Origin of the sequence: Mycolicibacterium sp. TUM20985 (assembly GCF_030295745.1) — a bacterium.
GTDB lineage: Bacteria > Actinomycetota > Actinomycetes > Mycobacteriales > Mycobacteriaceae > Mycobacterium.
Genome location: NZ_AP027291.1, coordinates 5,118,589 through 5,232,470 on the forward strand (window position 1 = coordinate 5,118,589; position 113,882 = coordinate 5,232,470).

Sequence of the window (113,882 nt, forward strand, 5' to 3'; positions counted from 1 at the left end):
TTCGGACGTCGGACCAGCACTCCACATCGGGATGACATACGGGTCGTAACCGACCGGCGCAGGACCATTGGCGAACTTGTCCCACACGGCTTTTCGCGTCTCTTCGTCGAAGTAGAACTGAGCCGCGCATTCAGCGCTACAGGTGTCGTGGGTGGTGGTCCAATAGCTGACCGACACGTCGGGGTGAACCTCGAGGTGCGCCCGCTTGAGCGGGGTGGGCACGGTGGCGATCCAGCCGATCAGATCCGTCCCGTCCCACTCCCAGATCGGGTGCAGGATGCGCGTGCGTGGTCGCCCGTCCCGGTCGACTGTGGCGACGGACGCCCACACGATCTCGTGGGCCATGTCGCGGAAGGCGGGCGCAATCTGATCGAGTGGCGTCACGGCGATCAAGCCTAGCGACTAGTCCTCGTCGCTCAGGTTCGTCCCGCGGACACCCATGACGTCCTCTCGCTTCACGCCCCCGCCGTCTTCGACGTCGCCGAACTTGGGGCTGCCGTCCTCATCGACCCAGTCGGCCACCGCCTGGCCCGTCACGGTGTTGCTGGTGCCCGGCAGCCCGATGGTCGGCCGGTCGTCCTCGTAGGCCTTGGCCATCTCCTTGGCCTTCTCGCGATGCTCGTCGGTGACCTCGGGCTTCGGGATGGTGCCGTTCTCGTCGTCGTTTGCCATGCTGCATGGCTGCCCGGAAGTGTGACCCACCAAACAATCGCGGGGCTAGACGGCTACGGCTCGCAGCGCCGTCGGAAGGCTCGGCAGGAAGTGCCTCCTGGCAAAGGCTCGCAGCTCGTCGGGGGTGCTCAGGGATTCTGCGCTCGGCAGCAGCAGCACCATCGCCGCGTAGCGCAGGATCGTGTCGGCCAGGTCGTTGACGGCGACCACTCCGATGCGGTCGGCGAAGCCGGCCGGGAAGATCACCCGCAGCGCCTCCGCCATCCGATCGATCGCAGCGCCATGGTGATGGCGGGCCAACTCCAGCACCAGGGCAGGCTCGTCGGTGATCATCTGGTTGAGCACGCGATGCCTGCGAAACATCAGAATCGACTGGGTGAAGGCCTCGACGTAGTAGTCCGCCGGCTTGACGGCATGCTTCAACTCCGCGGCGATGTCGGCGAACAGGACGACGTTCTCGCGTTCGATGACGGCCGCCACCAACTCGTCGCGATTGGCGAACCGGCGGTAGATGGTCGTGCGGCTGACGCCCGCCCGGCGGGCGACGTCGTCGAGGGCGACCCGCTGGAAGCCGTGCCGTTCGAACTCGACCAGGGCGGCGTCCAGAATCGCGGACGTCGAGTCAGCCGCGGGCATAGCCGACTTGCGCGAAACTGTTGTAGCGCAAGCGCATCGGCAGCCGATCCCACGCCCAGTTGACCGGTCGCGACCGCCATGCCGCCGCAAATGTTTGATATGCCCGCTCTCGACGGTCGCTCCACGGCAGCCCGAGCAGGTCGCGGGCCCGTGGCGGCATGCCACCGGTGGTGATGAACGCGGCGAGCGGATTGAACAACGGAGACAACAGCTTCCACGCCAACGGGGACACTCCCTTCGGACGCGGGAAGCCCTTGGTGACGTAGCCGACGCCGTACTTCGCCGTGGGGTGGGCGACCACGATGTCGTTCATCATCTGATCCCAATACCGTTGGAAGCCCGCGTAATCGGTGGGCATCGGCCGCTCACTGACCCCGTAGCGGCGGTACCACGTCTTGGACTCCAGGTAGATCCGTTCCTTCTCGTCGTCGGTCAGCCGCTTGACGAACGTGTCGGCGAAGTACAACACCTGCTCGACGAACGTGGCGTGCGCCCAGAAGTACGTCTCGGGGTTCAGTGCGTGGTACTTGACCACCACCCCGTCCTGAGCGGGCATGTCGCCCTTGATGTCCCGATGGAAGTCCCGCACCCGGATGCCCTCGTCGGAGTCCTCGCCGCCGTACACCGTCATCATGATCGGCGGGATCGACCGCTTGACCCGGGCGGCGGTGTCGGAGAAGAACACCGAGTGGTCCAGCACGCCCTGCCCCAGCTCGGCCAGCATGTTCTGCAGCACGGCGGGTCGTGGACCGATCAGGTACATGCGGTTGTCCCCGAAGTATTTCCAGACCAGCGATCCGGGGCCGAGGGGGAGGGCGTCGGCGCGTTGCGGGTTCTCCGCCAAGTCGGTCATGTGACACAGTGTTACAGATTTCGCACTTTGTACCAACAGGCATGTGAGCAGGCTCACCCACTGCCTCAGCCGCGACGAAGCCCGGTGACCCCGAGGACGGCCAGGACACCAGCCACCGTGGCCAGCAGCACGGCCAACACGATCAGCGAGGGATCGTAGATCACCGTCGGCATGGCGGGTTCGGACGGAATGACCGGAGCGGCCAGCTCGGCGGACCGGGCCGCCAGCCAACTCACCGCGCAGCCGACCGCCGCCAGCACGGCCAGCACCAGCTCGACGACGGCGCGGGTCCTCATCGCGCACGCTCCTCGACGACGGAGCCCAGCGCGATCCGCAGCTGGCGGTGCCTGCGCGCCCAGGCCTGCGCCCGACGACCGCTACTGAGCTTCAGACCGATTCCGGTACGGCCGCGTGGCACCCCGGTCAACTCCCCCAACGCCCGCGACGACTGCCATGTGGGGACCTCGGCGCCGTCGGCCTCGGGGTAGACCCTCTCGATCTCGGAGACGAGGATCGTCTCGGCGCCCTGGCGGAGATATTCCGGTGTCAGCTCGACCGACGTGTGGATGCGCGCGGCCTTGACCTGCAGGCCGAGGAATCCGGTGACCAGTATCAGGAAGACACCCGGCAATAGGGGCTGCCATCCGTAGCCCGACGACAGCTGGATCAGCATCATCGTCGTCGCGGACAACGGTCCGGCGAGCAACCACCACCACGTCGCTCCAGGCTCGCGGAACAGCACCGTCGGTTCCTCGGGCCGTGGTTCGGTCACGCCACCGCCCGAGCGTCGAACCATTGCTGGGACACCGCGCGCTGCGTCATCGCCGAACCCGTGATTAGCAGGATCATGATCACCGCCACGATCAGGACGCCGAACACGGCGATCCCGCCGAGGACCAGCAGGACGGCGTAGTACGCCACCGTGGCTAGCGCGAGGCCCACCCCGGCGCTCGCGTAGCGCTTGAAACCGTTGCGGGCCCGCCCCGCGAGGTACCCCTGCCCGAGACCGACGAGGATCAGGATGATCCCGGCGACCTGAAAGAAGAGCGCGGTGCTGAAGGTGGCGATCAACATCCCGAAGGCCGCCGTCAGAATCGCCGCGGCCAACCAGCACCAGAAGGCGGCGGTGACGGTGCGGGGCCGACTGGCAGGCGCTGGGGAGTCCGGCATGGTCGGGTCAGCCTATCGTCCCGTTCAGCGCGTGAAGAAGGCGTGGGCATCCTTGCGATGCAGCAGGTAGATACCACCGGCGATGCACACCGACCCGATGATCGCGGTCACCGCGAAGAGGACCGCCGCCGCCGTCGGCCGCTCCACGCTGAACAGCGTGCTCAACGCGTACCCGATCGTCGCCGCACCCCCGCCCGTGAGCACGGTGCGGGTCCACCGGTAGCCCTGGCGCATCAGCAGCAGGAACGTCACCACGACCGAGACCACGACGACGAGGAAGATCGACGACGCCCCGTACACCAGCGCCGCCGGACCCTTCACCGGTAGTGCCACCAGGTCGACGACGTAACCGGCCACCATCATCGGTAGCGCCACGACACACAGCCAGAAGCCGGTGTCGACGTCCTCGGGGCGCGCGGCGGGTCCGGTCACGCCAACCAGTCGGCGACGTCGGCCGCCCAGTAGGACAACACGATGTCGGCACCGGCTCGCCGGATGCTGGTCAGCGTCTCCAACGCGACGGTTCGCAGATCGATCCAACCGTTCGCGGCGGCCGCGCTGATCATCGAGTACTCACCGGAAACCTGATATGCCGCAACGGGAACCGGTGAGATGTCGGCGGCGGCCCGCACCACGTCGAGGTACCCCATCGCCGGCTTGACCATGATGATGTCCGCGCCCTCGTCGATGTCGAGCTCGACCTCGTGCAGCGCCTCTCGCGCGTTGCCGGGGTTCTGCTGATAGGTCCGGCGGTCACCGTCGAGACTGGAGCCGACGGCCTCGCGGAACGGACCGTAGAAGCCGGAGGCGAACTTCGCCGCATACGCCAGGATCACCACGTCGGTGTGCCCGGCAGCGTCCAGTCCGTCCCTGATCGCCGCTACCTGACCGTCCATCATGCCGCTCGGACCCACCATGTGAGCGCCCGAATTAGCTTGTGCCACGGCGAGTTCGACGTAACGGGCATTCGTGGCGTCATTGTCGACCCTGCCGACCCGGTCCAAGACGCCGCAGTGGCCGTGGTCGGTGAACTCGTCGAGGCAGGTGTCGGCCATCAGCACCGTGTCGCCCCCGAGGTCCGACGCCAGATCGCGCAGTCCCACGTTCAGGATGCCGCCCTCGGCCACCCCGGCCGAACCGGTCGCGTCCTTGTCCTGCTCGCGCGGAACGCCGAACAACATGAGCCCGCCGACACCGGCCGCGACGGCGTCGGCGGCCGCCTTGCGCAGCGAATCACGGGTGTGCTGAACGACTCCCGGCATGGACTCGATCGGCCGCGGCTCGTCGATTCCATCGGCGAGGAACATCGGCAGCACCAGATGCCGTGGCTCCAGCGAGGTTTGGGCGACCAACCGACGCATGGCCGGGGTCGACCGCAGGCGCCTGGGTCGATGCCTGGGAAAGCTCATGGGGAAAGTTCCGTCACGTCGAAAGTACGGTTGATGCACGCATCGCCCGAGTAAGGCCGTAAACAACCGTACTGTCGGCGAAGGTCCATGGTCAGCGGCGGCGACTCTTCTTGCGCGGCGGGGGCAGGGCGCCTTCCGCGCGAAGTCGAGCGGCGTGTTCGGCCAGTGCCTCGACCAGCGGACCCACGGCGGCCGTCTCCGGCTGCACGTCGACCCGAAGCCCGAATTCGGCTGCGGTCTCGGCAGTCTTGGGCCCGATGCACGCGACGATGGTCCGCGCATGCGGCTTGCCCGCGATGCCGACGAGGTTGCGGACGGTCGAGCTCGACGTGAAGCACACCGCGTCGAACCCGCCCGTCTTGATCATCTCGCGGGTCTGCGCCGGCGGCGGTGCCGCCCGCACCGTGCGGTAGGCGGTGACGTCCTCGATCTCCCAACCGCGTTCCCGCAGGCCCTCGGCCAGAGTTTCGGTGGCGATGTCGGCGCGGGGCAGCAGCACCCGGTTCACCGGATCGAAGATGTCGTCGTACGGCGGGAACTCGTCGAGCAGACCGAGCGAGCTCTGCTCACCCGACGGCACCAGTTCGGGGTTGATGCCGAACGCCCGGACCCGGTCCGCGGTCGCCTGGCCGACGCACGCGATCTTCACGCCGGAGAACGCCCGCGCGTCGAGCCCGAACTCGTTGAACTTCTCCCACACCGCACGCACTGCGTTGGTGGAGGTGAACACCACCCACTGGAAGCGACCATCGACCAGACCCTTGACCGCGCGCTCCATCTGGGCGGGGCTGCGGGGCGGTTCGACCGCGATGGTCGGAACCTCGATCGGGGAGGCGCCGTGGGAGATCAACCGGTCGCTCATCTCGCCGGCCTGATCCTTGGTGCGCGGCACCAGGACCGTCCAGCCGTAGAGCGCCCGGCTCTCCCACCAGTTGAGCTTGGCGCGGTTGGAGACGGTCTTGCCGATGGTCACGACCAACGGACCGACCAGCGGTCCGGCGGCCAGCCCCTCGGAGCCGGAGGCGGCCAGCGTGGCCTTGTCGAGCAGGCCCGCCAGCGTGGTCTCCACCGAACGCTGCTGGCACGTCGTGCCGTTGGCGGTGACGACGCACGGCGTCGACTCGGTGAGCCCGTATTCGATCAGCGTGCGCGCGGCATCGGGAAGATGGGTTGCCGTGGCGTGCAGGATCAGTGGGCCGGGAGCGGCGGCCAGCGCAGCCCAGTCCACGTCGCCGCGGACATCGGCGACGGTGTGCGACGAGCCGAGGGGCAGTCCTGCGTAGGTCGGTACCGCGGTCGCGGGAGCGAGTCCCGGCACGATCTCGAAATGGGCCTGCGTGCGGGCCAGCACGCTCACCTCGGTGATGACGGAGTCGACCGACAGCGGGTCACCGGCCACCAGCCGCACCACGTCGGCGCCGGTGCGCGCCTCGTGCAGCAGCAGCTTGGCCACCTCGGTCGGATCGCCCAGTGCGGGACGAACGTCCGCGCCGCCGGGGAGGGTCGTCGCGGCCGGCGTCTCCGCCGGTGTCGCGTCGTCGTTCTGTGGCGCCGCCTCGGCAGGACCCGACGTGGGCGGCAGCTCGGAGCCAACTATGGCGAGCACCGCCTCGGGTACGTCAGGGTCCGTGAAGACCAGTGCCGCGTTGGCCAGGACCGTGCGCGCCCTCGTCGTCAGCAGGCCCGGATCACCGGGGCCCGAACCGACGAACGTAATGCGGCCGGGCTTGCTCTTGCGCCCTCGGGTCGTCATCCTTCACTCCCGCTCTGTCGTCCGCTGATCCAACAACTCCCGTGCTCCCAGGTCGAACAACTCCGCGGCGACCGAGAGACCAAGCTCCCGGGCCCGTTCGGGCTTCCCGATCCCGGACGCACGGATCACGTCGGATCCGTCCAGCGTCGCCACGCAGCCGCGTAACGACAGCTCCTCGAAGAGGTTGCCCTCCTCGTCGATGGACTCGACCACTTCCGCGATCGCACCCACCGGCGCGGAACACCCCGCCTCGAGCTCGGCGAGCAGGACTCGCTCCGCGGTGATTGCGACGCGCGTGTCGGAATGGTCCATCTCCGCCAGCAGCGCAACGAGCTCCGCGTCACCCGCGCGACACTCCACCGCGAGCGCTCCCTGAGCCGGCGCTGGCAACATCTGCACCGGTTCCAGAGTCTCGGTGACGACATCTTGCCGTCCGATGCGGACCAGTCCCGCCCGGGCGACGACGACGCCGTCGAAATCACCGTTGCTTACCCTGTTCAACCTGGTGTCTAGGTTGCCTCTTAGGGGGCGAATTTCCAAACCGAGACCCAGTGCTCTAAGCTGCGCCGTCCGCCGCGGGCTCGACGTACCGATCACCGAACCGGCTGGCAACTCTCCGAGGACCAGTCCGTCGCGCGCCACCAAGGCGTCCCTGGCGTCCTCGCGAGGCGGGATGGCGGCGATGACGAACCTGGCGTCGGCCGCGGTGGGCAAATCCTTGTACGAGTGCACCGCCACGTCGACGGTGCCGTCGGCGACCGCTTCCCTCAGGGCCGCGGTGAACACTCCGACGCCGATGTCGGGGATGGGTTGATGCGAGCGGTCCCCGGCGGTCAAGACGATGACGAGTTCGGCCGCATGCCCCCTGGCCACCAGAGCGTCTCTGATGAGACCGGCCTGAGTGGTAGCCAACAGGCTGCCTCTGGTGCCGATGCGGATCGCCGTATCGCGCGAAGATGCCAAGTGCTTACTCGGCCTTGCCAACATCGAGCCGAGACTCCATTGCCACTAGATTCGTTGCGAGGAGGGGTAATTCGCCACCGGAAACCGCGTCGACGGCCTGCGGGTCGAGCTCGAACAGCTCGCGGAGCGCCTCGGCGTAGCTGTCGCCCCCCGGTGCACTGGCCAGTTGCTTGACGCGGACCGTCGGGGCGTGCAGGAGCTTGTCGACGACGCGGCGAACGGTCCGGGCGACCTCGTCGCGGTGGGTGGCCTCGAGCCCCGGCAACCGGTTGTCCAGGCGGAGCAGCTCGGCTTCGACGACGTCGGCGGCGCGTTGGCGCAGCGCGGTGACGGTCGGCGTGACCTCGGCCATCCGTTGGCCGACAAGGTAGTTGGCAACCTCGGCGGCGACGATCGCGCGCGCCTCCTCGGCGTCCGAGGCAGCCGCCCGGGCGGCCGGTTCGCGCTGAATGCGCTCCATGTCGACGACGTAGACGCCGGGCAGACCGGCGATGGCCGGGTCGACGTCGCGGGGCATGCCGAGATCGCACACCACCAACTGCTTGGGTTCCTGGCCGTGCGCAAGACCTTGGTGTACGTCGGCGAGGGAGACCACGGGGCGCACGGCCCCGGTACAAGAAACGACGACGTCGGCATCGGCAAGGACGGCCGGGATGTGGTCGAACGGGAACGCCTTCGCATCGACGCCCTGGGCCTTCAGGTTCTGGACGAGGCGCTCGGCGCGCGGCAGCGAGCGGTTCACGACGTGCACCCGGCCGATCCCGGCCCGCATCAGATGTGCGGCCGCCAGGGAGCCCATCGACCCGGCACCGATCACGGCGGCGGACCGCCCGGCCAGCCCGCCGGACAGCTTCCGGTCCGCCATGTCCAGTGCCACCGACACCACCGAGGCGCCCGCGGCATCGATCCCGGTCTCCGCGTGCACCCGCTTGCCGACGGAGAGCGCGCGCTGGGCCAGTTCGTGCAGCGTGCGTCCGACGGTCTGATTGGCTTCGGCCAAGGCGTACGAGCGGCGGACCTGACCAAGCACCTGCTGCTCGCCGATCACCGCCGAGTCCAGGCCGCTGGTGACCGCGAACAGGTGCTCGACGGCGGCCTCGGCGTAGCGGACGTAGGCGTACTTGGTGAGATCGTTCAGCGACATGCCGGAGTGTTCGGACAGCACCTGACCGATCACGGACAGCCCGCCGTGGAACGCCTCGACGACGGCATAGATCTCAACGCGGTTGCAGGTCGACAGGACCATGGCCTCGGTGACGAGGGAAGATTGCAGCAATTGCTCGACGACCTTCGCCTGGTCGGCATCGTCGAAGCTCAGCCGTTCCAGCACGGACACCGGGGCGCTGCGATGCGAAACCCCGAACAGAAGAACGCTCATGGCCTCGTCACCACGATTTCAAGATAGTCGCCGATCAGGCCGCCGACCAAATTAGCGGTGAGGGTCACTCCCTCGTGAGATCCTCGCGCAGCCGTGCCTCGTCGACCTCCCAGTAGCCATGTTGAACGCCGTCGAGCAGCACGACCGGAAGAAGGTCGCCATACTCGGCGCGCAGCGATCGATCTCCGGCTGCCGCAGCGGCGTCGACGTCCACGGCCGACCACGCGAACCCGAGTTCGTCGGCGAGACCGGCGAGCACCGTGGCGGCCTTCTCGCAGAGGCTGCAACCGGCGCGGGTCAGCAACTCCACGGTGTGCCGGTTTCGGACATGGTCCACGGCTGCAGAGTATCCCCGTGGCCTAAGGTTCAAGGGTGTCCGAGTCAGGGGCTGAGGCCGAGCTGGGCGCCGATCTCGAGGCCGGCCGCCGGATCGGCGACGAAGCCGACGCGATCGATCACATCATCGCCGACGACGCGTCCAAGACCGATCCTCCGCCGCCCGACCTGACGGCCGCCGCCTTCTTCGACGTCGACAACACCCTGGTGCAGGGCTCGTCGCTGGTGCACTTCGCCCGCGGACTGGCGGCACGCAACTACTTCACCTACGGCGATCTCGTCCGATTTGGCTACGCGCAAGCCAAGTTTCAGCTCACCGGCAAGGAGAACAGCGACGACGTGGCCGCTGGACGCACCAAGGCCCTGGCGTTCATCGAGGGTCGCCGGACGTCGGAACTGTTCGAGGTCGGCGAGGAGATCTATGACGAGATCATCGCCGACAAGATCTGGCAGGGCACGCGAGCGCTGGCCGAGATGCACCTGGAGGCGGGTCAGCAGGTTTGGCTCGTCACGGCGACGCCTTATGAGTTGGCCGCCACGATCGCCCGCAAGCTCGGTCTGACGGGCGCTCTGGGCACGGTCGCCGAATCGGTGGACGGCGTGTTCACCGGCCGGCTGGTCGGCGAGATCCTGCACGGCGCGGGCAAGGCGCACGCCGTCAGGTCGCTGGCCATTCGCCAAGGGCTCAACCTGCGGCGTTGCACCGCGTATTCGGACAGCATCAACGACGTTCCCATGCTGTCGCTGGTGGGCACGGCGGTCGCCATCAACCCCGACGCGGCCCTCCGCGACCTGGCCCGAAAGCGAGGCTGGGAGATCCGCGACTTCCGCACCGCCCGCAAGGCCGCCCGCATCGGAGTCCCGTCGGCGCTCGCGCTCGGCGCGGCGGGCGGCGCGCTGGCCGCGGTGGTGTCCCGTCGAGGGCATGGCGGCTGAGCGGTCGCTGATAGGCTCGTCGCCGCTGGACCAGGAGCACTGAGCGGGGAGCACGTCTGTAGAAATGAGCATCGCCGAAGAGATCATCGGTACCCACTACCGGTATCCCGATTACTTCCTGGTCGACCGCGAGAAGGTGCGCGAGTTCGCCCGCGCGGTGAAGGACGAGCACCCCGCGCACTACGACGAAGCCGCGGCCGCGGAGTGCGGCCAGGACGCGCTGATCGCGTCGTTGACTTTCGTCGCCGTCGCCGGTCGGCGGGTGCAGGCCGAGATCTTCAACCAGTTCGACGTGCCGATCAACATGGAGCGGGTGCTGCACCGCGATCAGAAACTGGTCTTCCATCGTCCGATCGTGGTCGGCGACAAGCTGTGGTTCGACTCGTATCTCGACTCGGTGATCGAGTCACACGGCGCAGTCATCACCGAGATCCGCGGCGAGGTGACCGACGATGACGGCAACCCCGTCCTGACCAGCACGGTGACGCTGTTCGGCGAGTCGAGCAGCGCCGAGGAGAATGCCGAGGTGACGGCTCAGATCGCAGCCGGACGTGACGCGGCGATGAAGAGAATGATCGCCGGCCAGAACTCGGCAGCCGCCAAGTAGCTAGCCCAGGAACGGATTGCGCCGGTTGGCGAGCAACTGGTACAGCGTCTGCTGAATGGTCTCGCGCACCTGGTCGGTCAGTTCGAAGGTGATCATCGGATCGTCGGCCGCCGACTCGTCGTACTCGTCCGTGGCGATCGGCTCGCCGAACTGGATGTGCCACTTCGACGGCAGCGGCACCAGCCCGAGCGGTCCCGCCATCGGGAACAGGGGCGTCAGGGGAAAGTACGGCAGACCCATCAGCCGCGCGAGCAGTTTCACGTCGGCGAGCATCGGATAGATCTCCTCGGACCCGACGATCGAGCACGGCACGATGGGGGCCTTCGCCCGCAGCGCGGCGCCCACGAACCCGCCGCGCCCGAAGCGCTGCAGCTTGTAGCGGTCCCGAAAGTTCTTGCCCAATCCCTTGTAACCCTCGGGGAACACCGCGGTGAGTTCACCCGCGGCGAGAAGTCGATGGGCGTCGGCCGTGCACGCCATGGTGTGCCCCGCCTTGCGTGCGGCCTGGCCGACGAACGGCATGTCGAACACCATGTCGGCTGCCAGCAGGCGCAGATCGCGCTGCGCCGGATGGTTGTCGTGGACGGCGACCTGGGTCATCAGCCCGTCCAGGGGCAGGACGCCTGCGTGGTTGGCGACGATCAGCGCCGCGCCGCTCTCCGGCAGGTGCTCGATACCGCTGACCTCGACCCGGAACCAGTTCCGGAAGAGCCCTCTCAGCAAGGGCAGGAAGACAGCCTCATTGAGGTGCTTGTCGAAGCCGAACTCGTCGACTGTGTAGTCGCCCGACATCCGCTTGCGGACGAACTCGGCGGCCGCGGCGATGCTCTGAGACAGTTCATTCGCGCCCGCACCGTCATCGGCCGCGGCCCCTGCGGCACTGCGCCGGTCGTCGATCTCACGGATGACGGCCGCCAGCTCGTCGGCGGATGCACGCGTCCCGGGATCCTGGAGGAGGGACGGATGCCGACGTGCGCCATCGGCGCGCGCCGCAGCCCGTCTCTGAGCCGACGTGCGGCCCGAATTGGAATGCAGCGGAATGACTTTAGCCCTTGACTCACCCGGCACTTCGCTACCTTCTCCCCGCCCCAAAGGACAAGACTAACGCCCCCAGCGCTCTGCCGCTGAAATGGCGCGGCTCTCCAACGAGCGTACCCATCGCGTATCGACGATCGGCGTCAAACTTCGGCCGCGGACGTAATCGTCGAAAGCTTCCGCCGTGGTCCACTTCGGGTTGTAACCTAAGACCCTACGCATCCTCGCGGTGTCCATCACCCTGCCGAAGCTGACGTAGTTCAGCTGTTCACGATCGAGCTCGGTGTAGCGCGTTGCGCGCCGCAGCGAATCGACGGCGGACAGCGCCGATCGGGGCACCGGCAGCGGCACCCGACCCGACCTGCGGATCGCCTGCGACATCATGATGATTCCCGCCGCACCCACGTTGAAGGTGCCCGAGCGGCCCGCCATCGTCGCGCGCTCCAGGACACCGAGCGCGTCCTGTTCGTGCAAGAGCTGAAGGCGGGCGTCATGGCCAAGCACCGACGGCACGACGGGACCGGCGAGGTAGCGCGAGAGCGCCGTGTCCATCGCGGGCCCGATCATGTTGGCCAGCCGCAGGATGGTCACCGCGAGGTCGGGGCGCCTGCGCGCCAGCCCACGCGCATAGCCCTCGATGTCGATGCTGTCGCGGGCGAAGCCCTCGCCGGGGGGCCGGCGGGAACTGCCGTCCTCGGTGAACAGCACGGGGTCGCGCGAGGACGACCCGTACACCTCGGAGGTGGACTTGAGGATTACCCGACGCACCGACGGCGCCTTCTGGCAGGCCGCGAACAACTGCATCGCGCCCATGACGTTGATCTCCTTGAGCGCCGCCCGGCCACCCGCCCCCGGCGCATAGGAGGCTGCCGCCGCATGCACGACGGTGTCGACGCCCCCGTTGCGAATCACCTTGGCGATGAACGGGTTTCGGATGTCGGCGCGGACGAACTCGGCACGACCCATCCGTCGTAGCAGATCCTTGCTCGGCGCCACCGCGTCGACCGCGATGACGTGGTCGATCTCCGGATTCTGCGCCAGCCTGGCCGTCAGATACCCGCCGAGGAATCGGCACGCACCGGTGACCAGAACCACCTTCGGCTGCGGTACCGCATCCGGCGAATCCGTACCACCCGAGCCCGGGTCGGCCGATTGGCCGCGGTCTCTGTCAGACCGGCCGGTGGAATCCATCGCGACAGCCTAGCGGGACCAGCTCGGGCTACTTGCCAAGTTTTCTGCGCTGCACCCGTGTACGACGAAGCAACTTGCGGTGCTTCTTCTTCGACATGCGCTTGCGCCGCTTCTTGATGACTGAACCCATGAACTCCGCTACCTAAGACATCTCCTGGCATTTGTGCCCGGAGAACCGACTCGTCACCTTACCCGGCCGGAACTCCAGGGACGAAAACGGCCAGTCAGCGGCGTACGTACGGGACGTCAGCCGGCGTCGAAGTACGACGTCTCCAGGAGGTCGTGCACGGCCTTGGCATGCACGCGAAACGACCGACCCACCCGCACCGCGGGCAACTCGCCGTTGTGCACCAGCCGGTAGACCGTCATCTTGCTCACCCTCATCAGGCTCGCCACTTCAGCGACGGTGAGGAATTGCGCTCTCGGCGGTTCGCTCGCGGAGGCGTCACGCGCCGCCTTGCCGCCGCCAGCGGAATCCCGCGAAGATGGCCCGTTCATAGACGTCATCGCAACCCAATCAATCAGGCACGCCGCTCCAGCGGCTTCCCCACCGCTGGCGCAGAGCGTGCTACCTCAGGGAGAATAGCGTGGCCACTGGGGTTATTGCGACGGGTGTGGGTTAATCAGTTCGAATTGCCTGAACTACTCTGATGTAATTCCTAGCTGCTCAGAGCGTGTTTTTGCCGCGGCCACCGCTTCGGCTACCGCCGCCCGCAGGCCGCCACGCTCCAATTCCCGCAGACCAGCGGCCGTAGTGCCACCCGGCGACGTGACGGTCGCGCGCAGCTGAGCCGGGCTGGTATCCATCGCCGTACCCATTGCTCCGTCACCGGACGGGTTGGCGTGGTCCAGGCTCTCCAGCAACATCGCTGCCGAGCCCGCCATGGTCTGCACGGCCAGATCGGTGGCGACGGCCCTCGGCAGCCCCACCGCGACGGCAGCATCGATGAGCGCCTCGACCATCAGGAAGAAGTACGCCGGGCCCGAGCCCGACACCGCAGTCACCGCGTCGAGTTGGGACTCCGGCACGGTCAGAACACCGCCGACGGCGTCGAAGATCGCCGAGACCTCCTTGAGCTGCGCGGTGGTGGCGAACCGGCCCGGCGCCAGGGCGCTGACACCGCCGCCGACCACCACGGGAGCGTTGGGCATCACCCGGATGACGGGTGATCCAGCAGGCAGGTTGGCCTCGTAGTAGGCGGTGCTGACACCTGCAGCCACCGTGACGAAGACTTGCTCGGCGCTGCTGTTCTCCGCCCGCGCGGCAGCCTCGGAGACGTCGCCGATCACCCGCTCGACGTCGGAGGGCTTCACCGCGACGATGACGTACGCCGCGTTCTCGGCGGCATCGGCCACCGTCGTCACCTGCACCGCATAGGTCTCCGACAGGTACTTCGCCCGGTCCGGGTGCTTCTCCGCGATGACCATGTCCTTGGCCTGCCTACCCGAGCGCAGCAGCCCGGAAAGCAGTGCCTCGCCGATGCTTCCGCCACCGATGATCGCAATTCTCGCCACGGACGCAAGCATTGCACGCCCGACGCACGGACCTACGACGGCGCCGGGGGCACCATCGCGAGCTGACGGGACTGCACGATGATGCGGCCTTCGCAGTCCACCACCACGTGGTCCTCGTCGAACCACTCCTGCCCGATCTGCGTCGTCGTGGCGATCACCCGCAGCCAGCCGTCGGCGGGCAGGCCGCGCAGGTAGGCGGTGAGCTGGACCGTCGGCGCCCAGCCCATGCGGTTGACACCGAACGTGACCGGTGCCGAGACGTCACCACAGAGCAACGCGAACAGCACGTCCGGTGAGCCGACCTTGGGCCGTACCCAGTACTCGATGACCGGGGGTCCGCCGTCGGAGCGCGGCGCCATCGTCGTCAGCGACGGCCGGATGTCACACCCATGCGCCAGATGCACGATGTCGGCCATCGGGTGACCCGGCCCGATCGGCTCGAGCCCTGGCGGCGGGTCGGGCGTCATCAACGGCACCACCGGGTTGACCGACAGCAGCGGCGGCGCGTCGTGCTCCGGCTCGGCGAGGGTGATCGTCGCCCTGACAGCAGTTCTCTGCTCTTCGCGCGAGCGCTCATCGCCAGTTCGCTCACCCTGGTTCAGCTCGACGTCGACGAGGCTGACGCGTCGCCCCCGCTTGCGGATCGTGGTGATCACGCGCAGCGGCCCAGGATCGGGCGCCCACAGGAAGCTGCCCGACACCGCGATCGGCTCGACCCCCGGCTGGGACACCGCCGTCCTCGCTGCCTTGGCGCACAGCGCCAGCATCGCGCCGCCGTGCACCTTGGGTCCGATGGTCCAGTGCTCGTCGAGCTCACCATCGAAGACCGAGACGGCACCATCGACGTCGTCGGTCGGCACTGGCGTCAGCTCCATGGCAGCGGCGAACGATCCCGTCACGGCAACAGTCCCCAATCCTTTAGCGCAACAAGTGAGTTCGAGCGAACTCCAGTGACTCGGTCAACAGCTGCTCACGTTCCCCGGCCGTCCGCGCGCCCGAGGTGGTCACCTCCAGGATGACGTGGCCGCTGAAGCTGCTGGCCGCGAGCATCTGGCAGATCTCGGCAGTGGGCTGGGTGCCACGTCCGGGTACCAGGTGCTCGTCGGTCGACGCTCCGCTGCCATCGCACAGGTGCAGATGCACCAGGCCGTCCGGACCGTCGACACCCATTCGGCCCGCCATGTCGATGGCGTCGGTTCCCGCCGTCGCCGAGTGCGACAGGTCCAGGGTGTAGTGGGCGTGGTTGCCGTCCAGCGGGTCGTAGGACGGCGCGAACGCCGAGACGGCTATCCCCGGCGTGCCACCGCGCTTGCGCATCCGCGAGACCGATGACTGACCCGTGCCGAAGATGCGGTCGGCGCGGAACGGGAACATGTTCTCCACGGCGATCATGACGTCACTGGACTCCTCGAGGGCAGCCACCTGATCGGTGAAACCCTCGGCGTAGCGCCGCTGCCAACGGAACGGCGGGTGTACGACGACCGTCTGCGCCCCAAGTCTTTCGGCGGCCCGCACGCTGCGGTCGAGCTTGGCGATCGGATCGGCGCCCCAGACGCGCTGCGAGATCAGCAGACACGGCGCGTGCACGCTCAGCACCGGCATGGCGTGCTTCGCGGACAGCCGCTCGATCGAGGCGATGTCCTGGCTGACCGATTCGGCCCACACCATCAGCTCGACACCGTCGTATCCGAGGCGAGCGGCGTACTCGAAGGCCGCCTCGGTCCTCAGGGGATAAACCGAGGCAGTCGAAAGACCTACCTTGATGGCGGGGCGCACGGCGAGATCAGTGTGACGTGTCAGTGGGATTGCAGCAGTGCCAGGGGACCCAAAGTGACCAGGGCGCCCACGGCCACCGCGATCAGAGTGCTACCGATGTCCTCGGTCTTGCGCACGACGCGCACGCCGACCACCAGACCGAGGATGACGAGCACGGAGAGCACCAGCGCGACGATCATGTTCCACCGCCACAGCTGGTCGAAGGCGATGAACAGGCCCGCGCCGAAGGCGACGGCGAGGACGCACTGCACCACCACCCACACCCCCCTGACGACGGCCGAGCCCTCCGGCGCGGCGGATTCGGTTGCCCCCGGCGGCGCTTCGGGCTGATCGTCACCGAGATCGATGTCCTCGGGTCCCGGTCGGGGTCCGCGGCGGGCCAGATCGTCGGCCACGGACTGGCCGCCGAAGAGGGTGTCGGCATTGGATCGCAGATACGTCGGCACCTCGTCGCGCGACCCACCCGCGTCGTCGTCGAACACGTGCTTGTCGAGGACCTCGCTGAAGTCGACGTCGGATCCCAGGTCGAGCATGTCGTCATCGTCGACGACGGGATCGGGACTCATCTGCTCGGCACCGCCGGGCTGAGCGGCGAAGCCGCCCGTCGTCGCCGACTGGGCGCGCCGGGGCGGCGGTGCGAAGTCGATGGGATCCGGGTCGGTCGACCGGCGCTCGAGATGGGCCTGATAATCCAGCTCCGCGTCGGTCAGTTCGGGCTCGGACTCTGGTTCGAGCTCTGGTCCTGGAGCGGGCTCGACCTCGGGTTCGGGAGTGGGCTCGGCGACGATCGTTTCGTCAGCGGCCGACTCGGCGGTCTCGGCTACCGGCTCTTCGACGAGTACCGGCTCTTCGACGAGTACCGGCTCTTCGATGGGTTCCGGCGCGAGGGGTTCCGGGGCGAGGGGCTCGGGTCGCGACTGCACCGGCACCCGGCCCGTGTCGGTGATGATCGGGATCTCGCCGGTGAGTTCGGCGACGGTCACCGCGTCACTGTTGCCGCGGCGGCGCCGACGCCTGCCGCCGGCCGGCGGAGCCCCGATGGTGCCGTTCCTGGCGAGGAGTTCCGCGACCGAGATCGGTCGGGTGTGAGCGTTGGTGTCGTCTGGTTCCGTCATCGTGTACCTCTGGCCCCGGTCAACCTCGATGACGCCCCGGCGAAGGCAGTCCCGTCGGCTTCGCTGTCGAGTCTTCGCAAGATCAGCCCTTCTCGCAACGCCCAGGGGCAAATGTCTACGGTATCGATCCCCAGCGCCTTCATACTCACTTCCGCTACCAGCGCGCCTGCCACGATCTGCGGCGCACGCTCGGCGCTCACCCCTTCCAGCTCCGCTCGGTCGGCCGTCGTCATCCTAGAGATGAATGCGATGAGCTGACGCAGTCCTGTAGCTGTCAGTGTCCTCTTCACCCGCGGTCCGGCGCCGGAAGGTGCCGCTCCGGTGAGTCGCGCCAGCGATCTGAACGTCTTCGAGGTCGCCACGGTCAGGTCCGGGATACCCGCGTCGAGCACCCTCGCCCCCGCGTCGGCCATCTCCGTGGCCAACCACTCCCGCAACATCGACACGCTCCGGCGGCCCGGCGGATCGTCCTGGAGCCACTCCCGGGTCAGCCTGCCCGCGCCCAACGGCAGCGACAACGCCACCTCTGGTTCCTCGTCGACACCACTGGACAGCTCCAACGATCCGCCGCCGATGTCGATGTTGATGATGCGACCGGCGCTCCAGCCGTACCAGCGACGGACCGCGAGGAACGTCAGCCGGGACTCGTCGACCCCCGACAGGACCTTCAGCGCCACACCCGTCTCGGAGAGCACGCGGGCCAGCACGTCTTCGGAGTTCTTGGCGTCGCGCACCGCGGACGTGGCGAACGGCATCAGCTCGGCGCAACCGGAACTCGTCGCGATCTTGGCGAACTCGTCGATGGTGTCGACGAGCTTGTCGGCGCCCTTGCGGGTGAGCTTGCCGGAGCCGTCGATCGCCTCGGCGAGCCGTAACGAGGCCTTCGTAGAACTCATCGGTGTCGGATGCCCACCGCGCCGAGCGTCCACGACCAGCAGATGAACGGTATTGCTGCCTACGTCGAGCACGCCCAGTCGCACGAGACCCACGTTATCGGGTCTACCGTGGCATTCCGTGAGCGGATCGCATCGAGGTGAGGTCGAGCTGGACTTCGCCCGCGAATGGGTGGAGTTCTACGACCCCGAGAACCCCGAACACGTGATCGCCGCGGACATCACCTGGCTGTGCTCGCGGTGGACGTGCGTGTTCGGCACGCCCGCCTGCCAAGGCACGGTCGAGAACCGTCCCGACGACGGCTGCTGCTCGCATGGCGCGTTCATGTCCGACGACGACGACGTCGCCCGACTCGACGACGCGGTCAAGCAGCTCACGGACGAGGACTGGCAGTTCCGCGACAAGGGCCTGGGCCGCAAGGGCTATCTCGAGATGGACGAGTACGAGGGCAAGGAGAATCTCCGTACCCGGAAGTACAAGGGCGCGTGCATCTTTCTGAACCGGCCCGGATTCGCCGGCGGCATCGGCTGCGCCCTGCACTCCAAGGCGCTCAAGCTTGGTGTCGAACCACTCACGATGAAACCCGACATCTGCTGGCAGCTGCCGATCCGCCGTAGCCAGGAATGGGTGGAACGGCCCGACGGCACGCAGGTCCTTCGCACCACCATCACCGAGTACGACCGTCGCGGCTGGGGTGAGGGCGGCGCCGACCTGAATTGGTACTGCACCGGCGACCCGGCTGCGCACACGGGTTCGCGCCAGGTGTGGCAGTCCTACGGGCCCGAGCTGACCGAGCTCCTCGGCGAGAAGGCGTATGCCGAGCTGGCGGCGATGTGCAAGAGGCGCAGCGTTCTGGGGTTGATCGCCATCCACCCCGCCACCCGCGCCGCGGAGTAGCCGCACCTCTGCCTCAACGCACCACTGTGCCGCAGTTCGCGGCTGAGCGTTCGCTCACTCCAGGTTGGTGATAGCTGCCGCTGGAAGGGCCGGTCGGAGCTCCCGCTCGGGCCATCGAAGGGCCTCCGCGGCGATCCCGCGATCCCACGATGTCGACTCGGGTGCTCCGCAGCATGGATTTCCTGCGGTCCAGCGATCTCGACTCTCTCGATTGACCCACGTCATGGCGCTGCCTTCCCGAGAGCCGCAAACCCGCGCAGCCCTGCCGAGGGCAGCCTCGCCCCACCCATTACATACTTTCGGTATAAATTCGCTATAGTTGGTCGAGGTTAAGAAGTCGGGTTGGCGACGGATGTCACACACCTGGTAGTTGCGACCGGTGGTGAGCACAACTAACCTGCAAGAGCCCTGCTTCCGTCAACAGGGCCTGAAACCGAGGACGTTATGTTCGCTGTCACGGCAGGCCAGACGGAAAAAAGCACGGCAACGACAATTACAAGCCGCTTGCTACTTCGCCAAAACTGGCCATCGAGGGACGATTCATCCGTCCTGGATGGTCCCATTCTGCGCACGGGAGCGCAGTCCGCTCGCGAAGGTCGCCACTCGAGTTACGCACGAAGACTCATAGTTAGCGATGGGCTCATTGTTTGCTCTAGCGTCGCCGTCGGGCAACTTGTCCGCTTTGCCGACGGGCCGGTTGATGTCGCCTACCCCTGGGCGGAGGTCACGGGTGTCGGGTACACCGCGGTGTCCTGCCTGCTCGCCGTGCTGTGGATGGTGTTCCTCGCGCTGGGCAGCAGGTCGCCCCGGGTCACGGGTCGCGGCCCGGATGAGTACGCCATCCTGACAATCGCCACGCTGCAGCTCTTCGGCCTGATCGCCATCGCCTCGACGCTCTTCCAGATCAACCTGTCCCGCGGGTACCTGGCCATCGCCCTCCCCTTGGGCCTCGTCGGCCTGCTAGCCAACCGGTGGGCCTGGCGGCACTACACCGCGCACCGGCGACGGACGGGCAACGACCACGACCGGCTGCTGATCATCGGTTCCGCGACCTCGGCCCGCGACATCGCCACGGAATTCGCCAAGGATCCCCGCGCCGGCTACGACGTGGTCGGCATCTGCACCCCGGACGGCCCCACCCATCCGGAGGACGCGATCTCGGTCGGCGGCGTCGACATCCCCGTCGTCGGTATGGACCGCGCCATCCTCGACGCCGTCCAGCGCACCGGTGTCCACACCGTGGCGCTCGCCGCGACCCACGGCCTGCGGCCCGTGGACGTTCGCCGACTGATGTGGGAGCTCGACGCGCTCCAAGTGGACCTCATGCTGGCACCGGGAATGATCGACATCGCCGAACAGCGGCTGCGCAGCCGACCCGTCGGCGGCATGGCCATGTTCGAGGTCGTCAAACCGCAGCACAGCCAAGCCAACTCGCTGATCAAGCGCAGTTTCGACATCCTCTTCGCCACCGTCGCCCTGCTCATCGTGTCGCCGATGCTCATCGTGACCGCGTTCGCCGTCCGGCTGTCGAGCCCGGGGCCGACGTTCTACCTCTCCGAACGAATCGGCATGAACGGTGTCCCGTTCCGAATGATGAAGTTCCGCAGCATGTTCGTCGATGCGGAGTCCCGCATGCCCGCGCTGATGGCGGCCAACGGCGGCAACGTCCTCTTCTTCAAGATGAAGGACGACCCGCGGGTGACCCGGATCGGAAAGTTGATCCGCAAGTTCAGCATCGACGAGCTGCCGCAGTTCTTCAACGTCCTGCGGGGCGAGATGAGCGTGGTCGGACCACGGCCGCAGGTGCGCCGCGAGGTCGACTCCTACGACGACCTGGTCTACCGCAGGCTGGCCGTCAAGCCGGGCCTGACCGGGTTGTGGCAGATTAGCGGCCGATCGGACCTCGGGATCGAGGACGCCGTCCGACTGGACCTCACGTACGTGGAGAACTGGTCACTGTGGAGTGACGTCGCCATCATCGTCAAGACGATTCGCACGGTGCTGAGGGGAAGCGGCGCATACTGATTCGCCGTCCTACCCCAGAGCCTCCGCAACGCTCCGCGCGATCGGCTGAAGGACGATGGGATCGAAGCCTGCATGGTCGCCGCTCCCGGTCTCGATGACGCGGGGCGGCGCCTTCGTACGACCCAAGCGGTGCAACGCTTCTCCGCCGCGATTGGCGAAGAAGAGCTTGGCGTCGTCCGGACACAGGATCGCCGTCACCGACGTACCCTGCCGAGCGAAGGTCGCGAGGAGGTTCTCGGGTGCCTGCACGACCCCGGTCCGTCCCAGCATGCGCCATGCGGCGGCAGGCAGATGGGCCGACACCAACCGGCGCAGCCGCGCTCGACGTGACTGCTCCCAATCGGCGACGTCGTGGTCCGCAGGCGCAATCGGTTCTCGCAGAGCGCTCTTCACACGCCACGACCAAAGCAAGACGTTCACCAGTGACAACGCTTCGGCGCCGACCGCCCGGGCTCCGTGCGCCGCATACCAGGCGCCCGAGCACAAACCGACGAGGACGAGTTTGGACGCCGACTCCCGCGCATGCCGAGTCGCGGCAATCGCGTCGTCGATGCCCTCCTGCGAGTAGATGTAGACCTCCGAGTTACGCCGCGCCGGACCCGACTCCCCCGCCCCTCGGCGGTCCCAGCGGAATGCCTGGCGCCCATCTCGGGCCGTCGCCCTTGCGATGTGTACCCAACCCCGGCTGGGACCCCAATGCGCGTTGACCGCGTTGGTGAAGAACACCACCGTCGGCAACGGCACCGAGGCGTCGTGGCGGTCCGGCATCGTGCGAATCGCGAAGAGGCGATCAGGGCCAACGCTTTCGATGCGTTCGACGACGAACCCGCCTGCACCGTCGGCGATCCTCGCCCGATCGGTGACCACCGGGTGGAAGGGGCGCGGCTCCGAGGGCACCCGGGTTACGAGCCAATCCACGACGGCATCGATTGCGTCGGTCGGGGTCGGCGCCAAGAGCCGCGTCGGTTGGGCTGCCGAAGCCAGACCGTCGGACAGGAACACGTTGGGCTGCACGCCTTCGGCCATCGCCGTCACCGCGACGTCCGCGCCATCGGCGCGACCGACGACGAACATCTCGGGTTGCCGCGGCCACTCACCGTCACCCGAGAGCTTCAGTGCACTGAAATCCCGTGCCGCCTTGGCAGACAACTCGGCGCCGATGATCGATACGCTGCCCGGTTCGGCGGACTCGGCGTCTCCTCCGGCCATCTTGAAGAACATCGTCTGCTCGCGCAGGAAGCGCCGTCCCGTGCCCACCGGATCCAGGTAGGCGACTCTCTTGACCGATCGCATCGCCGGGTGGTCCCGCGATGCCGCAGCGGTGATCAGGCAGCCGGCCCGCATCGCGACGATCGACAGGTCGTCGGTGTCCATCGCCGTCCGCAGATACGAGGCGGCGTGCTCGATGCTCGTCTGCCATTCGGCCACGGCCTCGGGCCGGGTGTCACCGAACGAGGAGTCGCCACAACCGAGATAGTCGAACCGTAGGACGGCGATCCCGTCACGCGCGAGCGCGTCGGCGATCAACCGTTGCGCGACGATGCTGTCCGCCGCATCCTTGCCGATCGACGCACAGAGCAGCACTCCGCCCCGAGCCCGGGACTCTGCCGGCACGTGCAAAACTCCGAAAAGCGGCGACTCCGGCGGCCCGAAGAACGTTGGCACAGCACGCGTTCCGCTCACGAAGCGGAGACTCTACCCGAGAGTGCCCATCCCCCGATGCACGTCAACCGATTGCTGCTCTCACGTCGTCGGGCCAGGAAGCCGGTTCCATACCGTGGCGACTGAACATCGCGAGAGCAATCCGCTCCATCCCGAAACCGACACAGGCGCTGTGCGCAGCTGCGCCGTCCCCCGTGACCAACTCGAACGAATGACCGAAGTGGTCACGGTGGCAGTTGGCGGACACTACGGCGGTGCCCTCGTCCATGTCACCGTAGATCTGCACCAGCAGCTCGAACTTCAGATCATCCTGACGCTGATTGACCGCCAACATCCTTCCCGCTCTGCCGAAGAACGGATCGTTGGCCGACGCAACCACCGCGGCGAGACCCAACTGCTCGAGGATCCCCACCGCGGGATCGATCCACGAGTCACGATGATGCTGGGCCATCTCCGGCGTGCCGATGTACACGTACTCGTGCATGCGGAACGCTTGCATCCGAGCGGGATCGACCGAAGGCTCGTGCCGAAAGCAGTACCCGTAGATGTCGTAGAGGCAGCCCGACTCCGGCACGACGGGCGGTGCGGTCGCGTACACCGGATGGCACGCTGCGGCGACGAGCATGGTGCCGGCAGGGTCGAGGTGACCGTCCCACGGCCGGCCCGCGTCTCGATCCGCGAGCAGTTCCTTGTGTCCTCGGTCGTCACCAATGAACGTGGATACGGACCCGGTCAGGTTCGGAAACGAGGCAATGTAGTCGGTCCGCTCGAAGGCCTCGCGCGGGTAGACCGGCGGAAAGCGCAGCACCGTCGGCTGCATGCCTGGGCGCTCCCCCGCGGTACGTCGGACGAGACCGTCGATACCCTCGATGACGTTCTCGAATTCCCCACTGCGACCGTACAAGCCGTCGATACCCATCGGGACGAGCAACCCTGCGTCGATCAAGTCGTCCCTGAACTTCAGCCGAGCCGACTCCAGTTCCGTGGCCGCAACCGTCATGTTGGATTTCACCTAACCGCGGTGGGCCAACGCGAGACCAGCGTTGGTCTGTCGGATTCGATCGTTGGACACCATGAGTTGCGGTGCGAAGGAATCACGAAGCAATCGTCCCATCGTCAACGGGTGGTCCTCTCGGTAACCGTTGAGACCGACGATCCGCAGCGCATCGATGACGAGTTCGGCAACCGACACGGACGAATCGATCTTCAGGTTGTTCATGGCGAGGGTGAAGCCGATGGTCGCCTCGGTAGAGCCAGCGCTACGGAAGTCCTCGTACCGCTGCACTTCCCGCTGCACATGGGCCTCCAAGACTTGGTGTCTGACCAGTAGGTCGGCCAGCAGCAAGGTCTTTGGGACGGGTTTGCCTTCTGCCTTTCGCACGGCTTGTCGAACTGCCGTGCGCGCCTTGCCGACAGCGGCGTCGGCGATCCCGAGCCACACGTTCGACCAGAGTGTGTGCGATGCCGGCACCATGGTGGTCGCTGCGATGCTCGCATAGTCCTGGGCAATGACGTTTCGCCGCGCGGTCGTCGCATCGAGGAGGAAACCGGGACTGCACGTCCCGCGAAACCCGAGCACGTCCCAGGTTCCCGTGGGTTCCAACCGGGTGTCGGAGGCGGGGCACACCAACAGCACCTGATCGTTGGCCGGGCTGTCGGCCGTGCGGCGCGCGGTGACGCAAATGAAGTCGGCGTACTGCCCGTAGGAGATGACGGACGCATTCTTTCGGAGCGTCACGGTCTCGTCCTCGACGTCTATGGCGCAGGTCGAGGAGCCAATGTCACCGCCGGTGGTGATCTCGGTCGTGGCGGACGCCAGAAGCGATTCGTCGGCGGCTATCGATGCGGTCAATTCGGCAATGGGTCCGGAATTCGCATATTTGGTGAGCACCAATGCCTGGGTGTGATGCATGGCAAAAACCATCGCCGCCGAACTGCAGGCGGCACCCAGGGCGCGAGCGATGGCGGCCAGCTCCGTTATCGATGCCGAGCGGCCACCCAGCCCAGTTGGCAGAGAACACGAGAGAAAGTTTGCTGCACGCATCGCCTCGACCGCTTCTGCGGGGAACCGGGCGTGCCGGTCGACGGCGTCGGCTGCCGCGGCCGCAGAGCCCACGACGTCAGCGATTCCGCTGCTGGCGGGGGTGTCGAAGCGAGCGTCCACATCGAGGGTCACATGGGCTCCAAACGTAGGCTGCGGCTGCGGCGGACGCCGCTTCAGCTAAGTTGACTATAGCGTTGCTGTGTTAACGTAAGCGTACGCGTATGTTCGCCTGAGACCGAGGGTGTAAATGGAAAGTCGAATTCGCAACATCCTAATGATGCACGGCAAGGTGCCCGCTGACTCGGCCGATGTCGATATCGAGGCCAATTTGTACGAACTCGGACTGACCTCGCACGCTTCGGTGAACGTCATGTTGGCGCTCGAGGACGAGTTCGAAATCGAATTTCCCGACGAAGCCCTCAAGAAGTCGACATTTGCGACGATCGACAGCATCCAACGCGTCGTGGGTGATCTCGTGTCCACCTCGACATGACACCTTCGCAGCTGATCTGCACGTCCCCAACCGTTCCCACGCTCCGCATCGACGACACTCCCGCCACGCACCAGTCGCACTTCACCCACGACGCCGACCGGATCTGGCCGGAAACCAATTGCTACGTGGACCTGTGGATCGAACTGTTGCACAGCCTCGGGCTCGACCCGGTCCCGTCGTTCGCCTTCGTCTTCTCAGCCGACCACGACGGGCTGCAGTGGTCATTCATCAAGCCGTCTCCCGACGATCTCCGCCGTCTGTACGGCCTCGATGTCACCGAGGAGAACGTGTGGATGCCGGTGCTGGAGACCGTGGCAGCCGGACGGGAGCAGGGAATCCTGCACACCGTCGAGGTCGACGGCTGGTGGCTGCCCGACACCGCGGGCACCAGTTACCGCAGTGAACACGTCAAGACCACCATCGTTCCGACCTGGCTGGACCGCTCTGAGAAGCGCATGCGGTATCTCCACAACGCGGGACTGTTCGAACTCGGCGCCGAGGACTTCGACGGAATCTTCAACCTCGCGCCCGACACCGCGCCGAGCTTGCCGCCGTACATCGAGCGGGTTCGTTGGCAGCCACGGGGCGGAGTCGGCGACGCGGTGGCCGCCGTCGTCGAGGACCACGTCAGCCGGCGGCCGATCGGCAATCCGGTCGAACGACTCGCCAGCGGAATCGTCACCGCGTCGGCATGGCTTCCGCAAGCCGGCGACGACCGCTTCCATCGATGGGCGTTCGCCACGCTCCGACAGGCGGGGGCCACGGCCGAACTCGCCGCGGATCTCGCCGTCCACGTCGACGGACTGTTCGACGGCACCGCGGCGGCCGAGAGCCACTTCCGGTCCGTGGCGGCCGGCGCGAAGGCGGTGCAGTTCAAGATGGCGAGGGTGGCCCGCGGCAGGACCGTCGACGTCGGACCGGCGCTCGACGAGATGTCCCGGTCCTGGCAGTCGGCGATGGACCTCGTCCTCGACGCCGTGCTTTAGCCGAATGCCCCTTGACTGGCAAGCGATTCGGTGCCGGCCCGGCGTCTACGCGCACTCCTCCGACGTGTCCGGAGAATGGCCGGGGAGTCTCGACGTCGGACCGGCCACCACCGTCGCAGCCGTCTTCGGTGACGTCGACGACCCCGACGACTTCGACCACTGGTTCCGGACCGTCCTCGAGGTCGACGAGGCGACGGTGGTGGAGTTCGGCGGCCTGACCTTCCCCGCCACCGTCTTCGTCGACGGCGTGGAGGTCGGCCGTTGCGAATCGATGTTCATGCCGGTGCGGGTCGAGTTCGGCGCAGGCAGCCACGAGGTGTGCGTCCACTTCGCGTCGCTCGCGGCGTGGCTGGCGATCCGCAGACCTCGGGGCCGGTGGCGTTCGAGCCTGGTCGCCGCACCCGGAATGCGTTGGGCAAGAACGACTTTGATAGGTCGGGCGCCGGTCTACGGCCCGGTTCCCGCCCCGGTTGGATTCTGGCGACCCGTCGTCACCACGCCGGCTCGGTGTTGGACGAGCCATACCGTGTCGACTGAGCCCACGACGGGTGAGGTTCGCATCGACGGCACCTGTGGGGCCGACGACGGGACCGAGATCCACGCCGCGATCACCGACGGCGTGGACGGCACGGTGACCGACGTGCGTGGTCGCGTCGATGACGGGCGATTCACCCTGCGGGCTCACGTCGCGGCGCCCCGGCTCTGGTGGCCCCACGGTTATGGCCCGGCGCACTGCTACGGGTTGACGCTGAGCCTCGACGGCCATCCGGTCCGTCACCGGACGATCGGTTTCCGGAGGTTGGACGTGGACACCGGTGGCGGTGGGTTCCGCGTCGTCGTCAACGGTGTCGCGATCTTCTGCCGGGGTGCGACGTGGACCCCGCCCGACCCCGTGCGCCTGCTGTCCGATCGACCGGCCATCGAGGAGCTCGTCTCGACGTTCGTCGACGCCGGCGCCAACATGCTGCGCATCGTGGGCGGGATGGTCTACGAACAGGACGAGTTCTGGGAGGTCTGCGCCGAGAAGGGCGTCATGGTGTGGCAGGACGCCATGCAGTCGACCTTCGATCCGCCTCCCGAACAGTCGGACCTGATCGCCGACGAACTGTGCGGTGTCCTCGATGCCGTCTCGGGCAACCCCGCAGTCACCGTCGTCAGCGGGGGGAGCGAAACTCTGCAGCGGCCCGAGATGTTGGGCCTGGACCGCGAACAGCGCTCGATCGCCCTCATCGAGTCGGTGCTACCCGCACGGGTGGCACGCCACAGCGATGCCCACTACGTCACGGCGTCGCCGTCACCACCCCCCGACTCCGACGACCTGGCCATCCGGCCTGATACGGGGATCGCGCACTGGTTCGGCGTTGGCGGCTACCTTCGACCGGTTGCCGACGTCCACACCGCGGGGGTGAGATTCGCCGCCGAATGCCTTGCCTTCTCCAACCCGCCGGTCCTCGCCGCGGTCGAACGCCACTTCGGTTCGGCGGCCGTGGCCGGCCACGACCCACGGTGGAAGGCAGCCGTACCGCGCGACCGTGGCTCGTCATGGGACTTCGAGGACGTTCGAGACTTCTACGCCGAACGCATCTTCGGCGAGGACCTGCTGACCACCCGGCGGATCGACCCCGAGCGCTATCTGCAACTGGGGCGGCTCGCGGTGGCCGAGGCGATGCGCGCCTGCTTCGCCTTCTGGCGACGACCGGACTCGGGCTGTGGCGGCGCTCTGGTGCTCACGGCCAAGGACCTCTGCCCCGGTGCGGGTTGGGGACTGCTCGACGTGGACGGGATGCCCAAACCCGCACTGGCCGTGCTCCGTCGGGTGTGGGCGCCCGTATGCGTAGTCGTGGCGGATGGCGGGCTGGCCGGCGTCCGCATCGACGTTCACAACGACACCGAACGGGCGATCAGCGGCGCGCTGCGGCTGATCGCCAGCCACGCCAACGGGAATCGGATGACCGCCGCTCGCGAGGACGTCGTCGTTCCGCCGCACTCGTCGGTGACCCTGACGGACGCCGACGTCACCGGCGCCTTCCGCGATCTGTCCCATGCGTTTCGGTTCGGGCCCGCGACCGCCGACGCCATCGAGGCCAGCTTCGACTACGACGACGGCACGGCATCCGTCAGCGACGTCATGATCGTCAATCCCCGCAGCGGTCAGCCGAGCACGGGCGTCGCGGTGACGGTCACGTCGGACGGCCCGAACGAAGCAGATGACCGATGGCTGCTCGAGGTCTCCTCGCCCGCCTCGCTGCGCTACGTCACCGTCGACGCCCCCGGTTGGCAGCCCTCCGACGACTCGTTCCACCTCCCGGTCGGCACCACCCGTCACCTCTTGCTCCGACGGACCACGGCCACCGGGCAGCCCGCAGGCACGCTCGATTCGATCGATCTCGTGTCGCCCAAGACGTTCGGAGCCCGGCCATGACAGAACTCGTGCCCCCGCCGGGGTACCGCATCCGGACCGGCTGCGACATCGTCGCCGTGGCCGAGGTCGAACAATCCATCGCCTGCTTCGGCGACCGCTATCTGCGCAGGGTCTTCACCCCGGGGGAGCTGAGCTACAGCGACGGCCCGGACCGCGCGGCCCGGCTGGCGGCGCGCTTCGCCGCCAAGGAGGCGGTGATCAAGGCCTTCGCCGAGCCGTCTGCGGCGTTCGGCTTCTTCGACGTCGAGGTCGAAACCATGGGCTCGGTGCCGAGGCTGGTGTTCCGCGGCACCGCGGCCAGGTTGGCAGCCGAGCAAGGCTGGGTGAGTAGTTCGGTCTCGCTGACACACGCGCCGTGCCATGCCGCTGCGATGGTGGCCGCCAGCTGCGTCGAGAGCCCGCGGTCTACCAATGGGTGAGCACGCTCGAATCTCCTTGATCTGCAGCACGATCGGTCGCCCCCGGGCAATTCGCGAGCTCCTCGACTCCGTCGCCCGCAGCGACGTCGCCGAGGCCGTTGAGTTCGTGCTCGTCGATCAAAGTCCGGACCGCTCTTGCATCGCCGTGCTCGACGAGGTCGACATGCCGGGACCAAAGATCTCGACGGTCACGGGTCGAGGTCTGTCGATCGGGCGCAACCGCGGCATCGCCCTGTCCACCGCGCCCATCCTCGCGTTTCCCGACGACAACTGCCTCTTCCCCACGGACACCATCGGCCGGGCGCTCGACGTGCTCGTCGGCCGCCCTGACCTCGCAGGCATATCGGGTACGCAAGCGACCGCCGCAGGCACGCCGTCGATGCTCCGGTGGCCGGACGAGCCCACCCTCATCACGCGCAGGAACTTCTTCCGCACGTCCATCTCCAGCACGCTCTTCCTTCGCCGATCGGCGCTGCCGTCGGACGGCCCGTTCGACGAAGGGATCGGTGCCGGGTCGGTCGGCTGGCGCGGCGCGGGCGAAGAGTCCGATCTGCTGCTGCGCTTGATCGCTTCAGGACACCAGGTGCTGTACCGACCCGATATCGTCGTCAACCAGGAAGACGACCGCGACGCGATTACGGATGAGTACGTGACCAAGATGCTGAAGTACGGGGTCGGCATGGGTCACCTCTGGCGGCGCCACCGGCTCTCGAGGGCGCAACTGGGTTACCTCGCGGCGCGCAAGCTCGCCGGGTGCGGCATGCGCACCGTGCGCGGCAGGACGATCGAGGCCAGGGCGGACATTGCCTATCTCCGCGGCCAGTGGGCCGGATATCGCGGCACCGACCCGAAGGCCCCATGACCCAGGCGACACCCGCCACCGCATCCGGCGGCCACGCCGGCGGGACCGACCGTTCGCCCCGTCCCGGTCTGTGGTGGTTGTCGCCTGCGATCATCCCGCTCGTCGTGGCCGCTGCCGCGATCCTGCCGACGGCGTTCACCAGCGACGAGACGTTCCGCACGTCGTGGCGCAGTCCCAAGTCGGTCACCACCGACACCCTCCTGCTGTTCGCGTGCGGCGCCGCCGCGGTCGCCTTCGGCGCGCTGGTCGGGATCGCTCTGGCACGCAACCGATCACCTCGAACCCTCACCGGCCCCTGGCCGGGCCTGGACGAAGAGACCATTCGGCTCCTTCGCCGCTCGAGCACCGTGCTGACCACCGCCACCGTCCTGGGATACCTCGGGTTCGTGGTGCTGATCGCCAGAGCGGGGATCTCACCGGCCGAACTGTTCGGCGGATCCGACGCCTACGGGTCGGTAGCGCTGAAGGACCGCATCGGCACCGTGCCCGGCGTCACCACGCTGACGCAATTGGGAATCGCCGCCGTGGTGGTCTCGACCGTCACGCTCACCCAGCAATTCTCCCGGCGCGAGCTGGGCAAGATTGCTCTGGTCATCGGGCTCGCCGTCCCGCGCGCCTACATCTACTCCGAGAGGCTGGCGCTACTCGAACTGGTCATCCCGGTGTGCGTCATCGTCGCCATGAAATTGTCGACCCGGCGCGGCCCGCCGAGGCTGATCGCGCAGACGATCCCCGTCTTCGGCATGGTGGTCGTCGTCGCTCTCTTCGGACTGTTCGAATACTTCCGGTCGTGGACGTTCTATCGGGCGCAGGGGGCCACCTCGTTCGTCGACTTCGCCATCAGTCGATTCGCCGGCTACTACGCGACCGCATTGAACAACGGCCAATTGGTCATCGACCATCTGCAGTGGCCCAATCGATGGCCGTACGACACCATAGAAGCGTTCTGGACCGCGCCTGGCATCGAGAACGTGGGTCTCTACGAGCGAGTCGGCGGCCACGTGCCGCCGTACAACCGCACCGACATGTCGCCGTACTTCGACGTCCTCAAGCACTACGCGAACCCCGAATTCAACAATCCGAGTGGTTACGCCGCACCCTTCGTGGACTACGGCGTCGTCGGCGGCCTCGCCTTCTTCCTGGCCGTCGGGATAGTAGCCGGACTGCTCTATGAATTCTTTGCCAGCGGACGGCCGATGGCGTTGCTGCTGTACCCGGTGGTCTTCACCGGTCTCGTCGAGATGCCCCGCTACCTTTACTGGGTCCAAGGGCGCACAACGTACACTTGGGTTGCACTTCTGGCGATCACCGTACTGATTGCCAAAAACACCCGGCAACGCCGGTAGCAGGCGCTGCGCAGTTCACCGACGACGAGGTCCCAGGGCGTCCCTGCCGCGAATCATCGAGACAGAGGGACCATGCGAGCCAAACGAGCGGCAATTGTGATCTTGGTCATGGCCGTATTGGCCATCGGCTGCCAGAGCACAGAGTCCAAGAGCGATACCCCCACCGACAGCACAGCCGCTCTGCAAGCTCAGCTGGACGCGATGAAGCCTGGTGGCAGCCTCACGCTGGACGCCAAGGCCTACGCCCACAGCGGTGTCCTCCACCTCCGCGTGCCCCGTGTCCAGATCGACGGCAACGGCGCCACCCTGCAGGCGACCAACGACGCCACCTCCGCGATCCAGATCCAGGCCGACGGCGTGCAGCTCAGCAACCTCAGGTTGACCGCACCTGCGCAGGGGCCGCGGATGAGTAGCCTCGATCAGCACAAGCTCGTCGTCGCCGGCAACGGGGACACCGTCGCCAACGTCACGATCGACGGCTCCGCGGCGGCGGGCATCTTCGTCAGTGGCGCGCAGAACTTCACACTCAGGAACGTCGACATCAGCAACACCCGTGCTGACGGCCTCCATATGACCGACGGTGCCGGTCCTGGCGTCGTCAACGGAGTGAAAACCGGCCAGACGGGCGATGACGCCGTCGCCGTGGTCTCCTACCGGGATGCCAAGCCCACGCATGACATCAACGTCAGCAACGTTTCCGTAGCGAGCACGCGCTGGGGCCGCGGCATTTCTGTGGTCGGCGGCTCCAACATCGACGTGACCGGCTTCGACGTCGCCTCCACCAACGCCGCGGCGGTCTACGTCGCGACCGAGGGCAGCCCATACTTCACGCTGCCCGTCGACGACGTCACGATCAGCAACGGCTCGATCCGGCAGGCAAACCAGAACCCCGACATCGTCCACGGCGCGATCCTCGTGGTCGCGGCGAGCCAGAGCGCAGGCATTCGGAACGTGACGATCTCGAACGTCGACATCTCGGGCACCAGTCCCACAGCGGGTCGAAACGTCGCCATCATCGACGACGGCGGATCCATCGGACAGGTCGCGATCGACCAGATCCACATCGATAGCGACGCAGTCGACCCCTTCGTCGCGCAGGCCAATTCCGGCGGCTACCAGCTCGCGGGATGGACGATTGGCGGAAAATCGGTTAACGTCGGCTGATCGGGCAAACTTCTCTGGTCCGAAGCCAGGGATCGCGAGACCGCCGCCCACGACGACAGGGGCAACACGTGTCCGCCAATCCCGAGCCGCGCACGCCTGCCCTCATTAGCCAACGACCGGGTGAAGCAGCCTTTGCCAAAACTGCCGCCAGAGGGTCAAAACCCGTGACGCCGCCGGTTCGACTGCACGTCAACGGCAAGTGGCTGGCCCAACGCGTCACCGGCACCCAGCGCTACGCCACGGAGGTCGTCCGGGCGATCATCGCGACGGAGTCCGCCCCTCTGGTGCTACACGTCCCGGCCGGGGCCGTCGTCCCGGAGTGGCTCCAAGAATCCGAGCTGGTCGACGTCCGGCGCGCCCCCGTGGCGGGCGTCCTCTTCGAGCAGATCTACCTGCCGATCGTCTCCGCGGGGCACACGCTGCTGAACTTCGCGGGTCCAGCCCCGATCATGAAGCGCCGCCAGCTGGTGACGATGCACGACGCCGCCCCGTTCCGTTGGCCCCAGACCTACACCAAGGCCTTCGTCGCGTTCTACCGAGTCATGTACACCCTGCTCGGACGTTGGGCCCAGCAGCTCGTGACCGTGTCGCACTTCAGCGCGCGTGAGTTGAACGACGTCCTCCGCATACCGCTGTCCCGATTCGTCGTCGCCGGCTGTTCGGCCGATGCCCTCAGCTCGGTGGTGCCAGTCCGTCCCGACCTCGACGTTTCCCACCCCTTCTACCTCGTGGTGGGCACCTTGGCGGTGCACAAGAACCTGCCCGCTCCGGTCCAAGCGTTGGTGGCCTCGGGCAGGTCCGTCGTGGTGGTGGGGGCGTCCGGAGACCGACAGGCCTTCTCCCAAAGTTCGACCATGCCCCAGGGCACGGTGATTGCTGGTCACCTGGACGATTCCGAACTCGCCTGGCTGTATCAGAATGCCCGCGCGCTGATATTCCCCTCCAAGTACGAGGGTTTCGGCCTGCCGCCACTGGAGGCGCAGAAGCTTGGCTGTCCCGTCGTCACGTCCTTCGCCGCAGCCCTACCCGAGGTCGTCGCACAGGCCGGTCTCTACTTCGACCCGGATGATCCCGCCACCCTGATCGAGGCCCTCGACACGCTGGAATGCGACGAGTCCCTTGCCCAGGACCTTCGCAGGCGTGGCCTGGCGAATGCGCAGCGCTACTCCTGGCACGACACCGCCGTCGCGGTCCTGGAATCGGTGGGCGTCTCGGTGCCGTCGCGACCCGACCTCACCGTGCCGAATCGGCCGCGCCGTCTTCCTCGACGTCTTCCTCTGCGGGCCTGAGGCGCGTCCGCTCGGACACTAGCTCCCTTAGCGCCTGTACCAGATTCAGCCGCGGATGCGGCGCCTGCTCCAAATACTTTCGCGCGGTGAGCCATTCGCTGACCGACAGAAGGACCATGCCGCAGGTCGACACGATCGCCAACTGCATCGGCCCGCCCAGGAAAGCCGCCGCGACCGCGCATGGCAGAAACACGACGAGCACGCCGAGCGCTGTCCGCGACACCTCGTTGATCCGTCCACAGATGATGAGCAGCGAAATGTTCACCCCGAGAGCCCCCTGGGCGATGCCACCGCAGGCCAGTACGACCAAGAGCCAGATGGCGCCCCGCATCTCCGGCCCGTAGGCGATCTCGAGAGCCACGTCGCCGAACGCGGCGAACGCCAACACGACCAGGATGACCACGACGGTGTTGATCGTCGCCAGGCTCGATAGCAGCCGCACCACCTCGTCTCGCCGACCTGCGGCCCATAGCCGGGCTGCAGGCGGGGTCACCGCAAGTGCGGCAAGGCTCTCGAGGAGGGTCACCTGCATCGCGATGGTCGCGGCTGCGCTGTAGATGATGGCCGTCTCGGGCGGGAAGGCAGCGTTCGCCAACCAGATCGTGCCGGAAATCATCATGAATGCCGTGAGTTCCAGACTGAACAGACGCGTGCCCGAGTTGATCGCAGTCCGAAGGGAGATATGCCCGCCAGGGCCGAAGATCGCGACATCGTTCCGCGCAAGCCACAGGGCCGCCAAGAGTTGGAATCCCGCTACGCCAACGTAGGTGGCGAGCACGTCGATCAATGTTGGCCGTTCGACGATCAGCGCCACCAGTGCCACCACGGGAACCACCATCGCGCTGCGGACGTAGTGCATCGTCGCCACCGACGCCAGTACCCTGCCGTAGGCGGCGAAGATGTCGCTCAACATCATTCGGACGGATTCGATGGCGATGACGGTGGCGGTCAGCAGCAGCGCGGGCAAGAAGTTTCCGTGGCCGATCAGTCCCCAGGTCGCAAACAACGCCACGATGGGCGCGCTGACGGCGGACAATATCATCGTCGCGCGCAGGTGAGCTCCGGCGATGAGTCGGCGCTTTGCCGGATCAGGCTCAGAGGGGATTAGCCGAATGACGTTGGGTCCCAAGCCCAGCCGCCCGACGACCGAGCCTATCGAGAGCGCGGCGAGGATGGCGAAGAACGTCGCGGTGTCCCGGGCGTCGAGGGTCCTCACCACGACGATCGTCAACGCGAACGTGGCCACGGTGCCAAGTGCGGCGGCTCCCACGCGGAGGAGGAAGCTGTGCCGCAGTTCGGCTTTCGCACCGGTGGCGTCACCGCTCATGGTCGCCTCGCGATCACGTGGTCGCGTCGGCATCGGAACGCGCCGATGGCAGTTGGTGTCCGAAGTCGTTAGTGGAGTTGGCCGAACCGAACAGTCCGGCGCGGGTGGCCACCCCCGTCGTCGGTACGGCGAGCCCGGCCACCGATCGATAAGAGGCCTGGACCTGGCTGGCCGTGTCGACGCCGATCCGAACGACCAACACCACGTGCCTGGCGAAAGGAAGCAGTTCGATCAGCGCAGGAGCGGTCGCGAAGCTGGGGCCGAACACGATCGTCGTCTCGGCGTCGTGATGCGACGCCTCCAGCAGATTCAGCTCGCCCACCATCTGTTCGTGGCGCATCCCCACGAAGTCGCTCGCGTTGAACGCCGCGACGGAGCCGTGCTCGGCGGCGGCGTGAAGGAGGAGCCGGCCGACGGTGTCGGCGCCCGAATTCGGCGTCGCGCCGACCACGACGATCCGGCCGGCCCGCGGTGAGGGAAGCTGGTAGTAGAGCGCCCGCGCCAAGACGGCTTCCTTGGCGCTCAACTTTCCGGTCTTCTTCCCCAGCGTCACGACCGGTCGCAGCACCGGTCTCACTTCGCGCTCCAGGGTGCCGGCCGAGGCGATCACCCCTGATCTGGCCCGCCACCACAGGCCGCAGGCCAGCCCGAGTAGGCCGCCCAGCAGCCCACCGCCCACCGCGCCGAGCGCGGGCGAGACGGCCGCCTCGACGTCACCCGACCACGTCGGATCGATCACGTCGACACCGGCGCCTCGGCGCAGCGCCACGTCCAACGACACCTTCTGAGTCCGCAGGGGTTCGAGGCGCGCGTCCAGCGCCGCCTGGTCGACGTCCTCGGCGTTCCCGCCGACCCGCGCGATCGCCTCAGCCCGCGTCGCCTCGATCACGGAGTCGACGGCACCGATGGCCGCCGTCAGACGCTGCCCCGTGGAGTCGTTGGCGACCCGGCGATACAGGTCCACGGCCGCATTCACGATCTGAGTCGCCGTATCGGGCTCCGCCGCCGTGGCCGCGATCCGGACCACCATCGACTGTCCCTCTTGCGTCGCCGTGAGATCGACCGGCGAACTCATCTGTAGGCTCTGCGCGACTTCGCGCCGGTACCCGTCCGAGGACAGGTAGGCGAGCTGATCGGCCAGGTAGGCCTGCGGGGCGTCGGACGCCGGTGCAGCGCCGGTGAGAATCTGATCGGGACCTGCGGTCGGGTCGATCCGGATCAAGGCCGTCGCCGTGGCGGACCGGCCAAGATGCGAGGCGACGAACAGCCCGAGAGCCACGCCGACGACCACGCAGAGGACCGTCAGCGGCCACAGCGGGGCGAGGAACCGGTACAGCCGGTTGCGGACCGTCGCCTGCATGTGGGCTCCCAGCTGTCGATGACGCGGATCGTATTCGCCGTGTACCCGCTAGCGAACCATCTCTTCTTTGCCACCGAAGGTGACGGGCCGTCGTCTGTAACGCCTGCCAACGCAAAGATACCGCCTCGCGGGGCGGTGCCGACCGTCGCTCGCTCGATGGCGACCCTTTTGTGATCAGCCCTCGAGCTTGTAGCCGAGACCTCGCACGGTGACCAGGTGGACGGGGTTCGCGGGGTCGCCCTCGATCTTGCTGCGCAGCCGTTTGACGTGCACGTCGAGGGTCTTGGTGTCACCGACGTAGTCGGCACCCCACACCCGGTCGATCAACTGCCCGCGGGTCAGCACCCGGCCACTGTTGCGCATCAGATATTCGAGGAGGTCGAACTCCTTGAGCGGCAACGTGATCGACTGACCGTTGACCGAGACGATGTGCCGCTCGACGTCCATCCGAACGGGACCGGCCTCGAGCACGCCGTCGCCGACCCCCGCGTCGTCGTTGTCCACTCCGCGACGCAGCACGGCGCGGATGCGGGCGATCAGTTCACGCGCCGAGTACGGCTTGGTGACGTAGTCGTCGGCACCCAATTCAAGCCCGACCACCTTGTCGATTTCACTGTCGCGGGCGGTGACCATGATCACCGGCACGCTCGAGCGGGAACGCAGTTGTTTGCAGACGTCGGTGCCGCTCATCCCGGGGAGCATGAGGTCGAGCAGCACGATGTCGGCGCCGGCGCGCTCGAACTCGGCGAGGGCCGACGGTCCGTCCGTGACGACGGTGGCCTCGAAACCCTCCTTGCGAAGCAGGAAGGCCAGTGGGTCGGCCAGGGACTCTTCGTCCTCCACGATCAACACACTCGTCATATCAGGTCCTCTCGTTCATCCGACTCGTCGTCGGGTTCGGGGTGGGCCGGAATCGACAGGGTGAACGTCGAGCCGGTTCCGGGCTGACTCCACAGCCGGATGGATCCGTTGTGATTGGCAGCTACGTGTTTGACGATCGCCAATCCGAGCCCGGTGCCACCAGTGGCCCGGGACCGCGCCGTGTCGACGCGGAAGAACCGTTCGAAGACGCGTTCCTGATCGTCACGAGCGATCCCGATGCCACGGTCGGTCACCGCGATCTCGATGTTGTCACCGCGTCGGCGTCGGCTGATCGAGACCGGTGAACTGATGGGCGAGTAGGCGATTGCGTTGGACACCAGGTTGGCGATGGCCGTGACGAGCAGCTGTTGATCGCCCCATACACGGTAGCCGGTCGGGGCGTCCGTGGTGATCTCGATCTCGGCGTTGTCGGCGGCCACCTTGTACCGCGACAAGGCCTCGGCCACCACGGAGTCGACGTCGACGGCCTCCAGATCGGGTAGCGGCTCCGCGCCCTGCAGTCGCGACAGCTCGATCAGTTCACCGACCATGTTGGCCAGCCGGTTGGACTCGGTCACCATCATCGCGGCGAACCGGCCGACGGTCTCGGGGTCGTCGGTGGAGGCCAACAACGCCTCCGCCAGCACGCCCATCGCGCCGACCGGCGTCTTGAGTTCATGGCTGACGTTGGCCACGAAGTCACGGCGGGTGGCCTCCATGCGGGCGTGCTCCGACTGATCGTCGACGAAGACCACCGCGAAGCGACGGTCGTCCTGGCTGAGCAGCCGCACGTGGCCACCGACCGAGAGCCCTGAGCGCCCAGGATTCTGGCGCCGTACGGGAGCGAGGTCGAAGTCGGTGTCCTGGCCGGTTGCCAGCGTGCGCTGCGCGGCGGCCCAGGCCCTGTCGTCGAGCAGGCGGTCGTGAATCAGTCCCAACTCGCGCGCCTGGTCGTTCATGTAGACGACGTCACGGTAGGTGTCGACGACCACGGTTCCCACCGGCGATAGCGACACGATCTGCTGCAACATCTGGGAGACGGTGATGCCGTCCTGATCGACGGACCTCCGCTGCCTGCGCTCGGCGATCCGTGGCGAAAGTGACAGTCCGAGCGCGACGCCGAGCCCCAACGCGAGAAGGGAAACGACTGCCGTCAACAGCAGCGCCGCTACCACACTCACGCGAAAATCGTACGCACTCGGTGAACGGCATCCCAGCAGCGTGCGGCCAATTCGGGACAAGTCACAGAGGCAAACACAGGAGTTCGGGTCCCGTTCACCCGAGTTCACCCATTGTTTGCCTCGACGGTTCCCCGTCGGCTACTTGGCGCCCTGGGCGGCCACGGCCGCGGCTCCGGCGGCGGCGGCGTCCGGATCCAGATAGGTGCCGCCCGCGATGGTCGGCTTGAGGCTCTCGTCCAGCTCGTAGACCAGCGGGATGCCCGTCGGGATGTTCAGGCCGACCACGTCGGCGTCCGACATGCCGTCCAGGTATTTGACCAACGCCCGCAACGAGTTGCCATGCGCAGCGACCAGCACGGTCTTGCCTGCCGACAGCTCGGGCACGATGGTCTCGGTGAAGTAGGGGACGAACCGGGCCACGACGTCGGCGAGACACTCCGTCAGCGGGCCGCCGCCGATGTCGGCGTAGCGCGGATCGGCGTCCTGGCTGAACTCGCTACCCCTTTCGATGGGCGGCGGTGGCGTGTCGTAGCTGCGGCGCCACGCCATGAACTGGTCCTCGCCGTACTTCGCCTTGGTCTCGGCCTTGTCGAGGCCCTGCAGGGCCCCGTAGTGCCGCTCGTTGAGGCGCCAGTCCCTGACGACCGGAATCCAATGCCGATCGGCCGCGTCGAGCGCCAGGTTGGCGGTGCTGATCGCCCGTCGCAGCAGCGAGGTGTACAGCACGTCTGGCAGCAGGCCCTCCGCCTTCATCAACTCGCCGCCCCTGACGGCTTCGGCCCGACCCTTGTCGGTGAGGTTGACGTCGACCCACCCGGTGAACAGGTTCAGCGCGTTCCATTCGCTCTCGCCGTGACGAAGCAGCACCAAGGTCGACATGGCGTCGATGCTATCCCGGGACGCTCGACCGCACTCGTCGCCGACTGCACTCGTGTTGCACGCGTCGCCCGGGTGAGGTCGTGAACATGCGTGCCGTCACGGAGCTGTCGTTAGTCCTGATCGTCGTCGATGAGGTGCTCGAAGGCCTTGAGGTTCTTCAGCGACTCGCCGCGCTTCACCCGCCATTCCCATTCCTTCTGAATGGACGAGTGGAAACCAAGTTCCAGCAGCATGTTGAAATCCGAGTCGACGGCCTGGACCACCTGGCCGAGGATGCCGTCGATCACCTCCGGCGTGACCGAGTCGACGGCGATCCGTCCCACCAGGTAGATGTCGCCGAGGTTGTCCAGGGTGTATGCGACGCCGAACAGCCTGCCGTTGCGCCGGAGCAGATACCGGTAGACCTTCTCGTGGTCCTCGTCGGGCTGGCGACAGATGAAGGCCTCGATGCGCAGGGAGTGCGTGCCGACGGTCAGGATCGTGTTCGTGATCAACCGGCGTTCCCCGGGCACCGCGACGACGATGCCCGACGGTGTTCCGTCGACACCCTCGACGAACTCGTAGGAGAGCTCGCTCTCCTTCAGCGCATCCTCGATGACCTGCAGCGGTGTGCTCATGCCCGCACCCCACGCCGGATCGAGAAGCGGCGGCCGTTGCGCCGCGAGGGAACTTCGGCGCGCTGGTGCCTGGCCTGGTAATCGGTGATCGCCCGCCCGTAGCTGGCCAGCAGCGCGTCGACGGTGTGCGCCCAGGAGAACGTGCCGGCGTGCTGGATGGCGGCGGCGCGCATGGTCTGCGGCCCGCGATCGAACAACCCGCCCAGCGCGGCGGCCCAATCGTCGATGTCATGACCCTGGACCAGGACGCCGCTGACCCCGTCGCGCACCGCGACCGGCAGCCCGCCGACCGCGGCGGCGACGACCGGGGTCCCGCACGCCTGGGCTTCGACCGCGACGAGCCCGAAGGATTCGGCGTAGCTGGGCACCGCCACCATGTCCGCGGCGCGGTACAGCTCGACCAGTTGGTCCCTGGTCTGGGGAGGAAGGAAGGTCACACGGTCGCTGATACCCAGCTCGTCGGCCAGCCGAACCATTCCCTCCGGATTGGCCAGCCCCGAGCCTGACGGACCGCCGGCGATCACGACCCGCACCCCCGGCAGCTTCGCCGCCGCGCGCAACAGCACGTCGGGCGCCTTGAGCGGCTGGATGCGGCCCACGAACGCGATCACCCGTTCGTCGAGCGCAAGACCGAGCGTTCGCCGCGCCTGCGCCCGGTCACCGGGCTTGAAGGTCGCCAGATCCACGCCCGGGTGCGCGACGTCGATGCGTTCGGGGTCCGCATGGTGTAGCGAAACCAATTGTCTGGCTTCGTATTCGGTGTTCACGATCAGCCGGTCGGCCTCGTCGACGACTTGCTGTTCGCCGACGGCGCGCAGGGGCGGTTCCGGTGTGTCACCGATGGCCAGCGAGGCATTCTTCACCGCAGCCAGCGTGTGGGCGGTGTGCACCAGTGGCACCGCCCAACGGTCGCGCGCCAACCAGCCGACCTGTCCCGATAGCCAGTAGTGGGAATGGACGACGTCGTAGTAGCCCGGTTCGTGGGTGGCCTCGGCGCGAAGGACCCCCGCGGTGAACGCGCACAGCTGGGTGGGCAAATCGTGCTTGTCGAGACCCTCGAAGGGGCCGGCCACCACGTTGCGCACCAGGACTCCCGGCGCTACTCGGACCACGGGGGCGTCCGCGGACGTCGTCGCCCTGGTGAAGATCTCCACCTCGACGCCGCGTCGGGCCAGTTCCAGCGCGCTCTGCAGGACGTACACGTTCATCCCGCCGGCGTCGCCGGTCCCGGGCTGAGCCAGGGGGGAGGTATGGACCGACAAAACGGCTACGCGCACACCCAATACTTACACCGGGCCGACCTGCCGTTCCCCTTGCCCTGGTCGGACCGCCTCAGGCGGTCCTGTCCCGCACGGCGCGTCGCATCGCGACGATCGGGTCGGCGTACAGCCCGCCGAGCGACACCACCCCGGCAGCCGCCTCCTGGACGCGGTTGCCGAACGAGGTCAGCCTCAGGTCGCGCGGAGGAAGCACCGAGCGGTGGGCGTAGGCCGCTTCCACCTGGGCCATGCCCTCCGGGTACTCGGTGAACGCCTGGCCGCCGACCACCAGGTCGTCGGGGTTGAGCATGTCGCGCAGCAGCGCCACGGCCTCGCCGAGCACGCGCGCGCGCTCGCCGAGCAACTCGATCGCCGGCTGATTGCCCTGGCGCGCCGAGCGCAGGACACCCGCGATGGTCGACGACGGCCCCCCGGCGGGGACGATGCGTAGTTTGCGCGCCGCGGTGAGCACCGCTTCGTCACTCACGGTCGACTCCAATTGCCCTGTGCCACCGAGCAATTCCGACTGGGCGGGCAGTGCGGCGATGGTGCCGGGGCCGCTGGTCGGCGAATGCACGCGGCCGCCGATCGAGAGGGCGTAGCCGACGGTCTCACGGGCGTAGACGTAGAGGCTGGTGGCCGCACTGAGCCGGCGGGCACCGAGCAAGAGCTCCGCACCGGCCATCGCGTCGACGTGCGATGCCAACGACACGGGCAGGCCGAGCGTCTCGGCCAGCACTGGGCCGACCGGGGCGTCGGTCCAGCCGAGGCGGGCGTGGTCCAGGTGCCCGGTGGCGCTGTCGACGACACCGCCCGCGGTCACACCGACCCAGAGCGGCCTGCGCCGATGCCAGCGGTTCAGGTAGCGGCTCGCACTGCCCGCGAGCGCCGCCAGCGCCGAATTCTGCGCCCCGCGCGGAGTGGGTGTCTCGACCACGTCCAGCGTGCGACCGAACAGATCCGTGGCCACGATGCTGGTGGTGCGCGCCCCGATGTGAATGCCGAGGGTGAGGAACGGTTCGTGGTTGACCTCGACGGGGACCCGCGGCCGTCCGATGGCGCCGGAGACGGCGAGGTCGGCACGCTCACGCAGGACCCCGGCGTCGAGCAGGGCCGTGACCTGCCGGTTCACGGTGGCGATACTGAGGCCGGTGGTCTGGGCGATGACGTCACGGGCGATGGGGCCGCGGAGTCGGGCGGCGCCGAACACCGACGCCGCGGCCGCCTCGGCGACGCGCAGCGACGGGGCCACGATGTGGTGTCTGGCGATCAGCGCACGCTTGGCGTGGACGGTGGAGAGAGCGGAGGGGGTCTTGCGAATGGCGGTGGTGCTCACGGGAGGTGTCCTTGGTTGAAGTCGGCGGGTGGGTGGGGGCCACACCTGGCGACTCAGCGGGACGGATACGTCCGGGTTCAGTCAGGCGCGGCGAAGAGCGCGACAACGACAACACGCACGCGAGGACGCAATGCGGGAAGCCTGACTGGTGGACACGTTGAGAATTTAGCACGCCAACTAAAGTTGGACGAATGACGTCACAGCAATCCCCACGACGCGTCGCCGTGGTCACCGGCGCCAGCTCTGGCATCGGTGAAGCTACGGCGAGAACGCTTGCCGGACTTGGCTTCTCCGTCGTGTGCGTGGGTCGCCGCGCCGAGCGCATCGAGGTCATTGCCGAGGAGATCGGGGGCACGGCCGTCGTGGCGGACGTCACCATCGGCGAGCACGTCGACGCGTTGGCGGCGGGGTTGGACCGCGTCGACGTGCTGGTGAACAACGCCGGCGGCGCCAAGGGCGTGCAATCGGTCGCCGAGGCCGACCTCGACGACTGGCGCTGGATGTGGGAGACGAACGTGATGGGCACCCTCCGCGTCACCCGCGCCCTTCTACCGAAACTGATCGACTCCGGGGACGGGCTGATCGTCACGGTGACCTCGATCGCCGCGTTCGAGATCTACGACGGCGGTGCCGGCTACACCTCGGCGAAGCACGCGCAGGCCGCGATGCATCAGACGTTGCGTGGCGAGCTGTTGGGAAAGCCGGTGCGGCTCACCGAGATTGCGCCAGGAATGGTCGACACCGAATTCTCCCTCGTCCGGTTCGGCGGCGACCAGGCCCGTGCCGATGCGGTGTATCGCGGGATGACGCCACTGGTGGCTGCCGACGTCGCCGAGGTGATCGGCTTCGCCGCCTCGCGACCGTCGCACGTCAACCTGGATCAAGTCATCATCCGGCCGCGTGATCAGGCCACGGCCACGCGGAAGTTCACCCGCCCGGAGTGACCGCCGACGGGGTCGTGGTCGGCGTCCCCGACAGCGTCGGCGCGTCGGTGGGCGTGGCGGGGGCGCTGGTCGGGATGTTCGACGGCGGTTGTTGCGCCGACAACGCTGACATCGAAGTCCACTCGTCCCACGCGATGGCCCAGTCCCAGATGTCGCCGTCGGCGTAGGACAGGTCGATCGACGTGCCGGTCACCTCGACCGGATCGCCGTAGATCGCCGTGGTGAAGTACTGCTCGGCGTCCGACGTGGACAGGTTGATGCAGCCGTTGGTGACGTTGGTGTTGCCCTGGGCGCCGGCACTGTTGGGGTTGGCATGGATGAACTCGCCGTTGTTGGAGATCCGCACGGCCCAGCGCTCGTGCACGTTGGCGTAGCCGGCGGCCGGATTGGACATGTAGAAGTCCTCGTACTTCTCGCTGACCACATGGATGCCGCTACGAGTGACGTTGCGTGGCAGGTCCCCCTCGCCATAACTGCACGGCAGGGTCATGATCACGCCTGCGTCGGTGAGCACCTCGATCTGGTGCGATGACGCCTCGGCCTTGACCACCTGGAAACGTCCGATCTCGAAGTCGAGCGTCGAATCCTGCGCCCCGAAGGCTCCGTCACCGAAGGGAACGCCGTACAGGTTGGCCGCGACGTGGACCTTGGTGCCCGGGGGGTAGTAGTCGCGGGTACGCCAGTGCAACCGCGAGCCGCCGACCTCGTCGGGCAACCAGGCCCAACTGCCCTCGACCGGCGGGGTGGTGGTCACGACCACGGCCCGTTCGACCGCTGCCTTCGCGTCGTCGGGGATGGAGGCGTCGAACTGCATGATGACGGGCGCCGCGACGCCGACCACCTGACCGTCGGCCAGCTGGAACTGACCGTTGACCTGGGTCTGCGGCGCTACCGTCGAGAAGGACGCGGTCAGCTTGGTCGCCTTGCCGTCGCGTCCCACCGCCGACCCGCTCCAGGTGTACTCCAGGCCGTAGCCGAGTGGTTCGGTCACGGTGAACGCGGTGCGGTCCGGGTTCATCCGGCCTACGACGGGCGCCCCCTCGGGATTGATCAACGCCACGCGTTGTAGCCAGCCGTTGCTGACCTCGATGCCGACGGGCTCGGTGGGGACGACGTTCGTGGCATTGGCCGCCGGCTCGTAGGCGATCTCCGCCGTGGCGGGCGCCTCCGTGGCATCGGGTTCGGTGACCGAGGATCTCCCGCTACACGCCGCGAGCACACCGGAGGCGCCCACGGCAAAGGCGGTCAGCGCCTGGCGGCGATTGATGGTCACGTCTACACACGGTACCTAGAGTGCGCAGCCAACCAGAATCGGTTCGGGTGTGAGCTCTATCCCGAAGGTGCGCCGGACCCCGTCGCGAACCGTCCTGGCCAGCGACAACAGGTCCTCGGCGGTAGCCGAGCCGCGGTTGGTCAGCGCCAACGCATGCTTCGTCGATAGGCGCGCGGCCGCGCCATCGCCCGGATAGCCCCGACCGAACCCGGCGTGCTCGACCAGCCAACCGGCGGCCAACTTGACGCCCTCGGGCGCCGGGTAGTTCGGCACGGGGCCCTCGACGTCCGCCCGCAGCCGCTCGAACTCCGCCGCGGAGACCACCGGGTTGGTGAAGAACGAGCCCACGCTCCAGGTATCGGGGTCACCCTCGGCAAGGACCATGCCCTTGCGGGTCCGCAGCGCCAGCACCGCCTCACGGACGCGGGTCGGCTCCGCCTGCGATCCGGGTTCGACGCCGAGGGCCCTCGCCAGCTCGCCATACCGGATCGGCGCGCTGCGGTCGCTGGGATCCAGAGCGAACTCCACCTCCAGCACCACCGCGCGTGACGAGTTCTTCAACACGCTGGTGCGATAGCCGAAGCCCAGCTCGTCGGGCGCCACCCAGCGCACCTCGCCGGTGCGACGGTCCAGCAGGCGTACGCGCTTGATGACGTCGGCCACCTCGACGCCGTAGGCGCCGACGTTCTGGACGGGCGTGGCGCCCGTCGAACCCGGGATTCCCGACAGGCACTCCAGCCCGCCGAGCCCGTACGCCAACGACGTGACGACCACGTCGTCCCACGATGCGCCAGCCTCGGCGCGGACGACGTCATCGGACACGGTGATCTCGGTGTTGGCGACGCGCACGACGGTCAGATCATGGAGGTCGTCGGCGATCACCACGTTCGACCCCCCGCCCAGGATCAGCGTGCGTTCGGCGGGATCGTCGGCGGGCAGCTCGCGCAGCACGTCGACCACTTTCTCGGTGGTGTCGCACGTGACGAATCGACGGGAGACGGGTCCGATCCGCAACGTGGTCAGCGGGGACAGCGGCACGGACACTTCGACCGCAACGCCCCCGATCTCCGAACTGGCCACGGGCGATAACGGTAGCGTGAACGGCTATGCCGCGTTCCTTCGACATGGCGACCGAGTACGACGGCAGCGTCGAGCAGATCCTCCGAGCCTTCGCTGACGAACGGTATTGGCTCGAACGGCTGACCCAGTCCGGCGCCGACGAGACGACGTTGGACTCGATCGTCGCCGACGCCGTAGGCGGGGTCGATGTCATCACCACCCAGACGCTGCTGGCCGAGCGGCTTCCCGGCGTCGTCACCCAATTCCATCGTGGTGACTTGAGTTTCGTGCGCGAGGAGACGTGGGTCCCGGCCGGGAACGGACGCGCCACCGCCGTGGTGAAGGGTTCCATTCCCGGTGCGCCGGCGAAACTTTCCGGCACTGCGATGCTGTCGTCTGCAGGCCGCGGAGCCCGGCTCGAGTTCACGGCCACCGTCGAGGTCCGCATCCCGTTGGTCGGCGGCAAGGTGGAGAGCTTCGTCGGTACTCAACTGCTCGAACTGCTGACGGCCGAACAGAACTTCACCACGGCGTGGATCAGGGAGAACGCCTGAGCCACCGGTAAACTCCCTGGCCATGGCGCCAGTGGGGCAGCTGACGCGCGGCACGACCGGTTACAACCGGTTGCGGCGCAGCGACCGCTGGTTGGTGCATGCCCCCCGGGTGCGGGCGGCGCTGCTCTCAGCCGCCGAGCCGCTGGTCGTCGATCTGGGCTACGGCGCTCTCCCCGTCACCACGCTGGAACTGGCGGCGCGGCTGCGCGCCGTGCGACCCGACGTGCGGGTCGTCGGCCTGGAGATCCATCCCGAGCGCGTGCGCGCGGCCCGCGCAGCCGTGGACCAGTCCCGGCCCGAGGCCGTCGAATTCGGGCTCGGCGGGTTCGAACTGGCTGGGCTGCAACCACTTCTGGTGCGAGCGTTCAACGTGCTCCGCCAATATCACGTCGACGACGTGGCAGACGCGTGGACACGGATGAGGGCGCGGCTGGCACCCGGCGGGCTCATCGTCGACGGCACCTGCGACGAGCTGGGCCGGCGCTGCTGCTGGGTGCTGCTGGACGCCACGGGGCCGGTGAGCCTGACCCTGGCCTGCGACCCGTTCGCGATCGAGACGCCGTCGGATCTCGCCGAGCGGCTGCCCAAGGTGCTGATTCACCACAACGTGCCGGGACAACCGATCCACAGCCTGCTGACCGCCGCCGACCGGGCCTGGGCGGCGTCCGCCGGGCACGGGGTGTTCGGACCGCGGGTCCGCTGGCGGGCGATGCTGGAGGCGCTGGCCGCCGACGGGTACCCCGTCGAGCCGCCGCGCCGCCGCCTCCGCGACGGCGTCCTGTCCGTTCCGTGGTCGGCGGTCGCCCCGCACTAGGCTGGTCCAATGCGGATTGCCCTAGCGCAGATCCAGAGCGGCACCGACCCCTCGGCCAATCTCGGCCTCGTCGAGGAGTACACCCGGCGCGCGGCGGAGGCAGGCGCCACGATGGTGTTGTTCCCCGAGGCCACGATGTGCCGGTTCGGGGTGCCGCTGAAACCGGTCGCCGAACCGCTCGATGGTCCGTGGGCGTCGGGGGTGCGGGCGATCGCCGAGGCGGCCGGCATCGTCGTCGTGGCGGGCATGTTCTGCCCCAGTGGCGACGGTCGCGTCACCAACACCCTGGTCGCCGCGGGCCGGGGCATCGATGCGCACTACCACAAGATCCATCTCTACGACGCCTTCGGTTTTACTGAATCACGCACCGTCGCACCGGGTTCGGAGCCGACGATGATCAACGTCGACGGTATCGACGTCGGCTTGACCACCTGCTACGACATCCGGTTCCCCGAACTCTTCGTCGATCTCGCCCAGCGCGGCGCCCGCATCATCACCGTGCACGCCTCGTGGGGGTCCGGACCGGGCAAGCTCGAGCAGTGGACGCTGCTGGCCCGGGCTCGCGCGCTCGACGCCACCAGCATCGTCGCTGCCGTCGGCCAGGCCCATCCGAGTGACGACGAGGTCGCCGCCGTCGGCCCGACCGGTATCGGCGGCAGCCTGGTGTGCTCCCCCACCGGAGATCCCCTCGCCGTCGCCGGAGCCGATCCGCAGCTTTTGGTGCTCGACGTCGACCTCGATACCGTCGACGAGGCTCGCAAGGCCATCGCCGTGCTCCGCAACCGCACCGGGTTCGCTCAGTCCGGTAGGGCACAATCGCAGGCGTGACCGACCCCTCCGATCCCTGGGCCCGCCAAGGCCAACAGCCCCCTCAGCCGTACCAGCCCCAGCCGGGATACCCGGCCGGACCGCAGTACGCGGGGCCGCCACCGCAGGGATATCCGCCGCAGGGGCCGCCTCCGACCGGGGCGTCCGGCGAGCCGACGGCGCCGACGGAGCCGACCGAGGGCAGGCTCAAGCGCCTGGTCCGCGATCCGCTGTCGATCGTGTTGATCTTCGTGATCGTGCTCGCTCTCGGTGCGGCCGGCCTGATCGGCGGCGAGATCTACGCCCGCAACCGCGCGGCCTCGGTCGTAGAAGGCACCCTGAAGTGCGTCCTCCAGGACGACGTCACCGTGTCCTTCGGTGCGCTCCCGCCGTTCTTGTGGCAGCACGCGACGAAGCACTACGAGAACATCACGATCACGTCCGCGGGAAATCAGATCCGCGACCTGAAGGGCATGAAGGCCGACATCCAGCTCGATGACGTTCGCCCGGCGAGCGACCCCAGCTCGCAGGGCACCCTCGGGTCGATCAACGTCACGGCCACCTGGTCGACCGACGGCATGAAGCAAACCGTTCAGAACGCCATTCCCTTGCTCGGCGGCCTCGTCAGCGGCGTCACCACGAACGCCGCAGACGGCACCGTCGACATCCAGGGCCCGCTTGGCAGCATCGTCGCCAAACCGCAGATCGTCGACAATGAACTGTCGCTTCAGGTCCAACAGTTGACCGGCTTGGGCTTCACGCTTCCGCGGGAGGCCGTGCAACCGGCGCTCGACGCGGTCAGCTCGCAGCTGACCAAGAACTCACCCCTGGCGCTGCAGGTGGACGGTGTCGAGGTCACGGACACCGGGGTGATCACCACGCTCTCGGCGCAGAACGCGACGATCCCGGGCGGCGACGAGCAGCCCTGCGTCACCGGCCTTTAGGTAAGCGCGCCCAGCCCGTCCAGCACGGCGCGCGTCCCAGACAGACCCAACCGGGTGGCACCCGCGTCGAGCATCGCGACGGCGTCGGCGGCGGTGCGGATACCGCCGCTGGCCTTCACCGCCAGGCGGGGGCCGACGGTGGCGACCATGATCTCGACCGCGCGAACGGACGCACCGCCCGCGGGGTGGAAGCCGGTCGAGGTCTTGACGAACTCGGCGCCGGCGTCGGCCGCCGCCCGGCAGACGTCGATCAACGTCTGCTCGTCGGCAAGGTCCAGCAGAGCCGCCGACTCCACGATGACCTTCAGCACAGCCCCGGGAACGGCTGCACGGACCGTACCGATGTCGGCCAGAACGGCGTCGACGTCGCCACCAACGGCCGCACCGACGTCGATCACCATGTCGACCTCGGTGGCCCCGGCCGCGACGGCGAGCGCGGCCTCCTGCGCCTTGATCTCCGAAAAGTGCTTGCCAGAAGGGAATCCGGTCACGGTCGCGATCGCGACGCCGGAAGATCCCGCCCGCACGGCCGCCGGCACCATCGACGGCGAGACGCACACCGCGTAGGCGCCGAGAGCGGTGGCCTCCGCCATCAGCAGCGCCACGTCGGCGTCGGTGGCCTCCGGTTTGAGAAGGGTGTGGTCGACCATCTTCGCCACGGCATCCCTCGACCAGACCATCAGAACGGTTCCTCGCTTCCGCCGGGATTGCATCCCGTCACCAGCATCGTGTCGGCGTCCACCACGGGTCGCCACGGTTCGAGGTTCCAGCTGGTCTTGCCCGGCCTCGCGAACTCGGCGTACGTCCAGTGACACATGAATTGTTCGCGCAGACCGGGGATGTCGGCGTCGGGCGCCAGTGTGAGCACCTCCGTCCACGCCTCCTGCCCCTGCGCGGTGTTGTGTACGGTTCCGGCGGCTACGCGACCCGCGGGGGTCGGATAGACGCGCAGGCTCGACATGTCACCCCAGTGGGCCCACTCGGTGTGATCGACGTAGGGCGGACCTGACGGGTCGGCCGCTGCGACGGGCGCCCCGCCCACCGCGGTCGCGGAGGCGACGAGTAGCGCCGCCGTCATGGCGGTGAGGAGGTTACGCATCCGTCTAACGCGACTTTCCTTGCACCTCAAGGATCTTCGGCCGGACGTCGACGAGGTAGATGCCGACCGCACATGCGGCGATGGCCGATCCGACCGGCGGCGGAAGGAAGACGCCCACCAGGCCCGTGCCGCCGAGGATCGCGAGCCAGATGGGCTTGCTCAGCTTCCCGGCCGCGGGGTAGGCGTCGGTGCGCTGGATCGCGGCGTGGACGAAGGCGTACAGCCCGACAAGCAGAACGCCCACCTGAATGGCGAAGAGGACGTAACTCGCCAGGTCCTGAAGCATCACGCTCCAAGCCTAGGCGGGTTACGTCCCCTCAGTCGACTTCGCCTTGCGGCGGGGCCGGTCTCGTTACTTCTGCGTCACCTTCTTGGCGGGCGCCTTCTTGGCCGGAGCCTTCTTGGCGGGCGCCTTCTTGGCCGGGGTCGTCTTGATGGGAGCCTTCTTGGCGGCCCGCTGCACCGGGGTGGCAGCCTGGGCAGCCTTGCTCGGCAGCTCGACACCGACCAGCTTGGCGGCACGCTCACCGACGGCGCGGGTCTGCGAAGCCACGGAGCCCAGGGCGTCCTGGGTCAGCTCGACGGCCTGATCGGTCACGGTCTCGACGCGGTTGGCGGCGTCTTCGATCGCGGGCTGGCTGCGGAGGCGGGTAAGCGCTTCCTCGCCGCGCTCGACGAGCTTGTTGTACTGGGCATTGGCGGCCTCGGCGTAGCCTTCGGCGGCCTTGCGCAGCTCGTCGGAGCTGAGCTTCTCGCGCAGCTCGGTGACCTGCGTGGGCAGGTCTTCCTGCAGCTTGTTCAGCTTGGCGCGACGCTCGTCGACGCGGGCGCTGGCGTCGGTGCGGGCCTCTTCGGCACGCTCGCGCAGGCTGGCGACGATCTCGTTGACGGTGGCGAGCGCCAGATCGGCGGCGCCGACGGCAGCGAGCAACGGTGCCTTCAGGTCTTCAACGGTGGGCTGGTTCTTCTCGGCCATGATCTTCATTCCCTTCGTAAAACGGTTCGGTTGGCTATTCAGCAGTGGTTCGGATGTCAGTCAGTTGGCTGGCTCCTCATCCATCGCCTCGTTCTGCTCTCGGAACGAGGTGTAGATGTCGAGCAGCACCTGCTTCTGCCGCTCGGTGATCGCGCTGTCCATGACGATGGCGTCGCGGACCTCGCTCGGCTCGCTGGGTTCGAGAAGTCCCGCTCTGACGTAGAGCACGTCCGCGGACACCCTGAGCGCCTTGGCAATCTGGTTGAGCACCTCGGCGGACGGCTTCCGCAATCCCCTCTCGATCTGGCTGAGGTAGGGGTTGCTGACGCCGGCCTTCTCGGCCAACTGCCGCACCGAAACCTGCGCGGCTTCGCGCTGGCTACGGATGAAGCCTCCGATGTCCTGCGCAGCGGTGGACACGACGGCCGCGAGTTTTTCGTCTTGCGTCATGTTCTCCTCCTCTGCGTGGAATCCGAATTGCTTCGAACACCACCGTAGGACGGAGTGCTAACTATTGCAAGCACTTGTTAGCAGTGAGCCGGCTTGGTCAGAAGAGAACCTGGGCGACGGTGTAGATGACCAGGCCGGCCAGCGCCCCCACGACAGTGCCGTTGATCCGGATGAACTGCAGGTCACGGCCCACGTGGAGCTCGATCCGGCGGCTTGCCTCATCGGCGTCCCAGCGCTCGATCGTCTCGGTGATGACGGCTGTGATCTCCATCCCATACTGCGTCACGAGGTGTTGAGCGGCCCGGACGATCCAGTTGTCGACCTTGTCGCGCAGGCTCGCATCGTCCCGCAGCGACTCGCCGATGTTCACCACCGAGTCGGCGATCCGGGTGCGCAGTGTCGAGGTCGGATCGTCGACCGACTCCATGAAGATGCGCTTGGCGGTGGTCCACGCCGTCTCCGCAGCCTTGGCCACCTCGTCGCGAGCCATGATCTGGTCCTTGACCTTCTCGGCGCGGGCGATCGTCGCCTCGTCGTTCTGGAGGTCCTCGGCGAACTCGAACAGGAACTTCGTCGCCGACCGTCGCAGTTCGTGATCGGGATTGCGGCGCACCTTGTCGGTGAAGTCCATCAGCTCCCGGTGGATACGGTCGCCGACCAGGCCGTCGACCCACTTCGGCGTCCACGTCGGCGAGTCCCGCTCGATCACGCGCTCGATGATCTCGTCGGCGCCTAACGACCACTCGAAGGCCCGGTCGGCCAGCAGCTGCAGCAGTGCCTCCTGCCGGTGCTCGGCGAGCATGCTCGACAGCACTCGGCCGACGGGTGGCCCCCACTGCGGTTGCGCCACGCGCTTGACGATCATCCGGTCCAGAACCTGTTGGACGTCCTCGTCGCGGAGCATCTCGACCAGCACCCGCAGCACGGTCGAGGCCTCGGTTGCGACCCGCTCGGCATTCCGCTCATCGGCGAGCCACTTACCCGTGCGCATCGCCACGTCCGCGTCGCGGATCTTGGTCTCGACGACCTCCGGCGACAGGAAGTTCTCCCGCACGAACGTGCCGAGGCCCTCGCCGAGCTGATCCTTCTTCCGCTTGATGATCGCGGTGTGCGGGATGGGGATGCCCAGCGGATGCGTGAACAGCGCCGTGACGGCGAACCAGTCGGCCAGCGCGCCGACCATGCCCGCCTCGGCGGCCGCCCGCACGTAGCCGACCCATCCCGGAGCGCCCTGGCTCTGCGCCCACGTGGACACCAGGAAGACGACCGTCGCACCGAGCAGGAAGCTCAGTGCGACGAGCTTCATGTTGCGTAGCCCGCGACGACGCTCGGCGTCCGCAGCGGAGTCCACACCGGCAATCGATTCGGCAAAGCTCGTCCGCTCACCGGAGTTGGTTGTGTGCACCACGCCTCCATCATCCTGCATGCGGCCGCCGACGAACCGTCCCACCACGGCTACCGACGTCGTTCGCCGTATCATCTATGCCGAACGAAGGAACGGACAACGACGGAAGTGGTACAGCAAACTCCGGAGGAACCCGTCAAGACCGACGGGCGAAAAAGACGCTGGCGCCAGCACAAAGTCGATCGACGCAACGAGTTGGTCGACGGCACGCTGGACGCCATCCGCCGACGCGGCAGCAACGTCAGCATGGACGAAATCGCTGCGGAGATCGGCGTTTCCAAGACGGTGCTCTACCGCTACTTCGTCGACAAGAACGATCTCACCACCGCCGTGATGATGCGGTTCGCGCAGACCACCCTGATCCCCAACATGGCCGCCGCTTTGACCGCGAACCTCGACGGCTACGACCTGACCCGCGAGATCATCCGCGTGTACGTCGCCACCGTCGCCGCCGAGCCCGAGATCTATCCGTTCGTGATGGCGAACAGCTCGGCGAGCAAGAGCAAGGCGGTGGCGGATTCCGAACAGATCATCGCGCGCATGCTGGGCGTCATGCTCCGAAGGCGGATGGCCGTGGCGGGGATGGACACCCGCGGCGCCCAACCGTGGGCGTTCATGATCGTCGGCGGCGTGCAGTTGGCCACCCACTCGTGGATGTCGCATCCGCGGATGACCGCGGACGAGCTGATCGACTACCTCACGATGCTGTCGTGGAACGCATTGCGCGGCATCGTCGAGGCGAATGGGTCCCTCGACACCTTCAACGCTTCTCCACATCCGTCCCCGATCTTGCCGCCTCGGCTGGTTGACTGACTGGATGGCCGACACACCCGACCTGGATCTCCCGTCGCTCTGGTCCCACGAGCCGCATGCCCATCTCGCGTTCACGGCGGGCGACCAGATCGCCGACGTCAAGACGAACGCGACACCGGGATTCAGCGGATCCAAGTCCGACGCCCCCGACCTGCAGGCCGAGCGCAACGCGCGGTTCGCCGAAGTCCAGGAGATGCTCTATGCGAGCAGCCGGTCGGGCGATACCCGCAGGGTCCTGCTGGTGCTGCAGGGCATGGACACCGCCGGCAAGGGCGGCATCGTCAAACACGTTGTCGGATCGGGTAATCCACAGGGCATCCGCTATGCCAGTTTCGGCAAGCCCACCGACGAGGAACTGTCCCACCACTACCTCTGGCGGATTCGCAACGCGCTCCCGGCCGCAGGGCAGATCGGCGTCTTCGACCGGTCGCACTATGAGGACGTCCTGATCGTCCGGGTGCACGACCTGGTGCCCCCAGAGGTGTGGGGGGCGCGCTACGACGAGATCAACGCGTTCGAGAAGGAACTCGTCGACGACGGGATGACGATCGTCAAGGTCGCCATGTTCGTCTCGCTCGACGAGCAGAAGAAGCGGCTGGCTGCCCGGCTCGACCGGCCCGACAAGTACTGGAAGTACAACCCCGCCGACATCGACGAACGCCATCTGTGGCCCAAGTATCAAGAGGCGTATCAGGCCCTGCTCGACCGGACCTCGACCGACTACGCGCCCTGGCACGTCATTCCGTGCGATCGCAAGTGGTATTCGCGGCTGGCGATCACCGAGCTACTCATCGAGGCCCTCAAGAAGCACGATTTGTCTTGGCCCCCAGCTGATTTCGACGTCAAGGCGGAGAAGAAGCGGCTGAAGGCCGTCTAACCCTCAGTACGTGTAGAAGCCCTTCCCCGACTTCTTGCCCAGTTGGCCCGCCTCGACCATCCGCTGCAGCAGCGGCGGCGGCGCGTAAAGCGGCTCCTTGAACTCCGTGAACATGCTGTCCGCTATGAGCTTCAGCGTGTCCAGGCCGACGAGATCGGACAGCTTCAACGGGCCCATCGGGTGCGACAGTCCCGCGACCACGGCGGTGTCGATGTCCTCGACGGTCGCGACGCCAGCCTCCGCCATCCGGACGGCCGCCAAGAGATAGGGCACCAGAAGCGCGTTGACCACGAAGCCCGACCGGTCCGCGCAGCGCACGACCTGCTTGCCGAGCACCTCGCTCGCGAACTGCTCGGTCCGCGCCAGCGCCGCGTCGGTGGTGACGAGGGTGCCGACGAGCTCGACCAGCGGCAGTACCGGCACCGGATTGAAGAAGTGCAGCCCGAGCACGCGGCCGGGGTTCTTCGTCGCGGCCGCGATCTTCATGATCGGGATGCTGGAGGTGTTCGACGCCAGCACGGCGTCGGGATCGGTGACCACGGCGTCCAATTCGGCGAAGACCTTGGTCTTGACGGCGACGTCCTCGACGATCGCCTCGATGACGAGATCGCGGTCGGCCAGGTCGGCCAGGGTGGTGGTCGTCGTCAACCGTCCCAGCGCCGCGTCGAAGTCTTCCTGCGTCAGCTTGCCCTTGCTGACCCCGCGCTCCAGCGACTTGGTGATGCGGTCGCGGCCGGCTGCCACCAGGGCGTCGCTGGGCTCGAAGATCCGCACCTCGACGCCCGCGCGCAGCGATACCTCCGCGATGCCCGCACCCATCTGCCCGGCGCCCACGACGCCCACCCGTTCGATAGTCACGCTCACACTTTCTACTTCATGCCCCGCGAGCAGACGTAAAGGGCCCTGAAATGCGGGATTTCAGGGCCCTTTCCGTCTGCTCGCGCAGGAGGCGGGGCTAGTGGAACTGGCCCTCTTCGGTCGAGCCCGCGAGCGCGGTGGTCGACGACGTCGGGTCGACGGTGGTGGCGATCCGGTCGAAGTACCCGGCGCCGACCTCACGCTGGTGCTTCGTCGCGGTGTAGCCACGATCCTCGGCGGCGAACTCGCGCTCCTGCAGCTCGACGTAGGCGCTCATCTGGTTGCGGGCGTAGCCGTGAGCCAGATCGAACATCGAGTAGTTCAGGGCGTGGAAGCCGGCGAGGGTGATGAACTGGAACTTGAATCCCATTGCGCCGAGCTCGTTTTGGAACTTCGCGATGGTCGCGTCGTCCAGGTGCTGCTTCCAGTTGAACGACGGGCTGCAGTTGTAGGCCAGCATCTGGTCGGGGAACTCGCTCTTGACGCCCTCGGCGAACTTCTTCGCGAGCTCGAGGTCCGGGGTGCCGGTCTCCATCCAGATGAGATCGGAGTAGGGCGCATAGGACTTGGCACGGGCGATACAGGGCTCGAGACCGTTCTTGACGCGGTAGAAACCTTCCTTGGTCCGCTCACCGGTGATGAACGGCTGATCGCGCTCATCGACGTCGGAGGTGATCAGCGTGGCTGCCTCGGCGTCGGTGCGGGCGATGACGACGGTCGGCACGTCGGCGACGTCGGACGCTAGACGGGCCGAAGTCAGGGTGCGGATGTGCTGCTGGGTGGGGATCAGCACCTTGCCACCGAGGTGGCCACACTTCTTCTCCGAGGCGAGCTGGTCCTCCCAGTGCGAACCGGCGACACCGGCGGCGATCATGGCCTTCTGCAGCTCGTACACGTTGAGGGCGCCGCCGAAGCCGGCTTCACCGTCGGCGACGATCGGGGCCAGCCAGTTCTCGACCGAACGGTCGCCCTCGACCTTGGCAATCTGGTCGGCGCGCAGCAGCGCGTTGTTGATACGACGGACCACCTGCGGCACCGAGTTGGCCGGGTACAGGCTCTGGTCGGGGTAGGTGTGGCCGGACAGGTTCGCATCACCGGCGACCTGCCAACCCGACAGGTAGATGGCCTTGAGGCCGGCGCGGACCTGCTGCACCGCCTGGTTGCCGGTCAGCGCACCGAGGGAGTTGACGTAGTCCATGTCGTGGAGCTGCTCCCAGAGCACCTCGGCGCCACGGCGGGCCAGCGTGCTCTCCTCGACGACGTGGCCCTGCAGTGCGACGACGTCCTCGGCGGTGTACGTGCGCTCGATGCCCTTCCACCGCGGGTTGGTGTTCCAGTCGTGCTGGATCTGCTCGGGGGACTTCGGCGTGCCGACGGTGGACATTGGAGCTCCTTCGATTACGAGTGTCGGCGACGTTGCCTTCATTTCGTTGTTAACGCCACCGCGGTTCAGCTTGTTCGCTAGTACGACGATGACACAGCGCATATGCGCAGGTCCACCCGTTTCGCTTGCCAACTTTCGCCAACGCGCGACGACATTTTGCAAAGATTGCAAAGTCACGGGGAGCTGAAACGGTTCAGAAGTTACCGTTCAGTAGCCAGTCATCGCAGGTCAGTACGGTCGTACTGTTAACCCGATCGATTCAGAGCGCGAACAGGCAGGCGACGGCCTTGACCTCGTCGCCGACCACATATGTGAGCGTCGTAACAGCGCGATCCGTCAGGTCCTCGCCGAACTGATCGGTCGATCCGGCCGGATGGACGTGGCGGACGATCTCCAGCCGGTCCCCCAGCGCCACCGGCAGATCGTGTTCGATCGTCGCGCGCAGCGGAGCGGCAGTGAGCGCCGGATGCTCCAGGAGGTAGTCCTCGACGACGCTCCAGTACACCGAGTTGTTCATGTGGTCGAAGATGTCGATGTCGCTCACGCGGACCGGATACTCCCGCACGTCGGCGGCATCCTCGCGACCGCCTGCCTTCAGGTAGGCCTTCCACCTCAAGCGGTTCACGCTGGTGGTCTTCTGCAGGCCCGCGATGAAGTCGTCGGAGATCCGCGCCGGCCCCTGCGTCTCGCGATTGATGTTGATCCAGAACGCCTCGGACTCCATCAACCCGCCCCGGCGCCCCTCGATCCGCACCCGCATGTCGCACCAGCGGTTGGACGTGCCCGAGCACCAGCGTCGCAACCGCAGCATGTCCTTGAACGTGATGGGCTCGATGAGGTCGATCATGGTGCGCCGCACGATCCACAGCGGGTGGGTCTCCTCGAAGCCCATCTCCCGCAGCTGATCGGACCCGATGTCCTGGATGTGGCGCGTCGCGGCATCGAACTTCAGCCTGCCCTCGCGGTCGACGTCGGCGACCCGCAGCGGCCATTCGATGTCGAAGACGTCGGGGTGCGGGTCAGGCACGGGCATCATGGTCTTGCCCAGTCCCGCGGCTTGCCCGGTGCCGGGTCCACCCTTGGTGCTCACGGATCCAGATAATGCCACGAGCCCGTGATCTGCCAATCGTGCGAAGGCCGCCTTCACAACCCCGTTACGCTTGTTCACGTGGCCAAGACCTTCGTCGGATCGCGGGTTCGCCAGCTTCGCAGTGAGCGCGGTTTCAGCCAGGCCGCCCTCGCGCAGATGCTGGACATCTCCCCCAGTTACCTCAACCAGATCGAGCATGACGTGCGCCCGCTGACGGTTGCCGTCCTGCTACGCATCACCGAGGTCTTCGGCGTCGACGCGACGTTCTTCGCCAGCCAGGACGACACCCGACTGGTGGCCGAACTGCGTGAGGTGACGATGGACAGCGACGTCGGCATCGACGTCGACCTCGCCGAGATCGCCGACGTCGTGAACGCCCATCCCGCGCTCGCGAGGGCGATGGTCAACCTGCACCGGCGTTATCGACTGACCACCACCCAGCTGGCGGCGGCGACCGAGGACCGCTTCTCGGATGGAAGTGGCTTCAGCTCGGGCTCGGGGTCGATCACCATGCCGCACGAGGAGGTGCGGGACTACTTCTACCAACAGCAGAACTATCTGCACGAACTCGATACCGCCGCCGAGGACATGACCGTGCGGATGCGGATGAACCGCGCCGACCTGGCCGCCGAGCTGTCCGATCGACTGGTCCGGGTGCACGGTGTGCACATCGTCAAACGCGTCGACCTCGGTGACACGGTGCTGCATCGCTACGACCCCGCCACCAAGACCTTGCAGATCGCCAGCCACCTGTCCTCGGGCCGGTACGTGTTCCGGCTCGCCGCCGAGTTGGCCTACCTCGAGTTCGGCGACCTGATCGATGCCAGGGTCGCCGACGGGAACTTCACCAGCGACGAGTCGCGCATCTTGGCCCGACTCGGGTTCGCCAATTACTTCGCGGCAGCGACCGTCCTGCCCTACCGCCAGTTCCACGACGTCGCCGAGAACTTTCGCTACGACGTCGAGCGGCTATCGGCGTCCTACTCGGTCAGCTACGAGACCGTCGCGCACCGGCTGTCGACGTTGCAGCGGCCGTCGATGCGCGGCGTACCGTTGTCGTTCGTCCGCGTCGACCGGGCAGGCAACATGTCGAAACGCCAGTCTGCCACGGGTTTTCACTTTTCGTCGAGCGGCGGCACCTGCCCACTGTGGAACGTCTACGAGACGTTCGCCAACCCCGGCAAGATCGGAGTGCAGATCGCCCAGATGCCCGACGGTCGGCATTACATGTGGGTCGCCCGCACGGTGGAGCGCCGAGCCTCGCGCTACGGCCAGCCCGGAAAGACATTCGCGATCGGCCTCGGCTGCGAGCTGCGGCACGCCCAACGACTGGTGTACTCGGAGGGTCTCGACCTGTCCGGTGAGGTGGCCACCCCGATCGGCGCGGGGTGCCGCGTGTGCGAACGCGACAACTGCCCCCAACGCGCCTTCCCCGCGCTCGGCCGGGCACTCGACCTCGACGAGCACCGCAGTACGTTGTCGCCCTACCTGGTGAAGCACGCGTGACGGCGGTCGCCGGGGGCCGCCGCATAGACTCACCATCGTGAGCGCTGCCGAGACTGCCCCCGCCCGCATCCCGTCGACGGGAAGCTTCCGCGAACTCGGACCCATCGGCTGGCTCCTCGCCAAGGCCGGGGCACGAACGATCCGCGCGCCCCGCTTCCACCTGTTCGACGTCATCGGGCAGCACAAACTTCTGTTCCTCGCGTGGTTGCCGTACTCCGGCGTCCTGCTCAACTGGGGCAAGCTGCCGCGTCTGGACGCCGAACTGGTAATCCTCCGCGTCGGCCACCTGCGGGACTGCGAATACGAGCTACAGCAACACCGTCGGCTGGCCCGCAGCCGCGGCCTCGACGACCAGACGCAGGCTCGGATCTTCGAGGGCCCCGACGCCGACGGGTTGACCGACCGGCAGCGGGTCCTGGTCACCGCGACCGACGAGTTCGTCATCACCCGATCGATGTCTACGGAGACCTGGACGGCGCTCGCCTCGCAACTCGATCGCAAGCAACTGATCGAATTCTGCATGCTCGCCGGTCAATACGACGGACTGGCCGCGACGATGGCGACGCTGAAGATTCCGCTCGACTTCCCGAACTAGACGGTCAGACGTAGGTCGCCGCCAGCACGCTGAGGGAGAACAGCAGCGGCGAAACCGGCAGGCCCCAGACGAAGGCCGCCTTGGCAAATGCCTTGCGGCGGTGGAAGTTTCGGCCGAGCAGACCGCCGACCACGGCAAGCACCAGTGATCCGGCGGCAACGACGAGCACCCAGGCGTTGACGGTCGTGGTCTTGGTCGCGAACGAGATCGCGGCGAGCCACAGCACGTGGCCGATGATGAGCCCACCGAGTGCGGCGACGATCGTCGCTCTCACGCCTTGGCCCTCAGAAGTTGATCATGTGGCCGGCCAAGCCGTGGAAGCACTCCTGCAGCGCCTCGGACAGCGTGGGGTGGGTGTGCACGTTGCGGGACAGCTCGTTGACCGTGAGATCCCACTTCTGCGCCAGCGTCAGCTCGGGCAGCAGCTCGGAGACGTCGTGCCCGATCAGGTGACCGCCGAGCAACTCGCCGTACTTGGCGTCGGCGATGACCTTGACGAAGCCCGCGGGCTCGCCGAGGCCGTGCGCCTTGCCGTTGGCCGTCAACGGGAACTTGGCGACCTTGACGTCGTAGCCCTCGTCGCGCGCCTGCTCCTCGGTGAGCCCGAAGCTGGCCACCTGCGGCTGGCAGAACGTGGCGCGCGGCATCATGCGGTAGTCGCCGAGCGCGAGCGTCTCCGCGCCGGCAATGGTCTCGGCGGCCACCACGCCCTGCGCCTCGGCGACGTGCGCGAGCTGCAGCTTGCCGGTGACGTCGCCGATGGCGTAGATGTGCGGCACGTTGGTGTGCATGTAGTCGTCGATGCCGATGCCACCGCGCTCGTTGACCTGGACCCCGGCCTTGTCGAGGTCGTAGCCCTCGACATTGGGGACGAAGCCGATGGCCTGCATGACCCTGTCGGGCTTGAGTTCCTCGGTCTTGCCGTCCTTGCTGATCGTCACGGTGACCTTGTCGCCATCGTCTTCGATGGACTCGACCTTGGTGCCGGTGAGGATCTTCACGCCCAGCTTCTTGAACTGCTTCTCGATCTCCTTGGAGATCTCGGCGTCTTCGTTGGGAAGCGCGCGCGGGAGGAACTCGACGATGGTGACGTCGACGCCGTAGTTCTTCATCACGTAGCCGAACTCCATGCCGATGGCGCCGGCGCCGGCGATCACGATCGAGGAGGGCAGGTCGCGCTCCATGATCTGCTCTTCGTAGGTGATGACGTTCTTGCTCATCGACGTGCCGGGCACCAGCTTGGTGTGTGCACCGGTGGAGATGATGGCGTTGTCGAAGGTCAACGTCTCGGAGCCACCGTCGTTGAGCGCAACCTCGATGGTCTTGTCATCGGTGAACTTGCCGTAGCCGTGGACCTCGGTGATCTTGTTCTTCTTCATCAGGAAGTGCACGCCCGCCACGCGGCCCTCGGCGACCTTGCGGCTGCGGTCGAACGCCGCGCCGTAGTCGAATGTCACGTCACCGGCGATGCCGAACTGCTTGGCTTCCTTGGTGAAGAGGTGGGCGAGTTCGGCGTTGCGCAGCAGCGCCTTGGACGGAATGCAGCCGACGTTGAGGCAGACGCCGCCCCAATACTTCGGCTCGACGATGGCGGTGTTCAGCCCGAGCTGGGCCGCGCGGATGGCCGCCACGTAACCACCGGGGCCAGCACCTAGTACGACGACGTCATAGTGAGTCACGACCTCCAGCCTAATGGTCGTGCCGAAGGACCCCTAGGCCTGCACCTGCGCCGTCCGTACGGCCGGGACCGGGCATGCGTCACTGGCCTCGGCCACGACGTGCGTGCCCTCGTCACGTGGCCGCTCGCCGCGCTCGTATGCCGTGCCGGTCACCGGCGGAACGCCGTCGAGCACCTGGTTCTCCACCTCGGTGTACGCGCGACCGCGGCTCAGGAACCTCATGCCCTCCGGGGTCTCGAGGCTGAAGCCGCCGCCCCGGCCGGGAACGACGTCGATCACCAGCTGGGTGTGCTTCCACGCCGCGAACTGGCTGCCGGAGATCCATACCGGCACCCCGTCGCCGACGTCGAGAATGGACAGCAAGACGTCACGATCACCGACGATGAACTCCCCCTCGGGGTAACACATCGGCGATGACCCGTCGCAGCATCCGCCGGACTGGTGAAACATCAAGGCGCCGTGTCGATCCTGCAGTGTGCGCAGCAGCGCGGCGGCGGCCTCGGTGATGAGTGCGCGTGACGGTGCACCGTCGGCCATCGGGCCTCCTTCAGCGGCATCGGCGGGTGTGTTACTCAGCTCACACTACGCCGACGGTCACAATGGTCGGGTGGACGAGGACCCGTATCTATGGCTCGAGGACGTCACCGGCGACGAAGCGCTCGAGTGGGTGCGACGGCACAACGAGCCGACGCTCACCGAGCTCGGCGATCAGCGTTTCGAGCAGATGCGTCGAGAGGCGTTGGAGATCCTCGATACCGACGCCCGCATTCCCTACGTCCGGCGGCGCGGCGAGTACCTCTACAACTACTGGCGCGACGCGGACCATCCGCGGGGCCTGTGGCGGCGGACCACCCTCGATGGCTACCGCGACCAGTCACCCGAGTGGGACGTCATCATCGACCTCGACGCGCAGGCCGAGGCGGATGACGAGAAGTGGGTCTGGGCTGGGGCCGAAGTCCTCGAACCCGATCATTCGTTGGCGCTCATCAGCCTCTCCCGCGGCGGATCCGACGCGACGGTGGCCCGCGAATTCGACATGGTGACACGTCGATTCGTCGCCGATGGCTTCACCGTGCCCGAGGCCAAGACCGCAATCTCCTGGGAGGACCGCGATACGGTCCTGATCGGAACGGACTTCGGGCCGGGATCGCTCACCGATTCTGGCTATCCCCGCGTCACGAAGCGGTGGCGGCGCGAGACGCCGCTCACCGACGCGCAGACGATCTTCGAAGGCAGCGCGACCGACGTCAGCATCGGCGTCGGTTACGACCCGACGCCGGGATTCGAGCGGCTGCTGGCCACGCGTTCGGTCGACTTCTTCAACCGGGAGCGCTTCGAAATCCGCGGTGCCGAACTGGTTGCGATCGACGTGCCCACCGACGCGGCGATCTCCATTCACCGCGAGTGGCTGCTCATTCGGCCACGCTCCGATTGGACCGTCGGCACCCGGACCCATCGCGCCGGCTCGCTACTGGCCGCTAAGTATGACGACTTCCTTTGCGGCACAATCGATGTGGACGTGGTGTTCGAACCCGACGAGCACACCAGCCTGGACAACTACGTGTGGACCCGCGACCGGCTCGTCCTCGTCACGCTGCACGACGTCGCGACCCGCGTCGAGCTCGTCACCCCGGGTTCGTGGCGGCGGGAGCCGATCCCCGGGGTGCCGGCCAATGCCACCACGGTCGTCGTCGACGCCGACGAGTACGGCGACGAGATCTTCCTGGATTCGAGCGGCTTCGACAGCCCGTCCCGGCTGCTGTGGGGCCATGCGGGCGGCGAGGTGACCGAGGTCAAGAGTGCGCCGGCGTTCTTCGATGCCTCCGACATCGAGGTGAACCAGCATTTCGTCGCCTCGGCCGATGGCACGATGATCCCGTATTTCGTTGTCGGTCATCGCAGTTCGACGGGGCCGGGTAAGACGCTGCTGGGCGGCTACGGCGGCTTCGAGTCGTCCAACACCCCCGGCTACGGCGGGGTGCTGGGCAGGCTGTGGCTGTCGCGGGGCGGCACCTACGTGCTGGCCAACATCCGCGGTGGCGGCGAGTACGGCCCCACGTGGCACACGCAGGCGATGCGCGAGGGCCGCCACCTCGTGCACGAGGACTTCGCCGCCGTCGCAGCCGATCTGGTGGCACGCGGCATCACCACCGTCGATCGACTCGGCGCGCAGGGGGGCAGCAACGGCGGGTTGTTGATGGGCATCATGCTGACCAAGTACCCGGAGCTGTTCGGGGCCCTGGTGTGCAGCGTGCCCCTACTCGACATGAAGCGCTACCACCTGTTGCTGGCCGGCGCGTCCTGGGTGGCCGAGTACGGCAACCCAGACGATCCCGAGGACTGGGCCTTCATCTCGGAATACTCGCCGTATGCGAACATCTCGGCCGACCGCGAGTATCCGGCCCTGCTGATGACGACGTCGACCCGCGACGACCGGGTCCACCCCGGCCACGCCAGGAAGATGACCGCCGCCCTGGAGGCGGCAGGCCACGAGGTCCGCTATTACGAGAACGTCGAGGGCGGGCATTCCGGCGCGGCGGACAACGCGCAGACTGCGTTTCGCTCGGCCTTGATCTACGAGTTCCTGCACCGCGTGCTGAGCCCGTGAGCACCCTGTCCCTTGGCCTGTTCTTCGGCGGCGTGGCGATCCTGCTCGTCGGAATGCTGCTGCCCGGCTGGGATACCGCCACGAAGCCCAAGCGAGCGGTGAAGCGGCTCGTCTACTGGACCGCCACAGCCGTCGCGATCCCCGTGCTGTTCGCCGCCGGCCTCCCCGATTTCCAGAGCTCGCTCGCCTTCACCGCGATGGCCTGCATCCTGATGGGCGGGTGGGCCTACTTCCGCACACCGAACCTAAAGGTCGGCGGTCGCATCCTGGCGGCCTACCCGCCGAACCGCGAACCCGACCCGTCGGTACCCGGGAGGCGCCACCCTTGACATCCGGCGCGCCGCTGACTCGACTTCTCCCATGTCCGCCAGCCAAGCCGAATTCGAGACGCTCCTCTACCGGACGCGTGAGACCGTCGCGACCATCACGCTCAACCGCCCGGAGCACCTGAACACCATCGTCCCTCCGATGCCCGACGAGATCGAGGCGGCGATCGGCCTCGCCGAGCGCGATCCGGCCGTCAAGGTCATCGTGTTGCGTGGTGCCGGGCGGTCGTTCTCGGGCGGCTACGACTTCGGCGGCGGCTTCCACCACTGGGGTGAGGCAATGAACACCGACGGCAAGTGGGATCCCGGCAAGGACTTCGCCTTCGTGTCGGCACGAGCGACGGCGCCGACGCAGAAGTTCATGGCGATCTGGCGGGCATCCAAGCCGGTGATCGCTCAGGTCCACGGGTGGTGTGTGGGTGGCGCCAGCGACTACGCGCTGTGTGCCGACCTGGTCATCGCCAGCGACGACGCCGTCATCGGCACTCCGTACAGCCGGATGTGGGGTTCCTATCTCACCGGGATGTGGCTCTACCGACTCAGCCTGGCCAAGGTGAAATGGCACGCCATGACCGGCGAACCACTGACCGGGGTGGAGGCCGCGGCGGTCGAGCTGATCAACGAGTCGGTGCCCTTCGAGCGGCTCGAGGCCCGGGTTGCCGAGATAGCCGCGAAGCTGTCCCGAATCCCATTGTCTCAGTTGCAAGCTCAGAAGCTCATCGTCAACCAGGCCTACGAGAACATGGGGCTGGCGTCGACGCAGACGCTTGGCGGGATCCTCGACGGCCTGATGCGCAATACCCCCGACGCATCGGCCTTCATCGCCACGGCCGCGACCGACGGCGTGCGCGCCGCGATCGAGGGACGGGACGGGCCGTGGGGCGACTACAGCCAGGCCCCGCCGGAACGACGGCCCGACCCCTCGCACGTCATCGAACCCTGAGTGCCGGAAAGTCGTCGACGGCGGCCCCGCCGGGCAGTAGCGTTCAGCGATGACGGGCCGAATCGAGTACCCCACTACGCGTGTGCCAGGGAGTCCCACGGCGCAGGCTCGTGCCATGGACCGCGACACGGGAGGTCTGCGATGAGCCCAAGGGGACGTCATGGCGTCACTGGATGAATTGCCCTACTACGAGGTCGTCTTCGACGAAGATGGCACGCCCAATCACAGCGATCACCAGGAGTACCCCGGGCTGCAGGCGGCCGTGGCCGCCGGCGGCATCACCGATGTGTTCGTCTTCTCGCACGGCTGGAACAATGGTGTCGCCTCCGCCCGCGCTCTGTATGCGGAGATGTTCACGCTGTTACGGGATCAGCTCGGAGCGACGGCGCCGAGCACCCTCTTCGTCGGTGTCCTGTGGCCGTCCCTGCTGTTTCCCGACGACGATCCCGCGACCCCGCCGCCGGAACCCTCGACGGGTCGGCAGCTCGTCGCCGCGATCGCGCGCGCCATGCCGCAGCAGCTCGACCAGCTCGACGTCATCGGTCGACTGCTCGACGAGAAGCCTCAGGATCGAGACAAGCTCGTCGAATTCCACTCCCTGACAGCAGGACTCGTGACGACGGCGCCGCAGTCGACCGAGGACGCCGGGGAGTCGACATTGCTCACCGCCGACGCGTTGACCGTGCTCGGTCATGCCGCGAGGATGGCGCCGGGGTCGAGTCCGGCCACCCGGAGTGCCGGCGACGTATTCGACCGGCTGTGGGCAGGCGGACGGGAGCTGCTGCGGACCGCGAGCTACTACGAGATGAAGAACCGCGCAGGCGTCATCGGGGGCCGTGGCCTCGGGCCGCTCCTCGGCGCGCTCACCGGACCCGACGGCGCCCCGCGCATCCACCTGATCGGGCACAGCTTCGGAGCCCGGCTGGTCTCCTACTCGCTGTCGGGACTACCGCCTGGCGCCAGGGGACCCGACAGCCCGATCAAGTCGCTCACCCTGATCCAGGGAGCGTTCTCGCACTTCGCCTTTGCCCCGAGCCTGCCGTTCGACCGCGGGCGGACGGGCGCACTCGCGGACTTCGTCGACAGGGTCGACGGGCCCTTCGTGGCGACCTTCACCGCTGCCGATCGAGCCGTCGGCACGTGGTACCCGGCGGCCAGCCTGCTCGCCCGCCAAGACTCCAAGGGCCGCGACGACGTGATGTTCCGGTGGGGAGCCATGGGTCACGACGGGTATCAGAGCCATCCCAACGCTCAGACCGTCACCCTTGCGCCGGGCACTCCGTCGTACGGCTTCGAAGCGGGCCGGTTCTACGCCCTCGATGCCAACGCCGTCATCGCCAAGGATGAATCCCCGGTCAGCGGTGCACACAGCGACATCAAGCACGGCGAGATCACCTGGGCCATCTGCGAAGCGGCCCGGGTCTGAGAACCCATCAACGGCAGCCGCATCGGGGACCATGACATGTCTGAAGCCACGCCACGCCGGGCCGGCCGGATCCTCGGCGGAGCCGCCGAACGCCTCGACGCCGCCATCGGGTGGTCCCGGCTGCCGACCCTTCTCGGCATCCCCGTGCTCGTCGGCCTGCGGTATCGACTGCGCGCCGAGAACCTCTACGACACGGGGCGCGACGCCTCAATGCTGCCACCACCCGCTGGTGACGGAAGCTATCGCGGGGCCCGCACCGTCGACGGCACCTACAACGACCTCGCCGACCCCTTGATGGGTGCCCAGGGCTGCCGCTTCGGTCGCAACGTCCCCCTGGCCCGGGCCTACCCGGAGGCCGACGAGGCGCTGTTGAGCCCGAGCCCCGACGTGATCAGCCGAAAGCTATTGCGGCGACGTGTGTTCCAGCCCGCCACTACCCTCAACCTGCTCGCCGCGGCGTGGATCCAGTTCGAGGTGCATGACTGGCTGAGCCACCCGACCACAGAGGACGCGCCGTGGCAGATCCCGACGCAGAACGACGACGGCACCGATGGGGTGATGTCGGTCCTGCGGACCGCCCCTGACCCCCATGCCGATCCGGACGGTCCGCCGACCTTCGTCACCGGGGACACGCACTGGTGGGACGGTTCCCAGATCTACGGTGCTGAGCCGCAATTCGCCGAGGCGTTGCGGTCGTTCGAGAACGGCAAGCTCCGGATCGACGACGTCGGACTGCCACCCGCCTCCCTCGAGTCGACACTCGATCCGGCCGGTGTCCTCGCCAACTTCTGGGTGGGGCTGGCGCTGCTGCATTCGCTGTTCATGCGCGAGCACAACGCCATCTGCGACGTCCTCGTCGGGCACTACCCGTATATGTCCGACCAGGAGCTGTACGACAAGGCGCGCCTGGTGAACACCGCCCTGATGGCCAAGATCCACACGATCGACTGGACGCCGGCGATCATCGCCCACCCCACCACCACGTTCGCGATGCGCGCCAACTGGTTCGGCGTCTTCGGTGAACGGCTGAACCCATTCATCCGCAGGTTCACCCGCAACGAGGTGTTCACGGGCATCCCCGGCTCGCCGACCGATCACCACGACGTGCGCTACTCGCTGACCGAGGAGTTCGTCGCCGTCTACCGCATGCATCCCCTGCTGCCCGATGATTACGAGTTCCGGTCGTGGCGTGACGATGCCCTGCTGGCCGAGCACCAACTCGGGGACCTGGACTTCACGCATGTCCGGCAACGTCTTTCGGAGACGCCGATGGCCGATCTGCTCTACTCGTTCGGGCGGGCCAACCCCGGCGCCATCACCCTGCACAACTATCCCCTGCAGTTGACCGAACTGGAACGCGACGGCCACACCATCGACCTGGCGGCGGTGGACGTCTTGCGGGTCCGCGAGCGAGGAGTGCCGCGCTACAACGAGTTTCGCCGCCTGTTCCGACTTCGACCCGCCGCGACCTTCGCCGACCTGACCGATGACCCGGTGTGGGCGCGCGAGTTGGAGGACGTCTACGGCGACGTCGAGCGGGTGGATCTCATCGTCGGCATGTACGCCGAGCCGAAGCCGCCGGGATTCGGTTTCAGCGATACGGCCTTTCGCGTGTTCATCCTCATGGCATCACGCCGTCTGGAGAGCGACCGGTTCTTCACCACGGACTTCCGTCCCGAGGTCTACACGCCGGCGGGTATGGAGTGGATCAGACGCAACTCGATGCGCACGGTCCTCTTGCGACACTTCCCGGAGTTGGCACCCGCGTTGGCCGGAGTCGAGAACCCGTTCGCCCCATGGACCGCCGCCGGTGACCCCGGCTTACAGGATGGAGCCGCCATGACCGCCCGCACCTACGTGCCCTATCGCGATGACGTGGAACAGCCCGCCATCGACGAGGACGGGCTGGTCTTCGAGATCGCAGCATCACTGCACAAGAACAACGTATGGGCCCTGAAGAAGTACCGGCACGGGCTCCGCGACGCCCACGCCAAGGGCCACGGTCTGCTGCGGGGCCACCTGACCGTCTACCCCGACCTGCCAGAAGAGCTTCGGCAGGGCTTGTTCGCCGAGCCGGCCAGCTACCCCGTCGTCGCACGGTTGTCCAGTACCGCAGGCGCTCTGCGCAGTGACCAGACGAAGGGCATTCGAGGACTCGGCATCAAGGTTCTGGGCGTGCCGGGTCCCAAGATCCTGCCCGATGACGACACCACCAACCAGGACTTCATCCTGGTGACCCACCGCGAGTTCCCCTTCGCCGACGCGGCGGCATATCTGCGACGCGGCATGCCGCTGGCCAAGGTCCTGGCCCGCACGCCGGACTCGGTCCTGCAGTTCGCGAGCCGGGTCTTCGCCTTCTTCGGCAACCACGTCCTGCCGCGCGTCGGTCTGCACCTGCCCATGGCGCTGGCCCTGTTCGCCCGCCCCAATTCACCCGTGCTCGGCGAGACCTACTATTCGTCCTCGGCGTTGCGCTACGGCGACTACATCGCCCGGTTCGCCGTGGTTCCCCTGTCGGCGTCCGTGAAGGCGCTTCAGGGGCAGGTGGTGCCGCCAAGCGCGGGTGACGACGCCCACCGCGACATGGTGACCGAGCTGTTCGGCACCGACAGTGCCGAATACGAGTTCCAGGTGCAGCTGTGCACCGACCTCGCCACGATGCCGGTCGAGGACGCGTCCGTCGACTGGCCCGAAGACGCGTCTCCCCATCGCGGTGTCGCGAAGCTGACCTTCCCCCGACAGGACCCGGGCACCGCGGAGCGGCTCGCCTACGGCGACGACGTGCTGTCGTTCAACTCGTGGCGGGGGCTCGCCGCGCACCGGCCACTCGGTTCCATCAATCGTCTCAAGAAGCTCGTGTACGACGCGTCCAGCGATTTCCGGCACAGGCACAACCACGTGGCGCGCCAAGAGCCGTCCGACGCCTCCGAACTACCGGCTTAGCGGCTCCGCAGCAAAGAGCGGGCGGCACAGGCAAACTCGCCGAGCGACCGAGGTTGGTCGTTACCTGCTGAATGGGCAGCGGATCGTAGATTTGGCACCTACCCTGAAGACATGGCGCGGCAATGGCAGATGTTGGATCGCCCTGCCGAGTTCGACGCGATCAGTCAGGCGCTCACCGACCCGGGCAGTGGTGGCGTGGTGCTCGTCGGGCCGGCCGGTGTGGGCAAGACGACCCTGGCCAGAAGCGTCGTCGCCGCCCTGCCGTCGGAGGTGCACTGGATCGCCTGCACCGAGTCCGCCCGCAGCATCCCGCTCGGCGTCTTCGCCCACCAGGTCCCGCCATCGGGTTCCCGCGACCCGCTGGCCCTGATCGCATCGGCACGCAAATCGCTTCTCGCGCAAGCCAACCCCACCATCGGCGTGGATGATGCCTATCTGCTCGACGAGCTCTCGGCCACGCTGGTCCACCAGCTCGCGGTGGAGGGCGCGGCCAAGTTCGTGGCCACCGTGCGCAGCGGCGAGCCCGTGCCCGACGCGGTGACGTCGTTGTGGAAGGACGGCTACCTCAAGCGCTTCGAGCTCGCACCCCTGTCCAAGCAGCAGAGCATCGCGCTGGTGGAGATCGTTCTCGGCGGCCGCCTCGAAGGCCTCAGCGCCGACGTGATGTGGGAGTCATCGGGCGGGAATCCGTTGTTCCTGCGCCATCTGGTCGAGGGCGCCGTCGACGCGGGCACGCTGACCGAGGTGTCCGGCGTGTGGCAGCTCAGGGGTGGGGCCGTCATCTCGTCGGGCCTGGCGTCACTTCTCTCGCACCGCCTCGACCGCGCCTCCGACGCCGTGATGCGGACGTTGAAACTGCTTGCCCTCTGCGAACCCTGCGACATCGACGTCCTGTGCTCCCTCGCCGGCGAGGATGCCGTGGACGATGCCGAGGTGCAGGGTCTGATCCGCGTGGCGCGGGACGGCGTCCAGCTCAATGCCCGGTTCAGTCATCCGCTCTACGGCGACGTCGTGCGCCAGCGCACCGGAACCGCGTCGGCTCGGCGGTTGCGGGGCAACATCGTCACCGCGCTCCGGGAGCGTTCGACCGACACCACGGCCGCCCGAATCCGGTTGGCGCAGCTCTACGTCGGCAGCGATCAGCCTCCCGACGTGAACCTCTTGATCACGGCTGCGAAGGACGCCATCTCGCTGTCCAACGTCCCGCTCGGTGAGCTTCTCGCGCGCGCCGCGCTGGACCACGGCGGCGGCCTGCGAGCAGCCGAAGTCCTGTCGCGGGCCCTGCTGTGGCAGGGCCGCCCCGCCGAGGCAGACGGCATTCTGGCCCAGTTCGATCCCAACGACCTCGACGAACTGCAGCTCGTCCAGTGGGGCATCCCGAGGGCGTCGATCCTGTTCTGGTCCATGGGCGCCGTCGACCAGGCCCACTCGGTGATGCAGATCCTGGCCGAGCGCGTTCGCCATCACGCCCTGAAGCTCGTCGTCCAGGCGACGTCGGCAGCACTTGCGGTGCACGAGAACAAGATCGAGGAGGGTCTGGCCGCCGCCGAGGCGGTGCTCTCCGATCCCGAGGCCCCCAAGCAGGCCTTCGAGTTCGCCGCATTCAGCGCGGGGCTCGCGATGCCCGTGGCGGGCCGCGGCGGCGACTTCGAGCCAATCGCCGCCATGAGTCGGGCCCAACAGAAGCCGACCGACGGCATGATCAAGGTGATGGTCCGCTACGGCGACGTGCTGGCACTGACCACCGTCGGCCAACTCGACCTCGCCGACGAACGCGCCGCCGCGTACGCCACCTTCTCCTCGTCGGGACAGCGCTTGGGCTGGGCGATCGCCAAGATCACCGCCGGCGTCGTCGCCACGTACCGTGGCCGGTTCCCCGACGCCATCGCAGCGATCGAGCAGGCACTCGCGGCGCTCGCGGCCGAGGCGTCACTGCCGTGGCGACTGCCCGCCCGACTGCTGCTGGTCAGGAGTTACTCGGCGCTCGGCGACGTCGATCAGGCCGAGCGCGTGCTCACCGAGGCGGCCGAACACACCGGGCCGTCCGTCGCCATCCACGAACCGCAGGTGCTGATCGCCAAGTCGTGGTTGGCCGCGGCGAAGAGTTCCGAGCGTTCGGCGCTCGAATTCGGAAGGGCAGCTGCGGATCTCGCTCACAAGTCGGGTCAGTATGCCGTCGAGGGTGAGGCGCTGCACCACTTGGCCCGCCTCGGCGACCGCACGGTCGCGGGTCGGCTGCGTGCTCTCGAACCGCGCATCACCGGGCCGCTGGCCGACCTGTACGCCCGCCATGCCGCCGCTGTCTCCACGGCGGACGGCGCGGCGCTGGACGCGGTGAGCGTGGCATTCGAACGGGCCGGTTTCCTCCTGTCCGCCGCTGATTCCGCGGCTCAGGCCGCGAGCGTGCACGACCGGGCGGGCAATCGCCGCCGCAACTCGGAGTCGGCGGCGCGGGCCCTGCGCCTCGCGGCGCTGTGCGGTGGCGTACTGACACCCGCCGTCAGGCGCGCGGCGGCACCTCTGCCGGTGACGTCGCGGGAACGTGAGATCGCGGCGATGGTCGCCGCAGGGCTGACCAATCGCGAGATCGCCGACAGCCTGGTGGTTTCGGTGCGCACCGTCGAGGGACACATCTACCGCGCATGCATCAAACTCGACGTGACCGACCGCGAGGAACTCGGCAGGATCGTCAGGCCCGACGCGTAATCGCTAAGTGCGGCGCCGCAGACCACCGAGCGTCGATGCCAGCCCGCCGAGCACGACCAGCCCAACGCCGGCCGCCAACGTCAGGTTCAGCCACAGATGCAAGCTGCCGACGGCATGGTCGACCATGGCGGCGGCGACGTTGCGGACGTCGGCCGTCGTGGCGTTCAGCGCGTCGTTCACGTACCGTCGTCCCACCTCGATCCCCGCCCAGCCTGCGGCCCCGACGATGAGACCCGAGACGCCAAGGGCGACAAGAGCTTTGCCGCGCTGCTTGGCGGCGGCCAACATCAGGAGGGCGAACACCCCGGCGAGTACGGCGGCAACGACGCTCACCCACGGCCCCCAGGTGGCGACGTCGCGCAGTTGGCCGGGCCGAACCGATTGCGAGACGTTCTCGGTCAGCGGAATCTCGAGGGTCTCCGGCGCCCTGATGCCGAAGTCGGCGAGCGTCTGCTGAAAGGAGCTGTCCGCCAACATCGGTGACAGATCGACCTGCCAGCGGCCGGACGCATCGGACTGGCCGACGGTGTCGGTGAAGAGCCAGCGGTGCGCCACCTGATTCGCCAGCGCGAACTGGCCGGGGAACGCGGTCCCACGGGTGTAGGCCTGGGCCGCGCCCGTCAGCAGGGTCTCGTTGACGTCGAAACCCGAGTTACCGGCCAGATTCATCAACTGCGACGTCAGGGCCGCTGCCATCGCCTGCTGCAGGGCGGGGTCATGCGCAGCCGACGTCGCCAGCTCCGAGTAACCGTTGCGGTCGACCACGTTGTGCTGCGCCCACATCGCCGGAACGGCTACTGCGAGCGCGATGGTGGTCAACAACCAACAGAGGACGGCGAGCAGCAACCGCATGGTGCGTCCTCCCGTCAGGGGTGTCAGGTCGCCGCCGAGGCGGCTTCGGGACACACCCGTCAATCGGTCAGGGCGCGTCCCACGATGAGGGGATCGGCCGTGGCGACCACCTCGCGGTCCTTGTTGTCGTAGTCGAACTTACCGAGTACGAGGCGCATCGCGTTGATCCGGGCGCGCTTCTTGTCGTTGCTCTTGACCACGGTCCACGGCGCGACGTCGGTGTCGGTGAGCTCGAACATGTCCTCCTTGGCCGCAGTGTAGGCGTCCCACTTGTTCAACGACGCAAGATCTGTCGGCGACAACTTCCACTGACGCACCGGGTCGACCTGGCGGATGGTGAAGCGGGTGCGCTGCTCGGACTGGGTGACCGAGAACCACAGCTTCGTCAGGCTGATGCCGTCGTTGACCAGCATCTGCTCGAAAAGTGGTGCCTGCGAGACGAATTCGGCGTGTTGGTCCGGCGTGCAGAAGTTCATCACCCGCTCGACGCCCGCCCGGTTGTACCAGGACCTGTCGAACAGGACCAGCTCGCCCGCGGCGGGAAGATGCGACACGTAGCGCTGGAAGTACCACTGCGTGCGTTCGCGCTCGGTCGGCTTCTCCAGCGCGACGACCCGTGCACCGCGCGGATTGAGGTGCTCCATGAAGCGCTTGATGGTGCCACCCTTGCCCGCCGCGTCACGCCCCTCGAACACGATCACGTGGCGCAACCCGTTGGTCTGGCTCCACTTCTGCAGCTTGAGCAACTCGATCTGGAGCAGCCGCTTCTGCTCCTCGTACTCGGCGCGCGGCATCCGCTCGTCGTACGGGTAGTTCTCCCGCCAGGTGTCGACGTCGCGTCCGCTGGGATGGTGCACCAGTACCGGGTCGTCGTCATCATCGTCGCGGACCGAGTAGTACTCGGTGCCCTGCAGGGTGGTCACCGGCAGAAGATAACGAAGTCGGCAGACGCCACGATGACTTTTCGGTGAACGGAGGGTGACGCGACGGTCGGGCTACTTGGCTGCCCGCTTCGGGCGGATCAGCGCGAACTTCGTCATCATGGTGTTCATCCGCTTCATCGCCTTGAGCGAGTTGTTGTAGTAGTTCCCGCCTGCGCCGACGCTGGTCCGGGGGGCGACGATCGCCTCTTGGCGGCAGAACTTGCGCAGACCCTCCGCACCGCCGAAGCGGGCCCCGATGCCCGAGCTCTTCCAGCCCCCCATGGGCGCCGTGGTACACATCAGGTTCGAGATGACGTCGTTGATGTTGACTGCGCCGCAATCCAGTTCCAGCGCAACGTCATTGGCCCTCTCGACATCGCGGGAGAACACCGACGCGCTGAGTCCGTAAGGACTGTCGTTGGCCAGCCGGACCGCCTCCGCGACGGTGCTCACCTTCATGATGGGCAGTGTCGGACCGAAGGTCTCCTCCGTCATGCAGTCCATCGAGTGGTCGACGTCGACGAGCACCGTCGGCGGGTAGAAGCTGCCGGGGCCCGTCGGGCGCTCACCACCGGTCAGTGCCCGCGCGCCCTTGGCGACGGCATCGGCGACGTGGCGGGCGGTGACGTCGACCTGGCTGTCGTCGATCAGGGCACCGAAGTCGAACCCCTCCCCCGCGCCCATCTTGAGGTCCTCCACGTCGCGGATGACGGCGGCGACGAAGGCGTCGTACACCTGATCGAGGACGTAGACCCGCTCGACGGACACACACGTCTGACCCGCGTTGAACATCCCGCCCCACACGGCGGCATGCGCGGCGAGGTCGACGTCGGCGTCCTCGAGCACGATCATCGGGTCCTTGCCGCCCAACTCCAGGCTGACCGGCACCAGCCGCCGGGCAGCCCGCTCCATCACCTTGGCACCGGTGGCACTGGACCCCGTGAACTGGATGTAGTCGGAGTTGTCCACGACGGCCTCGACGGCCTCGCGGGCGCCCTGGACGATGGCCATCACCTCGGGCGCACCCGAGTCGAGCCAGCCGCGGAGCAGCAGTTCGGCGGTCAACGGCGTGCGCTCCGACGGCTTGAGCAACACCGCGCAGCCGGCCGCCAGGGCAGCGAGACCGTCCATCAGCAGATTGGCCACCGGATAGTTCCAGGGCGCCACGATCCCCACGACGGGACGTGGCCGGTAGTGCACGGAGATCTTCTTGATCGACAGGAACGGCAGCGACGCCGGACGAGTCTCGGGGGCGAGCGCCTTCTCCATCGTCTTGATGTAGTACGACGCGATCATGATCAGCAGCGGCACTTCCTGCGCGGCGTCGGTCGCCGACTTACCGGTCTCGGCGATCAGCAACCGTTCGATCTCGTCACGGTGCTCGCCGAGCCAGACGGCGTACCTGGCCAGCACTCGCGCGCGGCCGGCGGCGCCCCGGGCGTCCCACTCCCGCTGCGCTTGCCGCAACCCGGCGGCGATGCGCGGCACGTCGACCGGATCGGTCCAGCGAACCGTGCCCGCCACGCGACCCGTGGCCGGGTTGAGGATCTTCGCGCTAGCGTCAACTTCGGGCGTCGCAGTCATACGCCCATGTTAACCGGAGCTGTGATCTAGATCGCAGCTGGGGTTGACACGTGTCAAGTTGGCCGTCCGCACGGCGATGCACAGCAGCGCGGTGCTCAGTAGCACGGCACCCAGTGTGTCGGTGAAGTAGTGGTAGGTGAACGCCTGTCCGAGGAGCCCCGCTGCCGCGATCGCCACCGCGATGGTCACCGCCCACACCGAGACGCCAACCACCAGCACCGCCATCCCGAGCACGACGACGGTGACCGTCACGTGTCCGCTGGGATAGGCCAACGCGCCCTCCATCTCGCGGCCGAACAGCCGCTTGAGCAAACGCACCGCGACGACGGCAACCACCGGTGTCACCGCGGCGGCGATGGCGAGTCGCCACCGCCGGCGATACGACGCGGCGGCGATCGTCACCAGGAACAGCAGGATGACCAGGCGCGCGTCGGTGAAGTACAGCAACGCGTCCACACCGGGATGGGTATGGCCGAACTCGATGAAGCGGTCGTCCAGCGCCGTGGAATCCGTGCCCACCGCAACTCCCAGGAGCAGCAGCCCGAGCACACCGATCACCGGCCACCAGCGAAGCAGATTGGCGGTCGTCATCCCCCGGCGACGAGGCCCCGGATGTACGCCGCCTGGCCGAGGTGCTGCGCACAGTCGTCGATGATGCTGACGATGCGCGCACTCGCGGTGACCGGCGGCGTCCACCGCTCGTCCACGACGGCGGCCAGGTCGTCTGCCGTGACGGACGCGACGTAGGCCAGGGTCATCGCGTGCACGGCGTGGTAGTACCCGCCCAGCAGATCGGCGGACGCGCGGACCTTGGCGACCTGCTCGGGCGTGTGGCCGTAACCGTGGGCATCCCGCGGCAGGTCGAGCGCGAACCTGTCGACCCAGCCGTCGCGCAACCACAGCTGCTCGGTGCCGGCGATCTCGCTGAGCTGGGCATCCTGCACCCGCGCGCTGTGCCAGAGCAGCCAGGCGATCGTGTTGGCCTCGGGCGCCGGCCGGTAGTACGCGACCTCGTCGGTCAGGTCGTCGACGAGGTCGTCGGCGTGCTCGATCAGCCGCGTGAACGAATCGCGCAGCAGCTCACGGGCAGCCGCGATGTCGGTGTCAGCCATGGCTGCGACGCTACCCCGAGCTAACCCGGCGTCGCGCGTGCTACATGGTCGGCGCCGGCGCGCCTCCCGCTACATGGTCGGCGCCGGCGCGCCTCCCGCTACATGGTCGGCGCCGGCGCGCCTCCCGCTACATGGTCGGCGCCGGCGCGCCTCCCGCTACATGGTCGGCGCCGGCGCGCCTCCCGCTACATGGTCGGCGCCGGCGCGCCTCCCGCTACATGGTCGGCGCCGGCGCGCCTCCCGCTACATGGTCGGCGCCGGCGCGCCTCCCGCTACATGGTCGGCGCCGGCGCGCCTCCCGCTACATGGTCGGCGCCGGCGCGCCCCGTGCTACATGGTCGGCGCCGGCGCGCCTCCCGCTACATGGTCGGCGCCGGCGCGCCTCCGTGCTACATGGTCGGCGCCGGCGCGCCTCCCGCTACATGGTCGGCGCCGGCGCGCCTCCGTGGAACACGGCTTCGACATTGTTCCCGTCCGGGTCGCGCACGAACGCGCCGAAGTACCCGGGGTGGTACTCGGGCCAGATGCGAGGTGCGTGCAGCGACTCCGCCCCCAGCTTCAGCGCCGCGTCGTAGAAGGCCGTGACCTCGTCGGTGCCCGCGGCTTGGAACGCGAAGTGGATCGGGGCTCCCGGTGACCGGCCGGCGGCATCCTCCAGCCAGAAGTCGGGCTTGCGGTCCCGGCCGTAGCCAACTGCGGCGCCCACGTCCATCTGCCGCGTGTAGCCCAGCACTTGGAGCACCGCGTCGTAGAACTCCTTGGACTTCTCGTAGTCGCCGCACACGATTCCGAAGTGATCGATCATCCACCGATCCTGGCACCTACCACCGACAGCGTCGTACATTCGGCTGATGGCCCATGACTTGATCATCCGCAACGGCACGATCGTGGACGGCGTGGGCGGCGAGCCGTTCGTCGGCGACGTCGCGGTGTCCGACGGGGTGATCACCGCAGTCGGATCGGTCGAGGGGTCCGCCACCCGCGAGATCGACGCGACGGGTCTGCTCGTGACGCCGGGCTTCGTCGACCTGCACACGCACTACGACGGCCAGGCCATCTGGTCGGATCGAATGACTCCGTCGTCGGCGCACGGTGTGACCACCGCGGTGATGGGTAACTGCGGCGTCGGCTTCGCCCCGTGTCGCCCGGACGACCACGAGACGCTCGTCGACCTGATGGCCGGCGTCGAAGACATCCCCGGCGTCGTCATGGTCGACGGCCTACCGTGGACGTGGGAGACATTCCCCGAATTCCTCGACGCGGTGTCGTCACGGGAACGGGACATCGACGTCGCGGCCTTCCTGCCGCACTCCCCGTTGCGGGTGTACGTGATGGGTCAGCGAGGCGTCGACCGCGAGCCCGCCACCGACGAGGACCTGGCGCTGATGCGAAAGCTGGCCGCCGAGGCCGTGCAGGTTGGCGCGCTGGGTTTCGCGTCGTCGCGATTGACCCTGCACAAGAGCGAAAGTGGTCAGCCCATACCAAGTTTCGATGCCGGACATGCCGAGATCGAAGCGATCGCCCGCGGCGTCAAGGACGCCGGCGGAGGCCTCATCCAATTCGTCCCCGACCTGGTCGCCGGCGACTACGGGCCCGCGCTGCAGACGGTGTTCGACGTCGCCGAGGACGTCGGCCTGCCGGTGACGTTCACCCTCGCGATAGGCAACGCGGGCGACCCGTTCTTCGTCGACGGGCTGAATCTCGTCGAGAAGGCGAATGCCGCCGGTGGGGACGTCAGCGCCCAGATCTTTCCGCGGCCCATTGGTCTGGTGATAGGACTCGAGCTGTCGGGCAACCCGTTCATCCTGTACCCGAGCTACCGCGAGATCGCCCACCTCCCCCTCGCCGATCGCGTTGCCGAGATGCGCAAACCCGAAGTGCGCGAACGCATCCTGGCCGACAAACCCGCGAGCGACGGCCATCCGCTGATGTTCGCGGCCCAGGCGTGGGAGTGGATGTTCCCGCTCGACGACCCGCCCAACTACGAGCCACCCCGCTCGCAGAGCATCGCGTCACGGGCGCGGGCCCGCGGTGTCAGCCCGCTCGAAGAGGCCTATGACCGGGTGCTCGACGATGACGGGCACGCGATGCTGCTCATCACGCTGGCCAACTTCCGGGACGGTTCCTTGGACACGGTGGCCGAGCTGATCCGCCGCGACGACGTCGTCCTTGGTCTCGGTGACGGCGGCGCACATTACGGAATGATCTGCGACGCAAGCTTTCCCACCTACATGCTGGCGCACTGGGCACGCGACCGCCCGTCGGGCCGGCTGTCGGTGGCGGAGGCGGTGCGCGAGCTGACGTCGGCGCCCGCCAGGGTCGCGGGGCTGGCCGACCGGGGCCGCATCGCCGTCGGCTACAAGGCGGATCTCAACGTCATCGACCACGCCGCGGTTCGCCTGCACAGGCCCGTCATCGCGCGCGATCTGCCCGGCGGCGGCCGTCGTCTGGACCAGACTGCCGACGGCTACGTCGCGACGGTGGTCGCCGGTGAGGTGATCGCGGAGAACGGCGTGCCGACGTCAGCCCGGCCCGGCAAGCTGGTCCGCGGCAGGCAGCCCTCGCCGGTCTGAGGCCCAGCGACTGTGCGATGTCATCCGTAACACGCCGCTGAGTGCGGATGGAACCGCACGCTCACCAAGTCTTCGGGCAGCCGCGTGAGATCAATGCGGCGCCAACCCGGTCGAGGAAGAATCGCGGACTATTGAACAGGATTCCACTGGTCAGCCGCTCGGCGATCCACCCGAGGTCGGGTAGCTTCGCGTACCGGTGGATGTCCCGCGACCGCTGCTTCGCATCGCTCCAGTGGTGGGCGCCTTCGAACTCCACCCCGACGAGATAATCCGGCCATCCCATGTCGAGGCGAGCGAACATGCAACCCAGCTCATCGTAAACCACGATCTGCGTCTGAATCGGCGGAAAACCGTTCTCTATCAACAACAATCGGGTGAGGGATTCGTACGGCGACTCCGCGCCACCGTCGACGAGCGCCAGCGTCGACCGCAGCTGACGCAGACCACGTACGCCGGGGTGTCGGGCGATGACGGCCTCGACCGCTTCGACGGTCACGCCCGTGGCGTTCATCAACGCGTCGATGCGCTGCACCCCGTCAGCCAACGGGAGTCGGCGGCCGAGGTCGAACGCCGTTCGCGCAGGTGCGGTTGCGGGCATGCCAGCGACGGTTCGCGTTTCGCCGGCCAGCAAGGCGTCGGTGTGAACGACGATGCCCGGCGGCGGCCTCCGGTTGGCGTGGATGAGCTCGACTGGCGCCTCCGGTTCCACCCATCGCGCTCCGAGCATCGCCGACGCGGACAGTCCTGCGAGCACGCCAACGCGGCCCGACCACAGCCACGCCGCGCGGGCGCGATCGCACACGGACAATTCGATGCCACGCGGCACCCAGACGCCTGGATGCACGCCGTGGTTGAAGCGGCGCAACTCGCGGAAGGTGAGCGCGCCAGCGTCGAGCGCCTCGGACGCCCGGAACGGCCAATCAATCGACTCCATGGCCGCAGACTCGCAACCGGGACCGACGAATCGCCGCCTCGGAGCTCAGTTGTCCACAGGACACCGCCGCGAATGTGCGAAACGATGCGCGCCGTCCGGCGAGTTGCGGATGACATCGCACAGTCACGCAGCGGGCGGGCCGTCGATTGTGCACTTTCATCCGCCGTTAGCGGCGCGCCGCGTACGAAACCGCACGATCGGCGGGGCGGGATCGGCTGGGGATGACGAAGGGCCCGGGTGCGCGCTGCGCACCCGGGCCCTCTCGTAGTAGCTGGACTTAGAAGTCCATACCGCCCATGCCACCGGTCGGGTCGCCCGCGGGTGCGGACGCCTTCTCCGGCTTGTCGGCGACGACGGCCTCGGTGGTGAGGAACAGCGCCGCGATCGAGGCTGCGTTCTGCAGCGCCGAGCGCGTCACCTTGACCGGGTCGGCGACGCCGGCCTTCAGCAGGTCCTCGTACACGTTGGTCGCAGCGTTCAGGCCGTGACCCGCAGGCAGGTTGGTCACCTTCTCGGCGACGACACCCGGCTCCAGACCACCGTTGAAGGCGATCTGCTTCAGCGGAGCCGACAGCGCCACGCGGACGATGTTGGCGCCCGTGGCCTCGTCACCCTCGAGCTTCAGCTCGTCCAGCGACGGGGCCGCCTGCAGCAGTGCCACGCCGCCACCGGCGACGATGCCCTCTTCGACAGCGGCCTTGGCGTTGCGGACCGCGTCTTCGATGCGGTGCTTGCGCTCCTTGAGCTCCACCTCGGTGGCAGCTCCGGCCTTGATCACCGCAACACCGCCGGCCAGCTTGGCCAGGCGCTCCTGCAGCTTCTCGCGGTCGTAGTCGGAGTCGCTGTTCTCGATCTCGGCACGGATCTGTGAGACCCGGCCTGCGATCGCGTCGGCATCGCCGGCGCCACCGACGAGGGTGGTCTCGTCCTTGGTGATGACGACCTTGTCGGCCTTGCCCAGCAGCGCGACGTCGGCGGTCTCGAGCGACAGTCCGACCTCTTCGCTGATGACCTGACCACCGGTGAGGATGGCGATGTCCTGCAGCATGGCCTTGCGGCGGTCACCGAAGCCAGGCGCCTTGACGGCGACGGACTTGAAGGTGCCACGGATCTTGTTGACCACCAGGGTGGAGAGGGCTTCGCCCTCGACGTCCTCGGCGATGATCAGCAGCGGCTTGCCGGACTGGATGATCTTCTCCAGCAGGGGCAGCAGATCCTTGACGGTCGAGACCTTGGAGCTGACCAGGAGGATGTAGGGCTCCTCGAGGACGGCTTCCTGGCGCTCGGCGTCGGTCACGAAGTAACCCGAGATGTAGCCCTTGTCGAACCGCATGCCCTCGGTGAGCTCGAGCTGCAGGCCGAAGGTGTTGGACTCCTCGACGGTGATGACACCCTCGTTGCCGACCTTGTCCATGGCCTCGGCGATCAGATCGCCGATGGACTGGTCGCCGGCGGAGATGCCTGCGGTGGCAGCGATCTGCTCCTTGGTCTCGATCGCCTTGGCCGAAGCCAGCAGGGTCTCGGTGACCTTCTCGACGGCCTTCTCGATGCCGCGCTTCAGACCAAGCGGGTTGGCGCCGGCGGCCACGTTGCGCAGACCCTCGCGCACGAGCGCCTGAGCCAGCACGGTGGCGGTGGTGGTGCCGTCGCCGGCGACGTCGTCAGTCTTCTTGGCGACTTCCTTGACCAGCTCTGCGCCGATCTTCTCGTACGGGTCCTCCAGCTCGATCTCCTTGGCGATGGAAACACCATCGTTGGTGATCGTGGGGGCGCCCCACTTCTTCTCCAGGACGACGTTGCGGCCCTTGGGGCCCAGCGTCACCTTTACCGCGTCAGCGAGGGCATTGAGGCCCCGCTCGAGGCCGCGACGGGCCTCTTCGTCATACGCAATTGTCTTGGCCATTGCGAAGTGTTCCTCCGGATTGGGGATGGCACGTTTTTGGTCGGGAGCAGTGCCCGCGACGGACGACTGGAGTGTGCGACCGCAGTTGCGGCCCCAGTCTCACCGTCCCGACCTAGCACTCACCGATCGCGAGTGCCAACGTCATTTTTAGCACTCGACCTAGGCGAGTGCAAGGTCACGGGCCGTCGACGCACCGCTATGACGACACCCGCAGACCTGCCTCGATCACCTCAGTCACCTTGCCGGTGACCTGTTCGCCGTAGGTCTGCGTCGCCTTGCAGACGACCAGAAGTGCCTTCACCTCCGCCACCCCGACGTCTCGGCGCGCGGTACCCGCTCGCTGCGCCGCCGCCAGCAGATCGCCCACCAACTCGAGGAAGGCCGCCTCGGCTCCCGGCGCCGCGACGTCGACGTCCATGCCATAGCCGGCCAGCGCCTCGACCAAACCGTGGTCGGTGGCGCTCGTCGTCACCATCTCGCGAAGGAAGTCGAACAGCGCCTCGCCGGGCCCGGCGGCATCGAGCAGCGCGCGACCGTTGGCGACGATGGTCTGCACCCGGTCCTCGATGACGGCGGCGAACAGCGCCTCCTTGGTCGGGAAGTGCCGATAGACCGTGCCCGCTCCGACTCCCGCGCGACGGGCGATCTCGTCGATGGGCACGGCGAGGCCGTCGGAGGCGAACGCGTCGTAGGCCACTTCGAGCACCCGCGCCCGATTGCGGGCAGCGTCGGCTCGCATCGGACGAACCGGTTCGGACACGTCTCCCTTTCGGTTGACAAAGCGGGGCGCGCGTTCCGTATAGTCGAAGACAACCGGAGTGGGCGTTCCGCTTCGATGATACCCAGGAGGCTCACCCATGACGTGGACTACCGCGAACATCCCCGACCAGACCGATCGCATTGCAGTCATCACCGGCGCCAACACCGGCCTTGGCTACGAGACTGCCGCCGCCCTCGCCGGCAAGGGCGCCCACGTCGTGCTCGCCGTCCGCAACCTCGACAAGGGCAAGGCCGCCGCCGACCTGATCGCCAGGCGGTATCCCGGTGCGGAGGTGTCACTGCAGGAACTCGACCTCACGTCGTTGGACTCCATCCGGGAAGCGTCCGACCAGCTCCACTCCACCCACGACAAGATCGACCTGCTCGTCAACAACGCCGGTGTGATGACGACGCCGAAGGGGACCACGAAGGACGGCTTCGAGCTTCAGTTCGGCACCAACCACCTCGGCCACTTCGCCTTCACCGGACGACTCGCGGACCTGCTCCTCGGCGCGCCGGGCTCACGGGTGGTGACCGTCAGCAGCATGGGTCATCGCTTCAGCGGAATCCGGTTCGACGATCTGCAGTCGGAGCGCAGCTACAACCGGTTGACCGCCTACGGCCAGTCCAAGCTCGCCAACCTGCTATTCACCTACGAGCTGCAGCGCAGGCTGGCCGACCGGGACACGATCGCGGTGGCCGCCCATCCCGGCGGCTCGGCCTCCGAACTGGATCGCCACCTACCGGGGCCGCTCAAAGTGGCCTTCCGGCCGCTGGAACAGAGCACCGAGATGGGCGCGTTGCCGACGCTGCGCGCAGCCACCGACCCTGGCGTCGTCGGCGGGCAGTACTACGGCCCCGGCGGTTTCATGGAGATGCGCGGCTACCCCAAGGTGGTCTCGTCGAACGGCCGCTCCCATGACACTGCCGTTCAACGCCGACTATGGGCGGTCTCCGAGGAGCTCACCGGGGTGGTGTTCCCGGCCTGAGGCGTAGCAGACTGGCTCCGTGTCACTCATCGTGCCGCCCTACCCGCCAGCTCGCTACACCGACGAGGCGCCGGAGGTGTCCGCGTCACTGCGACGCGGAGACCAGGCGCCGGACCACGACTCCTTCGGCCTGTTGCGCTACCACTATCTGGCCGACCAGAAGAAGGCCGACGGCGACTACGGGCTCTACCGCGTCGACCTCTCACCCAAGGCGGGCGGCCCGGGCCCGCACTACCACCGCGCCATGTCGGAGGCCTTCTTCGTGCTCTCCGGGCACATGAGGCTCTACGACGGGCGCGACTGGATCGACGGCCGCCAGAACGACTTCCTCTACGTGCCGCCGGGCGGCATCCACGGCTTCCGCAACGAGGCCGACGAACCCGCGTCCATCCTCATCCTGTTCGCGCCGGGGGCACCGCGGGAGCACTACTTCGAGGGCCTGGCGCACCTCCACGAGCTCACCGACGAGGAGCGCGCGGCCTGGTTCATCGCCAACGACAACTACTTCGTCGAGTAGTCCGGTAACCGCGCCGCCAGGTACGGCGCCGTTCGGCTACCGGTAGCCCGCGCCACGTCGGACGGCACACCCGCCGCCACCACGCGGCCGCCTGCGTCACCGGCACCTGGCCCGAGGTCGATCACCCAGTCCACGCCCGCCACCACGCGCATGTCGTGCTCGGCCACGACGACGGTGTTGCCCGCGTCGACCAGGCGGTGCAGCTGGCGGTCCAGCAGGTCGACGTCCGCGGGGTGCAGACCGGTCGTCGGCTCGTCGAGGATGTAGAGCGTGTGACCACGCCGGGGCCGCTGCAGTTCCGACGCCAGCTTGATGCGCTGCGCCTCTCCACCCGAGAGCTCGGTCGCGGGCTGCCCGAGCCGAAGGTAGCCCAGCCCGACCTCCTTCAGCGTGGTCAGGCTGCGTGCCGCGGCCGCGACGTCGCCGAAGAACTCCGACGCCTGATCGACCGTCATGGCCAGCACCTCGGCGATGGTGCGGTCGCGGTAACGCACCTCGAGGGTGGCGTCGTTGTAGCGGGCGCCGTGACACGTCGGGCAGGTGCCGTAGGTGCCCGGCAGGAACAGCAGTTCGACGGCGACGAAGCCCTCGCCCTGACACGTGGGACAGCGCCCCTCGGCGACGTTGAACGAGAACCGGCCCGCGGTCCAGCCCCGCTCCCGCGCGAGAGGCGTCGCCGCGAACACCTTCCGGACCGCGTCGAACAGACCCGTGTAGGTCGCCAGCGTAGAGCGCGGAGTGCGACCGATCGGCTTCTGGTCCACGGCCACCAGACGGTCGATGCACTCGACCCCGTCGGCCGTCACGCCGATGCTCGCGTCGTGGTCGAGGTCGGCGACCTCGGCGTCGGCATCCTCGGCGTCGGGCTCGAGTTCGGCGACCTCACCGCCGAGGTGACGCCGGACCACGTCGCCGAGCACCTTGTAGACCAACGTCGACTTTCCGGACCCGGACACACCGGTGATCGCGGTGTAGACACCCAGCGGGAGGTCGACGTCGAGGGCGCGCAGGTTGTGAAAGGTGATGCTGCGCAACGTCATCCAGCCCAAGGGCGGGCGCGGGTCCCTGGCCGAGGGCGCCACGTCGTCGAAGAGGTAGGACCTGGTGACCGACGCCGGCACGTCGGCCAGCCCCGCGACCGGACCGCTGTAGAGCACCTCACCGCCGAGTTCGCCCGCGCCGGGGCCGACGTCGACGATCCAGTCCGCCCGTCGCACCACGTCCATGTCGTGCTCGACGACGAACAGCGAGTTGCCCGCCCGCCGCAGCCGGTCGAGCACGTCGAGCAGTGGCTCCGCATCGGCCGGGTGCAGGCCCGCCGAGGGCTCGTCGAGGACGTAGAGGACGCCGAACAGGCCCGCTCTCAACTGGGTGGCCAACCGCAGGCGCTGCAGCTCGCCGGGTGACACCGTCGGGGTGCGGCGGTTCAGGGCCAGGTAGCCGAGGCCGAGGTCGATCAGCACGCCGATGCGGGCGACCAGGTCCGCGGCGATCATCGTGGCCACCTCGGTCAGCTCGCCCGACTCGGTGGACTCGTAGGCCACCTCGAACTCGGTGCGGGTCGCGGCGGGCCGGAGCACGTCGGCCAGTTCGGCCAGCGGCAGGGCCACCAACTCGGCGATGTTTGCACCCGCGAACGTGACGGCCAGGGCCTCCGGTCGCAGCCCGGAGCCGTCGCACACCGGGCAGTCGACACTGTCGACGAACTTCAGCACGCGACGCCGCATCATCGCGCTCTGCGAGTTGGCCAGGGTGTGGCGGACGTGACGCTCGGCGCTGGAGTACGTGCCGTTGTAGTAATAATCGGCGGTGACGGGGTGCTGGCTGGGATCGATCTCCACGGTCGGCTGCTCGTCGGTGAACAGGATCCAGTCCCGCGCCCGCTTGGTGAGCTTGCGCCACGGTTTGTCGATGTCGTAGCCGAGGGTGATGAGGATGTCGCGCAGATTCTGGCCCTGCCACGCGCCGGGCCACGCGGCGACCGCGCCCTCGCGGATCGTCAGCGACGGGTCGGGCACCAACGTGTCCTCGGTGACCCGGTGGATCCTGCCCAGGCCGTGGCACTCCGGGCAGGCGCCCACCGCGGTGTTCGGCGAGAAGGCGTCCGAATCGAGCCGCTCGGTGAAGCCCTTGGGAAACGTCCCCGCGCGGGAGAACAGCATCCGTAGGAGGTTGGACAGCGTGGTGACCGTGCCGACCGACGACCGCGACGACGCCGCGCCGCGCCGCTGCTGCAAGGCGACCGCGGGGGGCAGGCCGGTGATGTCGTCCACCTTCGGCGCGCCGGCGGGCAACAGCAACCGACGGGCGTAGGGCGCCACGGACTCGAAGTAGCGCAGCTGCGCCTCCGCATAGATGGTCCCGAACGCCAGCGACGACTTCCCCGAACCCGAGATCCCGGTGAACGCGACCAGCGCGTCGCGTGGGGCGGCGACGTCGACGGCCCGTAGATTGTGCACGCGCGAGCCGAGCACGCGGACGAACGCATCGTGCTGAGACATCCCGTCATTGTGCTCTCCGGTTACCCGACTGCCTGCCACCGAGCGACACGCCCAACGGGAGGACACGCGCGTGACATGGTCGGCGCCGGCGCGCCTCCGGCGAAAGTGCGAACGCGTAACCCCTTGCCCTAGACTGCCCTTCGATCAGTGAGGAGTCTTCGGGTGCAGGGTATTGCAGCGCCCAGCACCCAGGCGTTGCGGGGCTGGCAACGTCGGGCCATGGTGAAGTATCTCGCCGCCCGGCCGCGCGATTTTCTCGCCGTGGCGACCCCGGGCTCGGGCAAGACGACCTTTGCGCTGCGCATCGTCGGAGAGCTCTTGGCCGACGGCACCATCGAACGCGTGACGATCGTGGTCCCCACCGAGCACCTCAAGATTCAGTGGGCGAAGGCGGCCGCCGCGTTGGGCATCTCGCTGGATCCCAAGTTCAGCAACTCCAACGCCCAGAACTCCGACGAGTACCACGGTGTCGTCGTCACCTATGCGCAGGTGGCCAGTCACCCGGGGCGCCACCGGGTCCGCACCGAGAACCGCAAGACGCTGGTCGTATTCGACGAGATCCACCACGGCGGTGACGCCAAGACGTGGGGTGACGCCATCCGCGAGGCGTTCGGTGACGCGACCCGACGGCTGGCGCTGACCGGTACGCCGTTCCGCAGCGATGACAGTGCCATCCCGTTCGTCAACTACGAGCGCGGGCCCGACGGCCTGCAGCGTTCGACCGCCGACCACACCTACGGCTACGCCGAGGCCCTCGCCGACGGAGTGGTGCGACCCGTCGTCTTCCTGGCGTACTCGGGTGAGTCGCGCTGGCGCGACAGCGCGGGCGAGGAACACGCCGCCCGCCTCGGTGAACCGCTCAACGCCGAGCAGACCGCGCGCGCCTGGCGCACCGCGCTGAACCCGGCAGGCGAGTGGATGCCCGCCGTGATCGCCGCGGCCGACAAGCGGCTGCAGCAGAAGCGTCAGCACGTTCCCGATGCCGGCGGCATGATCATCGCGTCCGACCAGACCGCGGCCAGGGCGTACGCCAAACTGCTGACCACCATCACCGGCGAGGCGCCGACGGTGGTGCTGTCCGACGATCCGGGGTCCTCGGACCGCATCACCGCGTTCTCGCAGGGCACCAGCCGCTGGCTGGTCGCGGTGCGCATGGTGTCCGAGGGTGTCGACGTGCCGCGACTGGCGGTCGGCGTCTATGCCACCAGCGCGTCGACCCCGCTGTTCTTCGCCCAGGCGATCGGCCGCTACGTGCGCTCGCGCCGTCCCGGCGAGACGGCGAGCATCTTCCTGCCGTCGGTGCCCAACCTGTTGCAGCTGGCCAGTGAGATGGAGGCGCAGCGCAATCACGTGCTGGGCAAGCCGCATCGCGAATCGCAGGGCGATGAGTGGGACGAAGAATATGAAGAGAAGACGAAGTCCGAGCCCAATGACATGGACAACGGCTTCGAGATGCTCGGGGCCGACGCCGAATTGGATCAGGTGATCTTCGACGGCTCGTCGTTCGGCACGGCCACGCCCTCGGGCAGTGACGAGGAGGCCGACTACCTCGGCATTCCGGGACTCCTCGATTCGACCCAGATGCGAGACCTGTTGCGCCGCAGGCAGGAAGAACAACTGGACAAGCGGACGGCCGCCGGCGGCACGGTACCGGTCCGCAGCATGACGCATGGTCAGCTGCGCGATCTGCGCAAGGAATTGAACGCGCTGGTGACGCTCGCCCACCATCGCACCGGCAAGCCGCACGGCTGGATCCACAATGAGCTGCGCCGCATCTGCGGCGGACCGGTGGTCGCGGCGGCGAACTCCGACCAACTCGCCGCACGCATCGAGGCGGTCCGTGCACTTCGCGGCTAACGTCGACCGATGCCCACCGACGCGCCGACCATTCTGGCCACCAGTGGCGGCCTCCGCCATGGCGTGCGGACGCGGTGGGAGTTCAGCCCGCTCACCGAATTCGCCGTCGACCTGGCCGGGGTAACCGGTCGGGCGCCACGGATCTGCTTCCTCGCCACCGCCCAGGGGGACAATCCCGCGGTGCTGCACGACCTCTACGAGGCCGCCCGGCTGAAGGGATACGCGGCAAGCCATCTCTCGCTAGTGCCGATGCCGAACGTCGACGACGTCGAGGCCCACCTCCTCGACCACGATGTCATCTGGGTGTGTGGCGGCAGCGTCGCGGCGCTGCTGACGCTCTGGCGTCTCCACGGCGTCGACGACGCGATGCGCGCCGCATGGGCCGCGGGTGTCGTCCTGACCGGCGTCTCGGCCGGGTCCATCTGCTGGCACACCGGCGGGACGACCGACTCCTTCGGTCCCGACCTGCGGCCCGTCACCGATGGGCTGGCGCTCGTCCCATTCGCGAACGGCGTGCACTACGACTCCGAACCCCAACGTCGGCCGGTCTTCCGGAAACTGATCGCCGACCGGGCGCTGGACTCCGGGTATGCGACCGACGACGGGGCGGGCGTGCTCTATCGCGGCACCGCGTTCGTCGAGGCCGTCGCGGAGGCGGACGCGGCGGGCGCCCACCTCGTGACCGCCGACGGCCAGGGTGACGTCACCGAGACCCGCCTCGACACCCGGCGGCTGTGACGCCCGGCTACAGCCCGAGCAGGTCGGGGAGGTCGGCCACCGAGTCGATGACGTGCGCGGGCTGCATGGCGAATTCGTCTGCCGCCCAACGGTCCAACGTGTCCTGACGAAACTTGCCGGTACGCACCAGCACACCGGTCATGCCGACCACCTGGCCGGCCAGCACGTCGTTGTTGAGGTCGTCCCCCACGACGAACATCTCCTCGGGGTCGACGCCCAGCCTGCCCGCTGCGGCGACGAATCCCTCCGGTGCGGGCTTGCCGACGGCGGTGGCCTTGCGGCCGGAGGTCTGCTCCATCCCGATGAGGTACATGCCGGTGTCGATGCGCAGCCCCTCCGTGGTGTTCCAGGCCGTGCTGCGGTGCATCGCCACCACCGGAACGCCCTGGGCCATCCAGTCGTACACCCGGCTCAACGTGATGTGGTCGTATTCCGAGCCGGCCCCACCGAGCAGAATCACGTCGGGCATGTCGGGTGTGACGCCGACCACGTCCTGCGCGTAGACGATGTCGATGCCGGGCATGTCCTCGGCGATCTGCCCACTGTTGACCAGAAAGCATCTTGCGTCCGGATAGCGGCTCCGGACGTAGTCGGCCGTGAGCACGGCGGCGGTGATCACTTCGTCGGAGGTGACGTCCATACCGGCCTCGGTCAGCAGACCGGCGATCTGCGCCCGCGTCTTGGTCGTGGTGTTGGTGAGATAGGTCCTGGCAACCTGGTTGGCCGCCAGGACGCGCAACGTCTCGGCCGCGCCGGCGATCGGCTCCCACGACGTCACCAGGACACCATCGATGTCGAACAGCACTCCACCGATAGCCATGGTGCCGAGGTTAAACGGCCGGGGTCACGGCGCAACTTGGGCCCTGTACGTCGTGGGCCCAGGCGTTCTCCATCACCCACGGCGTCACGCTCGCGGCCACCGACCATGCGACCTCGGCGGGCAGGTCGAGCACCCGGTAGCCCTTGACCCCGGCCGCGGTCGCCGCGACGAGGGTCGCCACCCCGGCGCGGCGCTGCAGCAGGGTCTGGCGCACGGTCCAGCCGATGATGCCCGCCGCGGCGATGCAGTCGCGACGCCGGTCGACGCTCCCCGACCGCGCGACCAGCCAACCGTCGTCGACGCGATGTCCCAGCGCCCGCGACCGGTCGGCGGCGAGGAATGCCGCCGCCATCGTGACCAGACCGCATGCCGGCCACGCCCAGAGCGGTACCGGAACGACGAACGCCATCCCCGCCAAGGCAATGCCGAGCAGTGCGGGAAACGTCAGCGCCCGGCTCCAGCGCCTGCGGGTGGCGACGGCTCCGTGGCGGGTCAGCTCGCCGGTGACCACGTCGGGTCGGCCGGTCAGCTCGGTGAGCACGCCGTGCACGGTGGCCACCGGGCAGGGCGGCAGCAGCAGCGACGCCTCGCCGGACCCATCGACCCCGGTCATCACCGCGTCCAGCCGCGCGCCGCCGAACATGCGCACCAGAAGCGGCTGACGCACGGTGCCGCCGCGCAGGCGTCTCGTGTCGAAGGTGTGCTCGCGCGCCCGGAGCAGTCCGTGCTGGAGGTGGAGCACACCCGAGCCGCCGTCCTCGCGTCGGGAGAGCACGAGGTTGCCGTAGGTGACCAGCGACCGCACCACCGACAGCAGGACCGACGCCACCAGCACGACGACGGCGCCCACCGCGACGGTGACGACGACGCCGAACCGCTGCGCAGCGTCCAGCCCTTCTCTGGTGAGCTCCGAATCCTGGAGCGCCACAACGGCTCCCGTCTGATACACGAGACCGAAAGCTGCGGCGATCATGGCCAGACCGGTGAAGCTCAGCGGGCTGTAGCGCAACCAGGACGGCTGCCATCTGGCGATGACGCGATCCCGCCCCGAGTCCTCGACGTCCACCAGCATCGCGTCGGCGAGCAGGATCGCGCGCAGACCGGGCACCTCGGCGGACCGGACCGCATCGAGGGCGAACTCGGCGTCACCGCTGGCGCCCTGACCCGTGCCGACCTTCACCACGGTCAGGCCGAGCAGCCGGTGCAGTAGCCGGGCGTCCGTCGTCACCGAGCGAATCCTGTTGCGCGGCAAAGAAAGTACGGTGCGCTGGAACACACCCTCGCGCCGCTGCACCTGCTCGGCGTCGATGCGGTAGCTGGTCGTGAACCACCTCGCGATGCCCAGCACGACGAGGAGCACCACCGCCGCGACCGCCCACAGCCGGTTGCCGGTCGCCGATCCCAGCACCACCGAGCCGATCAGCAACGGCAACTGCCGCAGCAGCTCGTGCAGCGGATGAACGATCAACATCCGCGGACTCAGCCTGCGCCACTGCGCAATCGGCTCCGTCACGTCGCGTCCCGGTCTCCGATTTCCGCGACGTCGGTCAGTCGGGCGACGATGCGGTCGGCGACCTCGACGTCCAGCGCGACGATCCGCACCGCCCCCGCCGACGAGGCGGTCGTCACGGTGACGTCCGCCAGGCCGAACAGCCGGTCCAGCGGCCCACGGTGGGTGTCGACGGTCTGCACCCGCGAGATCGGCGCGATGCGGCGCTCCTGCACCAGCCAACCCGTCGTGGTGTAGACCGCGGGGGTCGCGGTGTCTAGCGAGACGTCCCAGCGGTGCACGCGGTAGCGCCACAACGGTGCCACCACCACGAACGTCACGACGCCCAGTACGGTCCCGACGGCCGCGGCGGCGTGCAGCCAGGTCGCCCGGGAGTCCAGCGCGAACCACACCACTTGCGCCGCCGACAGCACGGCCCACGGGATCGCCGCCGCGACCGCCCAGACCATCGGGGCCTTGCGGCTGGGCCGGTTCGCGGGGGCGGCGAGTGTCACCATCGCCTTGAGTATGGTCGTGCCCATGAGCACGAACACCAAGTGGACCGCTGCCGAGGTGCCCGATCAGACCGGTCGCGTGGCCATCGTGACGGGCTCCAACACGGGCCTCGGGTACGAGACCGCCCTTGTTCTGGCGACTCGCGGCGCGCGCGTCGTGCTCGCCGTGCGCGACACCGAGAAGGGCAACGCCGCGGCGGCCCGCCTGGTGGGCAAGGTGCCGCGGGCGGACGTCACCGTGCACGCTCTCGACGTGGGCTCACTGCAGTCCATCCGCACCGCGGCAGCCGAGCTCAAGAGCACCTATCCGCGCATCGATCTGCTGATCAACAACGCGGGTGTGATGTATCCGCCCAAGCAGCTGACCGCCGACGGATTCGAGCTGCAGTTCGGCACCAATCACCTCGGGGCGTTCGCACTGACGGGCCTGCTGCTGGAGAACATGCTGCAGGTGGAGGGGTCGCGCGTGGTCGCGGTCGCCAGCATCGCGCACCGCATCCAGGCCGCCATCCACTTCGACGACCTGCAGTGGGAGCGCGGCTATAACAGGGTCGCCGCCTACGGCCAGTCGAAGCTGTCGAACCTGCTGTTCACCTATGAACTGAACCGGCGCCTGGCAGCCAGAGATGAACCGACGATCGCCGTGGCCGCGCATCCGGGGATCTCCAACACCGAACTGATGCGCCACGTTCCCGGTTCCGGGCTGCCGGGTTTCAAGCAGGTGGCCGGGCTCGTCACGAACAGCGCCGAGATGGGTGCACTCGCGACGCTGCGGGCGGCGACCGACCCGAACGTTCGCGGCGGTCAGTACTACGGCCCCGACGGCGTCCGCGAGCTCCGCGGGCACCCGGAGTTGGTGGAGTCGAGCCAGCAGTCCCACGACCAGGACGTGCAAGGCCGGCTGTGGACCGTGTCCGAGGAACTCACCGGTGTCACCTACCCGGTATGAGGTCAGTCGAGGAACACCAGCGGATCGTCGCCGCGCTCATCACCCCGCGCCAACCGGTCGACGTCGCCATCGGTGATGCACTCGGCCTCGTCCTCGCCGCCGACCTCGTCGCACCGCTGTCGCTACCCGGGTTCGACAACTCGGCCATGGACGGCTACGCCGTATTCGCCGAGGACGTCATCGGTGCTTCGCCCGACAGTCCCGTGAGACTCGTTGTCGCCGAGGACATTCCAGCTGGCCGCACGGACCCCTTGGTGCTGGAGCCCGGAACCGCACACCGGATCATGACCGGGGCCCCCCTGCCCGCCGGGGCGACGGCGGTCATCCCGGTCGAGGCCACCGATGGTGCCACCGACACCGTCGCCATCATGGCGACCGCCACGCCCGGCCAACACTTCCGGCGTGCGGGCGAGGACGTCACCGCGGGCACCACGGTGCTGCAGGCGGGTCAGGTGCTCACCCCCGCGGCGCTCGGTCTGGCCGCAGCACTCGGCCTCGCTGAACTGAAAGTCGTTCCCCGCCAACGCGTTCTGGTGATGTCGACGGGTTCGGAGCTGGTCAGCCCCGGCACGCCGCTGCAACCCGGCCAGATCTACGAATCCAACGCCGTCATGCTCGCGGCCGCGGTCCGCGACGCGGGTGCCGACGTCGTGACGTCGTCGATGACCGAGGACGACGTCGACGTCTTCCGGGCCGAGCTGCAGACGCATGCGCGCGACGCAGACCTGATCATCACGACGGGTGGCGTCAGCGCGGGCGCGTACGAGGTGGTCAAGGACGCCTTTACCGGAGCCGGGGTCGACTTCGTGAAGGTCGCGATGCAACCGGGCATGCCGCAGGGCGCCGGGGTCGTCGACGGCACGCCGATCATCACCTTGCCGGGCAATCCCGTCAGTGCCCTCGTCTCGTTCGAGGTCTTCATCCGGTCATCCCTTCGGGCGGCGATGGGTCTGCCACGTCCCGAGCGCACGCGCCTCGTCGCGACGCTGCAGGACGACCTGACGTCACCGCGCGGCCGCCGTCAGTTCCGCCGCGGCGTGCTGACGGGAACCACGGTCACCAGTTTCGGGCCGCCCGCATCGCACCACCTGCGCTGGCTGGCGTCGGCGAACTGCCTGCTGGAGATCGACGAGGACGTCGTGGAGGTGTTGGCCGGCTCATCGGTCCGGGTATGGGACCTGACGTAAACGTCCCGACTCCCACGTAGGATCGACACCCCATGGCCAGACCCGCGCGACCCGCCGATGCCGCCAACGAGTCCGAGCTCGCACGTTTCGTCGAGCTGGTCCGTTCCACCGTTCCCCCCGTCCATCCCGCCGGCCTGCCGTTCATCGCGGGTGGGCTGGGTGTCGCCGCCGCCGGACGCAAGTACCGCTGGGTGCGCAACGCCGGCCTGACCGCCGCCGGTGCGTGCGCCCTGTTCTTCCGCCACCCGCCGCGGGTGGCCCCCACCAGGCCGGGCGTGGTGGTCGCGCCGGCCGACGGTCTCGTCACGCTGATCGAGAACGTCCGGCCCCCCGCCGAGCTCGGCATGCCCGACGCGCCCATGACGCGGGTCAGCATCTTTCTGTCGATCTTCGACGCCCACGTGCAGCGGGCGCCGGTCGCCGGCGAGGTGGTCACCGTCAAGTACCGCCCCGGTGAGTTCCGCTCGGCGGACAAGGACACCGCCAGCGAGGTCAACGAGTGCAACGCCGTGTGGTTCCGCACCGCCGACGGCGTCGACGTGGCGGCGGTCCAGATCGCCGGCCTGATCGCACGCCGCATCGTCTGCAGCGCCGGCGCCGGCGACAAGGTCGAGCTCGGTGAGACCTACGGTCTGATTCGGTTCGGCTCGCGGCTGGACACCTACTTTCCCGCAGACGCGAGGGTGCTCGTCGAGATCGGTCAGCGCGCCATCGGCGGCGAGACGGTCCTCGCGGAGTTGACGTGACCCGCGCCCAGGGCCAACCTGCCCGCGGGCTCCGCATCCTGCCCAGCGCGACGACGGTGCTGGCGATCTGCGCGGGTCTCACCTCCATCAAGTTCGCCCTCGACGAGAAGCCGTGGATCTCGCTGGCCCTGATCGGCGCGGCCGCGGTTCTCGACGGCATCGACGGCGGCATCGCCCGCGCGCTCAACGCCCAATCGCGGATGGGTGCCGAGATCGACTCCCTCGCCGACGCCGTCAACTTCGGCGTGGCGCCCGCACTGGTGATCTACGTGACCCTGCTCGAGCATTCCCAGGTCGGCTGGATCTTCGTGCTGCTGTACGCCGTGTGCGTCGTCCTGCGACTAGCCCGCTTCAACGCCCTGCTCGACGACGACACCCGGCCCGCCTACACCCGTGAGTTCTTCACGGGGATGCCCGCGCCGTGCGGTGCCATCGGGTCGATCGGGCCGCTGGTCGCCATGATGCAGTTCGGCCAGGGCTGGTGGACGTCGCCATGGTTCGTCTGCTTCTGGCTGGCCGCCAACGCGGCACTGCTCGTCAGTCGTGTGCCGACGCTGGCGTTGAAGGCGATCTCGGTACCGGAGAACGCCGCGCCGATCCTGCTCATCCTGGTGGCCGCGGCCGCCGCGGGGCTGCTGCTGTTCCCGTACATCCTGGTGCTCCTGATCATCGCCGGGTACCTGTGCGTCATCCCGTTCACCATTCGCAGCCAGCGCTGGGTGGCGGCACGACCGGAGGCGTGGGACGCCAAACCGCAGCAGCGCCGGGCGGTGCGCCGGGCGGCGCGGCGCGCGGAGCCCAACCGCCGGTCGATGGCCCGCCTCAGGCTGCGCAGACCGGGTCCCCGGGGGTAGCGGTGACCGAACACGTGACCGAGGCGTCAGCCGATCCTCCGCGCGGCCGCCTCTCCCTCACGGCCCGGCTCAACACCTCGGCCATGGACTCCCGCCGCGGCGTCGTCCGATTGCATCCCGAGGCGCTGGCGGCGCTCGGCATCCGGGAGTGGGACGCGGTGTCGCTGACCGGCTCACGCACCACCTGCGCCGTGGTCGGGCAAGCCAGCGCCGACACCCCGGTGGGCACCGCCCTGCTCGACGACGTCACGCTGTCGAATGCCGGCCTCCGCGAGGACACCATCGTGCTGGTCGCCCCCGTGACGGTGTACGGCGCGCGGTCGGTCACGGTGAGTGGGTCGAAGCTTGCGATGCAATCGATCTCGTCGGCCACGCTTCGACTGGCCCTTCTGGGCAAGGTGATGACCGTCGGTGACGCGGTGTCCCTGCTACCCCGCGACCTCGGTCCCGGCACGTCCACGTCGGCGGCGGCGTCCGCCCTGACCGCCTCGGCCGGCATCACCTGGACCTCGGAACTGCTGACGGTGACCGGGGTGGATCCCGCCGGTCCCGTGAGCGTGCAACCGAATTCCGCCGTCGCCTGGGGTGATGGCACCGCGTTCGCGGCCGAACCCGCTGGCGCCACCCACACCGTCACGGCGCCCCCTTCCACGGGCGGCCAGGAACCCGCCGTCGTGGCGGTGTCGATCGACGACCTCAGGGGCGCCCACACCCAGGCGGGCCGCCTGGCCGAATGGCTCAAGCTCGCCCTGGACGAACCTCAACTCCTCGAAACCCTCGGCGCCAAGCCCAATCTCGGCGTCCTGGTGTCGGGGCCGGCGGGGGTCGGGAAGGCCACGCTGGTGCGGGCGGTGTGCGCCAAGCGTCGTCTCGTCGAACTCGACGGGCCGGACGTCGGGGCCATGCGTGCCGAGGACCGGCTGCAGAGCGTGTCGTCGGCGGTCGCGGCCGTCACCGATGGCGGCGGTGTCCTGCTCGTCACCGACGTCGACGCCCTGCTGCCCTCGATCGCGGAACCCGTCGCAACGCTGATCCTCAGCGAACTGCGGGCCGCGGTGGCCACCCCGGGCGTGGCCCTGATCGCGACGTCCGCGATACCGGACGCGGTGGACCCCAGACTGCGGGCGCCCGATCTGTGCGACCGTGAGCTGGGACTGAGCCTGCCCGACGGTGCGACCAGGCGCGCGCTCCTGGAGGTGCTCCTGCGCGGGGTGCCCGCCAAGGATCTGATGCTCGACGAGATCGGCGAGCGCACACCGGGTTTCGTCGTGGCCGACCTGGCCGCCGTGGTTCGGGAGGCCGCCCTGCGGGCCGCCGCCCGCGCCAGCACGGACGGGCAGTCACCCGCGCTGATCCAGGACGACCTGACCGGCGCCCTGTCGGTGATCCGGCCGTTGTCGCGGTCGGCCACCGAGGAGGTCGCCGTAGGGTCGGTGACCCTCGACGACGTCGGCGACATGGTCGAGACCAAGCAGGCCCTCACCGAAGCGGTGCTCTGGCCATTGCGGCATCCGGACACCTTCGAACGGCTGGGCGTCGAGCCACCCCGCGGCGTGCTGCTGTACGGACCACCGGGGTGTGGCAAGACGTTCGTCGTGCGGGCGCTGGCCAGCAGCGGCAGGCTCTCGGTGCACGCGGTCAAGGGTGCCGAGCTGATGGACAAGTGGGTCGGCGCGTCGGAGAAGGCCGTTCGCGAATTATTCCGTCGCGCAAGGGATTCTGCTCCCTCGCTGGTGTTCCTCGACGAGATCGACGCCTTGGCCCCGCGCCGCGGGCAGAGTTCCGACTCAGGGGTCACCGACCGCGTGGTGGCGGCCCTGCTCACCGAGCTCGACGGCATCAACCCCCTGCGCGACGTCGTCGTCCTCGGAGCCACCAACCGACCCGATCTGATCGACCCCGCGCTGCTGCGTCCCGGCCGGTTGGAGAAGCTCGTGTTCGTCGAACCCCCGAACGCCGACGCGCGGCGCGACATCCTGCGCACCTCCGGTAAGTCCATCCCGCTGAGTGCGGATGTGAACCTCGACGAGCTCGCCGATCAGCTCGACGGTTACAGTGCCGCTGATTGCGTTGCGCTGCTGCGGGAGTCGGCACTGACGGCGATGCGACGCTCGATCGACACGGCCGATGTCACCGCCGCCGACGTGGAGAAGGCCAGGGCTACCGTCCGCCCCTCGCTCGATCCGGCGCAGGTGGATTCACTCCGGGCGTTCGCCGACAAGCGCTGACAGTCAACCCCGTTCGGCGAGCTCGGCCAACCGCGTCAGCGAGGACATCAGCGCGTCCACCCCGGTGGCGCGGGCGCGTGCCGCCATTCAACCGTTTCCCCATCGCGCAGACTCAGGGACGGGCTTCGAGCACGAGGTTGAACGGCGTCTCGGTGGCTCTGCGGAACCGGGTGAAGCCGCCTCCGTCGACGACGACGTCGCGAAGTCGCGCCTCACCCGCCTGCGCGCCGAGGGCGGGCCCGTTGCGGGCGAGCGACACCGGGACGCAGATCTGCGCGGACGCGCCGTACATGACCCGTCCCACCGTGTTCAGGTTGTCCTGCATCTGATCGTTCGCGAAGGGCTCCACGATCATCGCCGTGCCGTCGTCCTTGATCGCTTGGCGCGCGTGCCGCGACACACTGGTCGGATCGCCCATGTCGTGCAGGCAGTCGAAGAACGCGATCAGGTCGAACCCGCTGCCCTCGTAGGCGGTCGCGTCGGCGAGCTCGAACCGTGCGTTGGCCGTACCCGCCGCTGCGGCCTTCTCGCCGGCCACCCGAATCGAGTCCGCGTGGTAGTCGTACCCGATGAACTCCGATTCCGGGTAGGTCTTCGCCATCAGGATGGTGCTCGCGCCGTGACCGCAGCCCACGTCGGCCACCTTCGCGCCCTTCGTCAGCTTCTCGACGACGCCGTCCAGCGCTGGTAGCCACGATCCGATGAGACTGGCGTTGTAGCCGGCGCGGAAGAACCGCTCGGTGCCCTCGAACAGGCACGGATGGTGCTCGCCCCACTCCATGCCGTTGCCGGACTTGAAGTTCTCGAGCGTGTGCCCGAGTGCGTGAAACGTCGCTTCGACGATGTTGTACGCGCCGGGCATGTCGACCGGGCCGTTCGTGTCGGTCAGGCACAACGCCTGCTCGGGGCTCATCGACCATTTTCCCGACGAGGCATCGAACTCCACGTATCCGCCTGCGCCCTGGTTGCCGAGCCATTCTCGGATGTAGCGCTCATCGGTGTCGGTGCGCTCCGCCAGTTCGGCCGGGGTCAGCGCGCCCCGTGCCAGTTCGCGGTACAACCCCAGTCGATCGCCGACGAGGATCAGGGTCGCGCTGATGGCCGCCCCGAGATCACCCACCGCCTTGCCGATGAACTCGTTCAGCTTGTCTTCGTCGACGGTCATGATGTTGCCTCATCCCCACTGCGGTGCCCCCACTGTCCTAAGCATGATCACCAAGTCGGGCGAACGTTGGACAATTACCCGATCGGCGTAGGACGGCCGTCAGCCCGCCTTGCATACGACGCCGAGGGGAGCGAGAGCAACGCCCACGTAAACTGATGCGCGATACAGCCCGCTCGGCCTGATGTCCTTCGAGCAAGCGCTCATCGCAGGCTGACACCCCGAGTTGACCGGAGTGCCATGCTCGCCATCCTGTACGCCCACGCGGCGGCCGCCCTCGTGGCGCCCGTCCTCGTGCGGCGGTTCGGACGGCAAGCCTTCTACGCGCTCGCACTGGTGCCGCTCGGGTCGCTGCCGTGGGTCGCGCTGAACTGGCCGGGGCGCAGCGAGCAGACTGTCCACGTCGACTGGGTGCCCGAGCTGTCGATGGACATCACGTTCCGCTTCGACGCGCTGGCCGCGATCATGAGCGTGCTGGTGCTCGCCATCGGCGCGCTGGTCCTCTTCTACTGCGCCGAGTACTTCCACCACCACGACGGTCACACCGAGCGCAGGCTCCCCAGCTTCGCCGCCGAACTCGTCGCGTTCTCCGGCGCCATGTTCGGGCTGGTCATCAGCGACAACATGCTGGTGCTCTACCTGTTCTGGGAGCTGACGACGGTGCTGTCGTTCCTGCTGGTGGGCCACTACGCCGAACGCGCGACCAGCCGGCGCGCGGCCACCCAGGCGCTGCTGGTCACCACCGCGGGCGGCCTGGCGATGCTGGTTGGCATCGTCATCCTGGGCGAGGTGTCCGGCACGTACCGGCTGTCCGAGCTGGTCGCGTCACCTCCCGGTGGCACCGCCGCCGCTGTCGCGCTGATCCTCGTGCTCGTGGGGGCGCTGTCCAAGTCGGCGATCGTGCCCATGCACTTCTGGCTGCCCGGCGCGATGGCCGCCCCGACACCCGTCAGCGCGTACCTGCACGCCGCGGCAATGGTGAAGGCCGGGGTGTACCTGGTGGCCCGCCTGACCCCGGGCTTCGCCGACTCGCCGGGGTGGCGGCCGATCATCGTCACGCTGGGCCTGCTCACGATGCTCCTGGCCGGGTGGCGCGCGGTGCGGGAGTACGACCTGAAACTAATCCTGGCGTTCGGCACCGTCAGCCAGCTCGGGCTCATCACGTTGATGGTCGGCACGGGCGGCGGCAACCTCATGCTCGCCGGCCTGGCGATGCTGTGCGCGCATGCCATGTTCAAGGCGGCCCTGTTCATGGTCGTCGGCGTCATCGACCACGCCACCGGGACCCGCGACATCCGACGTCTCGCCTGGCTCGGCGACCGCCATCGTCCGCTGCTGATCGTCGCCGTCGGCGCGACCGCCAGCATGGCGGCGCTACCCCCGTTCCTCGGCTTCGTCGCGAAGGAGGCCGACCTCACCACGCTGGCGGAGAGCGCATCGCTGGGCGCGGCGGCGCCCTATGTCCTGGGCGGGGTGGCGGTCGGCTCGGTGTTCACCACGATCTACAGCCTGCGCTTCGTCTACGGCGCCTTCGCCCGCAAGGGCAGGCCAGAACCCAGTATCCGGGTCACCGAGATGCACAGGCCCCCAACACTATTCCTGGTGGCTCCGGCGATCCTGGCGGCGGCCGGGCTGGTGTTCGGCATGTGGCCCGCCGGGCTGGACCACGCCCTCGACGAGTACGCCGACACCGTGCCCGGCGGGGCCGACTATCACCTCGCGCTGTGGCACGGCGTCAACCTCCCGCTGCTGCTGTCGGTCCTGGTGCTCACCGTGGGTACCGTCGCCTTCGTCGCCCGCACCCGGCTGCGTCGCGCCCGGGTCGGCTATCTGCCGCTGGGCAATGCCGACCGGATCTACGACGCGGTGGTCCGAGGCACCGACGTGTTCGCGGTCCGGCTCACCGGGCTGACCCAGCGCGGGTCGATCCCCGCCACCCAGGCCGTGATCCTCTCGACGCTGGTGCTGCTGCCCACCGCGATGTTGGTCCTCGGGGCCCGGGATCGTCCGGAGCTCGCGCTGTGGGATTCACCGCTGCAGGCGGTGGTCGGCCTCATCATCGTGGCCGCGGCGCTGAGTGCGACGGTGTTTCGCAACCGGCTCGCCGCCGTGCTGCTCGTCGGCGTCACGGGGTACGGCTGCGGGGCGTTCTTCGTCTTCCATGGCGCACCCGATCTCGCCCTCACCCAGTTCCTGGTGGAGACCCTGACGTTGGTGATCTTCGTCCTGGTGCTGCGTACCTTGCCCGCGGAGGCGGATCAGACCAACATCAACCGTCATCGATTGCCCCGTATCGCCCTGTCCGCGGCGGTCGGCACCAGCGTCACCGCGCTCGCGGTGTTCGCGATGGCCGCCAGGACCACCACCCCGATCGCCGAGCTGTTGCCCGACGCCGCGTACTACCGCGGCCAGGGCGCCAACACGGTCAACGTACTGCTGGTCGACATCCGCGCGTGGGACACCATGGGGGAGATCTCCGTGCTCCTGGTGGCAGCCACCGGGGTGGCGTCGATGGTGTTCCGCAACAGGCGATTCGGTGCGGCACCTCGCGTCGCAGACGCCGGCCAACCCGATATCGGTCGCATCCCCGTGCTCCCGACCAGCCCGGCCGTCGGCGACGTCACGTGGCTGCGCGGCAGTGAACTCCGCGATCCGCGGTACCGGTCGCTGGTCCTCGAGGTGGCGACGCGAATCATCTTCCCGCTCATCATGGTGCTGTCCTTCTACTTCTTCTTCGCCGGCCACAACACGCCCGGCGGCGGCTTCGCCGGCGGGCTGACCGCCGGACTCGCCCTGGTCCTGCGCTATCTGGCCGGTGGCCGCTTCGAGCTGGGCGAGGCACTTCCCGTCGATGCGGGCAAGCTGCTGGGCGCAGGCCTGGTGCTGTCGGCGGGCACCGCCGTCACGTCGCTGGTGCTGGGCGCACCGGTGCTGTCCTCGGCGGTGTTCGAGTTCGACGTTCCCGTGCTGGGTCACATCAAGTTGGTCACCGCACTGTTCTTCGACCTGGGCGTCTACCTCATCGTCGTCGGCCTGGTGCTCGACGTGCTGCGTAGCCTCGGTGCCCGCGTCGACGTCGAGATGGCCCAGCAGACTCAGGCGGCCCGACGATGACCGCCTACGTCGTGCCGCTCGTCCTGGTCGGCGTCCTGATCAGCACCGGGGTGTACCTGCTGCTGGAACGCAATCTCACCCGAATGTTGTTGGGGCTGTTGCTGGTCGGCAACGGCGTCAACGTCTTGATCCTGACCGTCGGTGGGCCTGCAGGCAATCCGCCCATCCGCGGTCGAACCTCCGACGGTCAGACCGCCACTGCCGATCCGTTGGCGCAGGGCATGGTCCTCACCGCCATCGTCATCACGATGGGCATCGCGGCCTTCGTGCTGGCGCTGACCTACCGCTCGTACCGGTTGTCCAGGGCGGAGGACATCGCCAACGATCCGGAGGACACCCGCGTCTCGGAGCTGTCGGACAGGTCGGCGGTCGCCATCGACGAGGACCTCATGACGCACGACGCCCACCGCGACACCGACGAGCCCGACGAACTGGACGCGCTGCCGGGACACGAGGGCTCGCGGTGAACACTTCAGCCGTCTTGACCCCGCTTCCCGTATTGATCCCCACCTTGGCCGCCGCGGCGACGTTGTTCGCCGGGCGTAGGCCGCGGCTGCAGCGTGCGATCGCCGTGCTCGCCCTCACGGCGGTGGTCGCGGTCTGCGCGGCGCTGGTGTACCTGGCCGACCGGGAAGGCACGATCGCCGTGCAGGTCGGCGGGTGGGGCCAATCGGTGCCGGGGATGGGCCCGCTGGGCATCACCCTGGTGGTCGACCGGCTCTCGTCGCTGATGCTGCTGGTATCGGCGATCGTGCTCCTGGCCGTGGCGTTCTACGCCATCGGGCAGGGCATCCGCGACGGTGACGAACGCCAGCCGGTGTCGATCTTCCTGCCGACCTACCTGGTGCTGTGCGCGGGTGTCTGCACCGCGTTCCTGGCCGGCGATCTCTTCAACCTCTTCGTCGGTTTCGAGGTGCTGCTGTCGGCCAGCTTCGTGCTGCTCACCATCGGCGCCAGCACCGACCGGGTCCGGGCCGGCATCGCCTACGTGATGGTGTCGATGGTGTCGTCGCTGATCTTCCTGATCGGCCTGGCCATGATCTATGCGGCGACGGGCACGTTGAACTTGGCCGAGCTCTCGGTGCGGCTCGACGACGTCCCGTCGGGCACCCGTGGCGCCATGTTCGCGATGCTGATGGTCGCGTTCGGCATCAAGGCGGCGGTGTTCCCGCTGTCCACCTGGCTGCCCGACTCCTACCCCACCGCGCCCGCGCCCGTTACCGCCGTCTTCGCCGGCCTGTTGACCAAGGTCGGCGTCTACGCGATCATTCGGGCGCACTCGCTCCTGTTCCCCGGCGGCGCGCTGGACAACGTGCTGTTGGTGGCGGCGCTGGTGACGATGCTCGTCGGCGTCTTCGGCGCGATCGCGCAGAGCGACATCAAGCGGCTGCTGTCCTTCACCTTGGTCAGCCACATCGGCTTCATGGTGTTCGGCATCGCCCTGGGCAGCGAGCTCGGCATGTCGGGCGCGATCTTCTACGTCGCCCACCACATCGTCGTGCAGACGACGCTGTTCCTCGTCGTCGGTCTGATCGAGCGGCAGGCGGGCGCGTCGACACTGCAGCGCCTCGGCGGGCTGGCCGCCGCCAGCCCACTGCTGGCCCTGGTGTTCATCGTGCCCGCGCTCAACCTCGGTGGCATACCGCCGTTCTCGGGATTCATCGGCAAGGTCGCACTGTTGGAGGCGGGCGCGCAGGACGCCTCGGTGCTGGCGTGGATGCTGGTGGGGGGCAGCGTCGTGACGAGCCTGCTGACGCTGTACGTGATGGCCAGGGTGTGGACGAAGGCGTTCTGGCGCGCCAGGGCCGACGCCCCCGAGGGAGCGCTGGCCGACCGCGTCCCCTCGGCGCTGGTCGATGACTCGGGCGACGACGGTGATTACGCCGACCGCGGCGACGTCGGCCAGATGCCGGTGGGCATGTTGATCCCCACCGGTGCACTCATCGCGGTGGGCCTGGCGCTCACCGTCTTCGCCGGACCGATCTTCGCGTTCAGCGAGCGGGCGGCCGCCGAGGTCCTCGACCGGGGGCAGTACATCTCGGCGGTGCTGGCGCCATGACGAGGCCATCGCTGATGCGGATCTGGGTGCTGTGCTGGCTGACGTTGGTGTGGATGCTGTTGTGGGGCAACGTCTCCGCGGCGAACGTCGTCAGCGGCCTGGCCGTTGCCCTGGTGATCACGGTGTTGCTCCCGCTGCCAGCGGTACCGATCGAGGGCAGGCTGCATCCGCTCTCGCTGGCGCGGTTGATCTTGCTCGTCGCCTACTACCTGGTGCAGTCCTCGTTCCAAATCGCCTGGCTCGCGATCAAGCCCGGCCCGCCACCGGAGAACGCCGTGTTGCGCGTCCAGTTGGCCATCAAGTCCGACCTGGTGCTGGCATTGACGGCCAGCGTCCTCACCCTCATCCCGGGAGGGATCGTGCTGGAGATCGACCAGACCCGTCGGATGATCTACGTCCACGTCATCGACGCGGGCACCGAGCAATCGGTGCAGCGGTTCTACCGGCAGGTGGCCGAAGTGGAGCGCCTCATGGTCGCGTCGTTCGAGCGGGACGCCGACTGGCGTCCATCGCCCGACCAGACGGCCGAAGAAGCGAAGCGGGATCGCGCATGAACGACAAGCGAGAAGCGAAGCGGGATCGCGCATGAACGACAAGCGAGAAGCGAAGCGGGATCGCGCATGAACGACAAGCGAGAAGCGGAGCGGGATCGCGCATGAACACCGTCTGGATCGTTGCGGCGGTAATGCTGACCGCCGCCGCGAGCATCACCGTGTTTCGGATGCTGGCGGGCCCCGGGACTCTGGACCGGCTGGTCGCGCTCGACACCTTCGTTGCGGTGATGATGTGCGCCATCGGCACGTGGGCCGCGTTCAGCCTGGACACGACGGTGACCTACAGCCTTACGGCGCTTGCCCTGATCAGCTTCGTCGGCTCGGTCAGCGTCGCGCGCTTCCGCGTCCGCGACGACGACCGCAGCCGGGTGCGCGATGACGACGGCTTCCGGGTGCGGGACACCGATCAGGCCGACGGGGGATCGCGATGACCGCGGGCGGCGTCCTCGACGTCCTGGCCGCGGTCCTGGTGTTGGCCGGTTCGGCGCTGGCGTTGACGGCCGCCCTCGGCGTGTTGCGGTTCCCGGACAGCCTGTCGCGCATGCACGCCGCCTCCAAGCCACAGGTGCTCGGGCTGCTGCTGGTGCTCGCGGGTGCGGCGATCCGCTTGCGCGGACATCCGGACGTCGGAATGTTGATCCTGGCCGGGCTCTTCGCCGTCATCACGGCACCGGTGGTGGCCAACCGGGTGGGCCAGCTCGCCTACCGCGAACGCAGTTTCCGCGAAGACCTTCTGATCAACGACGAGATGCCAGACCAGAGCGACGACCGGGAGTAAGCGGCCGCTAGTCCGCGGGACCTTCGTCGGTGAGCTGGAATTCGACCATCGCGGCTACGGTCTCCACGGCGTCGCGCAGTACGTCGAGCCGCTTGGCCGCCGACGGCGCCTCGAGCACCGAGTATCGGTCGGCCTGCCCCATGGGCACCCGGGACGCCAACGCGTACAACCGCTTTCCCGCGTCGTCACCGGGCTCCGGCTCCCCGAGCAGTTCCTGCCGGGGCGGCAACATCGCCTCTCGGGCCGACGCGATGCGTTCGAACAGCTCCATCAGCCGGTCCTCGACGACCCCGATGTCGTCACCGGTCACGTTCGGCCCCGGCTCGTCCGGCCACGGTTCTACCTCCGCCTGAGGGTAAGGATCGTCGTCGAGCCACGACGTCACCCGAATGCGCTCCCGCATCTCGCAGTCGAGCACGAAACGGCCCTCACCTAGATCCTGGAAGTCGACGATGTGCGCCATCGAGCCCACATCACATCGCACGTCGTCACCTCCGACCTCGCGGCCGGCGGCGATCAGTACGACGCCGAACTCCCTTGCGTCGTCCAGGCATTGGCGTACCAACGCGGAGTAACGCGGCTCGAAGATGCGCAGCGGAAGGTCCTCGCCGGGCAGCCGCACGGACTCCAGCGGGAACATCGGCCTGATGGTCATGGCTAGAGCACCAGCTCGGCGATCAACATGTCGACGACGGCCCGCAGATCCCCGTCGGTGGCCTCGGCGACGCGGCGCTGACGCTGATACGACGCACCGACGCGGTAGATCTCCGACACCTGCGAGAGCTCATCGGCACAGCCCAACGACTTCGCGACGGGTTCCAGTCGGTTCAGCAGATCGTCGAGGTCCTCGGTGACGAGCCGTTCGTTGCTGTCCTCGTCGAGGATGATCACCGCGTCCAGGCCGTAGCGCGCGGCGCGCCACTTGTTCTCCTGCACGTGCCACGGCGGCATCGTCGGCAGGTGTTCACCCGCGTCGAGGCGACGGTCCAGATCGACGATGAGGCAGTGCGTCAGGGCCACCAGGGCGCCGAGTTCGGCGATGTTGGAGATACCGTCCAAGATGCGCACCTCGATGGTCCCGAGATGCGGCGAAGGCCTTATATCCCAACGGATCTCGTTCATGTGATCGATGATCCCGGTCTTCTTCTGATCGTGCACGAACTGCTCGAACTGCGACCACTCCTGGAAGTGGAAGGGCAGACCTGCCGTCGGCAGCTGCTGGAACATCATCGCGCGGTTGCTGGCGTACCCGGTGTCGCCGCCGTCCCAGTAGGGCGACGACGCCGACAGTGCCAACAGGTGTGGGTAGTGGTTGAGCAGCGAGGTGATGATCGGCATGACCTTGTGCGCCGAGGACACCCCGACGTGCACGTGCACACCCCAGATCAGCATCTGCCTGCCCCACCACTGGGTGCGCTTGATCAACTCGGCGTAGCGCGGCGCGTCGGTCAACTGCTCGGCCGACCACTTGGCGAACGGGTGGGTGCCCGCACAGAACAATTCCATTCCGCGGTCGCGCACGATCTTGCGCGCCGGCGCCAGGGTCGACCGCAGGTCGTCCATCGCCTCGCTCGCGTTGTCGCAGATGCCCGTCACGATCTCGACGGTGTTGCGCAGCAATTCCTTGTGCACGTGCGGACTCTCGCCGATCTCGGCGATCACCGCGGCGGCCTCGTTGCTCAGCTCCCGGGTCTCGGTGTCGACGAGGGCGAACTCCCACTCGACGCCGATCGTCGGGCGCACCGATCCGGCGAAGTCGATCCGCTGTGGCCGGGACCCGACCGTCGCCTCACTCGGGAGAGATGACACCGCACGCCACCCGCTTACCGGCGTCGCCGGTGGCCATCGTCATCTCGTCGGGACCTGGCGTGCCGTTGACCTGCTGGTAGCGCTCCGGCGGGATGTTGGTGAAGTTGTCGGCCTTCTCGTGGATGATGATGGCCGTCTTGGTGCCCGCCTCCAGATCCGCAGCGGTGAAGGCGTCGGTGGTGGTCACCACCTCCGCCGAGCCATCGCTGCGCACCTGCAACGACGCCAGGTCGCCACTGGCCGGGTGTCCGGTCTTGCCGCCGGCCTGGAAGTGCCCGCCCGCGGAGTTGAAGTCCCCGGGGGCACCACCGGTCGGGGCAACGGAGCTGGGCTCGCACTTGCCCACCGAGTGGATGTGCATCCCGTGGAAGCCCGGCGTCAGCTGTCCGGCCGCAGTGGTCTTGACGGTGACGGTGGCGAAGTTGCCCGAGAACACGATCTCGGCGGTCGCCACCGACGTGCCGTCGGCGGTCTGCAGGTCTGCGACCAGCGTCTCACCGGTCGCGGCGGCGGGTTCGGCGGCCTCGCCCTCCTGTCCGGCGGCGGACGGCGCCGGCGAGCCGGTCCACACCGGAGGGGTGGTGCCGGGTTGCGTGGCGACCGGCTCATTCGGGGAACAGGCGGCCGCGATCGGGATGATGAGTGCCGCAGCGGCGAGGAGGCGAATCGGGGCAGAGATCGGCATGTCGGAGAGCCTAACCGGTGACCGCCACGATGACGCCGGGCGGCTGCTCGGCGACTGCGGGAGTCCTGGGTTCCACGGGCGCTTGCAGGAGCGCGCCGATCTCGTCGGCCGCCTCCCGCTCGCCCGGTGCCTCGCCGAAGTAGACGGTGGTCGCAGTGACGCCCTCGAGGGTGAGGTTCCCGGTCTCGGTGACGTTCCACTCCGCATCCCGCAGCTGGGTGGCGGTCTGATCGGCGAGGCCAGCGACTTCGGACACGTTGAACACCCGCACGTCCGGCCTAGCCGCCGCCGGTTCGGAGGTGACCGGCGCCGACGTTGCGGCCGTCGTGCTGGCGGTGGTGCTGGCCGATGCGCCGGCGTCGTCGTCGTCACCGGAGCCGATTGCCTGGAAGCCGACCAACAGAAAGACCACGCCCAGGAACAACAGCACCATGACCATGGCCCGCAGCGGCAACCCGGAGGAGTCTCGTTGATTCATCGCACTCACTGTATCGAGCCGCGGTCCGTCGGCGAAAAGGCTCAGGTACCGATCACGTCACGTCGAAGCCGAAGCGGCGGGCCGCCCGCGCCTTCTGCCTGCTGGCCCGCAGCCTTCGCAGACGCTTGACCAGCATGGGATCGGCTGCGAGCGCTTCCGGGCGGTCGACCAAGGCGTTGAGCACCTGGTAATACCGCGTCGCGGACATCGAGAACAGTTCCTTGATCGCATCTTCCTTGGAACCCGCGTACTTCCACCACTGCCGCTCGAAGGCCAGGATGTCGTGTTCGCGGCGGGTGAGACCGTCCGCGAGAGCCGCGTCGTCCCCGGACTTTTCGGTCCGCGCAATGGCGCCGTCCATTTGCTCTCTGGACCCTTCCCCGCACTCGTGACATTCCGGTGGTGTCGGGCAACATTGAACCACGGCGGACGGAGTTGAGCCGTGAGCCTTGCCCGCGAGTCGGCTGACTTAAGCTTGCCGATCATGGCCGTCGTACCCATCCGCATCGTGGGAGATCCCGTCCTGCACACCGCGACCAGTCCGATCCCCGTCGGCGACGACGGTTCCCTGCCCGAGGACCTCGCCGATCTCATCGCGGATCTGTTCGAGACGATGGACGTCGCGAACGGTGTCGGGTTGGCCGCCAACCAGATCGGGATATCCAAGCGCGTGTTCGTCTACGACTGCGCCGACGAGCGCGGCCGCGCCACCCGCAGGCGCGGAGTCATCGTCAACCCGGTGCTGGAGACCTCCGAGGTGCCCGAGACGATGCCCGACCCCGACAACGACGACGAGGGCTGCCTGTCGGTTCCCGGGGAGTCGTTCCCGACCGGGCGTGCGAGCTGGGCGCGCGTCACGGGGCTCGACGCCGACGGCACGCCCATCACGTTGGAGGGCTCGGGGCTGTTTGCTCGCATGCTGCAGCACGAGACGGGCCACCTCGACGGTTTCCTATACGTCGACAAGTTGATTGGCAGGCACGCCCGCGCGGCCAAGCGGACCGTCAAGGCCAACGGATGGGGTGTGCCGGGGCTCAGCTGGACTCCCGGTGAGGACCCCGACCCGTTCGGGCACTGATGCCCGCGCTGCCGCCGGTCGGTACCAGGGTCAGCCTGCGGTATCGGCTGCCCGTGGGTTCGGTGCCCCCGCTGACCGACGTGGTGGGGCACCTCGTCGAGGACGGCGCCACCCTGCGGGTGCGGGACAAGGCCGGTGACGTCGTCACCATCTCCGCGGCCGACGTCATCTCGGTCCGGCCACTGTCTGCCGCGCCCGTCCGCAACCGTGACATCCGCAACCTCGAGCACGCCGCGGCACTGGGCTGGCCGGGGGTCGAGCGCGAGTGGATCGGCGGCTGGCTGCTGCGCTTCGGCCACGGCAGCACGCGACGGGCGAACTCCGCAGTGCCGCTGCTACCCACGCCCGGTGAACACGCCGGGGACATCGCCGACTGGTACGCCGCCCGAGGCGCGACGCCGTTGCTCGCCGTGCCCGACCGGCTCTACCGCCTGCCTCCCGACCAGCCAACCGACGGCGAAAACGTGGTAATGGCAACACGACTCACGGCCGGCGTCGTGCCATCGGAGGTGACGTTCGCCCCGCAGCCGGACGACGAGTGGCTGGACGTGCATCCACGTCGAGTGCCCGTCGACGTGCTGACCGCGGTCGTCGACGGCGAGGTGGTCTTCGCGCGGGTCGCCGGCACCGCGGTCGGCCGGGCCGCGGTCACGGTGGCTCCTGACGGGACGCGCTGGGCGGGGCTGTCGGCCGTGCACGTCGCGGAGGAGGCCCGCCGCCGCGGTCTGGCGCGCCTGGTGTGCGAGGCGCTGCTGGCGTGGGGGATCGATCGCGGCGCGACCCGGGCCTACGTGCAGGTGTTGGCCGACAACACGGCCGCCATCCGGCTGTACGAGTCGATGGGCTTCACCGAGCACCACCGCTCGCGCTACGTGTCGCTAGGGTAGCCGCGTGCGACTGGCCACCTGGAACGTCAACTCGATCCGCTCCCGCATCGATCGCGTGACCAGCTGGCTGGAACGCGGGGACGTCGACGTGCTGGCGATGCAGGAGACCAAGTGCACCGACGCGCAGTTCCCGACCATGCCGTTCGCGGCGCTCGGCTACGAGGTCGCGCACGTCGGGCACAACCAGTGGAACGGCGTGGCGATCGCGTCCCGCGTCGGCCTCGACGACGTCCAGCTGGGCTTCGAGGGTCAGCCCGTGTGGAACGAGGCGGATGAGGCCAGGGCGATCGGCGCGACCTGCGGCGGGGTGCGGGTGTGGAGCCTGTACGTCCCCAACGGTCGCACGGTCGAGGATCCGCACTACGCGTACAAGCTGGAATGGCTTGCCGCCCTTCGCAACACCGCGGCCGCATGGCTGACCGGGGAACCCGAATCGCCGATCGCACTCGTCGGGGACTGGAACATCGCCCCCACCGACGACGACGTCTGGGACGTCGAGGCCTTCAAGGGCAGCACCCACGTCACCGAACCCGAGCGGGCGGCGTTCCACGCGATGGTCGACGCGGGATTCGCCGACGTGGTGCGGCCGTTCACCCCCGGGCCGGGCGTCTTCACGTACTGGGACTACACCCAGCTCAGATTCCCCAAGCGCCAGGGCATGCGCATCGACTTCATCCTCGGCTCACCCGCCCTGGCGTCCCGTGTCGCGCACGCCGAGATCGTGCGCGAGGAACGCAAGCCCGGCAAGAAGGGCACCCCGGCGCCGAGCGATCACGCGCCGGTGATGATCGACCTCGTCTGACCTACACCCGACCCGCCCCTCCCCCTCCGGGCGAGCGTGCGTGAACTCCGATTTCGGATCGGCGTGTCGCCCGCAGACACGCACGGTCGCGGAGGGGGGCGGGTGGCTAGTCGTCGGTGCCGTAGCGGCCCGGGTTGAACAGCGAGGCGGCCGCGCCGAGCAGCATCATCACCGCGGCGGCGATGAACACCACCGTCAGGCCGGAGTGGAACGGCTCGGTGATCAACTGCGGGAAGAACGTCTTGCCCGTCAGCACGTCGGCGTTGACCCCCGGTTGTGTCAGGGCACCCGACGGTTCGAGGAGCTCACCCATCGGGTTGTAGCCCAGGAAGGCCGCGAACAGGCTGCCGACCGGCGGCAGGTTCGACACGTCGTTGGCGACGGAGGCCGAAACACCCTGCGCCTGAAGGCCACTGCTCATCGCCGATGGCAACGTGTTTGCCAGCCCGACGATCATCAGCGAGAAGAAGACGCCGATGGACAGCGACGAGCCCGCGTTGAAGAACGTCGCCCGCACACCGGAGGCCGCGCCACGCTGAGCGGCGGGCACGCTGGACATGATCGACGCGGTGTTGGGTGCGGTGAAGATGCCACCGCCGAGGCCGTTGAGGAACACCAGCACGGCGAACAGCCAGTAGTCGAAGTTCACCGGGATCAGCACCAGCGCAACGAAGGTGACCGCCATCAGCAGCATGCCGCCAACGGTGAAGGGGCGCGACCCGAAGCGGTCGGACAGTGAACCCGCAATGGGTCCGGCGACCAGGAAGCCCACGGTGATGGGCAGCAGATAGATGCCGGCCCACAGCGGGGTGGATTCGAAGCTGTACCCGTGCAGGGGAAGCCAGATGCCCTGCAGCCAGATGATCAGCATGAATTGCAGACCGCCGCGGCCCATCGACGACATCAGCCCGGCGAGGTTGCCCATGCCGAAGGACGCCGACTTGAACAGCCGGATGTCGACCATCGGTGAGTCGACGTGCAGTTCGATGAAGCAGAACGCCACCAGCAGCAGCAGGCCGACGCCGATCGCCCCGAGCACGTACGGACTGGTCCATCCGGTCGACGAGTCACCGTAGGGCTGGATGCCGTAGGTGATGCCGGCGAGCAGCACCGTCAGCCCGAGGCCGAAGGTGAGGGTGCCCGGCCAGTCCAGCCGGCCCGGCGTGCGGGCGCCGAGTTCACGCAGGGACCGAACGCTCCAGATCGTGCCGAGGATGCCGATCGGCACGCCGACCCAGAAGATGGCCTGCCAGTGCCATTCGGACAGGAAGCCACCGATCAGCAGGCCCAGGAAGGAGCCGGCGACCGCGGCAACCATGTTCACGCCCAGCGCCATGCCGCGCTGGTTGGCGGGGAACGCATCGGTGAGGATCGCCGAGGACGACGCCATCAGCATGGCGCCGCCGACGCCCTGGATCACCCGCCAGCCGATCAGCCACAGGGCGCCGCCACCGAGGTGGAAGGGGTCGAACGACAGCGCGACCGCCGCGACGGTGAAGACGACGAAGCCCCAGTTGTAGATCTTGACCCGGCCGAACATGTCGCCCAGTCGCCCGAAGGGCACCACCAGCACCGCGGTGACCACCAGGTATCCCATCAGCATCCACAGGAGATAGCTGACGTTTCCGGGCGCGAGCGGGTTGAGCCCGATCCCGCGGAAGATCGCCGGCAGCGAGATCAGCACGATCGACGCGTTGAT

General features: G+C 67.9%; 113 protein-coding genes and 1 pseudogene (2 of these 114 only partly in view). 47 read left to right on the forward strand and 67 right to left on the reverse strand.

Features of this window, described 5'->3' with window-relative positions; translation table 11 throughout:
• The 13 genes from QUE68_RS25040 to QUE68_RS25100 form a co-directional block, all read right to left on the reverse strand.
• Positions 1-384: the 5' portion of a pyridoxamine 5'-phosphate oxidase family protein gene (locus QUE68_RS25040; protein ID WP_284234956.1), read on the reverse strand. The gene continues 102 nt to the left of window position 1, outside the view; the window shows 384 of its 486 coding nt (coding positions 1-384); it begins with the start codon at positions 382-384; the stop codon falls past the left edge of the window.
• Between the two features lie 18 nt (positions 385-402).
• The gene (locus QUE68_RS25045) at positions 403-672 is read right to left on the reverse strand and encodes a hypothetical protein (protein ID WP_284234955.1); all 270 of its coding nucleotides are present in this window, start codon (positions 670-672) and stop codon (positions 403-405) included.
• 45 nt (positions 673-717) lie between these two features.
• Entirely contained in the window at positions 718-1,308 is a 591-nt protein-coding gene (locus QUE68_RS25050; RefSeq protein WP_284234954.1) for a TetR/AcrR family transcriptional regulator, read from the reverse strand.
• The gene (locus tag QUE68_RS25055) at positions 1,295-2,161 is read right to left on the reverse strand and encodes an oxygenase MpaB family protein (protein ID WP_284234953.1); all 867 of its coding nucleotides are present in this window, start codon (positions 2,159-2,161) and stop codon (positions 1,295-1,297) included. Before QUE68_RS25055 ends, QUE68_RS25050 begins: the two co-directional genes overlap by 14 nt.
• A gap of 65 nt (positions 2,162-2,226) precedes the next feature.
• On the reverse strand, positions 2,227-2,457 hold the full coding sequence (locus tag QUE68_RS25060; protein WP_284234952.1) for a hypothetical protein: 231 nt from the start codon (positions 2,455-2,457) through the stop codon (positions 2,227-2,229).
• Entirely contained in the window at positions 2,454-2,933 is a 480-nt protein-coding gene (locus QUE68_RS25065; RefSeq protein ID WP_284234951.1) for a DUF3093 domain-containing protein, read from the reverse strand. The genes QUE68_RS25060 and QUE68_RS25065 overlap by 4 nt, the downstream gene beginning before the upstream one ends.
• Positions 2,930-3,331 carry a hypothetical protein gene (locus QUE68_RS25070; protein WP_284234950.1) on the reverse strand — a complete coding sequence of 134 codons (402 nt, stop codon included), beginning with the start codon at positions 3,329-3,331 and terminating at the stop codon, positions 2,930-2,932. The genes QUE68_RS25065 and QUE68_RS25070 overlap by 4 nt, the downstream gene beginning before the upstream one ends.
• A gap of 24 nt (positions 3,332-3,355) precedes the next feature.
• Complete coding sequence (locus QUE68_RS25075) at positions 3,356-3,763, reverse strand: hypothetical protein (protein ID WP_284234949.1); 408 nt, start codon at positions 3,761-3,763, stop codon at positions 3,356-3,358.
• Complete coding sequence (gene hemB, locus QUE68_RS25080) at positions 3,760-4,740, reverse strand: porphobilinogen synthase (protein ID WP_284234948.1); 981 nt, start codon at positions 4,738-4,740, stop codon at positions 3,760-3,762. The genes QUE68_RS25075 and hemB overlap by 4 nt, the downstream gene beginning before the upstream one ends.
• 91 nt (positions 4,741-4,831) lie before the next feature.
• Positions 4,832-6,493 carry a bifunctional uroporphyrinogen-III C-methyltransferase/uroporphyrinogen-III synthase gene (locus tag QUE68_RS25085; RefSeq protein WP_284229132.1) on the reverse strand — a complete coding sequence of 554 codons (1,662 nt, stop codon included), beginning with the start codon at positions 6,491-6,493 and terminating at the stop codon, positions 4,832-4,834.
• Positions 6,494-6,496: 3 nt separating this feature from the next.
• Positions 6,497-7,456, reverse strand: coding sequence for a hydroxymethylbilane synthase (hemC, locus tag QUE68_RS25090; RefSeq protein ID WP_284229134.1), 960 nt, complete (start codon positions 7,454-7,456; stop codon positions 6,497-6,499).
• Between the two features lie 4 nt (positions 7,457-7,460).
• Positions 7,461-8,834 (reverse strand): glutamyl-tRNA reductase, encoded by a 1,374-nt coding sequence (locus tag QUE68_RS25095; RefSeq protein ID WP_286274594.1) that lies wholly within the window; start codon positions 8,832-8,834, stop codon positions 7,461-7,463.
• Between the two features lie 64 nt (positions 8,835-8,898).
• A complete protein-coding gene (locus QUE68_RS25100) occupies positions 8,899-9,171 on the reverse strand; it encodes a glutaredoxin family protein (RefSeq protein ID WP_284229138.1) in 273 nt (90 codons plus the stop codon).
• 92 nt (positions 9,172-9,263) lie between these two features.
• On the opposite strand from QUE68_RS25100, the gene QUE68_RS25105 reads away from it, so the two are divergent.
• Positions 9,264-10,106, forward strand: coding sequence for an HAD family hydrolase (locus tag QUE68_RS25105; RefSeq protein WP_454786393.1), 843 nt, complete (start codon positions 9,264-9,266; stop codon positions 10,104-10,106).
• Between the two features lie 64 nt (positions 10,107-10,170).
• Positions 10,171-10,713, forward strand: coding sequence for an FAS1-like dehydratase domain-containing protein (locus tag QUE68_RS25110; protein WP_284234945.1), 543 nt, complete (start codon positions 10,171-10,173; stop codon positions 10,711-10,713).
• On the opposite strand, the gene QUE68_RS25115 is transcribed toward QUE68_RS25110, so the two are convergent.
• From QUE68_RS25115 to QUE68_RS25155, 9 genes are all read right to left on the reverse strand, one after another.
• Positions 10,714-11,781: a lysophospholipid acyltransferase family protein gene (locus tag QUE68_RS25115; RefSeq protein ID WP_284229142.1), complete on the reverse strand. Its 1,068-nt coding sequence runs from the start codon at positions 11,779-11,781 to the stop codon at positions 10,714-10,716.
• 33 nt (positions 11,782-11,814) lie between these two features.
• Complete coding sequence (locus QUE68_RS25120; protein ID WP_286274595.1) at positions 11,815-12,939, reverse strand: SDR family oxidoreductase; 1,125 nt, start codon at positions 12,937-12,939, stop codon at positions 11,815-11,817.
• 28 nt (positions 12,940-12,967) lie between these two features.
• Positions 12,968-13,069: a 30S ribosomal protein bS22 gene (locus QUE68_RS25125; protein WP_003402602.1), complete on the reverse strand. Its 102-nt coding sequence runs from the start codon at positions 13,067-13,069 to the stop codon at positions 12,968-12,970.
• Positions 13,070-13,185: 116 nt separating this feature from the next.
• A complete protein-coding gene (locus QUE68_RS25130; RefSeq protein ID WP_284229147.1) occupies positions 13,186-13,446 on the reverse strand; it encodes a helix-turn-helix domain-containing protein in 261 nt (86 codons plus the stop codon).
• Positions 13,447-13,581: 135 nt separating this feature from the next.
• Positions 13,582-14,454 carry a pyrroline-5-carboxylate reductase gene (proC, locus tag QUE68_RS25135; protein ID WP_284229149.1) on the reverse strand — a complete coding sequence of 291 codons (873 nt, stop codon included), beginning with the start codon at positions 14,452-14,454 and terminating at the stop codon, positions 13,582-13,584.
• Between the two features lie 32 nt (positions 14,455-14,486).
• A complete protein-coding gene (locus QUE68_RS25140; protein ID WP_286275941.1) occupies positions 14,487-15,329 on the reverse strand; it encodes a thioesterase family protein in 843 nt (280 codons plus the stop codon).
• 43 nt (positions 15,330-15,372) lie between these two features.
• A complete protein-coding gene (locus QUE68_RS25145; protein WP_284229150.1) occupies positions 15,373-16,230 on the reverse strand; it encodes a sugar phosphate isomerase/epimerase family protein in 858 nt (285 codons plus the stop codon).
• Positions 16,231-16,250: 20 nt separating this feature from the next.
• A complete protein-coding gene (locus QUE68_RS25150; protein ID WP_286274596.1) occupies positions 16,251-17,345 on the reverse strand; it encodes a hypothetical protein in 1,095 nt (364 codons plus the stop codon).
• Positions 17,342-18,325, reverse strand: coding sequence for a Ppx/GppA family phosphatase (locus tag QUE68_RS25155; RefSeq protein WP_286275942.1), 984 nt, complete (start codon positions 18,323-18,325; stop codon positions 17,342-17,344). The genes QUE68_RS25150 and QUE68_RS25155 overlap by 4 nt, the downstream gene beginning before the upstream one ends.
• A 34-nt stretch (positions 18,326-18,359) precedes the next feature.
• On the opposite strand from QUE68_RS25155, the gene QUE68_RS25160 reads away from it, so the two are divergent.
• Together QUE68_RS25160 and QUE68_RS25165 are read left to right on the forward strand one after the other, a co-directional pair.
• Positions 18,360-19,136: a hypothetical protein gene (locus tag QUE68_RS25160; RefSeq protein WP_284229152.1), complete on the forward strand. Its 777-nt coding sequence runs from the start codon at positions 18,360-18,362 to the stop codon at positions 19,134-19,136.
• Positions 19,137-19,883: 747 nt separating this feature from the next.
• Positions 19,884-21,161 carry a sugar transferase gene (locus QUE68_RS25165; protein WP_284229153.1) on the forward strand — a complete coding sequence of 426 codons (1,278 nt, stop codon included), beginning with the start codon at positions 19,884-19,886 and terminating at the stop codon, positions 21,159-21,161.
• Positions 21,162-21,170: 9 nt separating this feature from the next.
• Here the strand turns inward: QUE68_RS25165 and QUE68_RS25170 are convergent, their stop codons facing one another.
• The 3 genes from QUE68_RS25170 to QUE68_RS25180 form a co-directional block, all read right to left on the reverse strand.
• Entirely contained in the window at positions 21,171-22,775 is a 1,605-nt protein-coding gene (locus tag QUE68_RS25170) for an alpha/beta hydrolase family protein (RefSeq protein WP_284229154.1), read from the reverse strand.
• A 112-nt stretch (positions 22,776-22,887) separates the two neighbouring features.
• On the reverse strand, positions 22,888-23,823 hold the full coding sequence (locus QUE68_RS25175; protein ID WP_284229156.1) for an amino acid--[acyl-carrier-protein] ligase: 936 nt from the start codon (positions 23,821-23,823) through the stop codon (positions 22,888-22,890).
• Positions 23,824-23,835: 12 nt separating this feature from the next.
• On the reverse strand, positions 23,836-24,999 hold the full coding sequence (locus QUE68_RS25180; protein ID WP_286274597.1) for an acyl-CoA dehydrogenase family protein: 1,164 nt from the start codon (positions 24,997-24,999) through the stop codon (positions 23,836-23,838).
• 115 nt (positions 25,000-25,114) lie between these two features.
• Here QUE68_RS25180 and QUE68_RS25185 point away from each other — a divergent pair, with 115 nt between their 5' ends.
• The 8 genes from QUE68_RS25185 to QUE68_RS25220 all read left to right on the forward strand — a co-directional run bounded on the left by QUE68_RS25185 (position 25,115) and on the right by QUE68_RS25220 (position 33,848).
• Positions 25,115-25,360, forward strand: a complete 246-nt coding sequence (locus QUE68_RS25185) for an acyl carrier protein (RefSeq protein ID WP_284229160.1) — start codon at positions 25,115-25,117, stop codon at positions 25,358-25,360.
• Positions 25,357-26,346 (forward strand): DUF1839 family protein, encoded by a 990-nt coding sequence (locus QUE68_RS25190; RefSeq protein WP_284229162.1) that lies wholly within the window; start codon positions 25,357-25,359, stop codon positions 26,344-26,346. Before QUE68_RS25185 ends, QUE68_RS25190 begins: the two co-directional genes overlap by 4 nt.
• A gap of 4 nt (positions 26,347-26,350) precedes the next feature.
• Positions 26,351-28,768: a glycoside hydrolase family 2 protein gene (locus tag QUE68_RS25195; protein ID WP_286274598.1), complete on the forward strand. Its 2,418-nt coding sequence runs from the start codon at positions 26,351-26,353 to the stop codon at positions 28,766-28,768.
• Positions 28,765-29,187 carry a holo-ACP synthase gene (locus tag QUE68_RS25200; RefSeq protein WP_286274599.1) on the forward strand — a complete coding sequence of 141 codons (423 nt, stop codon included), beginning with the start codon at positions 28,765-28,767 and terminating at the stop codon, positions 29,185-29,187. The genes QUE68_RS25195 and QUE68_RS25200 overlap by 4 nt, the downstream gene beginning before the upstream one ends.
• Positions 29,180-30,049 (forward strand): glycosyltransferase family 2 protein, encoded by an 870-nt coding sequence (locus QUE68_RS25205; RefSeq protein ID WP_286274600.1) that lies wholly within the window; start codon positions 29,180-29,182, stop codon positions 30,047-30,049. Before QUE68_RS25200 ends, QUE68_RS25205 begins: the two co-directional genes overlap by 8 nt.
• Complete coding sequence (locus QUE68_RS25210) at positions 30,046-31,395, forward strand: O-antigen polymerase (RefSeq protein ID WP_286274601.1); 1,350 nt, start codon at positions 30,046-30,048, stop codon at positions 31,393-31,395. Before QUE68_RS25205 ends, QUE68_RS25210 begins: the two co-directional genes overlap by 4 nt.
• 108 nt (positions 31,396-31,503) lie before the next feature.
• Positions 31,504-32,559 carry a right-handed parallel beta-helix repeat-containing protein gene (locus tag QUE68_RS25215; RefSeq protein ID WP_286274602.1) on the forward strand — a complete coding sequence of 352 codons (1,056 nt, stop codon included), beginning with the start codon at positions 31,504-31,506 and terminating at the stop codon, positions 32,557-32,559.
• Between the two features lie 164 nt (positions 32,560-32,723).
• Positions 32,724-33,848 (forward strand): glycosyltransferase family 4 protein, encoded by a 1,125-nt coding sequence (locus tag QUE68_RS25220; RefSeq protein WP_286274603.1) that lies wholly within the window; start codon positions 32,724-32,726, stop codon positions 33,846-33,848.
• On the opposite strand, the gene QUE68_RS25225 is transcribed toward QUE68_RS25220, so the two are convergent.
• The 8 genes from QUE68_RS25225 to QUE68_RS25260 form a co-directional block, all read right to left on the reverse strand.
• Complete coding sequence (locus QUE68_RS25225) at positions 33,793-35,175, reverse strand: lipopolysaccharide biosynthesis protein (RefSeq protein WP_286274604.1); 1,383 nt, start codon at positions 35,173-35,175, stop codon at positions 33,793-33,795. The genes QUE68_RS25220 and QUE68_RS25225 overlap by 56 nt on opposite strands.
• A gap of 13 nt (positions 35,176-35,188) precedes the next feature.
• Positions 35,189-36,535 carry a GumC domain-containing protein gene (locus QUE68_RS25230; RefSeq protein ID WP_286274605.1) on the reverse strand — a complete coding sequence of 449 codons (1,347 nt, stop codon included), beginning with the start codon at positions 36,533-36,535 and terminating at the stop codon, positions 35,189-35,191.
• Between the two features lie 174 nt (positions 36,536-36,709).
• Positions 36,710-37,396 carry a two-component sensory transduction protein RegX gene (regX, locus tag QUE68_RS25235; RefSeq protein ID WP_284229180.1) on the reverse strand — a complete coding sequence of 229 codons (687 nt, stop codon included), beginning with the start codon at positions 37,394-37,396 and terminating at the stop codon, positions 36,710-36,712.
• The gene (locus QUE68_RS25240; RefSeq protein WP_286274606.1) at positions 37,393-38,577 is read right to left on the reverse strand and encodes a sensor histidine kinase; all 1,185 of its coding nucleotides are present in this window, start codon (positions 38,575-38,577) and stop codon (positions 37,393-37,395) included. The genes regX and QUE68_RS25240 overlap by 4 nt, the downstream gene beginning before the upstream one ends.
• Positions 38,578-38,715: 138 nt before the next feature.
• A complete protein-coding gene (locus tag QUE68_RS25245) occupies positions 38,716-39,456 on the reverse strand; it encodes a phosphoglyceromutase (protein WP_284229184.1) in 741 nt (246 codons plus the stop codon).
• Between the two features lie 110 nt (positions 39,457-39,566).
• Positions 39,567-40,073: a type III secretion system chaperone family protein gene (locus tag QUE68_RS25250; protein WP_284229186.1), complete on the reverse strand. Its 507-nt coding sequence runs from the start codon at positions 40,071-40,073 to the stop codon at positions 39,567-39,569.
• Positions 40,070-41,356: a D-inositol-3-phosphate glycosyltransferase gene (mshA, locus tag QUE68_RS25255; RefSeq protein ID WP_284234941.1), complete on the reverse strand. Its 1,287-nt coding sequence runs from the start codon at positions 41,354-41,356 to the stop codon at positions 40,070-40,072. The genes QUE68_RS25250 and mshA overlap by 4 nt, the downstream gene beginning before the upstream one ends.
• 49 nt (positions 41,357-41,405) lie before the next feature.
• The gene (locus tag QUE68_RS25260; RefSeq protein ID WP_454786515.1) at positions 41,406-42,653 is read right to left on the reverse strand and encodes an ROK family protein; all 1,248 of its coding nucleotides are present in this window, start codon (positions 42,651-42,653) and stop codon (positions 41,406-41,408) included.
• Between the two features lie 206 nt (positions 42,654-42,859).
• Between QUE68_RS25260 and QUE68_RS25265 the strand changes: the two genes are divergently transcribed.
• Positions 42,860-43,612: an SDR family NAD(P)-dependent oxidoreductase gene (locus QUE68_RS25265; protein ID WP_284234939.1), complete on the forward strand. Its 753-nt coding sequence runs from the start codon at positions 42,860-42,862 to the stop codon at positions 43,610-43,612.
• On the opposite strand, the gene QUE68_RS25270 is transcribed toward QUE68_RS25265, so the two are convergent.
• Together QUE68_RS25270 and QUE68_RS25275 are read right to left on the reverse strand one after the other, a co-directional pair.
• Complete coding sequence (locus QUE68_RS25270) at positions 43,596-44,879, reverse strand: L,D-transpeptidase (protein WP_286275943.1); 1,284 nt, start codon at positions 44,877-44,879, stop codon at positions 43,596-43,598. The genes QUE68_RS25265 and QUE68_RS25270 overlap by 17 nt on opposite strands.
• Positions 44,880-44,900: 21 nt before the next feature.
• Positions 44,901-45,965, reverse strand: a complete 1,065-nt coding sequence (locus QUE68_RS25275; RefSeq protein ID WP_284234938.1) for a UDP-N-acetylmuramate dehydrogenase — start codon at positions 45,963-45,965, stop codon at positions 44,901-44,903.
• Positions 45,966-45,991: 26 nt separating this feature from the next.
• Here QUE68_RS25275 and QUE68_RS25280 point away from each other — a divergent pair, with 26 nt between their 5' ends.
• The 4 genes from QUE68_RS25280 to QUE68_RS25295 are packed head-to-tail and all read left to right on the forward strand — an operon-like array spanning position 45,992 to position 49,063.
• Positions 45,992-46,498, forward strand: a complete 507-nt coding sequence (locus tag QUE68_RS25280) for a DUF2505 domain-containing protein (protein ID WP_284234937.1) — start codon at positions 45,992-45,994, stop codon at positions 46,496-46,498.
• A gap of 22 nt (positions 46,499-46,520) precedes the next feature.
• Positions 46,521-47,312, forward strand: a complete 792-nt coding sequence (locus tag QUE68_RS25285; RefSeq protein ID WP_286274607.1) for a class I SAM-dependent methyltransferase — start codon at positions 46,521-46,523, stop codon at positions 47,310-47,312.
• Between the two features lie 9 nt (positions 47,313-47,321).
• Positions 47,322-48,140, forward strand: a complete 819-nt coding sequence (locus QUE68_RS25290) for a carbon-nitrogen hydrolase family protein (RefSeq protein WP_286274608.1) — start codon at positions 47,322-47,324, stop codon at positions 48,138-48,140.
• Complete coding sequence (locus QUE68_RS25295; RefSeq protein ID WP_284229202.1) at positions 48,137-49,063, forward strand: LmeA family phospholipid-binding protein; 927 nt, start codon at positions 48,137-48,139, stop codon at positions 49,061-49,063. The genes QUE68_RS25290 and QUE68_RS25295 overlap by 4 nt, the downstream gene beginning before the upstream one ends.
• Here the strand turns inward: QUE68_RS25295 and deoC are convergent.
• The 6 genes from deoC to QUE68_RS25325 all read right to left on the reverse strand — a co-directional run bounded on the left by deoC (position 49,060) and on the right by QUE68_RS25325 (position 52,996).
• Positions 49,060-49,743, reverse strand: coding sequence for a deoxyribose-phosphate aldolase (deoC, locus tag QUE68_RS25300; RefSeq protein WP_286274609.1), 684 nt, complete (start codon positions 49,741-49,743; stop codon positions 49,060-49,062). The two genes, QUE68_RS25295 and deoC, sit on opposite strands and share 4 nt — an antisense overlap.
• Entirely contained in the window at positions 49,743-50,162 is a 420-nt protein-coding gene (locus QUE68_RS25305; RefSeq protein ID WP_284234933.1) for a DUF2599 domain-containing protein, read from the reverse strand. The genes deoC and QUE68_RS25305 overlap by 1 nt, the downstream gene beginning before the upstream one ends.
• A gap of 4 nt (positions 50,163-50,166) precedes the next feature.
• The gene (locus QUE68_RS25310; protein WP_284231371.1) at positions 50,167-50,448 is read right to left on the reverse strand and encodes a DUF2516 family protein; all 282 of its coding nucleotides are present in this window, start codon (positions 50,446-50,448) and stop codon (positions 50,167-50,169) included.
• A 66-nt stretch (positions 50,449-50,514) separates the two neighbouring features.
• A complete protein-coding gene (locus QUE68_RS25315) occupies positions 50,515-51,138 on the reverse strand; it encodes a heparin-binding hemagglutinin (RefSeq protein WP_284231374.1) in 624 nt (207 codons plus the stop codon).
• A 60-nt stretch (positions 51,139-51,198) separates the two neighbouring features.
• The gene (locus QUE68_RS25320; RefSeq protein WP_284229207.1) at positions 51,199-51,588 is read right to left on the reverse strand and encodes a helix-turn-helix domain-containing protein; all 390 of its coding nucleotides are present in this window, start codon (positions 51,586-51,588) and stop codon (positions 51,199-51,201) included.
• A 97-nt stretch (positions 51,589-51,685) separates the two neighbouring features.
• Positions 51,686-52,996: a DUF445 domain-containing protein gene (locus QUE68_RS25325; protein WP_284234932.1), complete on the reverse strand. Its 1,311-nt coding sequence runs from the start codon at positions 52,994-52,996 to the stop codon at positions 51,686-51,688.
• A gap of 105 nt (positions 52,997-53,101) precedes the next feature.
• Here QUE68_RS25325 and QUE68_RS25330 point away from each other — a divergent pair, with 105 nt between their 5' ends.
• Positions 53,102-53,806 carry a TetR/AcrR family transcriptional regulator gene (locus QUE68_RS25330; protein ID WP_284229210.1) on the forward strand — a complete coding sequence of 235 codons (705 nt, stop codon included), beginning with the start codon at positions 53,102-53,104 and terminating at the stop codon, positions 53,804-53,806.
• A gap of 4 nt (positions 53,807-53,810) precedes the next feature.
• Entirely contained in the window at positions 53,811-54,683 is an 873-nt protein-coding gene (locus QUE68_RS25335) for a polyphosphate kinase 2 family protein (RefSeq protein WP_284234931.1), read from the forward strand.
• Between the two features lie 3 nt (positions 54,684-54,686).
• Here QUE68_RS25335 and QUE68_RS25340 read toward each other — a convergent pair whose 3' ends face one another.
• The 3 genes from QUE68_RS25340 to QUE68_RS25350 form a co-directional block, all read right to left on the reverse strand.
• On the reverse strand, positions 54,687-55,547 hold the full coding sequence (locus QUE68_RS25340; protein WP_284229212.1) for a 3-hydroxybutyryl-CoA dehydrogenase: 861 nt from the start codon (positions 55,545-55,547) through the stop codon (positions 54,687-54,689).
• A gap of 91 nt (positions 55,548-55,638) precedes the next feature.
• Positions 55,639-56,925: an isocitrate lyase gene (gene aceA / locus QUE68_RS25345; RefSeq protein WP_284229213.1), complete on the reverse strand. Its 1,287-nt coding sequence runs from the start codon at positions 56,923-56,925 to the stop codon at positions 55,639-55,641.
• Positions 56,926-57,184: 259 nt separating this feature from the next.
• Entirely contained in the window at positions 57,185-57,961 is a 777-nt protein-coding gene (locus tag QUE68_RS25350) for an acyl-[acyl-carrier-protein] thioesterase (protein ID WP_284231376.1), read from the reverse strand.
• A 132-nt stretch (positions 57,962-58,093) separates the two neighbouring features.
• Here QUE68_RS25350 and ramB point away from each other — a divergent pair, with 132 nt between their 5' ends.
• Both ramB and QUE68_RS25360 read left to right on the forward strand, forming a co-directional pair.
• Positions 58,094-59,521, forward strand: coding sequence for an acetate metabolism transcriptional regulator RamB (gene ramB / locus QUE68_RS25355; RefSeq protein WP_284234930.1), 1,428 nt, complete (start codon positions 58,094-58,096; stop codon positions 59,519-59,521).
• Positions 59,522-59,558: 37 nt separating this feature from the next.
• Positions 59,559-60,116 carry a carboxymuconolactone decarboxylase family protein gene (locus QUE68_RS25360; protein ID WP_284229216.1) on the forward strand — a complete coding sequence of 186 codons (558 nt, stop codon included), beginning with the start codon at positions 59,559-59,561 and terminating at the stop codon, positions 60,114-60,116.
• 4 nt (positions 60,117-60,120) lie between these two features.
• Here the strand turns inward: QUE68_RS25360 and QUE68_RS25365 are convergent, their stop codons facing one another.
• Genes QUE68_RS25365 through QUE68_RS25375 form a run of 3 tightly spaced genes read right to left on the reverse strand, consistent with a single transcriptional unit; the run spans position 60,121 to position 62,332 of the window.
• Positions 60,121-60,390, reverse strand: a complete 270-nt coding sequence (locus QUE68_RS25365; RefSeq protein ID WP_284229218.1) for a hypothetical protein — start codon at positions 60,388-60,390, stop codon at positions 60,121-60,123.
• A 10-nt stretch (positions 60,391-60,400) separates the two neighbouring features.
• Positions 60,401-61,795, reverse strand: a complete 1,395-nt coding sequence (gene lpdA, locus QUE68_RS25370) for a dihydrolipoyl dehydrogenase (RefSeq protein ID WP_284229220.1) — start codon at positions 61,793-61,795, stop codon at positions 60,401-60,403.
• A 33-nt stretch (positions 61,796-61,828) separates the two neighbouring features.
• Positions 61,829-62,332 (reverse strand): DUF779 domain-containing protein, encoded by a 504-nt coding sequence (locus tag QUE68_RS25375; RefSeq protein WP_284229221.1) that lies wholly within the window; start codon positions 62,330-62,332, stop codon positions 61,829-61,831.
• A gap of 70 nt (positions 62,333-62,402) precedes the next feature.
• On the opposite strand from QUE68_RS25375, the gene QUE68_RS25380 reads away from it, so the two are divergent.
• The 7 genes and pseudogenes from QUE68_RS25380 to QUE68_RS25410 all read left to right on the forward strand — a co-directional run bounded on the left by QUE68_RS25380 (position 62,403) and on the right by QUE68_RS25410 (position 72,747).
• Complete coding sequence (locus QUE68_RS25380; RefSeq protein ID WP_286274610.1) at positions 62,403-64,403, forward strand: prolyl oligopeptidase family serine peptidase; 2,001 nt, start codon at positions 62,403-62,405, stop codon at positions 64,401-64,403.
• The gene (locus QUE68_RS25385; RefSeq protein ID WP_284234927.1) at positions 64,400-64,732 is read left to right on the forward strand and encodes a hypothetical protein; all 333 of its coding nucleotides are present in this window, start codon (positions 64,400-64,402) and stop codon (positions 64,730-64,732) included. The genes QUE68_RS25380 and QUE68_RS25385 overlap by 4 nt, the downstream gene beginning before the upstream one ends.
• Before the next feature lie 31 nt (positions 64,733-64,763).
• The gene (locus QUE68_RS25390; protein ID WP_284234926.1) at positions 64,764-65,672 is read left to right on the forward strand and encodes a crotonase/enoyl-CoA hydratase family protein; all 909 of its coding nucleotides are present in this window, start codon (positions 64,764-64,766) and stop codon (positions 65,670-65,672) included.
• 160 nt (positions 65,673-65,832) lie between these two features.
• Positions 65,833-67,098: a serine/threonine protein kinase gene (locus tag QUE68_RS25395; protein ID WP_284234925.1), complete on the forward strand. Its 1,266-nt coding sequence runs from the start codon at positions 65,833-65,835 to the stop codon at positions 67,096-67,098.
• Between the two features lie 36 nt (positions 67,099-67,134).
• Positions 67,135-68,898: pseudogene (locus tag QUE68_RS25400) on the forward strand (peroxidase family protein); the annotation flags it as partial.
• Between the two features lie 39 nt (positions 68,899-68,937).
• The gene (locus QUE68_RS25405) at positions 68,938-70,041 is read left to right on the forward strand and encodes a catalase family protein (RefSeq protein WP_284236121.1); all 1,104 of its coding nucleotides are present in this window, start codon (positions 68,938-68,940) and stop codon (positions 70,039-70,041) included.
• A 111-nt stretch (positions 70,042-70,152) separates the two neighbouring features.
• The gene (locus QUE68_RS25410) at positions 70,153-72,747 is read left to right on the forward strand and encodes a helix-turn-helix transcriptional regulator (RefSeq protein WP_284234924.1); all 2,595 of its coding nucleotides are present in this window, start codon (positions 70,153-70,155) and stop codon (positions 72,745-72,747) included.
• Between the two features lie 3 nt (positions 72,748-72,750).
• Here the strand turns inward: QUE68_RS25410 and QUE68_RS25415 are convergent, their stop codons facing one another.
• The 6 genes from QUE68_RS25415 to QUE68_RS25440 all read right to left on the reverse strand — a co-directional run bounded on the left by QUE68_RS25415 (position 72,751) and on the right by QUE68_RS25440 (position 78,023).
• Positions 72,751-73,599: a hypothetical protein gene (locus tag QUE68_RS25415; RefSeq protein ID WP_284234923.1), complete on the reverse strand. Its 849-nt coding sequence runs from the start codon at positions 73,597-73,599 to the stop codon at positions 72,751-72,753.
• Between the two features lie 59 nt (positions 73,600-73,658).
• Positions 73,659-74,522 (reverse strand): polyphosphate kinase 2, encoded by an 864-nt coding sequence (gene ppk2, locus QUE68_RS25420; protein WP_284229236.1) that lies wholly within the window; start codon positions 74,520-74,522, stop codon positions 73,659-73,661.
• Between the two features lie 72 nt (positions 74,523-74,594).
• Positions 74,595-76,106 (reverse strand): aldehyde dehydrogenase family protein, encoded by a 1,512-nt coding sequence (locus QUE68_RS25425; RefSeq protein WP_286274611.1) that lies wholly within the window; start codon positions 76,104-76,106, stop codon positions 74,595-74,597.
• Positions 76,107-76,115: 9 nt separating this feature from the next.
• On the reverse strand, positions 76,116-76,697 hold the full coding sequence (locus QUE68_RS25430; RefSeq protein WP_286274612.1) for a phosphatase PAP2 family protein: 582 nt from the start codon (positions 76,695-76,697) through the stop codon (positions 76,116-76,118).
• Entirely contained in the window at positions 76,694-77,218 is a 525-nt protein-coding gene (locus QUE68_RS25435; protein ID WP_284234921.1) for a mycothiol transferase, read from the reverse strand. Before QUE68_RS25435 ends, QUE68_RS25430 begins: the two co-directional genes overlap by 4 nt.
• Positions 77,219-77,636: 418 nt before the next feature.
• On the reverse strand, positions 77,637-78,023 hold the full coding sequence (locus QUE68_RS25440; protein ID WP_284234920.1) for a VOC family protein: 387 nt from the start codon (positions 78,021-78,023) through the stop codon (positions 77,637-77,639).
• 46 nt (positions 78,024-78,069) lie between these two features.
• On the opposite strand from QUE68_RS25440, the gene QUE68_RS25445 reads away from it, so the two are divergent.
• Entirely contained in the window at positions 78,070-79,791 is a 1,722-nt protein-coding gene (locus QUE68_RS25445; RefSeq protein ID WP_284234919.1) for an N-acyl-D-amino-acid deacylase family protein, read from the forward strand.
• A 61-nt stretch (positions 79,792-79,852) separates the two neighbouring features.
• Here the strand turns inward: QUE68_RS25445 and QUE68_RS25450 are convergent, their stop codons facing one another.
• The 3 genes from QUE68_RS25450 to QUE68_RS25460 form a co-directional block, all read right to left on the reverse strand.
• Entirely contained in the window at positions 79,853-80,725 is an 873-nt protein-coding gene (locus QUE68_RS25450; protein WP_284234918.1) for a hypothetical protein, read from the reverse strand.
• Positions 80,726-81,002: 277 nt separating this feature from the next.
• Entirely contained in the window at positions 81,003-82,628 is a 1,626-nt protein-coding gene (groL, locus tag QUE68_RS25455) for a chaperonin GroEL (protein WP_284229249.1), read from the reverse strand.
• A gap of 196 nt (positions 82,629-82,824) precedes the next feature.
• Entirely contained in the window at positions 82,825-83,388 is a 564-nt protein-coding gene (locus tag QUE68_RS25460) for a TetR/AcrR family transcriptional regulator (RefSeq protein ID WP_284229251.1), read from the reverse strand.
• Between the two features lie 97 nt (positions 83,389-83,485).
• Between QUE68_RS25460 and QUE68_RS25465 the strand changes: the two genes are divergently transcribed.
• Entirely contained in the window at positions 83,486-84,376 is an 891-nt protein-coding gene (locus tag QUE68_RS25465) for an SDR family NAD(P)-dependent oxidoreductase (protein WP_286274613.1), read from the forward strand.
• Positions 84,377-84,395: 19 nt separating this feature from the next.
• Positions 84,396-84,893, forward strand: coding sequence for a cupin domain-containing protein (locus QUE68_RS25470; RefSeq protein ID WP_286274614.1), 498 nt, complete (start codon positions 84,396-84,398; stop codon positions 84,891-84,893).
• Here the strand turns inward: QUE68_RS25470 and QUE68_RS25475 are convergent.
• Positions 84,878-87,394, reverse strand: a complete 2,517-nt coding sequence (locus QUE68_RS25475; RefSeq protein ID WP_286274615.1) for an excinuclease ABC subunit UvrA — start codon at positions 87,392-87,394, stop codon at positions 84,878-84,880. The two genes, QUE68_RS25470 and QUE68_RS25475, sit on opposite strands and share 16 nt — an antisense overlap.
• A gap of 162 nt (positions 87,395-87,556) precedes the next feature.
• On the opposite strand from QUE68_RS25475, the gene QUE68_RS25480 reads away from it, so the two are divergent.
• Together QUE68_RS25480 and QUE68_RS25485 are read left to right on the forward strand one after the other, a co-directional pair.
• Positions 87,557-89,251 (forward strand): DEAD/DEAH box helicase, encoded by a 1,695-nt coding sequence (locus QUE68_RS25480; protein ID WP_284234915.1) that lies wholly within the window; start codon positions 87,557-87,559, stop codon positions 89,249-89,251.
• 9 nt (positions 89,252-89,260) lie between these two features.
• A complete protein-coding gene (locus tag QUE68_RS25485; protein WP_286274616.1) occupies positions 89,261-89,989 on the forward strand; it encodes a Type 1 glutamine amidotransferase-like domain-containing protein in 729 nt (242 codons plus the stop codon).
• Between the two features lie 7 nt (positions 89,990-89,996).
• Here the strand turns inward: QUE68_RS25485 and QUE68_RS25490 are convergent, their stop codons facing one another.
• From QUE68_RS25490 to QUE68_RS25500, 3 genes are read right to left on the reverse strand one after another with little or no spacing between them, the layout of a single operon-like run.
• Entirely contained in the window at positions 89,997-90,809 is an 813-nt protein-coding gene (locus QUE68_RS25490; RefSeq protein WP_286274617.1) for an HAD-IIA family hydrolase, read from the reverse strand.
• Positions 90,810-90,819: 10 nt separating this feature from the next.
• Complete coding sequence (locus QUE68_RS25495; RefSeq protein WP_286275944.1) at positions 90,820-92,280, reverse strand: PH domain-containing protein; 1,461 nt, start codon at positions 92,278-92,280, stop codon at positions 90,820-90,822.
• 38 nt (positions 92,281-92,318) lie between these two features.
• Positions 92,319-92,840 carry a PH domain-containing protein gene (locus QUE68_RS25500; protein WP_284229264.1) on the reverse strand — a complete coding sequence of 174 codons (522 nt, stop codon included), beginning with the start codon at positions 92,838-92,840 and terminating at the stop codon, positions 92,319-92,321.
• On the opposite strand from QUE68_RS25500, the gene QUE68_RS25505 reads away from it, so the two are divergent.
• The 5 genes from QUE68_RS25505 (at position 92,839) to QUE68_RS25525 (ending at position 98,777) form a co-directional block, all read left to right on the forward strand.
• Positions 92,839-93,762 carry an SDR family NAD(P)-dependent oxidoreductase gene (locus tag QUE68_RS25505; protein WP_286274618.1) on the forward strand — a complete coding sequence of 308 codons (924 nt, stop codon included), beginning with the start codon at positions 92,839-92,841 and terminating at the stop codon, positions 93,760-93,762. The genes QUE68_RS25500 and QUE68_RS25505 overlap by 2 nt on opposite strands.
• Positions 93,759-94,949 carry a molybdopterin molybdotransferase MoeA gene (gene moeA, locus QUE68_RS25510; protein WP_286274619.1) on the forward strand — a complete coding sequence of 397 codons (1,191 nt, stop codon included), beginning with the start codon at positions 93,759-93,761 and terminating at the stop codon, positions 94,947-94,949. The genes QUE68_RS25505 and moeA overlap by 4 nt, the downstream gene beginning before the upstream one ends.
• Before the next feature lie 32 nt (positions 94,950-94,981).
• Positions 94,982-95,695, forward strand: coding sequence for a phosphatidylserine decarboxylase (locus QUE68_RS25515; RefSeq protein ID WP_284234909.1), 714 nt, complete (start codon positions 94,982-94,984; stop codon positions 95,693-95,695).
• Positions 95,692-96,549 carry a CDP-alcohol phosphatidyltransferase family protein gene (locus tag QUE68_RS25520; RefSeq protein ID WP_286274620.1) on the forward strand — a complete coding sequence of 286 codons (858 nt, stop codon included), beginning with the start codon at positions 95,692-95,694 and terminating at the stop codon, positions 96,547-96,549. The genes QUE68_RS25515 and QUE68_RS25520 overlap by 4 nt, the downstream gene beginning before the upstream one ends.
• A gap of 83 nt (positions 96,550-96,632) precedes the next feature.
• Positions 96,633-98,777, forward strand: coding sequence for an AAA family ATPase (locus QUE68_RS25525; RefSeq protein WP_286275945.1), 2,145 nt, complete (start codon positions 96,633-96,635; stop codon positions 98,775-98,777).
• Between the two features lie 112 nt (positions 98,778-98,889).
• On the opposite strand, the gene QUE68_RS25530 is transcribed toward QUE68_RS25525, so the two are convergent.
• Positions 98,890-99,942 carry a class I SAM-dependent methyltransferase gene (locus QUE68_RS25530; protein WP_286274621.1) on the reverse strand — a complete coding sequence of 351 codons (1,053 nt, stop codon included), beginning with the start codon at positions 99,940-99,942 and terminating at the stop codon, positions 98,890-98,892.
• 237 nt (positions 99,943-100,179) lie between these two features.
• Here QUE68_RS25530 and QUE68_RS25535 point away from each other — a divergent pair, with 237 nt between their 5' ends.
• The 6 genes from QUE68_RS25535 (at position 100,180) to QUE68_RS25560 (ending at position 106,444) form a co-directional block, all read left to right on the forward strand.
• Complete coding sequence (locus QUE68_RS25535) at positions 100,180-103,053, forward strand: Na+/H+ antiporter subunit A (protein WP_286274622.1); 2,874 nt, start codon at positions 100,180-100,182, stop codon at positions 103,051-103,053.
• Entirely contained in the window at positions 103,050-103,520 is a 471-nt protein-coding gene (locus tag QUE68_RS25540) for a Na(+)/H(+) antiporter subunit C (RefSeq protein ID WP_284229271.1), read from the forward strand. The genes QUE68_RS25535 and QUE68_RS25540 overlap by 4 nt, the downstream gene beginning before the upstream one ends.
• A complete protein-coding gene (locus QUE68_RS25545) occupies positions 103,517-105,112 on the forward strand; it encodes a Na+/H+ antiporter subunit D (protein WP_286274623.1) in 1,596 nt (531 codons plus the stop codon). The genes QUE68_RS25540 and QUE68_RS25545 overlap by 4 nt, the downstream gene beginning before the upstream one ends.
• Complete coding sequence (locus QUE68_RS25550; RefSeq protein WP_284234905.1) at positions 105,109-105,666, forward strand: Na+/H+ antiporter subunit E; 558 nt, start codon at positions 105,109-105,111, stop codon at positions 105,664-105,666. Before QUE68_RS25545 ends, QUE68_RS25550 begins: the two co-directional genes overlap by 4 nt.
• Before the next feature lie 101 nt (positions 105,667-105,767).
• Positions 105,768-106,097, forward strand: coding sequence for a monovalent cation/H+ antiporter complex subunit F (locus QUE68_RS25555; RefSeq protein ID WP_284234904.1), 330 nt, complete (start codon positions 105,768-105,770; stop codon positions 106,095-106,097).
• Positions 106,094-106,444, forward strand: coding sequence for a monovalent cation/H(+) antiporter subunit G (locus tag QUE68_RS25560; RefSeq protein ID WP_284234903.1), 351 nt, complete (start codon positions 106,094-106,096; stop codon positions 106,442-106,444). Before QUE68_RS25555 ends, QUE68_RS25560 begins: the two co-directional genes overlap by 4 nt.
• Positions 106,445-106,451: 7 nt before the next feature.
• Here the strand turns inward: QUE68_RS25560 and QUE68_RS25565 are convergent, their stop codons facing one another.
• The 5 genes from QUE68_RS25565 to QUE68_RS25585 are packed head-to-tail and all read right to left on the reverse strand — an operon-like array spanning position 106,452 to position 109,777.
• Positions 106,452-107,099, reverse strand: a complete 648-nt coding sequence (locus tag QUE68_RS25565; protein ID WP_284234902.1) for an LON peptidase substrate-binding domain-containing protein — start codon at positions 107,097-107,099, stop codon at positions 106,452-106,454.
• Positions 107,100-107,101: 2 nt separating this feature from the next.
• Complete coding sequence (locus QUE68_RS25570) at positions 107,102-108,253, reverse strand: glutamate--cysteine ligase (RefSeq protein WP_284234901.1); 1,152 nt, start codon at positions 108,251-108,253, stop codon at positions 107,102-107,104.
• A complete protein-coding gene (gene sodC, locus QUE68_RS25575; protein ID WP_284234900.1) occupies positions 108,234-108,938 on the reverse strand; it encodes a superoxide dismutase[Cu-Zn] in 705 nt (234 codons plus the stop codon). The genes QUE68_RS25570 and sodC overlap by 20 nt, the downstream gene beginning before the upstream one ends.
• Positions 108,939-108,948: 10 nt before the next feature.
• Complete coding sequence (locus tag QUE68_RS25580; RefSeq protein ID WP_284234899.1) at positions 108,949-109,416, reverse strand: LytR C-terminal domain-containing protein; 468 nt, start codon at positions 109,414-109,416, stop codon at positions 108,949-108,951.
• 52 nt (positions 109,417-109,468) lie between these two features.
• On the reverse strand, positions 109,469-109,777 hold the full coding sequence (locus QUE68_RS25585) for a DUF3263 domain-containing protein (protein ID WP_284229286.1): 309 nt from the start codon (positions 109,775-109,777) through the stop codon (positions 109,469-109,471).
• A 123-nt stretch (positions 109,778-109,900) separates the two neighbouring features.
• Here QUE68_RS25585 and QUE68_RS25590 point away from each other — a divergent pair, with 123 nt between their 5' ends.
• From QUE68_RS25590 to QUE68_RS25600, 3 genes are read left to right on the forward strand one after another with little or no spacing between them, the layout of a single operon-like run.
• Positions 109,901-110,494: a peptide deformylase gene (locus tag QUE68_RS25590; RefSeq protein ID WP_284229288.1), complete on the forward strand. Its 594-nt coding sequence runs from the start codon at positions 109,901-109,903 to the stop codon at positions 110,492-110,494.
• On the forward strand, positions 110,494-111,381 hold the full coding sequence (locus QUE68_RS25595) for an N-acetylglutamate synthase, CG3035 family (protein WP_284229291.1): 888 nt from the start codon (positions 110,494-110,496) through the stop codon (positions 111,379-111,381). The genes QUE68_RS25590 and QUE68_RS25595 overlap by 1 nt, the downstream gene beginning before the upstream one ends.
• 4 nt (positions 111,382-111,385) lie before the next feature.
• Positions 111,386-112,183 carry an exodeoxyribonuclease III gene (locus QUE68_RS25600; protein WP_284229292.1) on the forward strand — a complete coding sequence of 266 codons (798 nt, stop codon included), beginning with the start codon at positions 111,386-111,388 and terminating at the stop codon, positions 112,181-112,183.
• A 106-nt stretch (positions 112,184-112,289) separates the two neighbouring features.
• Here the strand turns inward: QUE68_RS25600 and QUE68_RS25605 are convergent, their stop codons facing one another.
• On the reverse strand, positions 112,290-113,882 hold the 3' portion of the coding sequence (locus QUE68_RS25605; RefSeq protein WP_284234898.1) for an MFS transporter. 141 nt of this gene lie beyond the right edge of the window; only the last 1,593 of its 1,734 coding nucleotides appear in the window; its start codon lies off the right edge, out of view — the gene reads right to left on this strand; it ends in the stop codon at positions 112,290-112,292.

Excerpts from the sequence above, each read along its gene's own strand:
- regX (WP_284229180.1), bottom strand. The coding sequence starts at position 37,396 with ATGACGAGTGTGTTGATCGTGGAGGACGAAGAGTCCCTGGCCGACCCA.
- QUE68_RS25320 (WP_284229207.1), bottom strand. The coding sequence starts at position 51,588 with ATGACGCAAGACGAAAAACTCGCGGCCGTCGTGTCCACCGCTGCGCAG.
- QUE68_RS25205 (WP_286274600.1), top strand. The coding sequence starts at position 29,180 with ATGGGTGAGCACGCTCGAATCTCCTTGATCTGCAGCACGATCGGTCGC.
- QUE68_RS25285 (WP_286274607.1), top strand. The coding sequence starts at position 46,521 with ATGGCGCCAGTGGGGCAGCTGACGCGCGGCACGACCGGTTACAACCGG.
- QUE68_RS25305 (WP_284234933.1), bottom strand. The coding sequence starts at position 50,162 with ATGCGTAACCTCCTCACCGCCATGACGGCGGCGCTACTCGTCGCCTCC.
- QUE68_RS25590 (WP_284229288.1), top strand. The coding sequence starts at position 109,901 with ATGGCCGTCGTACCCATCCGCATCGTGGGAGATCCCGTCCTGCACACC.
- QUE68_RS25245 (WP_284229184.1), bottom strand. The coding sequence starts at position 39,456 with ATGTCGACCTTGGTGCTGCTTCGTCACGGCGAGAGCGAATGGAACGCG.
- QUE68_RS25550 (WP_284234905.1), top strand. The coding sequence starts at position 105,109 with ATGACGAGGCCATCGCTGATGCGGATCTGGGTGCTGTGCTGGCTGACG.
- QUE68_RS25440 (WP_284234920.1), bottom strand. The coding sequence starts at position 78,023 with ATGATCGATCACTTCGGAATCGTGTGCGGCGACTACGAGAAGTCCAAG.
- QUE68_RS25390 (WP_284234926.1), top strand. The coding sequence starts at position 64,764 with ATGTCCGCCAGCCAAGCCGAATTCGAGACGCTCCTCTACCGGACGCGT.
- QUE68_RS25405 (WP_284236121.1), top strand. The coding sequence starts at position 68,938 with ATGACCGCCCGCACCTACGTGCCCTATCGCGATGACGTGGAACAGCCC.
- QUE68_RS25095 (WP_286274594.1), bottom strand. The coding sequence starts at position 8,834 with ATGAGCGTTCTTCTGTTCGGGGTTTCGCATCGCAGCGCCCCGGTGTCC.
- QUE68_RS25085 (WP_284229132.1), bottom strand. The coding sequence starts at position 6,493 with ATGACGACCCGAGGGCGCAAGAGCAAGCCCGGCCGCATTACGTTCGTC.
- QUE68_RS25190 (WP_284229162.1), top strand. The coding sequence starts at position 25,357 with ATGACACCTTCGCAGCTGATCTGCACGTCCCCAACCGTTCCCACGCTC.
- QUE68_RS25490 (WP_286274617.1), bottom strand. The coding sequence starts at position 90,809 with ATGGCTATCGGTGGAGTGCTGTTCGACATCGATGGTGTCCTGGTGACG.
- hemB (WP_284234948.1), bottom strand. The coding sequence starts at position 4,740 with ATGAGCTTTCCCAGGCATCGACCCAGGCGCCTGCGGTCGACCCCGGCC.
- QUE68_RS25230 (WP_286274605.1), bottom strand. The coding sequence starts at position 36,535 with ATGCAGGCGACGGTCCGCAACCGGCTGTACCGGTTCCTCGCCCCGCTG.
- QUE68_RS25445 (WP_284234919.1), top strand. The coding sequence starts at position 78,070 with ATGGCCCATGACTTGATCATCCGCAACGGCACGATCGTGGACGGCGTG.
- QUE68_RS25500 (WP_284229264.1), bottom strand. The coding sequence starts at position 92,840 with ATGGGCACGACCATACTCAAGGCGATGGTGACACTCGCCGCCCCCGCG.
- QUE68_RS25045 (WP_284234955.1), bottom strand. The coding sequence starts at position 672 with ATGGCAAACGACGACGAGAACGGCACCATCCCGAAGCCCGAGGTCACC.
- QUE68_RS25425 (WP_286274611.1), bottom strand. The coding sequence starts at position 76,106 with ATGACTGCGACGCCCGAAGTTGACGCTAGCGCGAAGATCCTCAACCCG.
- QUE68_RS25185 (WP_284229160.1), top strand. The coding sequence starts at position 25,115 with ATGGAAAGTCGAATTCGCAACATCCTAATGATGCACGGCAAGGTGCCC.
- sodC (WP_284234900.1), bottom strand. The coding sequence starts at position 108,938 with ATGCCGATCTCTGCCCCGATTCGCCTCCTCGCCGCTGCGGCACTCATC.
- QUE68_RS25565 (WP_284234902.1), bottom strand. The coding sequence starts at position 107,099 with ATGACCATCAGGCCGATGTTCCCGCTGGAGTCCGTGCGGCTGCCCGGC.
- QUE68_RS25060 (WP_284234952.1), bottom strand. The coding sequence starts at position 2,457 with ATGAGGACCCGCGCCGTCGTCGAGCTGGTGCTGGCCGTGCTGGCGGCG.
- QUE68_RS25475 (WP_286274615.1), bottom strand. The coding sequence starts at position 87,394 with ATGTCTCAGCACGATGCGTTCGTCCGCGTGCTCGGCTCGCGCGTGCAC.
- QUE68_RS25465 (WP_286274613.1), top strand. The coding sequence starts at position 83,486 with ATGACGTGGACTACCGCGAACATCCCCGACCAGACCGATCGCATTGCA.
- deoC (WP_286274609.1), bottom strand. The coding sequence starts at position 49,743 with ATGGTCTGGTCGAGGGATGCCGTGGCGAAGATGGTCGACCACACCCTT.
- QUE68_RS25375 (WP_284229221.1), bottom strand. The coding sequence starts at position 62,332 with ATGGCCGACGGTGCACCGTCACGCGCACTCATCACCGAGGCCGCCGCC.
- QUE68_RS25580 (WP_284234899.1), bottom strand. The coding sequence starts at position 109,416 with ATGAATCAACGAGACTCCTCCGGGTTGCCGCTGCGGGCCATGGTCATG.
- QUE68_RS25130 (WP_284229147.1), bottom strand. The coding sequence starts at position 13,446 with ATGACGTCTATGAACGGGCCATCTTCGCGGGATTCCGCTGGCGGCGGC.
- QUE68_RS25560 (WP_284234903.1), top strand. The coding sequence starts at position 106,094 with ATGACCGCGGGCGGCGTCCTCGACGTCCTGGCCGCGGTCCTGGTGTTG.
- QUE68_RS25215 (WP_286274602.1), top strand. The coding sequence starts at position 31,504 with ATGGCCGTATTGGCCATCGGCTGCCAGAGCACAGAGTCCAAGAGCGAT.
- QUE68_RS25585 (WP_284229286.1), bottom strand. The coding sequence starts at position 109,777 with ATGGACGGCGCCATTGCGCGGACCGAAAAGTCCGGGGACGACGCGGCT.
- QUE68_RS25120 (WP_286274595.1), bottom strand. The coding sequence starts at position 12,939 with ATGGATTCCACCGGCCGGTCTGACAGAGACCGCGGCCAATCGGCCGAC.
- QUE68_RS25525 (WP_286275945.1), top strand. The coding sequence starts at position 96,633 with ATGGACTCCCGCCGCGGCGTCGTCCGATTGCATCCCGAGGCGCTGGCG.
- QUE68_RS25410 (WP_284234924.1), top strand. The coding sequence starts at position 70,153 with ATGGCGCGGCAATGGCAGATGTTGGATCGCCCTGCCGAGTTCGACGCG.
- QUE68_RS25530 (WP_286274621.1), bottom strand. The coding sequence starts at position 99,942 with ATGACCGTCGACGAAGACAAGCTGAACGAGTTCATCGGCAAGGCGGTG.
- QUE68_RS25495 (WP_286275944.1), bottom strand. The coding sequence starts at position 92,280 with ATGTTGATCGTTCATCCGCTGCACGAGCTGCTGCGGCAGTTGCCGTTG.
- QUE68_RS25225 (WP_286274604.1), bottom strand. The coding sequence starts at position 35,175 with ATGAGCGGTGACGCCACCGGTGCGAAAGCCGAACTGCGGCACAGCTTC.
- QUE68_RS25535 (WP_286274622.1), top strand. The coding sequence starts at position 100,180 with ATGCTCGCCATCCTGTACGCCCACGCGGCGGCCGCCCTCGTGGCGCCC.
- QUE68_RS25150 (WP_286274596.1), bottom strand. The coding sequence starts at position 17,345 with ATGACGGAACCAGACGACACCAACGCTCACACCCGACCGATCTCGGTC.
- QUE68_RS25290 (WP_286274608.1), top strand. The coding sequence starts at position 47,322 with ATGCGGATTGCCCTAGCGCAGATCCAGAGCGGCACCGACCCCTCGGCC.
- QUE68_RS25485 (WP_286274616.1), top strand. The coding sequence starts at position 89,261 with ATGCCCACCGACGCGCCGACCATTCTGGCCACCAGTGGCGGCCTCCGC.
- QUE68_RS25430 (WP_286274612.1), bottom strand. The coding sequence starts at position 76,697 with ATGACGACCGCCAATCTGCTTCGCTGGTGGCCGGTGATCGGTGTGCTC.
- QUE68_RS25540 (WP_284229271.1), top strand. The coding sequence starts at position 103,050 with ATGACCGCCTACGTCGTGCCGCTCGTCCTGGTCGGCGTCCTGATCAGC.
- QUE68_RS25280 (WP_284234937.1), top strand. The coding sequence starts at position 45,992 with ATGCCGCGTTCCTTCGACATGGCGACCGAGTACGACGGCAGCGTCGAG.
- QUE68_RS25110 (WP_284234945.1), top strand. The coding sequence starts at position 10,171 with ATGAGCATCGCCGAAGAGATCATCGGTACCCACTACCGGTATCCCGAT.
- moeA (WP_286274619.1), top strand. The coding sequence starts at position 93,759 with ATGAGGTCAGTCGAGGAACACCAGCGGATCGTCGCCGCGCTCATCACC.
- QUE68_RS25415 (WP_284234923.1), bottom strand. The coding sequence starts at position 73,599 with ATGCGGTTGCTGCTCGCCGTCCTCTGTTGGTTGTTGACCACCATCGCG.
- QUE68_RS25125 (WP_003402602.1), bottom strand. The coding sequence starts at position 13,069 with ATGGGTTCAGTCATCAAGAAGCGGCGCAAGCGCATGTCGAAGAAGAAG.
- QUE68_RS25310 (WP_284231371.1), bottom strand. The coding sequence starts at position 50,448 with ATGCTTCAGGACCTGGCGAGTTACGTCCTCTTCGCCATTCAGGTGGGC.
- QUE68_RS25140 (WP_286275941.1), bottom strand. The coding sequence starts at position 15,329 with ATGGAGCTGACGCCAGTGCCGACCGACGACGTCGATGGTGCCGTCTCG.
- QUE68_RS25435 (WP_284234921.1), bottom strand. The coding sequence starts at position 77,218 with ATGGCTGACACCGACATCGCGGCTGCCCGTGAGCTGCTGCGCGATTCG.
- QUE68_RS25195 (WP_286274598.1), top strand. The coding sequence starts at position 26,351 with ATGCCCCTTGACTGGCAAGCGATTCGGTGCCGGCCCGGCGTCTACGCG.
- QUE68_RS25595 (WP_284229291.1), top strand. The coding sequence starts at position 110,494 with ATGCCCGCGCTGCCGCCGGTCGGTACCAGGGTCAGCCTGCGGTATCGG.
- QUE68_RS25210 (WP_286274601.1), top strand. The coding sequence starts at position 30,046 with ATGACCCAGGCGACACCCGCCACCGCATCCGGCGGCCACGCCGGCGGG.
- QUE68_RS25450 (WP_284234918.1), bottom strand. The coding sequence starts at position 80,725 with ATGGAGTCGATTGATTGGCCGTTCCGGGCGTCCGAGGCGCTCGACGCT.
- QUE68_RS25050 (WP_284234954.1), bottom strand. The coding sequence starts at position 1,308 with ATGCCCGCGGCTGACTCGACGTCCGCGATTCTGGACGCCGCCCTGGTC.
- QUE68_RS25555 (WP_284234904.1), top strand. The coding sequence starts at position 105,768 with ATGAACACCGTCTGGATCGTTGCGGCGGTAATGCTGACCGCCGCCGCG.
- QUE68_RS25250 (WP_284229186.1), bottom strand. The coding sequence starts at position 40,073 with ATGAGCACACCGCTGCAGGTCATCGAGGATGCGCTGAAGGAGAGCGAG.
- QUE68_RS25200 (WP_286274599.1), top strand. The coding sequence starts at position 28,765 with ATGACAGAACTCGTGCCCCCGCCGGGGTACCGCATCCGGACCGGCTGC.
- QUE68_RS25055 (WP_284234953.1), bottom strand. The coding sequence starts at position 2,161 with ATGACCGACTTGGCGGAGAACCCGCAACGCGCCGACGCCCTCCCCCTC.
- QUE68_RS25515 (WP_284234909.1), top strand. The coding sequence starts at position 94,982 with ATGGCCAGACCCGCGCGACCCGCCGATGCCGCCAACGAGTCCGAGCTC.
- groL (WP_284229249.1), bottom strand. The coding sequence starts at position 82,628 with ATGGCCAAGACAATTGCGTATGACGAAGAGGCCCGTCGCGGCCTCGAG.
- aceA (WP_284229213.1), bottom strand. The coding sequence starts at position 56,925 with ATGTCCACCGTCGGCACGCCGAAGTCCCCCGAGCAGATCCAGCACGAC.
- QUE68_RS25505 (WP_286274618.1), top strand. The coding sequence starts at position 92,839 with ATGAGCACGAACACCAAGTGGACCGCTGCCGAGGTGCCCGATCAGACC.
- QUE68_RS25350 (WP_284231376.1), bottom strand. The coding sequence starts at position 57,961 with ATGATGCCCGTGCCTGACCCGCACCCCGACGTCTTCGACATCGAATGG.
- QUE68_RS25175 (WP_284229156.1), bottom strand. The coding sequence starts at position 23,823 with ATGACGGTTGCGGCCACGGAACTGGAGTCGGCTCGGCTGAAGTTCAGG.
- QUE68_RS25335 (WP_284234931.1), top strand. The coding sequence starts at position 53,811 with ATGGCCGACACACCCGACCTGGATCTCCCGTCGCTCTGGTCCCACGAG.
- QUE68_RS25070 (WP_284234950.1), bottom strand. The coding sequence starts at position 3,331 with ATGCCGGACTCCCCAGCGCCTGCCAGTCGGCCCCGCACCGTCACCGCC.
- QUE68_RS25265 (WP_284234939.1), top strand. The coding sequence starts at position 42,860 with ATGACGTCACAGCAATCCCCACGACGCGTCGCCGTGGTCACCGGCGCC.
- QUE68_RS25315 (WP_284231374.1), bottom strand. The coding sequence starts at position 51,138 with ATGGCCGAGAAGAACCAGCCCACCGTTGAAGACCTGAAGGCACCGTTG.
- QUE68_RS25395 (WP_284234925.1), top strand. The coding sequence starts at position 65,833 with ATGGCGTCACTGGATGAATTGCCCTACTACGAGGTCGTCTTCGACGAA.